91 protein-coding genes and 2 pseudogenes (1 of these 93 cut by a window edge) are annotated in these 115,343 nt (G+C 43.0%); 19 read left to right on the top strand and 74 right to left on the bottom strand.

Translation table 11 applies throughout. The annotated features are described in order from the left end of the window. The 7 genes from NST25_RS16010 to NST25_RS15980 form a co-directional block, all read left to right on the top strand. A protein-coding gene (locus NST25_RS16010; RefSeq protein WP_076184854.1) for an ABC-2 transporter permease crosses the window boundary here: on the top strand, positions 1-556 show its 3' portion. Its footprint begins 83 nt before the window's first position; only the last 556 of its 639 coding nucleotides appear in the window; its start codon lies off the left edge, out of view; its stop codon occupies positions 554-556. Positions 557-637: 81 nt separating this feature from the next. Next, positions 638-1,732 carry a HAMP domain-containing sensor histidine kinase gene (locus tag NST25_RS16005; protein ID WP_036676951.1) on the top strand — a complete coding sequence of 365 codons (1,095 nt, stop codon included), beginning with the start codon at positions 638-640 and terminating at the stop codon, positions 1,730-1,732. Between the two features lie 189 nt (positions 1,733-1,921). After that, positions 1,922-2,338, top strand: coding sequence for a MarR family transcriptional regulator (locus NST25_RS16000; protein WP_248548678.1), 417 nt, complete (start codon positions 1,922-1,924; stop codon positions 2,336-2,338). A gap of 62 nt (positions 2,339-2,400) precedes the next feature. Then, positions 2,401-2,613 (top strand): DUF896 domain-containing protein, encoded by a 213-nt coding sequence (locus NST25_RS15995; protein ID WP_036676956.1) that lies wholly within the window; start codon positions 2,401-2,403, stop codon positions 2,611-2,613. Between the two features lie 278 nt (positions 2,614-2,891). Then, positions 2,892-3,830, top strand: a complete 939-nt coding sequence (locus NST25_RS15990) for an alpha/beta hydrolase (RefSeq protein WP_076190247.1) — start codon at positions 2,892-2,894, stop codon at positions 3,828-3,830. Between the two features lie 148 nt (positions 3,831-3,978). Then, the gene (asnB, locus tag NST25_RS15985) at positions 3,979-5,856 is read left to right on the top strand and encodes an asparagine synthase (glutamine-hydrolyzing) (protein ID WP_340391792.1); all 1,878 of its coding nucleotides are present in this window, start codon (positions 3,979-3,981) and stop codon (positions 5,854-5,856) included. A gap of 15 nt (positions 5,857-5,871) precedes the next feature. After that, the gene (locus NST25_RS15980; protein WP_340391790.1) at positions 5,872-6,399 is read left to right on the top strand and encodes a putative immunity protein; all 528 of its coding nucleotides are present in this window, start codon (positions 5,872-5,874) and stop codon (positions 6,397-6,399) included. A 585-nt stretch (positions 6,400-6,984) separates the two neighbouring features. On the opposite strand, the pseudogene NST25_RS15975 reads toward NST25_RS15980, so the two are convergent. From NST25_RS15975 to NST25_RS15945, 7 genes and pseudogenes are all read right to left on the bottom strand, one after another. After that, positions 6,985-7,288: pseudogene (locus NST25_RS15975) on the bottom strand (alcohol dehydrogenase catalytic domain-containing protein); the annotation flags it as partial. A gap of 80 nt (positions 7,289-7,368) precedes the next feature. Beyond that, positions 7,369-8,451, bottom strand: coding sequence for an alkene reductase (locus NST25_RS15970; protein ID WP_076184865.1), 1,083 nt, complete (start codon positions 8,449-8,451; stop codon positions 7,369-7,371). A gap of 43 nt (positions 8,452-8,494) precedes the next feature. After that, the gene (locus NST25_RS15965; protein ID WP_340391788.1) at positions 8,495-9,193 is read right to left on the bottom strand and encodes an SDR family oxidoreductase; all 699 of its coding nucleotides are present in this window, start codon (positions 9,191-9,193) and stop codon (positions 8,495-8,497) included. Between the two features lie 161 nt (positions 9,194-9,354). Next, positions 9,355-9,933 carry a TetR/AcrR family transcriptional regulator gene (locus tag NST25_RS15960; RefSeq protein WP_076133021.1) on the bottom strand — a complete coding sequence of 193 codons (579 nt, stop codon included), beginning with the start codon at positions 9,931-9,933 and terminating at the stop codon, positions 9,355-9,357. Positions 9,934-10,458: 525 nt separating this feature from the next. Next, positions 10,459-11,958 (bottom strand): dienelactone hydrolase, encoded by a 1,500-nt coding sequence (locus NST25_RS15955; RefSeq protein ID WP_340391786.1) that lies wholly within the window; start codon positions 11,956-11,958, stop codon positions 10,459-10,461. Positions 11,959-12,230: 272 nt separating this feature from the next. Next, positions 12,231-12,464, bottom strand: coding sequence for a transcriptional regulator (locus tag NST25_RS15950; protein ID WP_076106729.1), 234 nt, complete (start codon positions 12,462-12,464; stop codon positions 12,231-12,233). 408 nt (positions 12,465-12,872) lie between these two features. Next, positions 12,873-13,424, bottom strand: coding sequence for a TetR/AcrR family transcriptional regulator (locus tag NST25_RS15945; RefSeq protein WP_340391784.1), 552 nt, complete (start codon positions 13,422-13,424; stop codon positions 12,873-12,875). A 148-nt stretch (positions 13,425-13,572) separates the two neighbouring features. Between NST25_RS15945 and NST25_RS15940 the strand changes: the two genes are divergently transcribed. From NST25_RS15940 to NST25_RS15925, 4 genes are all read left to right on the top strand, one after another. Then, a complete protein-coding gene (locus NST25_RS15940) occupies positions 13,573-14,496 on the top strand; it encodes a 2-dehydropantoate 2-reductase N-terminal domain-containing protein (RefSeq protein ID WP_340391782.1) in 924 nt (307 codons plus the stop codon). Between the two features lie 362 nt (positions 14,497-14,858). Further along, positions 14,859-15,203, top strand: a complete 345-nt coding sequence (locus NST25_RS15935) for a hypothetical protein (protein WP_340391781.1) — start codon at positions 14,859-14,861, stop codon at positions 15,201-15,203. Positions 15,204-15,499: 296 nt separating this feature from the next. Continuing rightward, positions 15,500-15,739 carry a helix-turn-helix transcriptional regulator gene (locus NST25_RS15930; RefSeq protein ID WP_036677000.1) on the top strand — a complete coding sequence of 80 codons (240 nt, stop codon included), beginning with the start codon at positions 15,500-15,502 and terminating at the stop codon, positions 15,737-15,739. After that, positions 15,729-16,079, top strand: coding sequence for a DUF2178 domain-containing protein (locus tag NST25_RS15925; protein WP_339187151.1), 351 nt, complete (start codon positions 15,729-15,731; stop codon positions 16,077-16,079). Before NST25_RS15930 ends, NST25_RS15925 begins: the two co-directional genes overlap by 11 nt. Before the next feature lie 209 nt (positions 16,080-16,288). Here the strand turns inward: NST25_RS15925 and NST25_RS15920 are convergent, their stop codons facing one another. Continuing rightward, a complete protein-coding gene (locus tag NST25_RS15920) occupies positions 16,289-17,767 on the bottom strand; it encodes a serine hydrolase domain-containing protein (protein ID WP_340391778.1) in 1,479 nt (492 codons plus the stop codon). A gap of 366 nt (positions 17,768-18,133) precedes the next feature. Next, complete coding sequence (locus NST25_RS15915) at positions 18,134-19,627, bottom strand: SMI1/KNR4 family protein (RefSeq protein ID WP_340391776.1); 1,494 nt, start codon at positions 19,625-19,627, stop codon at positions 18,134-18,136. A 346-nt stretch (positions 19,628-19,973) separates the two neighbouring features. On the opposite strand from NST25_RS15915, the gene NST25_RS15910 reads away from it, so the two are divergent. Beyond that, positions 19,974-20,291 (top strand): hypothetical protein, encoded by a 318-nt coding sequence (locus tag NST25_RS15910; protein WP_340391774.1) that lies wholly within the window; start codon positions 19,974-19,976, stop codon positions 20,289-20,291. A 20-nt stretch (positions 20,292-20,311) separates the two neighbouring features. Here NST25_RS15910 and NST25_RS15905 read toward each other — a convergent pair whose 3' ends face one another. The 3 genes from NST25_RS15905 to NST25_RS15895 all read right to left on the bottom strand — a co-directional run bounded on the left by NST25_RS15905 (position 20,312) and on the right by NST25_RS15895 (position 22,234). After that, positions 20,312-20,482 carry an alpha/beta hydrolase gene (locus NST25_RS15905; protein WP_217696906.1) on the bottom strand — a complete coding sequence of 57 codons (171 nt, stop codon included), beginning with the start codon at positions 20,480-20,482 and terminating at the stop codon, positions 20,312-20,314. Positions 20,483-20,726: 244 nt separating this feature from the next. Continuing rightward, positions 20,727-21,317 carry a YdeI/OmpD-associated family protein gene (locus tag NST25_RS15900; RefSeq protein WP_232061375.1) on the bottom strand — a complete coding sequence of 197 codons (591 nt, stop codon included), beginning with the start codon at positions 21,315-21,317 and terminating at the stop codon, positions 20,727-20,729. Then, complete coding sequence (locus tag NST25_RS15895; RefSeq protein WP_076179403.1) at positions 21,293-22,234, bottom strand: alpha/beta hydrolase; 942 nt, start codon at positions 22,232-22,234, stop codon at positions 21,293-21,295. Before NST25_RS15895 ends, NST25_RS15900 begins: the two co-directional genes overlap by 25 nt. Positions 22,235-22,333: 99 nt before the next feature. Between NST25_RS15895 and NST25_RS15890 the strand changes: the two genes are divergently transcribed. Then, positions 22,334-23,245 (top strand): YafY family protein, encoded by a 912-nt coding sequence (locus NST25_RS15890; protein WP_076126589.1) that lies wholly within the window; start codon positions 22,334-22,336, stop codon positions 23,243-23,245. 546 nt (positions 23,246-23,791) lie between these two features. On the opposite strand, the gene NST25_RS15885 is transcribed toward NST25_RS15890, so the two are convergent. The 32 genes and pseudogenes from NST25_RS15885 to NST25_RS15730 form a co-directional block, all read right to left on the bottom strand. After that, positions 23,792-24,649 carry an ABC transporter ATP-binding protein gene (locus tag NST25_RS15885; RefSeq protein ID WP_076190254.1) on the bottom strand — a complete coding sequence of 286 codons (858 nt, stop codon included), beginning with the start codon at positions 24,647-24,649 and terminating at the stop codon, positions 23,792-23,794. 9 nt (positions 24,650-24,658) lie between these two features. Then, positions 24,659-25,672 (bottom strand): iron ABC transporter permease, encoded by a 1,014-nt coding sequence (locus tag NST25_RS15880; RefSeq protein WP_076279725.1) that lies wholly within the window; start codon positions 25,670-25,672, stop codon positions 24,659-24,661. Next, positions 25,669-26,610 carry an iron ABC transporter permease gene (locus NST25_RS15875; protein WP_312149973.1) on the bottom strand — a complete coding sequence of 314 codons (942 nt, stop codon included), beginning with the start codon at positions 26,608-26,610 and terminating at the stop codon, positions 25,669-25,671. Before NST25_RS15875 ends, NST25_RS15880 begins: the two co-directional genes overlap by 4 nt. A gap of 158 nt (positions 26,611-26,768) precedes the next feature. Continuing rightward, a complete protein-coding gene (locus NST25_RS15870) occupies positions 26,769-28,724 on the bottom strand; it encodes an AraC family transcriptional regulator (protein WP_076126581.1) in 1,956 nt (651 codons plus the stop codon). A gap of 261 nt (positions 28,725-28,985) precedes the next feature. Beyond that, positions 28,986-29,261, bottom strand: coding sequence for a hypothetical protein (locus tag NST25_RS15865; protein ID WP_076126580.1), 276 nt, complete (start codon positions 29,259-29,261; stop codon positions 28,986-28,988). A gap of 59 nt (positions 29,262-29,320) precedes the next feature. Then, a complete protein-coding gene (locus NST25_RS15860) occupies positions 29,321-29,872 on the bottom strand; it encodes an NADAR family protein (protein WP_339187136.1) in 552 nt (183 codons plus the stop codon). A 2-nt stretch (positions 29,873-29,874) separates the two neighbouring features. Beyond that, complete coding sequence (locus NST25_RS15855) at positions 29,875-30,762, bottom strand: NUDIX domain-containing protein (RefSeq protein WP_339187135.1); 888 nt, start codon at positions 30,760-30,762, stop codon at positions 29,875-29,877. Positions 30,763-30,788: 26 nt separating this feature from the next. After that, positions 30,789-31,799: an AAA family ATPase gene (locus NST25_RS15850; RefSeq protein WP_339187132.1), complete on the bottom strand. Its 1,011-nt coding sequence runs from the start codon at positions 31,797-31,799 to the stop codon at positions 30,789-30,791. Continuing rightward, complete coding sequence (pnuC, locus tag NST25_RS15845) at positions 31,796-32,476, bottom strand: nicotinamide riboside transporter PnuC (protein ID WP_248548662.1); 681 nt, start codon at positions 32,474-32,476, stop codon at positions 31,796-31,798. The genes NST25_RS15850 and pnuC overlap by 4 nt, the downstream gene beginning before the upstream one ends. 606 nt (positions 32,477-33,082) lie before the next feature. Further along, the gene (locus tag NST25_RS15840; RefSeq protein WP_339187125.1) at positions 33,083-34,732 is read right to left on the bottom strand and encodes a DUF6138 family protein; all 1,650 of its coding nucleotides are present in this window, start codon (positions 34,730-34,732) and stop codon (positions 33,083-33,085) included. 44 nt (positions 34,733-34,776) lie between these two features. Continuing rightward, entirely contained in the window at positions 34,777-35,703 is a 927-nt protein-coding gene (locus NST25_RS15835; RefSeq protein WP_339167951.1) for an ADP-ribosylglycohydrolase family protein, read from the bottom strand. A gap of 306 nt (positions 35,704-36,009) precedes the next feature. Then, positions 36,010-36,705: pseudogene (locus NST25_RS15830) on the bottom strand (alpha/beta hydrolase); the annotation flags it as partial. Positions 36,706-36,804: 99 nt separating this feature from the next. Beyond that, on the bottom strand, positions 36,805-37,857 hold the full coding sequence (locus NST25_RS15825) for an LLM class flavin-dependent oxidoreductase (RefSeq protein ID WP_076279716.1): 1,053 nt from the start codon (positions 37,855-37,857) through the stop codon (positions 36,805-36,807). A 63-nt stretch (positions 37,858-37,920) separates the two neighbouring features. Further along, positions 37,921-38,790: an NAD(P)-dependent oxidoreductase gene (locus tag NST25_RS15820; RefSeq protein ID WP_340391770.1), complete on the bottom strand. Its 870-nt coding sequence runs from the start codon at positions 38,788-38,790 to the stop codon at positions 37,921-37,923. 156 nt (positions 38,791-38,946) lie between these two features. Then, complete coding sequence (locus tag NST25_RS15815) at positions 38,947-39,531, bottom strand: TetR/AcrR family transcriptional regulator (protein ID WP_249267693.1); 585 nt, start codon at positions 39,529-39,531, stop codon at positions 38,947-38,949. 190 nt (positions 39,532-39,721) lie between these two features. After that, positions 39,722-40,480: an ABC transporter permease gene (locus NST25_RS15810; protein WP_340391769.1), complete on the bottom strand. Its 759-nt coding sequence runs from the start codon at positions 40,478-40,480 to the stop codon at positions 39,722-39,724. Then, positions 40,477-41,250: an ABC transporter permease gene (locus NST25_RS15805; RefSeq protein ID WP_076309489.1), complete on the bottom strand. Its 774-nt coding sequence runs from the start codon at positions 41,248-41,250 to the stop codon at positions 40,477-40,479. Before NST25_RS15805 ends, NST25_RS15810 begins: the two co-directional genes overlap by 4 nt. After that, complete coding sequence (locus tag NST25_RS15800) at positions 41,247-41,969, bottom strand: ATP-binding cassette domain-containing protein (RefSeq protein WP_340391768.1); 723 nt, start codon at positions 41,967-41,969, stop codon at positions 41,247-41,249. Before NST25_RS15800 ends, NST25_RS15805 begins: the two co-directional genes overlap by 4 nt. 83 nt (positions 41,970-42,052) lie before the next feature. After that, positions 42,053-43,060 carry a HAMP domain-containing sensor histidine kinase gene (locus tag NST25_RS15795; protein ID WP_076279713.1) on the bottom strand — a complete coding sequence of 336 codons (1,008 nt, stop codon included), beginning with the start codon at positions 43,058-43,060 and terminating at the stop codon, positions 42,053-42,055. Further along, positions 43,057-43,734 carry a response regulator transcription factor gene (locus NST25_RS15790; RefSeq protein WP_076126558.1) on the bottom strand — a complete coding sequence of 226 codons (678 nt, stop codon included), beginning with the start codon at positions 43,732-43,734 and terminating at the stop codon, positions 43,057-43,059. Before NST25_RS15790 ends, NST25_RS15795 begins: the two co-directional genes overlap by 4 nt. A 207-nt stretch (positions 43,735-43,941) precedes the next feature. Then, positions 43,942-50,739 (bottom strand): stalk domain-containing protein, encoded by a 6,798-nt coding sequence (locus NST25_RS15785; RefSeq protein ID WP_340391767.1) that lies wholly within the window; start codon positions 50,737-50,739, stop codon positions 43,942-43,944. Positions 50,740-50,847: 108 nt separating this feature from the next. Further along, complete coding sequence (locus NST25_RS15780) at positions 50,848-51,789, bottom strand: hypothetical protein (protein ID WP_340391766.1); 942 nt, start codon at positions 51,787-51,789, stop codon at positions 50,848-50,850. 341 nt (positions 51,790-52,130) lie between these two features. Further along, entirely contained in the window at positions 52,131-57,737 is a 5,607-nt protein-coding gene (locus tag NST25_RS15775) for a hypothetical protein (RefSeq protein ID WP_340391765.1), read from the bottom strand. A gap of 296 nt (positions 57,738-58,033) precedes the next feature. Continuing rightward, entirely contained in the window at positions 58,034-59,242 is a 1,209-nt protein-coding gene (locus tag NST25_RS15770) for a GDSL-type esterase/lipase family protein (RefSeq protein WP_339810210.1), read from the bottom strand. Between the two features lie 17 nt (positions 59,243-59,259). Continuing rightward, positions 59,260-61,491: an FAD-dependent oxidoreductase gene (locus NST25_RS15765; protein ID WP_339810212.1), complete on the bottom strand. Its 2,232-nt coding sequence runs from the start codon at positions 61,489-61,491 to the stop codon at positions 59,260-59,262. 84 nt (positions 61,492-61,575) lie between these two features. Further along, positions 61,576-63,201, bottom strand: a complete 1,626-nt coding sequence (locus NST25_RS15760; RefSeq protein WP_340391764.1) for a response regulator — start codon at positions 63,199-63,201, stop codon at positions 61,576-61,578. Beyond that, the gene (locus tag NST25_RS15755) at positions 63,198-64,937 is read right to left on the bottom strand and encodes a histidine kinase (RefSeq protein ID WP_076217656.1); all 1,740 of its coding nucleotides are present in this window, start codon (positions 64,935-64,937) and stop codon (positions 63,198-63,200) included. Before NST25_RS15755 ends, NST25_RS15760 begins: the two co-directional genes overlap by 4 nt. A 190-nt stretch (positions 64,938-65,127) precedes the next feature. After that, positions 65,128-66,714, bottom strand: a complete 1,587-nt coding sequence (locus NST25_RS15750; protein ID WP_076190275.1) for an extracellular solute-binding protein — start codon at positions 66,712-66,714, stop codon at positions 65,128-65,130. 66 nt (positions 66,715-66,780) lie between these two features. Further along, positions 66,781-67,650, bottom strand: a complete 870-nt coding sequence (locus NST25_RS15745; RefSeq protein WP_036677077.1) for a carbohydrate ABC transporter permease — start codon at positions 67,648-67,650, stop codon at positions 66,781-66,783. A gap of 13 nt (positions 67,651-67,663) precedes the next feature. Further along, positions 67,664-68,611, bottom strand: coding sequence for an ABC transporter permease subunit (locus NST25_RS15740; protein WP_036677080.1), 948 nt, complete (start codon positions 68,609-68,611; stop codon positions 67,664-67,666). 461 nt (positions 68,612-69,072) lie between these two features. Then, positions 69,073-69,654: a TetR/AcrR family transcriptional regulator gene (locus tag NST25_RS15735; RefSeq protein ID WP_339281052.1), complete on the bottom strand. Its 582-nt coding sequence runs from the start codon at positions 69,652-69,654 to the stop codon at positions 69,073-69,075. Positions 69,655-69,745: 91 nt separating this feature from the next. After that, positions 69,746-70,756, bottom strand: coding sequence for a fumarylacetoacetate hydrolase family protein (locus NST25_RS15730; RefSeq protein ID WP_339281051.1), 1,011 nt, complete (start codon positions 70,754-70,756; stop codon positions 69,746-69,748). A gap of 166 nt (positions 70,757-70,922) precedes the next feature. On the opposite strand from NST25_RS15730, the gene NST25_RS15725 reads away from it, so the two are divergent. Continuing rightward, positions 70,923-71,945, top strand: a complete 1,023-nt coding sequence (locus NST25_RS15725) for an MBL fold metallo-hydrolase (protein ID WP_340391763.1) — start codon at positions 70,923-70,925, stop codon at positions 71,943-71,945. A 202-nt stretch (positions 71,946-72,147) separates the two neighbouring features. Here the strand turns inward: NST25_RS15725 and NST25_RS15720 are convergent, their stop codons facing one another. The 4 genes from NST25_RS15720 to NST25_RS15705 all read right to left on the bottom strand — a co-directional run bounded on the left by NST25_RS15720 (position 72,148) and on the right by NST25_RS15705 (position 76,030). Then, positions 72,148-72,972 (bottom strand): hypothetical protein, encoded by an 825-nt coding sequence (locus NST25_RS15720; RefSeq protein ID WP_076190278.1) that lies wholly within the window; start codon positions 72,970-72,972, stop codon positions 72,148-72,150. Positions 72,973-73,057: 85 nt separating this feature from the next. Beyond that, positions 73,058-73,651, bottom strand: coding sequence for an RNA polymerase sigma factor (locus NST25_RS15715; RefSeq protein ID WP_340391762.1), 594 nt, complete (start codon positions 73,649-73,651; stop codon positions 73,058-73,060). A gap of 224 nt (positions 73,652-73,875) precedes the next feature. Next, complete coding sequence (locus tag NST25_RS15710; protein WP_340391761.1) at positions 73,876-74,751, bottom strand: stalk domain-containing protein; 876 nt, start codon at positions 74,749-74,751, stop codon at positions 73,876-73,878. Positions 74,752-75,148: 397 nt separating this feature from the next. Next, positions 75,149-76,030, bottom strand: coding sequence for an AraC family transcriptional regulator (locus tag NST25_RS15705; RefSeq protein WP_339187094.1), 882 nt, complete (start codon positions 76,028-76,030; stop codon positions 75,149-75,151). Between the two features lie 117 nt (positions 76,031-76,147). Between NST25_RS15705 and NST25_RS15700 the strand changes: the two genes are divergently transcribed. Continuing rightward, positions 76,148-78,169, top strand: coding sequence for a DUF5054 domain-containing protein (locus tag NST25_RS15700; protein WP_340391760.1), 2,022 nt, complete (start codon positions 76,148-76,150; stop codon positions 78,167-78,169). 152 nt (positions 78,170-78,321) lie between these two features. Then, positions 78,322-80,769, top strand: a complete 2,448-nt coding sequence (locus tag NST25_RS15695) for a glycoside hydrolase (protein WP_340391759.1) — start codon at positions 78,322-78,324, stop codon at positions 80,767-80,769. Between the two features lie 445 nt (positions 80,770-81,214). Here NST25_RS15695 and cydC read toward each other — a convergent pair whose 3' ends face one another. From cydC to NST25_RS15670, 5 genes are all read right to left on the bottom strand, one after another. Further along, positions 81,215-82,942: a thiol reductant ABC exporter subunit CydC gene (gene cydC / locus NST25_RS15690; protein ID WP_076190282.1), complete on the bottom strand. Its 1,728-nt coding sequence runs from the start codon at positions 82,940-82,942 to the stop codon at positions 81,215-81,217. Next, positions 82,939-84,783 carry a thiol reductant ABC exporter subunit CydD gene (gene cydD, locus NST25_RS15685; RefSeq protein WP_340391758.1) on the bottom strand — a complete coding sequence of 615 codons (1,845 nt, stop codon included), beginning with the start codon at positions 84,781-84,783 and terminating at the stop codon, positions 82,939-82,941. Before cydD ends, cydC begins: the two co-directional genes overlap by 4 nt. 68 nt (positions 84,784-84,851) lie before the next feature. Next, entirely contained in the window at positions 84,852-85,868 is a 1,017-nt protein-coding gene (locus NST25_RS15680; protein WP_076126522.1) for a cytochrome d ubiquinol oxidase subunit II, read from the bottom strand. Further along, positions 85,865-87,229, bottom strand: a complete 1,365-nt coding sequence (locus NST25_RS15675) for a cytochrome ubiquinol oxidase subunit I (RefSeq protein ID WP_340391757.1) — start codon at positions 87,227-87,229, stop codon at positions 85,865-85,867. The genes NST25_RS15680 and NST25_RS15675 overlap by 4 nt, the downstream gene beginning before the upstream one ends. A 551-nt stretch (positions 87,230-87,780) precedes the next feature. Then, positions 87,781-89,628 (bottom strand): hypothetical protein, encoded by a 1,848-nt coding sequence (locus tag NST25_RS15670; RefSeq protein ID WP_340391756.1) that lies wholly within the window; start codon positions 89,626-89,628, stop codon positions 87,781-87,783. A gap of 80 nt (positions 89,629-89,708) precedes the next feature. On the opposite strand from NST25_RS15670, the gene NST25_RS15665 reads away from it, so the two are divergent. Next, the gene (locus NST25_RS15665) at positions 89,709-90,344 is read left to right on the top strand and encodes a TetR/AcrR family transcriptional regulator (protein WP_217696907.1); all 636 of its coding nucleotides are present in this window, start codon (positions 89,709-89,711) and stop codon (positions 90,342-90,344) included. Positions 90,345-90,426: 82 nt separating this feature from the next. Here NST25_RS15665 and NST25_RS15660 read toward each other — a convergent pair whose 3' ends face one another. From NST25_RS15660 to nikB, 8 genes are all read right to left on the bottom strand, one after another. Further along, positions 90,427-91,416, bottom strand: a complete 990-nt coding sequence (locus NST25_RS15660; protein ID WP_248548641.1) for an alpha/beta hydrolase — start codon at positions 91,414-91,416, stop codon at positions 90,427-90,429. 256 nt (positions 91,417-91,672) lie between these two features. Beyond that, a complete protein-coding gene (locus tag NST25_RS15655; protein WP_340391752.1) occupies positions 91,673-92,269 on the bottom strand; it encodes a class I SAM-dependent methyltransferase in 597 nt (198 codons plus the stop codon). Next, entirely contained in the window at positions 92,270-93,025 is a 756-nt protein-coding gene (locus NST25_RS15650; RefSeq protein ID WP_340391751.1) for a methyltransferase domain-containing protein, read from the bottom strand. It abuts the gene before it with no gap. After that, positions 93,022-94,695: a nickel ABC transporter substrate-binding protein gene (locus tag NST25_RS15645; protein ID WP_340391749.1), complete on the bottom strand. Its 1,674-nt coding sequence runs from the start codon at positions 94,693-94,695 to the stop codon at positions 93,022-93,024. The genes NST25_RS15650 and NST25_RS15645 overlap by 4 nt, the downstream gene beginning before the upstream one ends. An 18-nt stretch (positions 94,696-94,713) precedes the next feature. Further along, entirely contained in the window at positions 94,714-95,562 is an 849-nt protein-coding gene (locus tag NST25_RS15640; RefSeq protein ID WP_340391746.1) for an ATP-binding cassette domain-containing protein, read from the bottom strand. 37 nt (positions 95,563-95,599) lie between these two features. Beyond that, entirely contained in the window at positions 95,600-96,385 is a 786-nt protein-coding gene (locus tag NST25_RS15635; protein WP_340391743.1) for an ABC transporter ATP-binding protein, read from the bottom strand. Further along, positions 96,382-97,218 carry a nickel transporter permease gene (nikC, locus tag NST25_RS15630; protein ID WP_340394420.1) on the bottom strand — a complete coding sequence of 279 codons (837 nt, stop codon included), beginning with the start codon at positions 97,216-97,218 and terminating at the stop codon, positions 96,382-96,384. Before nikC ends, NST25_RS15635 begins: the two co-directional genes overlap by 4 nt. 32 nt (positions 97,219-97,250) lie before the next feature. Beyond that, positions 97,251-98,195: a nickel ABC transporter permease gene (gene nikB / locus NST25_RS15625; RefSeq protein ID WP_340391741.1), complete on the bottom strand. Its 945-nt coding sequence runs from the start codon at positions 98,193-98,195 to the stop codon at positions 97,251-97,253. Between the two features lie 233 nt (positions 98,196-98,428). Here nikB and NST25_RS15620 point away from each other — a divergent pair, with 233 nt between their 5' ends. Continuing rightward, a complete protein-coding gene (locus NST25_RS15620) occupies positions 98,429-99,124 on the top strand; it encodes a hypothetical protein (protein ID WP_340391740.1) in 696 nt (231 codons plus the stop codon). Between the two features lie 137 nt (positions 99,125-99,261). Here the strand turns inward: NST25_RS15620 and NST25_RS15615 are convergent, their stop codons facing one another. From NST25_RS15615 to NST25_RS15575, 9 genes are all read right to left on the bottom strand, one after another. Next, positions 99,262-102,558, bottom strand: coding sequence for a chitinase N-terminal domain-containing protein (locus tag NST25_RS15615; protein ID WP_076302951.1), 3,297 nt, complete (start codon positions 102,556-102,558; stop codon positions 99,262-99,264). 273 nt (positions 102,559-102,831) lie between these two features. After that, positions 102,832-104,751 carry an AraC family transcriptional regulator gene (locus NST25_RS15610; RefSeq protein ID WP_340391737.1) on the bottom strand — a complete coding sequence of 640 codons (1,920 nt, stop codon included), beginning with the start codon at positions 104,749-104,751 and terminating at the stop codon, positions 102,832-102,834. A gap of 133 nt (positions 104,752-104,884) precedes the next feature. After that, entirely contained in the window at positions 104,885-105,832 is a 948-nt protein-coding gene (locus tag NST25_RS15605; protein WP_340391736.1) for an ABC transporter substrate-binding protein, read from the bottom strand. A 25-nt stretch (positions 105,833-105,857) separates the two neighbouring features. Next, entirely contained in the window at positions 105,858-106,907 is a 1,050-nt protein-coding gene (locus tag NST25_RS15600; RefSeq protein WP_076277347.1) for an NAD(P)/FAD-dependent oxidoreductase, read from the bottom strand. 25 nt (positions 106,908-106,932) lie between these two features. Then, positions 106,933-108,243 (bottom strand): NtaA/DmoA family FMN-dependent monooxygenase, encoded by a 1,311-nt coding sequence (locus NST25_RS15595; RefSeq protein ID WP_340391733.1) that lies wholly within the window; start codon positions 108,241-108,243, stop codon positions 106,933-106,935. A 208-nt stretch (positions 108,244-108,451) separates the two neighbouring features. After that, positions 108,452-109,249, bottom strand: a complete 798-nt coding sequence (locus NST25_RS15590; RefSeq protein ID WP_254848963.1) for an AraC family transcriptional regulator — start codon at positions 109,247-109,249, stop codon at positions 108,452-108,454. Between the two features lie 155 nt (positions 109,250-109,404). Then, positions 109,405-109,689 (bottom strand): hypothetical protein, encoded by a 285-nt coding sequence (locus tag NST25_RS15585; RefSeq protein WP_076217679.1) that lies wholly within the window; start codon positions 109,687-109,689, stop codon positions 109,405-109,407. Positions 109,690-109,712: 23 nt separating this feature from the next. Next, positions 109,713-110,072, bottom strand: a complete 360-nt coding sequence (locus NST25_RS15580; RefSeq protein ID WP_076184918.1) for an iron-sulfur cluster assembly accessory protein — start codon at positions 110,070-110,072, stop codon at positions 109,713-109,715. An 18-nt stretch (positions 110,073-110,090) separates the two neighbouring features. Then, complete coding sequence (locus NST25_RS15575) at positions 110,091-111,494, bottom strand: MFS transporter (RefSeq protein ID WP_339281043.1); 1,404 nt, start codon at positions 111,492-111,494, stop codon at positions 110,091-110,093. 166 nt (positions 111,495-111,660) lie between these two features. Here NST25_RS15575 and NST25_RS15570 point away from each other — a divergent pair, with 166 nt between their 5' ends. Then, the gene (locus NST25_RS15570; protein WP_076302946.1) at positions 111,661-112,311 is read left to right on the top strand and encodes a metalloregulator ArsR/SmtB family transcription factor; all 651 of its coding nucleotides are present in this window, start codon (positions 111,661-111,663) and stop codon (positions 112,309-112,311) included. Positions 112,312-112,506: 195 nt separating this feature from the next. On the opposite strand, the gene NST25_RS15565 is transcribed toward NST25_RS15570, so the two are convergent. The 4 genes from NST25_RS15565 to NST25_RS15550 all read right to left on the bottom strand — a co-directional run bounded on the left by NST25_RS15565 (position 112,507) and on the right by NST25_RS15550 (position 115,323). Then, complete coding sequence (locus tag NST25_RS15565; protein ID WP_076184923.1) at positions 112,507-113,022, bottom strand: nuclear transport factor 2 family protein; 516 nt, start codon at positions 113,020-113,022, stop codon at positions 112,507-112,509. A 65-nt stretch (positions 113,023-113,087) separates the two neighbouring features. Further along, positions 113,088-114,098, bottom strand: a complete 1,011-nt coding sequence (locus tag NST25_RS15560; protein WP_340391730.1) for an LLM class flavin-dependent oxidoreductase — start codon at positions 114,096-114,098, stop codon at positions 113,088-113,090. Positions 114,099-114,303: 205 nt separating this feature from the next. Then, positions 114,304-114,480 carry a hypothetical protein gene (locus NST25_RS15555; RefSeq protein WP_175617337.1) on the bottom strand — a complete coding sequence of 59 codons (177 nt, stop codon included), beginning with the start codon at positions 114,478-114,480 and terminating at the stop codon, positions 114,304-114,306. A gap of 207 nt (positions 114,481-114,687) precedes the next feature. After that, positions 114,688-115,323: a TetR/AcrR family transcriptional regulator gene (locus tag NST25_RS15550; RefSeq protein WP_076184924.1), complete on the bottom strand. Its 636-nt coding sequence runs from the start codon at positions 115,321-115,323 to the stop codon at positions 114,688-114,690. Positions 115,324-115,343: the final 20 nt, after the last annotated feature.

Raw genomic sequence — 115,343 nt, 5'->3', positions numbered from 1 at the left:
TATAGCTTACTCGAACTATCATAGCTTCAGTTTATTTACGGTAATGCCACCCATGCTGTTATTGATAAGCTCCTGCTCAATGGATACTCAGCAGATGACACAACGGTTTCTCGTTAATCTCCCTGTAAGGAGACAAGAGCTTGTCCGTGCCAAATATTTTTCGATCCTTCCGTATGCGCTTGTTGGGCTGGCAGCCACGTCCTTTACCTATCTCCTGATTATTGTAACAGGTAAAGCCGTAACCCCTCATTTTTGGCAAGAGGTTGGTATTACGTTATCCATTTTCCCTCTCCTTGCGATGCTTTATTTACCGATTCATTACTGGTTAGGGGCAAAGGGAGCGCAAGTGGTTAATCTTGTTTTTATGATGATTGTAATGTTTGGACCGAACGTGTTTAGCTTTTTGATCCAGTGGATACCTGATGTGAACAGATGGTTGAGTTTTGGAGTGAAAGGTACAGTCATTCCCTTTATAATCCTAGGGCTGGCTTATGTATTCTTGCTTAGCTGTTCATATATCATTTCTCTGCGGATTTTTGTGCGGAAAGATCTTTGATTCGAAGGATTTGAGATTTTGAATGAATTCATATACCATTGTCACTACAAAGATAAATAGTAGGGGAAGGGTATATAACCAATGCCTAAAATGATCTATAGCTTTCGCACAAAAATGATTATGCTGCTGATGGCCAGTATGCTTGTATCCGGTGGAATTACCTTTTCAATCTATAAAATTCTGCAGAGATATTATCGATCAGAGGTCTTATTAGAAAATCCATTGACTAAAGTTCGCTACTTGATGCGGGATATCGGTGATGTTAATGCGTTTTTGATTATCTTCATTCCTTTGGCCATCTTATTCTTTTTTATATTTACTAAACCATATGCAAATTATTTCAAGGAAATCTCGAAAGGGATCCATCAGCTGGCGTCGGGTGATTTCTCGGAGCGGGTGGATATCCCTTCTAAAGATGAGTTCGGCCTTATTGGCCATGATATCAATCTGGCTATTGATCATCTACAGGAAGCTATCGAGCGGGGCGACTTTGCGGAGAGCAGTAAAGATCAACTTGTATTAAATCTGGCACATGATCTGCGTACACCACTTACCTCCGTTATAGGTTATTTGGATTTTATCCTGAAGGACAATGAATTAACGCCAGAACAGACCAGACATTATACAACGATCGCTTATACTAAATCTCAACGTTTGGAAAAATTAATTGATGAGCTATTTGAAATCACAAGAATGAACTATGGTAAGCTTACGCTTGAAAAAACCTCGATCGACCTGAGTGAGCTTCTTTTGCAGTTAAATGAAGAGTTATATCCCGTTTTTGAGAAAAATGGTCTTACTTCCCGCTTGGATGTAACCCAACCTCTGAAGATAGAGGGTGACGGTGAGCTGCTGGCGCGTGTATTTGAGAATCTCCTCACCAACGCAGCGCGATATGGAAGCGACGGTCAATTTATTGATATTCATGGGTATTTAGAGGAAAATGAAGTCGTTATTGAGATCATTAACTATGGAGATTGTATTGATCCGGAAGAGCTCCCGCGTATTTTTGATATGTTCTACACCGGGGATCGAGCGCGAACGCATCCCACAGGGAGTACGGGACTGGGCTTATTTATCACTAAAAACATTGTGGAACAACATGCTGGAACAGTTTCTGCACAAAGCAGTGTAGTGCGGACGATGTTTGAAGTACGGCTTCCACAAAATAATTGAGAACGAAGTCAAGTGTCGACTAAGCAGGAGTAAAACCGAGATCTATGTGATCTTGTGGTTTTACTCCTTTTTTAATGGTTTGGTCAGCAGACAGGATGAACGTTACCGGACATTTATTTGAAATTTTTAATAAATCGTGATATTATTAGCTTGCTAAGTAATTTGTAAGGCAGTACGGAGGAAATATCTGTGATAGAAGATGAGATAAGGGAACTACTGGATAGAATATCAGCGGAAATGCGTAGAGATTATGCAGAACTGCTTAGAGAACTTAATCTTCATGTGGGTCAAGAACAGTTATTATGCCGGTTATGGAGAACAGATGGAATGACACAAATACAGCTAAGTGAACGCTTGAATTGTGAGCCTCCAACCATAACAAATATGGTGAAATCTCTTGAAAATCATGGGTTTGTTGTTCGAAAAAGAGATTCTGAAGATGGCAGAGTTAGCCGAGTGTATCTAACCCCAGCCGGACGTAATCTCTGCGAACCTGTGGAACAGATCTGGAACAAACAGCTGGATAAATTACTAGCCGGAATTATACCTGAAGAACGTTTATTATTAAGAAGACTTATGAAACAAATGGCCGATAATTTAGCTTGAATCTGGAACTAATCGCCATAACCGTTAGTAAGCTAATTAAAACTAAGAAAAGAGGAACATAGATGATTACAAGTTTGACTCGCATCAATGAATTAGCTAAGAAAGAACGTGAAGTAGGCTTGACACAAGGCGAATGGGTTGAACAGATCGCATTGCGTGAAGACTATCTGCGTGAAATTCGTGGACAAGTTCGTAACAGTCTTTCTGGAGTGACAATTTTAGATCCGGATGGAAATGACGTAACCCCTGAGAAGCTTCGTGCAGCGCGTAAATAATCAATGAACTAATAAGTGGAAACTACACCTTTAGATAACGTTAGATTAGCCTATGGCTGATCGACGGATATCTAGAGGTGTTTTTTGTTATATAAATCTTAACAGAAGCTTAATTCGTTATCATTAGGAGCTGTTGAAAGTTAAGAATCAATTAAACTTGCGTTACACAGGATCTAAGACTGGATTGTTAGAATGAAATAGACAAAAGATAAGGGATAACATGAAGGGGTGCAGAAGTTGGAGAAACTAAAAGAAACATCAAGGAAGGAAATGAAAGTATGAAAAAAACATTATTAATTTTACTTAAAGTAATAGTCGCTATAGTCATACTCCTAGCACTTTTTCTGGTCATCGTTTTTACAGTCAATGTGATCAGCAATAAAGTGGAGAAAGGAAAAATAGAACCCTATGGTCAGCTTGTACCTGTCGACGGGAAAAAGATGAATGTTACCATACAAGGGCAAGGCAAGGAAACAGTCGTGTTACTCCCAGGGTTTGGAACCGCATCACCCGTAATTGATTTCAAACCACTTGTAGATGAACTGACTCCTTTCTATAAAGTTGTAGTAGTTGAACCGTTTGGTTATGGACTAAGCGATGTCACCACAAAAGAACGAACGGTCGACAATATCGTGAGTGAGCTTCATGAAGCTTTACAAGAATTAAAGATAGATCGTTATATTCTGATGGGACATTCTATAGCGGGAATTTACGGACTGGACTATGTGAACAAATACGAAAACGAAGTTAGTGCATTCGTAGGCATAGACAGCAGCGTACCCACACAAGGGGGCAACGATGAAGAATTTCCATCAGGAACCTATAAGCTGCTTAAAAACTCAGGATTTATGAGATTGCTGGTAAAGCTCAATCCAGCCCAAATCGTTACACCAAGTGATGATGAGGAAACTAAAGAACAAAATAGAATGATTTCACTTAAAAACATGATGAATCCTAATATCATCAGCGAAGCAGAGCATTTTAAAAGTAATTTCAAAGTCACGGAAACATTAAATTTCCCTAAAGATCTTCCTGTTATTTTCTTCCTAGTGAAAGAAAATACGGATGTTCCAGGCTGGGAATCCCTGCATAAAGAACAGATTAAAGACTCCTTACACGGGAAATTGATGTTGCTTGATGGGGAGCATTATTTGCACCATACCCGATCCAAAGATATCGTCGAGAACTTTAGAAGCTTTATGGGAGAGATAAAGTAAGAATGAATGAGAAAAGCCTGCTAATTCAGGCTTTTCTTTTTTTCGTATTTTCAAATAAGTGAATCCTTTAGAAAAAAATGATAAATTTATCAAAGCAATTATGGGCACTCTATATCCTAATCTTTATTATAGGAAGGACTACCATAGTATGTGCGGAATAGCAGGAATATTAAAATATAATGGACAGCCACCACAGGAAGAAACCTTAAAACAAATGACAGGGGTTATGAATCACCGAGGCCCCAATCATGAGGGAGTATGGCTCGATTCTCACATTGGACTTGGTTTTCGCAGATTGTCTGTAATTGATATACGTGATGGTAATCAACCGATGACGAATGAAGATCGTACTCTTTGGATTGTTTTTAATGGTGAAATCTATAATTATAAAACACTACGAGATCAGTTAAAGCTAAAAGGACATCACTTTCAGACGCAATCAGATACAGAGGTCATTGTGCATTTATTTGAGGAATACGGCAAGGACTGTGTCCATCATTTACGTGGAATGTTTAGTTTTGCGATTTGGGATCTTAGGGAACAATCTCTTTTTGCTGCTAGAGATCATTTCGGAATCAAACCTTTTTATTATTACAAAGACGAAAATAATCTTTTATTTGCTTCGGAAATTAAAAGCATACTTGCAGTGCAAGGGGTACCCAGAAAGCTTCAATATCAAAGTTTATTCAGCTACTTAACTTTTCAGTATGTCCCGCATCCTGATACGATGTTTGAACACATTCATAAATTAGGACCTGCGGAGCGATTATTTGTTAACTCGGATGGTGAAATGAAGATCGAGAAATATTGGGAACCCCATTTTCAACCGGTAGAACGATCTTTAGCAGACTATGCTGAAGAAATTCAGTGGAAATTGAAAGAGTCTGTAAACCTTCATTTACAAAGTGATGTGGATAGAGGATGTTTTTTGTCCAGTGGAATTGACTCCACCGCAATAGCTGCAATGATGAGAGCAGAAGAATCAACAAAAACCTTTTCGATTGGATTTGAAGGGCTGAACAATGAAACAATCATTGCAAATCAAACGGCAGCCAAACTGGGGACAGATCATTATTTTCACATTTTATCGCAAAAAGACTTTTTTGAAAGTATCCCGAAAACGGTCTGGCATCTAGATGAGCCTGTTGCAGACCCTTCCGCTATTGCACTCTATCATCTAAACCAGCTTGCAAAAGAACATGTAACGGTTGTCCTATCAGGGGAAGGCGCTGACGAATTATTCGGAGGGTATAGAATCTATAGAGAGCCAAATGCATTAAGACCGATAACCTGGATGCCTAACTTCATAAAGGATTCGTTACGAAAATCATTATCTGTATATCCCTATCATTTTTATGGCAAAAATTATTTACTTCGGGGTCTGACACCTTTAGAAGAGCGTTTTTTCGGAAATGCTAATATTTTTAACAAAAGCGGTAAAATGAACTTGCTCCACGAATCGGTACACGCTCAGAATAGCTTTTTACATCCCACGGATATCGTTAAGCCTTTTTATGATAAGACAGCTCACCTAGACCCTACGACAAGAATGCAGTTTATTGATATGAATTTTTGGTTACCTGGAGACATTTTATCAAAAGCAGATAAGCTGTCCATGGCACATTCATTAGAATTAAGAGTCCCGTTTTTAGATAAAGAGGTTTTCGAGACGGCTAGTAAAATACCTGTGTCCAATCGGATTGGGCAAAAAACAACAAAACTTGCTTTGCGTAAAGCTATGGAAGGAATCGTTCCGGAAGCTATAGTGAATCGCCCAAAACTAGGATTTCCCGTGCCCATTCGTGATTGGCTCAAAACTCCAATTTCAGATATAATGTTTGAACAAATACGCTATAGTGGCATTGAAGAAATATTCAATATGAATATCATCGAAGAGATGTTTGCCCAGCATCGGAGTAATAAAGGCGACTATTCGCGTAGAATCTGGCTAATTTACATTTTTTCAGTATGGTACACTCTTTTTATAAAAGAAGACCTGAAGCAGTTAAATAGTGCCGTGTTGTAATGGGGGGGTGATTCGTTGAATATTGAGGAATATGCATGGAATAAACATGAACAGCAATTAAGAGAAACTAACATGTTTACTTATACTAGTCCAAAGATAAAGATTGTAGATAACCATGAATTAAGAAATCGGCTTGAAGAAACGCTTGAAGAGCTGCCGCAGAAGTTTCTGGCCAAATGGGCTTTGAAAGTAGCAGTTGAGCACCTGGATCATCTGGTCCAGCAGCTTGTAAATGACCCGCGGATTGATTTAGGTATAGAAACGCTAGAAAAGCGTATAACTGGTGAGATTAGAGCCTTTGACTTAAGAAAAGTTGGATTTATTGTCAATGAATTAGCCAAAGAGTCCACAACCGAGGCTAGTAAGTATGCTGCCCGTTCTTTTGCACAAGCCATTGCAACTGGACATATGCGAGGACACGCTATGGTTTGCAGTGACTATGCAGTAAAACTGGTGAATTACATATCAGATCATTCTTCAGTTGCAGAGGCAGCTACTAAAGAACGTGAGAGACAATTAAGGTTAGCTGAAGAGTTACTTTGAAATTGAAGGTTTAAAGATGAACATGTATGATGATTCTAAAAGTTAAATAATGGAAATAATTAACTTTTTATATAATCGAGAGTTATGTAATCTAATGCAAACAATAAAAACATTATTAGTACTTAAAGTTCTATGCGAGATTTGATGAGCTTTAAAGCTTAATACTCGTTTTAGATAATACGATTACTAAATAAGAATCTATTGCTTAGGAAAGGGCAGCGATTTTGAACAGTTTTGAACATTGCTTAGATATCAGTAATGGATAGCTAATTAGTAATATTATGGAACTAATTGGTTGCTTCCATTAATTTATACACTACTTCCTCACAAAACCCGTATTTTGTACATATGTCTAAGGTTTGATATTATCCCTTATCTGAACTGATTCTTTTAAGTGTACAATGACAAAAAGTTACCTACATAAAATATAGATGTCATCTTCCCTATAATGATAACAAAAAATCTATCTTCAAAAAATTCTTCAATTAAAAATACTATATCTATTAGGTAATAGCCTACGGATTTTTTATGTTGTTCTAATTCAGTCAATTTATATTCGAGATACAAGTTCGAGTTAATCCGATATTTAGGCATTTTAAATATAGCTTCATCTTTGACCGCCACATATTCAGCGAAAACTCCTATTTTATTCACCGGCAACCTCGTATAAACTCGGTTACCAACCTGAAAATTAACAACATCTTTACCACATGCTTCTATAACACCAGATAGTTCATTACCTAATGTTAATGGGAAATCATAATCAGTAATCATTCGGATACTGCCATTTAAAATTAATGAGTACCTCACGATTATCGATTTCCGGTATCTTAACATTGTTTATTTCCAAATGAATTTCTTTTGAGTATTGTATTTGAGCTGCTCTCATGTTCTGCCAGCTTCCTCTCCATTTGAAAATTTTATGGCGTACAATTTTCAGTTGTACGCCAGTTGTGATTCCACATATTCTTATTGATGTTGAGTTTTTAATTCTTCCATTCTAGGGTAGTCTGTATAACCTGAGCTTCCGTTACCAGAGTATAATGTTTTAGGATCAACTTCATTTAAAGGTGTTCCTTTTTTTAGTCGTTCCACAAAATCCGGATTAGCTAAAGACCAGATACCGACTGGTACGACATCAGCAGTACCACTATCAATATCTACACTAATATCTTCAAGTGCCCGCCCTACTCGATTGACCAATAATGGATTTGTCCAAATTGAACGAATTTCATGGAGCAGTATTTCATTCCCTAAATGCATCACATGGAGGTATGCTAAATTATAATTAGCTAATTCTTTTACAAGATGGCGATAAACCTCTGGTCCTTGTGCGCCTTCAACAATCCCACCAAGAGGTGTTCCTGGTGAAATACGGAAACCGGTTCTTTCTGCTCCAATTTCTTCAACGACTGCTCTTGTTACTTCAATTGCAAACCGAGCACGGTTCTCCACAGATCCACCGTATTTATCGATTCGTTTATTAGAATTTTCACTAATAAATTGATTAATTAGATAACCGTTGGCTCCATGAATTTCAACCCCATCAGCACCTGCTTTAATAGCTGCTGCAGCTGCTCTTCGGAAGTCTGCAATAGTATTTTGAATATCTTCTTCACTTAGCTCTCGTGGGACGGGTATTTCCTGCATTCCTTTAGCAGTAAACATTTCTACACCAGGTGCGATCGCAGAAGGTGCAACTGCTTGTCGATGATGCGGAGTATTGTCGGGGTGCGATATACGGCCCACATGCATTAATTGTATATACATAAAGCCACCTGCTTCATGCAACGCATCCGTAACCTTTTTCCAACCTTCTATTTGCTTTTCAGTATAGATGCCAGGTGAATTTAAATAACCTTGACCATCATCAGATGGTTGTGTACCTTCACTAATAATTAATCCCATTGATGCTCTCTGAGCATAGTAAAGAGAGCTTAGTTCTCCAGGTGTGCCGTCCTTCTGTGCTCTACTACGTGTCATAGGTGCCATTGCTAAACGATGAGGTAATTCCATATTTCCAATTTTCGTATTACTCCACAATTTGTTCATTTATTATTCCCCTTTATGAATTAAATTAGAAATGAAATTGTTATTAAGAAAGATGAGGGTACAGTGCAGGAACGCCACCTGCAAGTCCACCTTGTATCATTCGGCTGTTATCATCTGCAATAATTTCAAAGCTGCCAGATTCTATGCCATTAATAGCTATTTTTGCGATATCTGCAGGGCTTGCTTTGGGGACTTCTAAGCTGGTTGTCATGTCTGTATCCATAAAGCCCACATGTAATCCTGATACTCTTATATTATGAGGATATAGATTTAAACGTAAATCGTTCGTCAATGCCCACTCTGCAGCCTTTGCAGCTGAATAAGCACCTACAGTTCCTGAACTAAACCAAGATAATGCGGAAAGAACATTTAAAATAGATCCTCCCCCATTTTTTTCAATTATTGGTGCAAAAGCACGAACCATGGACAGCGTACCGAAGAAATGCGTATCAAACTCCAAATGTATTTTTTCTACCTCATCGTCCAGCAAACTGGCGCCAGTAGCTGAGCCTGCATTGTTGATTAAAAGCGTCACGTCCTTAGCGAGGATAACAGCTGCTTCAACTTCTTGAGTGTTGGTAATATCAAGCTTTACTGGTATAACGCCTGGAATGTTAATGGTTTCCGGATTTCTTGCACCACCATAAACCTTAGCCCCTCTGGATAAAAGCTCCAGCGTGAGATGGCGGCCAAAACCTCGATTTGCTCCAGTGACAAATGCTACTTGTTCAGAAATTATCATTTTTGTTACTCCTTTTATTCATCGTTTATTCACTATATGGGAATGATCATTCTAAAAAACATATAAGAAGGATCGTTTAAAGAGATCTTTAATCGAGACAAGACTGAGTTATGAGAACAATCATTCTAGAATATGCATAAGCAATTATATTTAAATAATAATTACTTATATAAAAGTTTAATTGATAAATCGGCTATTCGATGTAATTTTTCTTTAGGCACTGAGGTCCTAGTCATTACCCTTAATCCCACAAAAACAGAATGCAGATGTTCCGCTAGATCGTCGGCATTGAAATCCAAGCTAAATTCTTCATCCTGCTGGCCCCACAGAATAATATCTTTGAGCAGCTTCTCTGATAATGTGAACGATTCAATGGACTTCAAATCCACATTGGCATCGCGCATTGCTAATTCCACCGCTGAATTCACCATCAAACAGCCTGAGGGCGAATCTTCTTCACCATTTATTATGAAACTAAAGATAAGCTGGAGTGCCTCAGTTGCAGTCTTGGAACGTTTAACTTCTCTTGAAAGCTCAGCATTCACTTTATCGCGAAAACGGTCCATGGCTTTCAAAAACAGCGTATGCTTGTCGCCAAATGTGTCATATAAACTTCTTCGATGAACTCCCATATGCTCTACAAGATCTGTCAAAGATGTCTTCTCGTAACCCTGTTCCCAAAAAAGCTTCATCGCCTTATCTAATACTTCGTTCTCTTCGAATTCTTTGCTTCTTGCCATTCGATTCCCTCCCTAATAGTAAATGTAACATATTGAGAACGATCGGTAAAGAATAGATTTTCTAATCACTATTAACGATGTGCTCTCTTAGCTTTCTTCTTCACTCCTTCCGACTGGTCTGTGGTGACTTACCTCCGAACGGATCCCTTCCCCATCATAGCGCGACTATGTAGGTAACTTTAAGTCAATAAACCACAATGTAGATACATTTGTGCATTTTTTTTGACACAAATGTATCTACATAAAAAAAAGAAAAGCCTGATTTAACAAGCTTTTGTCGAATAGCTTATGTTGGCACTTTTGTGTCTTTGGACAGTTCGTTATATACATGTCGGTGGACAAGAAGATTGTCTACTTCGGCTACGGTACTTAAAAGGGTAAAGTTAACGGGTGACCGTTAGCTTAATAAAAAGACAGCCGATCATCTAGACGGCTGCGATCGTGTATGGATTGATCGTTCCCCATAAGCGTAATGATGTTGCTTCAGTCTAGAATAACTGCAATCTTATTAACCTGCTCCGTAATTTATAGCGAGGTTACGAACTTCACCTCCGGAAAGCGGCTATCTGGTCCTTTCATTAAGATTCCGTCTTGATTTTTCAGATACATATCGAAGAAATTCAGCATATAGGTATTGGTAACAGAGTCCGCTCTATCGGGCTCAATCTTTCCTGTAATGCCCAGCATTTTGAAAATCGGAGAAATGAACTGTACGTCGGTAAAATTCAAATGCTCCGTATTTTCGATATAGAGGACTTGTCCCCCTTCGTCGACCGCTTTGCGCATCCGTTCAAGCTCCAACTTTTTATCTTCCGTTACTTGATCCTCCCACTCTCTGGTTGAGCCCATACGGTTAATTTCTGCATCCGTGTAGACCTGGTTATCCATCACCATTTTTAATTTTTCGAAATAGCTTTCCGAGTTGAGGAACAAAAACGGCTTTCGCAGTCCCTCTCTTTCACGCAGACGATAAAGCCCTCCATCCAGATCTATGCCAACCGCGATTCGCGGATCGTAAGAAGCGTCATAAGCCGTTGCTCCGCCGATAGAATGACCGAACACCCCGACATGGTCGAGATCAATCCAGCCTTTTAGATGACTTGGAATCTGCCCCGATTGGATAAGCTCGAATTGGTCCAGCACAAACACCACATCTTCGGTTAAAACTTTCCCTAACTTGTCGCGATTTCTGCTTTCCGTCCGATAATTATGGTCAGGCGAGAATAAGTCGTTGGTTGTGCTGGTCGTGATTCGACCGTCCGGAAACTCGGTTGCAAATGTGTTGTAGGTGTGGTCGATCATTGCCACGATATATCCGTGGCTCGCGAGATATTCGGCTTGCGAAGTGTGGAGGAATCTAGAAGAGCCGTTGCCGGGATTCCCAAGGATCAGTGGGTATGAAGTCTGTGCCGTAGAGATTTCCGCCTCCGAATATGCATAACTGGATACGTACTTCAGGTGTTGAAAAGTAAACCCGGGAAGACCATAGTTTGCGGCCATATAACTTAAAATCCGCGTATCGGGAATAAAAGCAGTTCGCTTGCCACTACCAGCTTGAGTCGGATACCATACCTGAACCATCAATTCTCTTTTACCCTCTCTTGCTTTATCAAAAATCTCTTCTCTATTGGTATCCACAAAATGAAACGTTTGCGTTCCTACCTTAAATTCCCCTGTCAGTTCAGGGAGTTTAAATACAGGAAAAGCATACATGAGAACAGCTGTTCCGACCAGCATGATCGCTATAGCGGTATAAGCTGAACCCAACAGGAATCGAGGGATTTTTTGGAAACTGCTTTTTTTAAAATAACTATAACCTGAAATGGCTAAAAAAATGACCGTTATGCAATATGGGAAAAACAGCTGAACTCTGTATCCTTCTACCGTCCAATGAATGACCAGCAAAACTGCGGCGATCCCGCTTGCAACGAATACTGGAATAATACGCTGACCTTTTTTTAATACAACTGTTAATACAAATAAACTGATGTTTGACAAATATAGCAATAATTCAAACAATCTCATCTCAAGTCTCCTTTAAAAAAAATTCATTTTCATTTGTTCCAATCATTCCTACCTAGCTAGCCTAACCCCCCTCCTTTTGCTGCTTCAGTATAAAGACGGTTTCTGAATCCAAAATGTATCAGTTTCGTTTCTGTAAACTGCTTATTAGCTTAATAAAAAGGCAGCCGATCATTTGACCGGCTGCCTTTTTATTTTGATTGAGCTATCGTTTCCCATTATCTTAGCTTAATAGATCACATTCGTAGTCTTAATGCAACCTACCACTTATTCCATTAATCTCCCTTTACTTCATTATCATTCGGAATTAATTCATACAAGGCACGAACATCACACCCGATGGAATCGGCGATCGATATGGCAATTTTGAGTGGCATCACTCTTTTGTTTTCAATAAAGTCGTAAACTCGTTCCGGTTTAAAAAGCAAGTCTTTTGCCAGCCATTCCGCAGACTTCCCGGATTCCATCAATCGTTCATTCAGTAAGCAACGTCCTAGTTCAAATTTCAAGAAGTGATGACCTCCCGCATAAGATAATACTTAACCTTAAGCGTTGTCCATTGCCAGCATGAATATACTTCATAAAGGGTCCTATAACGATGAAGTTCCCCATGTTTCCCGTTAGTTCAATCTGTGGTTTTCCTATTTTTAGCCCAATTTTCCTGTTCACAATTGAGATTAATGATGCATAATAGCACTGTGTAGAAAATCTGCTAAATCCTCATTGCTATATTGATTAATGATGTTCATATCTCTCACTCCGTACATATATAAGCAATAACGCCCCATCTCGTGGTCTATAACATCGTCCACCTTAAGAGTAAGTTAGGTCAGTTTTTATGGAGTATATTGTGTAAACAAGCTTTTGCGCGCTTTTTTATTGTTATAGAACATATGGATTTGGTTTGAATGACAGACTCATTCTTTAAAATAGGGCGTAATCCCTCTTGAATATAGGTTCTCCACTAACTTGAAAAATTCTTCTGACGATAAATCCTTTTGACGCTGGAGCCAAAGACGAAACAAAGAAAGAGCAGTTGTCAGGTAAAACTCAATGAAGTATGGCGTTAAGGATTGGTTTTGAGGAACGTCTAATTCTAATTGATCCAAAGCGATTTCTTTTTTTAAGCGTTTTAAAAAACGGGCACTTCCATAATCACCCAAAAGGGCGTTGAGAACCAGGAGATGTTCTTTTTTGTCCAGACAATTGAGCGTATCTTGAACCGTATCCTTCGATAGCTCTTTATTCGCCAATTCTTTTTTCATGTCATTCAATAAGTCATTTTCAACAGAGTCTAACAATTCGTAAATGTCAGTAAAGTATTGATAAAAGGTGCTGCGGTTATATCCTGACTTATTCGAAATTTCCTGAATCGAAATTTTCTCAATCGGCTTTTGGCTATACAACTCACAAAAAACTTCTACAAATTTTTGTCTCGTTTTCTCCGTTATTTGGGGTTGCTTTTTCATGTTTCCCTCCTACTAGTGAATAAGAATATCATCCGACAAATCATAAAAAACTGATGGTTGATCAAGGAATAATGAAGATTTATAATCACATCATACAACATGTTGTCGGATAATAAAAAGGGAATATTAATAAGTAGAGGTGGTTTATATGTCGGGAAAACAAGATAGAATTTTAATTTTTGGTGCAGGTGTCATCGGGAGCATGTACGCAATAAAGCTTATTGAAGCAGGGTATGACGTTAGCCTGTTTGCACATTCGAATAGATATACATCATTAAGAGAAAATGGCCTGCAGTATATAGAAAAAGGTACAGTTAGATCGATACAAGTGAATGTCATGGATACGCTCGAAAATGACGATGTATACGATTTTATTTTCGTTACTGTTCGTTATGATCGGTCCGAATCAGCATTGTTAGCGCTAAAAGATAATCAAAGCAAAAATATAGTTACGATGATTAGTAATTCAATTGGATTTTCTTCGTGGCTGGATATCGTAGGGGATAGACTTCTACCAGCTTTTCCCGGCTTCGGTGGACAGATTAAAGATGGAGTATTACATGCGCGATTTCTACCAAAGTTTATAGCGGCAACTGCATTTGGAGAAATTAATGGTGCAGTGACAGAACGTATAGAAAACCTCGCAAAACTATTTAAAACAGCAAAGCTTCCCTACGTTATTAAAAAGGATATGCAAGCGTATCTAATCACACATTCCGTATCAGATATTGCCATGTTGAGTTTTTTGCATTCTGAGAATAAGATTATTGACAAAAAAACAGCCAGAACCAGAAAGACGGCACGCAAAATAACAGTCACTTTAAAAGCGTATCTTAGGGAAATACAAAAAGCGGGTGTTTTAATTGATCCTCCAATGCTTAAAATGGTGCTTAAATTTCCAAACTTATTTTTGGATCTTTTCTTTATGACATGGCTACGAACTAAGATGGTTAGGGATATGATGTTGCCGGATTATGCGAATAATGCTAACAATGAGATTGTACAGCTGAGTAATGATTTAATGAAATTTTTAAGTCAACATGATATCAAATCGGAAATACATGTTCAGTAATTTTTTGTTAAAATAGTATGGTATTTTTTAATTTATTTTCATTAAATCCTTCAATCAGGCATTAATCTGAATATGAAAATCTAAATATATAGTTTTTTCGTAGCATCCTTGAATAAACTAACGGGAAATGATAATTGAACAGCGGCAGTCCAAGACTTTATTTATCAAGTCTTGGACTGTCGCTGCTTTATTATCCGGGACAGTCAGCTGATAAACGCATTTCAGTATTCAAAGTTTTACTCACACCTGGGGTGATTCCTATCTTGGTTGTGGTTCTTGCCTGGATGATATGGGGCTGGAACCCTATCTCGGACAGGTTCTGCTTGTTTTTGGAATTATGGCACTGGTGGGAATCTGGGTGATTGGGATTTGCTCTGATATCTCTTGTACTAGGACTTTGGAGTGAGCATGGTACTATTATCTTCATTTCTGTTGCGCTGTGGGGGCTGACATTCGGTGGTGCGGCAACATTGTTGCAGACAGCACTTGCTCAGGCTGCGGGGAAGCAAGGGGTGGATATCGTGATGCCTATCAATACAACGGTTTGGAATCTGGCTATCGCCGGCGCCGGGATATTGGGAGGAGTCCTTCTAAATCAATGGGGCACCACCTCCTTTCCTTGGGCACTCCTGCTTCTCTTGCTTCTTGCTCTGTTTGTTGCCTGGTGTGCTAAAAGGCATGGATTTCGTCCATCCCAGATCCGTTAAGTAATCCGATTGCCATCCGTCTGCTATTGACTGTGAATTGTTCTTGCACGATCGTGGCAATCATTCATCGATTTGCACCACTGAAAATCATAAAATGCACCACCAAAAACCATAAATTACATTAGATCGATATGTGAACCAGGCGGAATCATGAATTTCGTCAGGTTTTTTCTGCATTCTGGCTTTTGTTAAATAAAAGTAGTCCAGGTAAAAATAAATGTATTATGTAACGAAGTATAAGTATACTTTACATTTGTTAAAAATCAGTTTATAATTTGATTCAAGAGGTGATGGTCATGAAGAAAGATTTCGGTGATTCGATATCCAATAAGGTTTATGAATATCGTGTACTTGCCAGAATGTCTCAGCAAGAATTAGCAGAGAAAGTCGGGGTTTCCAAACAAACCATTTTCGTAATGGAAAAAGGAAATTATGTGCCGACTCTGCTATTGGCTTTTCGAATTGCCGATTTTTTTAATGTTGATGTAAACGATGTTTTTACTTATTTGAAAGGAAATGATCAAAATGAAAATTAAGTCTATTTCTGATATCCATAACGCAATTTTTCACCCTTTAAAGTCCTGGGCTGAGCAATCTACGGGAAATTGGAATATTCTCATTGGAGTAGGTTTTTTACTGCTCATGGGTAGTGCGATTTTTACCTATGTATTTTATAAGAAGATTGGGCAAGACGATGAACGGACAAATAAAATCTTTTTGAAAAGCAGTTACTTTATGCTGTTGACAATTATTCTATGTGACATGATTTTTCCTAAAGAGTATATGTGGAACATCTTTTTCTTGTTCAAATATACGCTAGCGTTTTTAGCTGGTGGAATTTACATGGCCATCCAGTATAAAAAGGATTTGTCGTAAGGAAGGGTCAGAGCGAGGACCAGCTAAGGATGAGGATTAGACAATGCTGATAAATATGCTAACTAAGTGATATGGAAGTTCAATAGGTGCAATCGGGTTGTAAAATAAATTGCTAAAATCAAAAATATCCTTTTATGTTCCTTCCCCCCTCTGCTTCTAGCGGCAATGGTTACATGTTCTTGTCCTTTGATCGCGACAAGAACATGTATTTATAAATCAAAAAAACCGCGCTCTGCCCCACCTCTTATGAGACTATTATACCGTTGAGTGTATACAAACCATGTAATGCTTGCTGTTAATAATGCTGAAGAAATCAAGGCTGTAAGAACACTATATGTTTGCCAAATAAGTATCGTTGGCCAATCTAATGCACAGCACATTATACACAGGGCAATCGTAGCCATCAGCAAAATAGCTGTTACGATTATTCGCTTTTTAGTCATTGGCTGCCGCCCATTCATTTTTCTTCTGCGTAATCCTAAGAGAAAGAACAGAACGGCCAATAGGCAAAAAATAATTGTGGTAGACGATAAAATGATGTCCAAAAGCTGTGTGCCGCTTATTTCATATGACTGCCTTAGATTGCCGTCTAATATCTCTTTAACTTTTAGTACCATGCTTCTATTGATATTTGCGCCGTTGGTCAGCAAGCACAGGGCTGTTCGTTCATTTGGCAGTATGACCACTTCGGTTCCAAAATTGGGATTTCCCCCTGGGTGCTCTATAATCGTTTGGTTGGCGTTTACCGTCCAGCCCGCCGCATAATACATTTCGTTGACAGCCGGAACAGACATATCACCCTGATGTGATTTTTCAATAACCGTATGGAATATTTCGGGTATGTCCTTCACAATACCCATCTGTATGCCCATCCAACGCGCCATATCTTTTGTACAAGAAATGATGTAGCCTGCGGGTTTATTCCCGGAAAAATCCGGCGCGTTATATGGAGTTGTCATAAAAAAGGAAGAACGGTAGCCCTGTGCCAACTGTCCGGTGGCTTGAGCATCTTCTTTATAAACATACGTCTGGTGAAGACCTAACGGCTGAAATACCTGTTCCCTCATAAAGTCTTCATAGCTTTGTCCCGACACAATCTCAATAACCAAACCCAATACGTCATAATTAACGGTCCCATAGTTGTACTGTTCACTGGGAGGGAACGCCAACTCAACATCTACCAGCATTTCCACAGTCTTTTGCAGCAAATCTGGTGTATTGCCTTGTGGAATATTTTGAGAATGCTTACCATTTGTTAGGCCGCTAGTATGGTGAAGAAAGTTATTGAGTGTAAGGCTTTGCATATCAACAGGTTTTCCTTGATACTTTAACGTAAACCAAGGTAAATATTTTTGGACAGTGTCAGTCATTGACAGCAGCCCTTGTTCCTCCAACAGCAGAATACCCATGCCGGTAAAGGCTTTACTGACCGAGGCCAGTTCATATAGTGTGTTCTCACTTGCAGACAACCCACTTTCACGGTCTGCATACCCGGAAGAAAAGTAGAAAATTTCATCATCAGCTAGTATCGAGATTGACATTCCCGGCACACCTGATATACGACTGGCATCATCCAACAACGTCTGTATTGCCACAGATTGCGTATCTGACAACGACGCATAACTTTGTGTTGCGAATCCTGAGAATACGATAAGTATCGTTATTACACAAACAATAGTCTTTTTCATAAACTCTCCATTTCGAAAAAAATATGCGAGGATAATATAAACAACCAGTAGTACGCCTTATCTGCCTAATGCGTCGCTCCATTATACTTAATGCTAGACGTTCAATGATTGGATTACTATTGTAAAATTCACAGACCCATGTATATTATTTCTTGTTTCGCAAAAAAGACCCCTCTGATTACTTAGCGGAAAGGTCAATGGTTTAAATCTTATGTCTACAATTTTTCTGCTTCATCATTACTATTTTATTAGGTATCAGCGTTGGTCTAACGGCAAAAAGAAAGGAGACTAACCAAAATGGCTAGTCTCCTTTCTTTTATAAAAATTTCACCCTATAATGATAAAGCTCAGTGTAGGCAAGCTTCATTAATCTTTCCATGTTACCTGCCATCCATATGACTGAAGTTTAAAGTATTTATTAAACTCCGCGACTACGGACTTCGCATTCTCTTTCGATGTTGCATGAAATATAGTTATATCGACTATATTACAGTCTGAAATTTCCTCCAAACCTTTAAGTCTTGATGCATCTACTCCAATCTGCTTTAGACTCATACAATTTTTGAGTATTGTTAAATCTCCAACCGGATAAGTGAACTGCTTTAATTTCTTCAATTCTCCTATAACCTCTATATGTGATTCATCTATTGCACAGCTATCTGTCTCAAAAACCGTTAGATTCTTTAAAGCTTTTAAGAATGATAAATGTGGTATTGTCACTTGTTTGAGCTCTAGTTTTATTAACTTACTAAGGTTTGAAATATAAAGCAGGTCGCCAACCTCCATTTCTTCTAAACTTAGTTCCTTCAAATTTTTTATAGTTCCTATTAATCCCCTATCAATTGAGTTCATTCTACATAATCTCAAACTCTTTAATTTCTTTATATCTTTCAGTGTATGTATATCTTTTAATGGAAGTCCTATTAATGTTAGCTTCCTTAACCCATCTAAAGAAACTAAGTACTTCAAATCAGACTCTTTAAAAGCTTCTGATCCTATCACAAGTTCTGCTAAAGAAGCCAAGCGTTGAAGTACATCAAAATTAGTAATTCCATCCGCATGTATAATAAGTTCTTTAAGATTAACCATATGGGTTAAAATATCCAAAGATATTGCTCCGTATTTTTGAGCTTGATCAGCTCTAATAAATACCATTCTCTTTTTTTTCAATGTTTTTGAAGATACAAAACCACTTTCAACATCGTCTTTAAAATACTCTTCCCAAAATCCGCTTACAGGGATAAGGCTGTTCTCTTCGATATTCAAATTAGTCAAAGCCAAAATATCATCTAACAAACTTCCACTTTCACGGGATAATATGATTACATCTTCTTCTTCACGAATACCAATACTACTATTTCTGAGACTCGAATCGATAAATTCAAAGAAATGTCCCAAACTTTCTGCAATAACATAGGAAAAATGAGAATTATGATCTATCGTGATAATTTGCCCATAAACGCCCTTTTCTCCGGGGTCTAAATCTATTGCCAAAAATGAGCCACCACCATCTTCAGCAAAAGGAATCCAGCCTTCTCTGTAGTTCCCGTCTTTTATTACATCTGATTTGCTGGATATAATATCGTAAGCTGATTCCAAAAGGGACTTCCAGTTACTTACTATCGATTCAATGTTCATCCAACCAAGACCAGCCATAACGCCAAAAATCTGCTCTCCTTCTCCATTAGAATTCATGTATAACTTTCTGAAATCTTCTGGAAATTTGCAGTTCATCTTGCTCTCGAAAAGATTTATTTCTGATTCCTCAACTGCTGGATTCAGTAATTCCTCTACATTTGGTATATGCGATTTTAATGTCTCGATAAGTAAACACTCTTCTTTTTTATTAGCTAATGACATATAGTGGCCCCCCTTCTACAGAGTCATAATAGTTTCAGTAAACATCCTTGGTTGATCATCTATCATTTTGTTATGATTCATCTTCAACAGTTCCATAAATAATTAATTCTATCTTACATATGGAGCATCTATTTCCCGATTTAGCAATATCGTATCATGAATTTGTAAATATTGTTGTATTAAGTCATATGAAAAAAACTAAGAGTCATCTTAGGGGTTAATTTTATCTCTATATAAACTTCATTCACAACTAATTTTCACCCTATTTAATGGTACGGTTCAGCGTAACATCTATAGAACGCAGACACCTACACAAACACCTGCACCATTGTCTCCACAAGCCGCGTTGGGTACGATTAATGCTTACTACGTTCAGCAAGCTGGCGATGCGCCTGACCACTCAATATTTGACACTACTGGAGTAACAGATGTTACTCCGTCGAACTTAACCTATGTTGATTATGCATTGAGCGTGGACGAGACATCTCCATGGACAGTACTTGAAATTCAAGAGATTGTTAATGAAGTTCATTCAGGACTCGTATTGACAGCGATCGGCACGGGGCTTTCCCATGCCGTTTTGAATTCCATTTTTATTCCCGTTCTTACCTTTGAGCTTAACTTAATGACCTTGCCTGTTTGGGTGTCCTTATTGTTTTTCTAAGTTTTGCTTGCTAAGCGACTCTATTCAGCATCATTCTGCTCTTCCAGCCATCTCAAAATCGCTTGGTTTGTTTCTTCCGGCTTTTCTTGCTGGATCCAATGACCGCAATCCAGATTGACCACTTCTGCATTAGGCACGAACTTTGTCAGGTTTTCAGACCTCTGGACCGTATCCCGGTCACCATAGATCATGAGGGTCGGCTGTACCATGAAAATGAAGGGGGTTGCGATTTTGGATGAGCTGTTTCATCCCTTCTTCATTTAGCGATTTGATTTATGCCTCGCATTTAAAACGTTCTGACTTTTGATGAGAATTAAACCCTAATTGATTGAGAAATACAGTAGCTCCTCTCTCCTATAGATCAGGGAAACAATAGACCCAGATTTATGCAGTACCAAAAATCCTTTTAACCATTCTTTTGTTATTTATATTTCCTTATTCTGTAATATATTTTTTGCAATGTTGAAATTTTAGCCCTTCTTCAGATGAAGCGATCAATATTCCAAGCCTTCTTAATCGTGTTTCTTCTTTCTTGGCGCTCATTACCCACCAGATTGAATCTCTTTTATAGGATGGTGATAAATTAGTGAAGAATAGCCAGGCTGTTTGATTTGCCTTGATTTGTTCTTCATATTCTTTGGCAAGTTCCACGTTTCTTTGTTCAGAGGAATAGCCTTGTGCATCGGTTCTGTTGTTAAAGACGTGCATTCCTTCTGGTCTCATCTTTCCAAACTGTATTAGTGCTTTTACCTTCTTTACGTTCACAGCACTCCATACACTATTTACTTTGCGCGGAGTAAAGCGAATCTTATAGCTTTGTTTATCAATGGTTTTTCGTATACCGTCAATCCACCCAAAACAAAGAGCGGCATCTACTGATGCAGACCAAGTAAGGCTTGCACGACCTGTACTTATCCCAAAATAGCCCACCCAAATTTCACTAGCTTCAGCATGATGTTCTTCTAACCAATCGTTAAACTCTTCTTGGTTGTTGAAAAAAACTACATCTCCCATTGTTCCAGCCATTTTAAAATCGCTTGGTTTGTTTCTTCCGGCTTTTCTTCCTGGATCCAATGACCGCAATCCAGATTGACCACTTCCACATTGGGCACGAACTTTGTCAGGTTTTCAGACTTCGCAACCACATCCCGGTCGCCGTAGATCATGAGGGTCGGCTGCTGGATGATTGGGTTCACTTTCGCCAATAAGCGCCAGTTGCGGTCAAGGTTCCTGTACCAATTTATGCTGCCCGTGAACCCTGATGTTTCAAAAGCGGAGACGTAAACAGCCAGCTCGCTTTCGCTCAATACGGGCTCACCGAGCGGTGTTTCTGCTCTGGCGAGATTGATCAACGCCATACCTGGCTCAGGTGCTCTGAGAGGCTCGTTCTTCCGGTACAGGTTGCGAAGGAACCTGTATGTATTGTCTTCGAATACGGCGTCCGCGACGCCTGGCTGTCGATTGAAGTGGACGAAATAGAAATCGCCGCCAAGTATTTCTTCCATGAACTCGATCCAGGGTTTTTCTCCACGCTCTTGGTAAGGCAAGCTCAGATTTATCACTTTATTGACGCGGTTTGGATGCAACAAGGTCAGTCCCCAAACGACGAATGCACCCCAGTCATGACCGACAAAGGTAGCGTCCTCGTATCCATAGTGATCGAGAAGCGCGATGAGATCACCCGACAAGTGTTCAATGTCATAGTCTGTTACTTCGGTCGGACGGGATGAGTTGCCGTAACCCCGCTGGTTGGGGACGATGACATGGTAGCCCGCTGCGGCAAGTGCGTCCATCTGATGGCGCCAAGAAAAGGCATGCTCTGGCCAGCCGTGGCAGAGTACAATAGGTTTTCCTGCGTTTTCTCGGCCTGCTTCAAACACTTCGAGTTCCACACCGTTGGCTGAAATAAGGGTGGGCTTGGGAAAATCGATTGGATTAAACATTGAATTAAAACCTCCTTCTTGTGATACTTGTAGTATAATGAATAAAAGGTGACATCTAGGTGTCACCTTTCTGAAATCATGTAAAAAAAGAGGGCAATTATGGACAAAGTGGAGAGACTCATTTCGATTATCATGATATTGCTGAAAAAAGAGGTTGTTTCTACAACGGAATTCTCACAACTATTCAATGTCTCCAAAAGAACGATCCTTCGCGATATGGAAACATTGAGCTTATCGAACATCCCGATCTACTCTGTCAATGGGGTCAAAGGGGGCTACGGCATAATGGATGAATACAAGGTTGATAAACGCCTTTTAAGCAGCTCCGATTTACAGAATATATTAACTGCGCTCGGCGGATTGGAACAAATCCTCCGTACTGAAGAAGTTGAAAGAACGATAAAAAAAATAGAGGCAATGGTTAGTCCATTGTCTCTAAATCGTTCCATTCAACTGTCGTTTTATGATTGGGAAGGTCGGTCCGAGATTCTTGAAACCTTAAAGACATATCAAGAATCCATTTCAAAAAAGAGGCTGGTTTCGTTTGATTATACAGATAAGGACGGGGCTGTAACGAATAGAATGGTCGAGCCCTATGAGCTGCATTTTAGCGAATCGAGTTGGTACTTGAAAGGATTCTGTTTACATCGACAGGGATATCGAACTTTCAAGTTATCTCGGATCGATCATATTACTATGGATGAACGCGCGTTTCATCCTAGAGACGATTGGTCAGAGCAAGTACACGAAGCAAATTATCTACCTGAATTCGTCACGATTAAGGCCTGGATATCGCCTAGCATAAAAGATCAAATCATCGAAAGGTATGGTCGAAGAAGTATTGAAGACCATAATTCTGGATTTTTATTAGCAACCATTTATGTCCCACAAAATCGTATGGGATTTCAACTTTTAGCAAGCTTCGGCACTCATCTAAAAGTTGTAGAGCCCAAAACCTATGTTGAAGACTTTCGAAATTATTTATATCAAATGATGGAGAACTATTCCTGATATATTTAGCATTAAAGCTTCAACCTTCAACTCAACTTTTCACCCTATTTATGGTACGGTTCAGCCCGATTTGTCTTCACCGTGTGATACATCTGTTCCAAGATTTCAGCCACGTTTAGATTCTATTGTGATTGTGCGCCTGAGTCTGAACCAGCTGATCTTCTCAACTGCTGTGTTGCGGTCCCCATCTGCAGTTTCCGGGCAATCTGCTTGTTGCGCATTCCTCTGATACCTTCAATAGTCCTCCTTGCTTCATTTAGAGTTATATATACTGGTTCTCTCAAATTAATCACGTAATCTAGTGCTCCGAATAATAAAAAAAGCCCGCAAGCTAGTTACCTGCGGCTGTGAATTTAGGATATGTTGTTATTTATTATTATCTCTCCCCTCTGCAACAAGCCTTAGCCCACTTTCATGGAGTTAGTTGCTTGTGGAAGCTACACCAAAGGCTATACGCGTTGAATCGTGGCTATCATGACACCGGCAAATCCAATGCCTAACTGCACCAGTATTTCCGTGCGCCTAGGAGGACACGCTATGCGATTTTCAAGTGGCAATCGCCTCCTTCTGTTCCTTAGCTTTTGGAAATCCTTGATCCACACCTTGTTCTCTACGATTATCACGCAAGAGCTCGTACGTCACATACACCGGTCGCCCTGTTCGTGGTTCCAGCATAATCTCGGCATCAATGGCAAATACCTCACGCAGCGTCCGTACCGTCATTACACGCTCTGGCGAACCATGCTCCACCACCTGACCCTCACGAATCGCCACCATATAGTCGGAGAAGCGTGCTGCCAGATTCAGGTCATGCAGCACCATCACAATCGTCACCTGTTGACTGCGATTTAGTTCATAGAGCAGTTCCAGCACTTCAAGCTGATGCGCCAGGTCCAGATAGGTTGTGGGTTCATCCAGCAGGATCAGATCGGTTTGCTGGGCGAGCGCCATCGCAATCCATACGCGCTGACGCTGACCGCCAGATAGCGTATCGACCTCACGATGCTCAAACGCTGTAAGCTGTGTAACCGATAGGGCCCAGGCTACTACTTGCTTATCCTCTTTGGAGAGCTTGCCGAAGCCCCGTTGATGTGGAAAACGCCCATAGGCGATTAATTGACCGACCGTCAAACCGCTCGGTGCGGTCGGCGTCTGCGGCAGAATCGCCATCTGCTTGGCCACTTCCTTGGTGGACAGCGTACGGATATCGGCGCCATTCAGATAAACCGTACCATTATTCGTCTTGAGCAACCGACCGACTGCCTTTAGTACGGTTGATTTGCCGCATCCATTGGGACCAATAATCGAGGTAATCTGTCCACGCGGAATCTGCAAGTTCAGTTCTTTTACGATAAGCGTGTCATTATAGGCAATATCGATTTGTTGCGCTGTAATACTTTCCATGACGTCCTCCTAATTGGCCTTCGATAGTAAATAAAGAAAGTACGGAACACTGATGACCGTAATGACGATTCCCGTCGGCACATCTCCCCCCAAGCTAACCGTGCGCGTAATCGTGTCAGCCAGCACCACGACTAATCCTCCGGTCAGGCTGGCAGCCGGAACGAGCAATTTGTGATCGGGCCCGACCAGTTTTCTTGCCACATGCGGAGCGATCAAGCCAACGAAAAAGAAGCTTCCGCCCACGGCCACACTGCCAGAGGATAAAGCAACCGCAGCGATCGACAACCCCAAAAACTGCCGCTTCACGGCAAGACCCAGCCCTTCTGCCGTCTGATTGCCCAGATGGAGGGTGTTAAGTATGCGAGACTTGTAGAAAATATAGCCGAGTAAAATCAAGACCCATGGTGCCAGTACGGAAATATAACGCCAATCAGCGCCCCATAAGCTTCCCGCCAGCCAATGCAGCATGAAATCCATCTGCGAATCATTCAGCTTGAGAGTCAGGAAGGTGGTCAGCGCTTCATACCCGCTTCCGAGTGCGACCCCGGTTAAGATCAAACCGATTGGCGAAATATCTCGCCCACGGCGATACGATAATAAGAAGATCAATCCCGCCGCCAATAATCCGCCAACAAAGGCCAGTAGTGGTAGGGCAATAAAGGAGCCCTTTCCTGTCGATGCGATGAATACGACGAAGAACAGGACAAACAAACCCGATCCCGAACTAATCCCCAGCGTCCCTGGACTAGCCATGTCATTACGCAGCAAACTCTGCATCACGACCCCAGCCGCTCCCATTCCCAGACCTACCAAGATCGACAGTGTGATTCGTGGCAGGCGAAAATCGAACACGATCAGATTTTGCTTATCTGTACCGTTTCCGAGGAGAACATTCAGCACTTCTAGCGGTGAAAGATTCATTTTGCCAGAATTCATGCTAATGACAGCAAAAATAAGGATGAGCACCATAAGCACTATATTGACGATAATGCCCCTTTGCACCGTATAACGCTGCTTGATCATTCAGATTCCCTCCTTTGCTTGCGAGCCAGGAAGAGAAAGTACGGCACACCAATGATAGAAAATATAATACCAATCGGTGTTTCGAACGGCTTATTGATCAAGCGGCCAGCCAGATCGGCCGACACGGTCAGCAACGCACCATATAGTGCAACTGCCGGAATAATGTAACGATAGTCGACACCGACCATGTATCGCACAATATGTGGGGTAATCAGACCAACAAACCCGATAGGACCAACTAAGACAACAGCTAATCCAGTCAGCACGAGCACGATAATCGTCGATAAACCTTTGACCAGTCCGCTACGAATACCGAGTCCACTTGCCACATCATCCCCCAAACTGAGCAGTGTAACAGAAGGAGATAGCGCCAGCGCCAGCAGTACACCACCAACAAATAGCGGTGAGATGATCAGCAATTCCCCCCACTTGACCCCCGCTGTACTGCCTGCCGTCCAGAATGCTAATGCTCGACCCAGATTATAATTGATCGCTAAATACTGACTGAGTGCGCCAAATAGCATAGAGATGGACAGTCCTGCCAGTACCAGCCGCTGAGGCGTCATCCCGCGCTTGCCCAGTGACGCGATGAAGTAAGTGATCCCGGTCGCGAGTGCTGCTCCCAGACAAGCAAACAGCATCATATGCCCATACGAATAACCCGGCAGAAAGGCCAGGCAAAGAGCAATCGCGAATGCTGCACCAGAGCTGATGCCCATCAGCCCGGAGTCAGCCAGCGGATTTCGCGTCGTTCCCTGCATAATAGCCCCACATACCGCAAGGCTGCATCCGACGATCAGATCGGCTACGGTACGCGGAAGACGTAGGGTTTGTATAATTTGATGCTCAGTGAGCGTTGGATCAAATCGGAAAATAGCCTCCCATGCAGTCGCTAACCTCATGTCGGCGGCGCCGAAGCTAATCGACGCCGCCGACATGAGAACCGTTAATCCAAGCCCTACCACCATGTACATGGTGAAATTCACCGCCCCACGGAGTTTTTGTTCAGGCTTGTTTTTCATTACGCTTTCCTTTCCTTACCTACTGATAGTCATATTTACAAATTGGAGTACTTCTTTTTACCTCGTCAAAATCCTTATCTAGCCATAGCCAGCAATTGATTTACAATATGATCAATCAATGCACTGGAAGTCATTATATCCGTGGACCAAGATAGCGATGTACCCACCGATATGATCCGATTATGTTGCACAGCAGGTAGCGATTTCCAGACCGCATTATCAGTAGGGACTTCCGTATCTCCTATAGCGATTAGATAATCCCCTATGTAAGCAGCCAAGACCTCCATAGAGATATCTCCCCAATATTTATCTGTGTCAATAATATCAGTTTGAACTTTTGAAGGTGCCTTCATTTTAAGTCCATTATAAACAAGCTCGCCAACCGCATGCTTGGCTCCAGCGATGTAGTTACTTTTATCACTGAATTCCCCCATAGTAATCGTCACGTCTGAAAGACCTGCATTCTGAAGGGCTAGCTTCGCTTCTTCTATTTTTCCGGCATAAGCACTCAGAACAGCCTTAGCCTCTTCCTGCTTGTTCAAAACATCACCAATAAAATGTATCCGCTCTTCTGTAGTCATATCACCATAAGGGACATAAATTGTCGGGGCAATTTTGGATAAATCTTCATAATTTTCATCGCCCCATGCTAAAATGATCAGATCAGGCTCAAGAGTCATGACATCTTCAGGCTCCATAGCTATTTTAATAGAGTCTGTAATCTGGTTAGCAAAAACAGCCTCTTTCCCGTCCCTTGCCGCTCTCGCCACCCCTAAAGGAGTTACACCTAGGGCCACCACATCACCAACCAAATAATCGACTACAACACGCTGAGGGTTGTTCGGTACCTTAACGTCACCCTTTACTGTGGATATCGTTCTCGTCTGCGAGACTGCTTCTGAAGCTTCCGGTTGTGTCGTCTGTTGTGTCTGCGCAGGGTTTGAATTCACCGTTCCCCCGTTATTCGATGGCGTTCCCGACGCACATGCCGACAATAACAGCATCAAGCTCATCGTCGCCGCCAAGATCATTTCTTTACTTCTTACTTTTCCAAACATGGTTGATTCCCCTTCTCTATAAGACTGGACTAGACCCGCTAGTTCCCTCTCATAGTAAAGAAAATGAGAATCATTATCAATACCATCAACCTGCATAGATAGTGCGTTTATTTTCCGATAATCACTTGGTGTCATCTTGTAATACTTCTTAAACATCCGAAACAGATTTTTCTCATCTGCAAAACCAGATCCTGTTGCGATCTCTTTAATGGTTGCTTCTGTATGTTTCAAGTCATGGCAGGCAGCTTCAATCCTTCTCTGAATGAGGTACTCCTGTAAGCTCATGCCTTCCTTTTTTTTGAACAGCCGCGTCAATTGCCCGCCACTGATCCCAAACATATCAGCAATTTCTTGGAACATAATCGGCTGCATGTAATGTTTATCGAGATATATCTTGGCAGAACAGGCTGGATCTGGCTGGAGATACCGAATCTCCCCACTCTCAAAATCTCTGTACACCCCATGTATCAATTGATATAGAAAACTTTTGGCCTGCAACTGATCCATCGCTTTGCCGCGGTTCCAGCCATTCATCATCTGTTGAAACCAATCGAGTAGCAAGATAGGATTACTTGGTGTATAACCATACTGTTGAACAAATGGATTTACTTCCTCGAGTAATTGCTGCAGGTGCCTCTTGAAAAAAAGAGGTAATTCTGCTTTATAAAATACCATAAAGGTCTTCACATTCTCCCCTTTAGGCGAAATACTGAGCAGGCTCCCCTTCCCTCCGTGAACTAAACCAAAGCGTTCCATTCCAAATGTGGTTTCATTCAGTTGAATTTGTGCTTCTCCTCCACATGCATAGATAAACATGCTACTAGGCATTTTATACTGCTCCAACGGGTATTGGGACGCTACATTCTGAAAACGTACATCTATTAATGTAATGATCGAACGTGTCCAAATGTGGGCCATCGTATCGATCATCTCCGGTGTAAATACCTGGCTTGCTGCTGCTTCGTCTTGCATCTATCTGCGCTCCTTCATCTCACCTTTTGCAATTTATATATCACCTATCAATTCAATTGATATTGATTATCAATATCATAATTAATGAGGTAAGTATATCATCATTAAGTGACATTGGGGACAAGTTCTTGCCCTAAACAAAAGACAAGCACTTGTACCGATAAAAAAAGCCGCGCACAGCGCGGCATCCCGTGAGACTATGTTCTTGTCCTCTGAGCGAAGAATTGTTTCTATACTCTCAGTAGAAGATATTATTTACAGCTAAATATTCCGAAGCAGTGAAAGATTTAGTTCCGCTCTCCCTAAGTAGCCGCTGCAGATAACGGGGCGGTTAATGATTTCATACATTTTTTTAAGATCCGAAATGTACTCTTGGCTCCAAGTTTCAAAAGAATCGAATTCCGCCTTAGAAATTTGATGGTACTCCGGGGAGTCGGTTACCCCCGTAAGGACCTCATATGCATAAATATTATCGCCAAACTTTCCTACTGATTGGTATCTTCCTGTTTTCAGGCAGATATAATCGGTATATTTCACGGTCATCCCTCATCCTGTCATTGATTTCCTCAAGTCCATTAATTTAATCTTGTATAAATCTAACTCCGCAGCAACTCGTCCCGCGCTTCCGTCAGTGCTAACCCCAGCAGATTTCTGCCCCGCCATTTCATGGGATTCTCAGCATCCGGATTGGACTGGCCCATGCCGATCCCCCAAATACGGTCCCGCGGGCTAGCCTCGACGAGGATGCGGTTCTTCGTCGAGTTAAGATAATCGTTAAGCTTCGGATTCTGCGAAAATTTGGCCAAGCTGGCTCTTTTGACGATGCTGTAACATTCCTTATCCCAAATATCTTTGTCAAAGTTTTGGACCGCACGTCCAAAAGCCTTCATCTCCTTTGGATGCTTAGCTTTAAGGATGGACTCCAGCATTTCGTCATCGCCGAACAACCTTGCCTTCTCGGCCATCATAAACTGCTCGGCGCATGAGTACTGCGTTCCCTCTACCGTGAACGGGCACATCCACCATTGGCTGAAGCAGCTTTTATCAACGCTCCCGTCCTTAGGCGGTGTATGTCCCCAAAAAAACACGAATTTGAACTTTTTTCCCTCGTTATATGCTTTTCTTAACTCATCGATATTGTAAATCATCGTTAACCCTCCAAATTTCTCCGATATAAGCGGGATGGTCTATGCCCCGCATTTTCGGTATAATGATCGGTCTCCATTACAAGATCGGCTACTTTACGCCGGAAGGCCGCCTTCAACAGCTCTTTATCCATAATTACCTCATAAACCTGCTGCAGTTCCGTCAAGGTAAAAAGCTTCGGCATCAAGTGCAGTGCAATATCGGTGTAATTCACTTTTCCCCGTAACCGATCAATAGCGCATGCTATGATCTTCGCATGGTCGAAGGCCAATCCGTCATTCGATACGATCTCATAATCCGTGCCAGTCGATGTAGTCTTCGCTGTCATAGTCCTCGCCACGACCGCCGAAAGTACTTCTTCTTCACTGCTTAGTTTGAGTTCGTACTCCAGCGTCTTGATGTATCCGTCCACAATCAGTTCTTTTTGCTCCCGCAGCGGCCGATAGGATACCTTGAACCAGGCGGCGTCTGCTGCATCATCTCCTGCCTTTAACTCCAACTTGTCGCTGTTAATCAGAGCCATATAGCTGCAGCTTATTACCCAGGTTCGTGGGTCGCGCCCGATATCACTGAACGTATACAGCTGCTCCAGATAAACATCTTCCACGCCGGTTTCCTCGCATAGTTCCCTTACTGCTGCCTGCTCAGTCGTCTCATTCGGCCGGACAAAACCGCCAGGCAGCGCCCATTTGCCCAGGAAGGGGTGAGCCCCCCGGCGAATTAGTAGGACGCGTAGCTCTTTTTCTGGTAGTTTGCGATAACTGTCAGCCTCGTCTTCCGTCACAGTGAAGATAACCATATCCGTTGTCACTGAAGGCCGCTCGTAATCCCCTGCTCTGTATTGCTCCAAAAATTCGCGTTCCATAAGTCCATCCTTATCCAACAAATCCAAGTGGGTACGCCTCCTTTATATTTGATTTAACCGTTCAGCTCTCCGAAATAGTTCCCGTAGGGCTCGAACTTCGCCAACACTTCATCAACCCTGCGAATACGTTCCTCCAGACTCCCCCGCAGCGTAATATAGGGGATCCGCCGCTCCTTCAAATCCGCGATAATCTGTTTATGAAAGATATGCCGCTTCTGATCCCCGCTGCGGTCCCACGTATCGTCGTAAGGAATATCGTCAGCGCATAAAAAGAACAGATCATAACGTTGCGCGTTCTCCAGAGCGATGCGGGTTAACAGCTCGGGGGCCCGGCCGTGGTAATCCAGGGCGAACATATACGTCGTGATCGCATTGGTATCGACGAACAGAACCCGGTTCGCCGCATGCATTGCCTGTTCTTCGCGCTCGATATGACCCACTGCGATTTCATCGAACGCTTCCAAGCCGATTCGGCGGTCCACCTGATGTTCGGTCCAATAATCACGTCCGTATTCGCTCGCAAACGTCGTGCAATATCGCCGTGCCAGCGCTTCGGTGATCGTCGACTTACCCGTCGACATTGCTCCAACGAACACCACTTTCGTGATCAAATCCCGGTACACGATATCACTTACGAACTCCCTGTACTGATATGGATTGGAACGGACCATCGTTGCTGAGATCGGGACCCGTTCTCGGGCTTCATCCACCCGCCGGTCTATTGCACCCAAAGCGAGACTCATATGTTTGCCGTAGAATTCGCTCGAGTAAAAATGCGTTACTTGCTCTCCGTTCAGCAAACCGAGTATATACTGTTCTTCCCGAACCTCATGCTCCCTGTCATCCGAATACCCATCCGGACCATCCCAAGCTTCGATTACCCGGACTTCCGGATAGAGCCTGCGAATCCAATTTGCCCGGACATGAAGCGGGATCGGAGTGACTGTCGTTTCGTAAATGACTAGGATCAATTCATCGACCTCTTGTAGCGCCGTTTCAATCATGAACTGATGACCTTTATGCAGCGGGGCAAACTTCCCCAGTGTTAGTCCAAGCGTGTTCATGCCGCCACCTCCTTCGCCCCTTTATTCCAAATATAGTACCCGTAAACTGCGTTGACCAGATACGCGCTCCACATCACGATCATCAGTAGGCCTTCCCCGCTGCCCTCCAGCATGCGAATCGCCCACAGCAGCACCGTAAAGAGATTTAGCACGATATAGACCAGCCATTGTTCCTTGAATCTTCTAACCATTAAGAAGGTCGCCACAACAGACAGCACCGTTGTAGTGGCATCAATGTAAGGCGAATTCTGTCCCGGAATGAACGAAAGCCCAAATCCGAGCAGCAAACAGCCGATTACACAGACCATCCCAACGAGGAGCAGTCTTCTAAGATCCATCTGCCGCATGGTCAGTCTACCGTCTTTTTGGCGATTATTTTTCCACATGTAGAAGCCAATAACATTCATTGGAACAAAGAATAGCAGATTCAGCAAAACCTCTCCAAACAAACCGTTAATATAGGCCAAATAAGCATAACCGATGGTATTGTACATGCCGAAAACATAGCTCATCAGGTTGCCCTTCGCTGCAAGCACCACGCATAACACCCCAGTAATAAATACCGTGAATCCGAATAAAGAGTCCTTTGTAATCACTGTAAACCCGACAGCGATTGAGGTAAATAGTATCAACCACGTAATTTCGAACAGATTCCAGTTAGCCGCCACCTTTTTCATCTTGCATCCCTCCGCTTTTTCCACTCATTCATAGAGCGAAAAAAATTAGTTGTACTTAGTATCGTTGTGATAATAACATATTGTTACTATCAAAAGTAACAGAAAATTCTGCGAAGGGCAAGCAAATTTTTCCTATTTCCACAGACAGGTACTTATTTAAGGCTTCTCAACAGAACTAACTTTAAATTTGTAAAAATAAAAAGAAACCCCTATTAAAAGGGATTTCCTCTAATCTTGTTCAACTAACGTACCAATAGGTGGACTGTTTTTTAAGGTTTACTATTCCGTCTTTCTACTCAAATAAATAATCACCCTCTTTTTCTAAGAGAAGAGGTAAATACTGAGCTACCATTTCAGTAAACACGAAATCATCCCCACAATTAAATTGTGCACTTCATTACATAAACCCGTCTTCGGGTTCACCAACATCAAATCCTAATACTTTTGTCGCCTCCAATTTAAATCTCTCTATCCAAGAACTCCAATCACTATTACTCATCTGTGCATAAAATGATAAACCACTTGGCTCCACTGAAGCCACAATAAAAACATCATCTTCTTCTTCCTGCCCGAACCAATAGAGAATTCCATTTTTACATATCGTAATCAACTTATAAGAGTCAGCAGCTCCGAGAGAATAACACTAAGCTCAAGTTCCGTCTGCTCTGACTTCACGGCTTTTTCCAGCTTTGCACGGCTTCCGAATATCCGATATATAACCTGCTCCCGTTCATATATTTCTTTAGGCGACAGCTCTTGAAGCAGCGCTTCTGCAAGCTCGACCCGATCGATCACGAAGTTTTTGACAGATCTTGCTTCCTCATTTCCTGCTAGCAGGATGTCTACTAGGACTGGCATAAGCTCAGCCTCCACGCCGTGCGCATCAATAAAGGTCTCCGCATAACTATCCTGTATCATTTGGTGCTCCGAATCTACCATCTCCATATAACGAGAGACGAGTGAGAAATATTCCTTGCTATATAATCCTAATCCGAGTACAGCATAGGTACTAGGCATGACCGACTTTTCACCCGGTTCCGTGTCCTTGTACCACGCATAGGGCTCCATAGCGATATCCGCATACGCAGCCAGCTTAGGAAAAAGAGACGGATAGGCTAGTGCACCAGCAAAAAACTGATGAAGACCTGATTTAGCCATTTTTTTTAGAGGAAGATAGTTCTTTTGTTTGCTTTTCAGCTTCAGGTTATATTCCTTCGGGAATCCCTGCTGCAGCAATTGGGTAATGTGATCCAATGCTTCTCCATAAGCTGCTTCCTCCTCGTTCAAAATCCGGACTTCAATGCTCTGCGTTACATCATTATTATCAACTTCAACACGGGTCCCTTTATATACTGGAGTGAATTTCCCGCTTCCCCCCTGGATATACTCCGCTGCGTGTTTTGAACCAAGCTGGACAGCTAGTTTCAAATATTGTTCCCGGATGTCCGGTTTCGTTTTTCCAATTTGCAGAGCGGCATATACAAAAAAGGAAAGTTGATCTGCATTCGGATCCATAAGCGCCATATCCTCTTTAGGTATCCAATCCATTCTAAAGCTGCCTGTACGCACAAAATAGCGTGGAAGAAAAATATTTTGAATCCAATTATCCATAGCCAAAGTATACTGGCCAGTCCATTCGTCTAAGCGTCGCCTATTACTTCTGAGCTTGTCGGATAAATGCTCAATTAATGGGCCAACCGTATTTTCTTCTTGCTTCATAAGATCAGGGTTCATCAAGTGATGAGAAAAGAAAAACTGGTCATCAACACTCGGCAATACGGGAAGATTAGACATGATTTTGGATGTTATAAACTTCTGTAATGATTTGCGGAGTTCGTTCAGCTTCTCTTCGTTAACCAGATGCACGCAAAGTGTTAAGTCTTCGTCCTCCATTTCAAAGGAAAGTACGATCTGGAATCGGTAATCAAAAAAACGAGGACCTAACTTCTCTGATAAAAAAAGCTCCTCCACTCTCTTGCATAAAGCCGGGTAAAGTTCAGATCTAATTAATTCATCCGTGAGTTCGGCGATATAAGGACCTGCTTCGATTTTATAAGAGCTGTCTGTCCAATCAAACGGTTCTTCAACATCAATATGTATTTTTCCGTCACGCCAAGCTACCTGAAGATAATCCTTTATCCCTGCCTGGAGCGGACGATTTCCTATGAATTCATTTATTCTTATAGTCTCTTTGTTGTATATGGTTATCATCTCGCTCCACACATCGTCTAAAAACCTCTGTACTGCTGCGTTCATTCCCACTCCTCCTCATTGTTAATGCTAATAGAACTTAGTACACCTCATGCAGTTTGAAGACGGAGAAGCAGTTGATCAACCAGATCTGCCTCTCGCAGCTGGTTGATCCAGCGCTGAGGGATATGCTCATAGCCATATCGGATTCCGGCAAGACCACCTGTGATACAGGCCGTTGTATCCGTGTCGTTGCCTAAGGCAACTGCTCGTTTGACGGCATCTTCGTAGGAAGTGCAGGTTTGGAGGATCATACACGCACTGAACAAGGAATCTACGACATAACCAGATCCTTCGCCATAGAATACTTTATCTGGATGAATGTTCTCTTCGAGCTCCCGTTCATGCTCAGGCATCTGCTGGTAGATCGTTCGAAGCTTGCTAAGAGCAGTTCGGTAGCACAGATTGAAGTCTTGCTCTTGCAACAGTTCACGTGCAATTAACACATAGAAGGCACAACATACCTGATTACAGATATGTGCATGAGTTACAAGGCATTGAGTATGTGCATCCTGAACGAGTTGTTTATCTGTTCCTTTGTGCCACAAGGCAAGTGGTAGCACGCGCATTAGCGCCCCATTCCCTTTCCCATCAGGAACTGTATTGCCACTCTCGTAAGGGGACATTCCTTGGTAATAAGTAGACAACGTACGACTGGTTTGTATTCCAACATCAAAAACTTGTTGGGCTACTGCCCATCTACCTTCATGATACCAGTCGACCAATTTGTCAGCAAAATCAGTTAGCTCCAGTGTACCTTTATCGATCAGACTCTCCAGCAGACATAGTGCCTGCGCACCATCATCCGACCAGGTGCCGGCTGGAACATCTCGGTAGGTGGGCTGAAAGCCCACAGGAGGAGTAAACTCAATCTGCTCCAGAGGTGGGAGCTGCTCCGCTGATCTGAATTCATAGGGGACACCAAGAGCATCTCCAATCAATAAGCCGTAAAGCCCACCCTTAATCTTATCCCACATGTTGTATTCTCCTTATCACTAGATATAATTTGGATCAAGCTGTCTACAAATATATAAGCCTACCCTATCAATATTTAAACTGTTTTGCATCATGTAAATAAAAATTGAAGAAATAAGCTTCCAATGAACAATACGATAGTAATCTAAGCCCTTTTTGAAATCAATAATATATAACAAAAGATGAGGCTGTTTTTAAAATCAACAACCTCATCTTTTTTATGAATACTTCCCGAATAATTACGTGTCTCTACTTAAATAACCAATCAACTTTTTCTGCGTATTCGCAGTTTATTTTAGTCCCTATAATTAGCTAGGATGAAGTGCCCGGGCCATCGCATCCATATAGCCCTGAACAGCGCGCTGACTCACTTCTGTTTCTGGAGCGAAAATTTCGAAAAGGTGAAAACAACCGGGATACAGGTGGAATTCAACATCTACACCTGCTTGTGCAAGTCGTGCCACATACTCCATTGTCTCGTCTCGGAATAGATCGAGCTGACCTATACAAGTATAGGCTGGCGGCAAACCTGCCAAGTTCTCCGCTCTCGAGGGTACTGCATAAGTAGATTCTCCTCTGACATCGCTCTCCTTGCCCAGGTACATGTTCCAAGCTGCTATGTTGTCTGTTCGGTTCCAGATTGCGCCTGCTTCCGTAATCTCATGACTGGACGGTGTGATGTTACGGTTGTCAAGCATCGGGTATAATGGCATTTGGAAAATAAGAGACGGTCCTCCTTTATCACGCGCCATCAGCGCGAGTGCTGCTGTCAGTCCGCCGCCACCGCTAGCACCGGCAATTGCAACCCGATCCACATCAATGCCAAGCAAGGCTGCCTCCTCCGTCATCCATACCAATCCAGCATAACAATCTTCGATCGCCGCCGGATAAGGGTGCTCGGGAGCAAGCCTATAATCAACCGATACGACTATACATTCAGCTGTCTGAACAAAACGTTCGCATAATTCGTCGTCCATATCCGGATGTCCTAACACGTATCCTCCCTCTCTTAATTCTGGTAGTATACGTGGTTCAACACTCATAATAATCCCTCCAAATAAAATAATGAATTCGTTCGTTTACGTCTTATTCATAGATAATCCTTATCCCATTTGAGCTTCCCACTTGGCAATTTCCTCTCGTACTCGCGGCGCAACTTCTGTACCGAGCAGTTCTATAGCCCGCATAACCAACTCATGCGGCATCGTACTTAAGGGAACATACATCATGAATCGTGTAATCCCTACATGCTTACGCAGATGGATTATTTTTTGGGCGACTGTTTCCGGATCCCCTACATACAACGCACCATCAAAGCGTCGGGCAGCATCATAGCTGGAACGATCGTAGTACGCCCACCCCCGTTCTTTGCCGAGCTTATTCATACCGTACTGGGTTGACGGAAAAAAGAGTTCTGCTGCCTGTTCCGTATCTTCTGCAACAAATCCGATGGAATGTGAACCTACCTGAAGCCGTGATGCATCATGTCCGGCATGAGCTGCCGCCTTTTTATACAGTTGTACAAGCGGTGCAAAATTGGTTGGGTTTCCACCGATAATCGCCAGGACTAATGGCAGGCCCAGAAGTCCTGCACGCACGGCAGACTCCTGGGTACCGCCGCTACCAATCCATACGGGTAAAGAGTGCTGAACAGGGCGCGGGTATACACCCAGATTATTTATCGCTGATCGATGTCCTCCACTCCATGTAACTTTCTCAGATTCCCGTATTTTCAGAAGCAGCTCGATGTTTTCATTAAATAAATCCTCATAGTCATGCAAGTCATACCCAAAAAGCGGAAAGGATTCAACAAAGGAACCCCGGCCCGCTATAATCTCGGCACGTCCATTGGATAAGCCGTCAAGCGTGGCAAAATCCTGAAACACACGGACAGGATCAGCTGATGAAAGGACCGTCACAGCACTCGTCAATCGAATCCGCTTTGTTAGGGGGGCTGCAGCAGACAACACCACTGCTGGTGATGAAGCTGCATAATCTTCACGATGATGCTCACCTATGCCAAACACATCAAGTCCTACCTGATCCGCAAGGACGATTTCTTCGACGACTTCTCGTAATCGCTGTGCGTGACTCATCACAACTCCGGTCTCAGTATCAGGCTTTGTTTCTATGAACGAAGTAACACCTATTTCCATAGTTAATCTCTCCTTATATTTTCTCTAGCAATTCGCCCGACATCATCGGTGCAACCCAATTTCTTAAGAAGAATGCTCAAGACAACGGATTAAAGCCGTCCAATCCAACTCACCATAACCATTGGCAATTCCTTCAGACAAGTGATGGTGGATAAGCTGACCTAAAGGTAGAGGAGTTTGAACGGACTTCGCTGCCTCAATAGCCAATGCAACATCTTTTAACCCAAGCTTCATTTTAAAACCGGACGGTTCAAAGCGCTGTTCGCTCATGATCGCTCCATAGTTCTGATATATTGGAGATTGAAAAAGAGCATTCACGACATTCATAAATCGGGACGAATCAATACCGTGCTTTTCTACCATTAGCTGCACTTCCGACAAAGCTTCCAGCATTGAAGCAATTAGAAAGTTAACGCCAATTTTCACAACGTTCCCTTCTTCGCCGTGATCCCCAATCTCTACTATCTCTTGACCCAATACTGTTAAAACGGGAAGTACCCGTTGTCTTGCTTGTTCCGGACCAGCTAAAATAATACGCAATTTAGCTTCTTTAGCGGCATCTGGGCGCCCCATCACCGTGGCAGACACAAAGTGTTGCTTTCGCTCCGCATGCGAGACGGATAATTTTCGAGCCAGATCTACGCTGATTGTACTGGCAGAGATGTGAATTCCATTTTCCGACAATCCATTCAGAACACCATCTGGTCCCTCGACGACCTCCTTCAAAGCAGCATCATCAGAAAGCATGGTAATTACAAGATTGCTTTCTTTCACTGCCTCTAGCGGTGTTTTGGCATATCGTGCTCCCTGTTTCATTAAGGGTTCAACTTTTTCAGGGGTCCGATTAAAGATGACTAATTCATAACCCGCTTTCAATAGATTTTGGGCCATTGGGAGCCCCATATTTCCAAGCCCAATAAACGATACTTTCATTAGACACCTCTCCTTATTTTGATGGGTTTCTCAATAACGGAATGATCGTTCCGAAATAATCAAAAAAATATAGTCTAACATATACTCTTCAATTATCACTTTCATAATATGGGGAATATGATAACGGAACGATCGTTCCGGAATGATTAAAAAAAATTAGATTCCTGCTATTACAAAGCTAATCATCTCTTTTGCACGTTCCGGATTCTGATCTGCTTTGGCCATAATATTAATGCTTTGATGTAAATTCAACAATAAATAAGACAACGCTTTGATATCAGTCGTTTTATCAATTTCTCCCCGTTGCTGGCCCTTTTCTAAAAGGTCACAAAAAGCTTGCTCTAATTCCAAAAAACTAGTCTTTATCAACTCATTAATTTTTTCATCTGGCGACTCCAATGTTGTAGCTACATTCGTAACAAAACACCCGCCCGGCAGGCTGGTATCGTATGCTGAAGCAATATGATACTCAAAAAATTGAAGAATTCCATCTCTAACACTAGATGCATGTTCAAGAATAGCCTGCTTATTGAAATTCCCCTTTTTATAATGCTCAAGGGCATCTGTATACAAGGTTTGCTTGTCGGAAAACGTATCGTAAAGGCTGGATCGGCTAATGCCCATCACCTCTAGTAAATCCGGTATGCTAGCCGCTTCGTATCCTTTTTTCCAAAACAACAGCATAGCTTGATGCAGCGCTTGATCTTTGTTAAATTCTTTTGTCCTAGCGATAAGTAACACCTCCCGTCATTGAAATATAACATATCTGAACTGATCAGTCCAGATTTATAAAATAAACGGACACTCATATTGGTGTCCGTTCTTAAGAGCAAATACTTAGTCATTGAATTGCTCATAAACATCTTTTATCCAAACATCAATGTTTGTTGCATATTGTTCTAGTTTAATGATCAAATCAGCTAGTTCAGAATTAGGCATCTCGTTCACGGTAAAATATAATAGCTGCTGTAATAAAGATCAGTGTCCATAGCAGGGAAATACCTGTCCCTTCCATTGGTGTAAGGACATTTATTTCATCGGAGGAAGGCGGCATATACATATAATATCCTGCTGTATCTGGAAAAAAATATTTAGTATTGTGTAGAAAATCTTTCGACAATGGACTGACAATGAAGTAATAGCCAAGCAGTACCACTAAAGCAGGAGTAGTTCGTCTTAATAAAGCACCTATAGCTGCACTGAGAAGTGTGGTTAAAGTTAGATAGCCTGTTGCACCTGCTAATGATTTTATCATTTCGTCTATTTCAATCACTACTGCTGTGTCTTTCATCATGATAAAGGTATATAGTACACCTGATGCAGTAGTAAAAGACGCCGCAGGAATGGTTATAATGGTCAAGGCCAAATACTTCGTGGATAATTGAAACCCTCGCCAAGGTATCGTAGTTAAAGTAGTTCGAATCTGTCCCCCTGTATACTCTGAACAAGTAGCTAAGATACCAAGAATAATGAATCCTGCTTGAAGATATCCCATAGAAGAAAGTCCTGTATTCAGTATATTTTGCGTTCCTGCTGCCCCTTGTAGATCAACAGAAGTAAAAGCAGCGGCTAAACCTAAATTAAGAATGAATGTAACCAAAAGAGTGAGCCCTATCAATGGTAATGTAACTAATTTATCCAGTTCAGCACCCAGGATTTGTGTTATCTTTCTACTAGATGAGACACTCATGCTGCAACGTCCCTCCTATGGAATACAATAGCTGCAACAATGAAAACAACGACTACCCAGGCAAACATGACTAAACCGCCTGTGAAGGGGGTGTGAAACCTCTCGAATAAACTGCCTGTGGACGTGTTGTCCGTAAACATAAACATTTCAGCGCCAGCCCTATCTGGTAAGTAAAACGCCAACTTTGTAACCCTATACAACAGGACACTAAATGATACAACGGATGAATTTATTATGAGCACAGCAAGCGGGAGGATGCCATTCTTAGTTAGAAAAGTAATTCCAAGTGCTAAAAGAGCAGTGAATGTCCAGTAACAAATGGCACCGATAAGTCTGGACCATTCAAATGCAGGGGCATATTCACCAAGAATAAGATGCGTTGCAGACACAGTTGTCATAATAGCAACAATACAAAGCAGTATGCTGATCACAGTCACAGCACCTGCTTTTGCCAATAAAAAATGAATTCGGGATGAAACAACAGTTAAACTCGTTGTAATCTGTTGTCCTCCACCAGATTCACTGCTCTCTGTCAAATACTCACTGCTGACAGCAAGCACACCAAGAATAATAACGCCTTGCACACCAAGAGCTAACCCGATATAGCCAACTTCCGATAGCCGCGTGCTAACTCCAGCTATAATCTCCTCTTTTTGTGCTATGCTGTCCAAGGCAGAAATAAGCGCTGGGGCAAACGCTCCAATGAGAAAAGCAAGCCAAATACCCGGTAAGGAGAACAATTTAGATAGTTCCGCGTTAAATGCTCTCATACAACTTCACCTGCATTTTCAGATGTCAGGGCAAAAAAGGCTTCCTCCAGCGTGGAATAGTTACCTATTACTTCTTCCAATGTTCCATCTGCAACGATAGTTCCATGCTTAATAATCACCACATCATCAACCGTCTCTGCAAGCTCTCCCATTAGATGACTGGATAACAACACCGTATTTCCAGACTCAGCACGTTCACGTAAAAATGTCCGAATCCACCGAATTCCTTCTGGGTCGAGCCCATTTACGGGTTCATCTAAAATCAATACTTTTGGATCACCGAGTAGCGCAGCTGCTATTCCAAGTCTCCTCCCCATACCAAGAGAATACTTCCCAACTCTTTTTCCGGCTTCATTAGTAAGACCTACTATTTCCAGAACTTCCTCGACACGTGAGTTAGACAATCCTGCGGCACGAGCAATCCAACGCAAGTGTGCCCGTCCTGTTCGCATACGATGAGCTCCAAATCCATCAAGTGCGGCACCTACTGTTGATACAGGATTATGTAATTCTGCGAATGGCTTTCCATTGATTAGTGCACTCCCTGAGGTAGCACGATCTAATCCAAGCAGGATGCGAAGTGTAGAGCTTTTACCTGCTCCATTTGGACCTAGAAAACCAGTTACTCTGCCAGGTCTAGCTTTAAAACTGATACCTGATAAGATTTTCCCAGTTCCGCGATGTTTGACTAAGTTATTAATTGTAAGCAACCATAACACTTCCTTTCTGTTATGGTTCTAATTATAAAGAAGCAAAGTTACATCTCGGTTATCCTGCTGTTTACTTCTGGTTTAACTTTAGGTTAAGCTCTACCAATAGCCACTGTTGTGCCGTTTTCATTTGATGTAAAGTCAGCTTTAAGCTTCATTTTATTCAACATATAATTTGAAGTCGATAAACCTATCCCCGCCCCACGCTCATAGGAAGAGTTATCCATCCCCGGACCTCTGTCTGCAACAATGATCTGTTCTTTTTCTACATCAACCACAATGTTTACATATTTCCCCTCTGCTGCATGGCGAAGAATATTCTGAAATAAATTATCCAGAACACGTGTCATCCATTTAGGATCTGCTTCCCAATAAAAAGTCTTCTCTGTCGGTAAATCAACCTCGATCCGGATTTCTTTTTCTTCAAATACAGGATACCACGCAGCAACAGATGCTCTTACTAAACGTCCAATATCTGTTGAAGTGGGCTCAAAAGGATGTTTTCCTGATGTAAGCAATGTATAGGAAAGTAAATCATCCATTAGATCTCCAACTCTAGTAATCGTATGGTTCATCTCTGATAATGAGTTTTGTCCTTCTAGACTCATTGATTCTTTATTTAATCGGGTGACATGTCCTCTCAAAATGGTAAGCGGCGTTCGTAAGTCGTGAGATAAATTCGCGATGAGTCGATGTCGTAACAATTCCTCTTCATGTTCTCGCTTGCGACTGTCTTCAAGCTGCTGAATCATCCAATTAAAGGAACTTCCTAACTGGTCTATTTCATCCATACGATCACTTTGAACAGCTATTGGTTTAGGAAATGAGTTATGATTAGCTGAAAATGACATGACTTCCTGTAAGCAGGTGAGACGTTTACGAAGTCTCAAGAAGAAAATCCAAGAGATTACCACAAATGCGACAATAATAAAACCAAACACAAGAAGTACAATGTAAAAATAATTTAACTTATTCAGCTCTTCTTCATTAAAAGGAGACGCAATGAACGCAGATAAGAAAATAAGTACGATCGGAGGTAAAAAGATAAATAGAAAATGTCCTTTTAGAAAACGACGAAATAGTGATTTAGTCTGTCTCATAGTTTCACCCGATAGCCTATTCCCTTCAACGTTTCAATAATCTCTGGGGAGTCTGGATGGCGTTCCAGCTTTTGACGCAGTCGATGAATATGTACCATTAATGTTTTATCACCTGTGATATAAGCTTCTTCCCAGATGGCTTCATAGATTTGTTCTTTTGGTAAAACTTGATTAGGGTGGCGTAAGAAGTACATCAAAATATGATGTTGTTTCCCTGTCAATATAATTTCTTCTCCTGTGTGTTTATCAAATACCATTTGGATGTCTGGATCTACTTCAATATAATTCCCTAATGAAATGCGTTCGGAATGTGTTCCGCCCTTTCGACGGATTAATACTTCTAATCTAGCAATTAGTTCATCCGTATGGAATGGTTTCGTTAAATAGTCATCAGCAAATTGTAACCCTTCTACCTTATCATCTATCGATGTTCGAGCAGTTAACAGCAAAATAGGAACAGCAGGAGCTGCCTTTTTTAATCGTTTCCCCACAGTAAATCCGTCTAAACCGGGTAACATGATATCCAAAATAACGATTTCATGCTGATTTACTTCTTTTTCAGCTCCTTCACCAGAAAGCAGCCACTGTACTGAAAATCCTCGTTGTTCCAATTCTTCCTTTACCCAACTGCCGATCTTCTCATTATCTTCAATATATAACACGTTTCTTTTCAAGTAACTTCCCTCTTTCTAAACCGAGTTCACTATTAGACAGATTAACACAATCTAAAGAATTGTTTCCAGTTAAGACAATTTTATTGTTCGTTAATAGAGGACTTTCACCGCCAAGTTATCGTCTATGCCGGGCGCACACTAGAAAACCCTCTAACATGGCAGTGCATGTTAGAGGGTTTCGAGCGTAGCTGCTAATTTTAGGAAATACTACTTCGTGATACTAATGGATTTCGAAGTATTATCGAAGAATATATTTGCACCAAAATACTCAGCAATGAAACGTAATGGGAGCATAGTACGACCGTTTACAAGTTCAGCTGCTACATCCATTCCTGGTGCAAGTTCACCGATCTTAATCGACAAAGTCTGACCTTTCAAAGTAATCATTACGGTTTTCGTAACGTTATCCCAGCTTACGTTTGCTCCTAAGCTCTCGGCAACGAAGCGCAGTGGGACTAACGTTCTGCCTTTAACTACCGTTGAAGCAACGTCCATACTCATTTCGATTCCGTTTAATTTATATCCTGTCTTTCCTAAAGTGAATTCCAATTTCACAGGTTCAGGCTTGGCTGTAATGAAGAGATAACCTAGTCCTTTTGCCGTGAAAGTAAATTTACCTGTCTCACGCTCATAGTTGCCGCCTAAACGCTCCATGTTACCGTTCAATTGAAGCATAACACCGCATAACATGTTAAGCTCGTTTGTCGACAACTTCTCTTTTGACAGATCGAAGGTTACGGGTATAAGCCCTGTATAATCCGTTACTTCCCGGCCATCCACGAAGATCTTTAATTCATATCCCCGCCCTATAGCTCCGCCTCTTTCATCTACAGGTTTAATGACAACCTTCATCCACTTTCCTGTATTCAATTGCTTCAACAATTCAGCGGACAATTTAACAGATACGGTGTTATTCGTAACGATTAGCGGTTTGTCGGCATTAATAATCGCACCGATCGTATCGCTTTGAATCTCAAGCTCATCTTTTCCGGCTGACATCGTCAATGCAATGGAATTGCCCTTCTTCAGCTGCTCTTTGATTGTAGCATCAATACGCTCCGCTACTGATAACTCTGGCGAAGGAGTCGGCGTACTGCTGTGGCCATTTGAATTGCCGCCATTGTTATTGCCATTATTGCCACCACTGTTATTTGCAGTAATTACAATAGTTAACTCTATCGTATCCATGCCAGCATGATTGGAAGCCTTAATATTGAATTTGTAAGTTCCCGCTTCAGTAGGCACGCCTGAAATAACACCCGTAGCTCCTTCTAGATTCAGCCCAGCAGGTAAATAATTATCACTCACTTTCCAGGTAATCGGTTTGTCGCCGTAAACCGCTAATGTTACCGTATACGGTTGTCCAACGTTGCCACTTGGCAGATTTTTAGTGATAATCTCCGGAGCTGTATCCACTGGCTTATCTTCTTTAATCTCGATGCTCAATTCTCGCTCATCTTTACCAAAATCATTCGATGCTGCAACCGTGAATTCGTAATATCCTGCCTCTGGAGGCGTACCCGAGATAACGCCTGTTGCTTCATCTAGGTTCAAATCTACTGGCAAATCTCCTCCCTGGACCTTCCAAGAAATCGGTTCACTGCCATATACCGCTAGTGTTACTGTATACGGTTGTCCAACTTTGCCATTTGGTAAATTCTTAGTGATAATCTCCGGAGCTGTATCAACTGAGACAACTTCAGTGATCACTATATTGAACTGTTTTGTGTCACTGCCAACGTCATTGTTTGCTTGAACTTTGAACTTAAATTGACCCCATTGATCCGGTGTACCAGAGATAACACCTGCATCTTCATCCAAGCTCAATCCTGATGGTAATTGCCCCTCTACAACGGCCCATTTGATCGGCTTATCGCCATCAGTGGTAAGAACTGCCGAATAAGGTTGTCCTACCTTGCCATCCGCAAGCGAATTCGTCATTATCGTTGGTGCCGTACCTGCGTCTTCAGCCCATTTCGCATATAATTCAATATCCCTTGTAACAGGATCAGCATCGAAATTCCAAGCATCGTTTAATCCTTTATCTTGATACCAACCGCCGAAAACAGTTTTATCTTTTGTCGGCGCTGTTGGCTCAGTAATTGTACCGCCCATGTCAGCGAACTTCACCGCAACTTCACTGCCCCCATTGGAATCAAAAGTTACCGCATAAGGGTTGTGCGCGCCGATGGAATGCGTTCTAGCGCTAAGTGAATTGCCGAAGATGTCTGTTCTCTCCGTCATATGAGGCAGAGCATTCGCCCGATCCACATATGGGCTTACAATCTCGGCACCTGCACCATAGGCCAGGTTATTACCATCCGCAAGACGGAACCCGTTCATCGCATCGTAATCAAGCTTGGCATCCACTGTCCCACTGTTGGTAATCCAATGTTCAGGTGCAGATTTATAATCTTTTAATATAGAATTCAGTTCCTCTTCCGTTACATAGCGGTTGTCTGTTGCTGTTACGCCTGCACCTAGATATCCGCCTCCACCTGCGTTCATGCTGCCAAAAAGATTAGCCGGATACACAATGTTGTTCGTAAACCGTCCGGCTGCAAATGGAGCTGATGTTCCCTCGCCTTTCAGACCAACCTGGTTGTTTGCCCCAGTGTAGGCAAATATATTATTTTGGAAATAAATGTGCAAGTTGGAGGCTGTCGGGTCAAATACTAACGAACTGCTATTCTTCAATGGTGTGACGATGACATTGTTATAGTATAAGCCACTTAATTCCTCGCTCGTTGAAGAACCTCCTGCAAGCAATATTAGACTGTTAAAGCTCTTGTTAAAATCGGGGCTGCGGCCGTCGTTCACGCTAATATTATAGCGAACGATATTGCCCTTGGCAGCATTCATCTGTAAGTACCAACCACCATAGTTATTTCGGCTGTAATTGTATTCATACACATTGTCCTGACAATAGTTGTCAATGTCCCAAGCCATACCGTCATTACTTGCATGATAAGGGTTATCCACAGCTTCATTATAGCGGAAGATGGTGCCTTTACTTGCCATAATCCACGCAGCCGCATAGTTTTGCGAACCTAGATATGTTGGTGTTGTATTATTTGGCCCCCAGTTCGTAACCAGATTGCCGCTCTTATCGCTTAAATAGCTATAACCGTTGTCTGTGACCACATTTCGTTCCACAAGGGAGTTGTTCCCGCCGGACATGACAATGCCATCTCCAACCGAACTAGAAACCCAGTTGTTTCTAAACACAGCGTTGGATGCCCAAGGATAGCTAGAATTACTCCAAGTAATGCCTGTGTTATTAGTCCCTGGATTGCTTGGCCCGTAGGCATTATTGCGAATACCTTCGTTATCACAACGAAGGGTTTTGTTGCCTTCAACCAATATATCCACATAACCATTAATAATGATGCCGCCGGATACCTTACTTGCTCCATTTGCTTGGTGCAGCCCATTAACATCATGAACATAGTTATCTCGAATGACGATTCCTTGCATACGAGCATCAGCATAATCTTGAATATTAAACTGACCTTGTCCCAGCTTCGAAATCCTTGACATTACAGCGATACCGGAGCGGCCGTCACCTGCCGCATTGCCGATGTTCGTTACTTCAATTCCACTGACTACCCAATAGTTTACGTCATATAACTCAATGGTACCGTTTAAGGATATGCCTGATGGGCTCGACGCTGTTCCTCCACCATTAATTACCGGGCGTTGGTTAGGGTCGGTCGTATTATATTTTGTAAGCGTAATCGGATTTCCTTCCTCACCATTGCCGCGCAGTCTGATTTGTTCGTTCCATACGCTATTCGCATCCAGATAAATAGTTGAACCTGGAATAAATACATATTCATTAATCTTGGAGATTGATTTCCATGCCGTAGCTGGTGTGCGTCCATCTGCATGATCGTCACCGTTATTGGAGAGATAATAATCACGGACTTCAAGGGGTACAATGTTCAACTCGAAGGTGATTTCGGCAGGATACAGATCAAGTCTAACGGTATATTTTCCCGGCACGATATTATTTCTTGTGAATGATTCTTTGTTAATCTTCAATACATTACCGCTAACCGTATAATCCACATCCCGCAGCAGAGTTACAGCGCCGATCTTCACTCCAGCCAGATCCGTTAAATCAGGATTTACGGTGATATTATAGTCATCCAGACCAATAACATATGTGCTGTCTTCCAAGTGACTATACTCTTTAGGCAAGAGCTTTAGCGTAATAGAAGCTGTTCCGGTTTGGGCTGCTATTCCACTATCGATAACATATACGTCATCGATAAAATGCCTGTTCTGTATATCCTTAACCGTTCCAGGCTTGTTGCCCCAGTTCGTAGCAAGCTGCAATGCATCGATCTTGGAAATATTGTTCTTAACTGGAGTATCAAAATTTCCGCCAGCTGTTGTTTGCCTTTGAATGTCTTGTCCATCGATTTTATAGGTTGTTCCTGTTGATGTAACGAACCATTGAAATTTATGCCAACCTTCGCTTCGCTGGACATCTACAGGATAGAATCTCCCGGATGAACCAGGCCTGACTGCGTAATTGGTCAGATTTTCCGCCCAGTCACCATCTCCATTGCCATAATTTATTGCGATATGTTCATTGGACGATGGGGTTAAGCCAAAGACAGCGTGGTCATTGGAAGCCGCTCTGCCATCATCATAGTACCAAGCAGTAACGATTGTTGTCTTACCGGTTGCAGGGGCATAATTATAGGTACCTGGAACAGTCGCCACCTGACCGGCGCCGCTTGATGTCGCGGCCTTTCCTCCGGTACGGGACATCACATCGCTGTGAACATATCCGTTCGCACCATTTGAAAATTTCTTCTCCCCTTCAAATCCATCGTAAAACTTAGTGTCAGCCTTATTGAAGTAATCAACGCTCACATGTACAGTAACTTCTTCGTTCCCTGTCGGAATATAACCTTTCTTAACCGTCACGAATCCGGCATCATCAACTTCAATCTTATCCTTGTCTTGATCCGCCGGACTGAAGCTGATGTTATCAGCAACGAACACATCAGCTGTGTCAACCATTAACCGCGTTCTATCTCCTGCCCGTAATGTATCGTTCTGGCGAATTAGCGCAATGTTCGCTGAATATTGTGCACTCTCCCCTGACTCATCAGAGTCTAAGAATCGTGACGTTGCGTTGCCGTTTGCTTTTATTTTAAATGTATCATTTAAAGTCGGGGACAAAGCCGCATCATTGCTTGTTGCTGCAATCGGGCTTCCATTAACCACTCCATTACTGAAGAGTTGAACCGAATAGGCAGATGCGTTAGCGACGCGATCCCATGTAGCGTATGTGCCGTTCCATCTGGCATTTGCCGGTACAGGCAATTTCTCAATCTTTAATATTCCGGATGCTGCAACTTCTTCACTGATATCTCCCGCATTATTTATGACAATAGCTGTAATAGTGTAGTTGCCCACTCCGAGTGCCCTTGCATAGGGCAGAACATGATGCCTTTCATGATTGTTAGGCTGGTCGGGTCCCCCATTTTTCGATAAATAATAACCAACAGGTCCACCGTCTTTGAACAGTGTTACAAGGGTATCCCCGTAATTGGAAGCGCCATTATAAATACCCGTATCCGAGTCAAGCGTTGGATTAATTGGTGCATTCACCTGCGTATTGGTGGTTATCAACAACGGTACAGCATGGGATTTCACTACAACTCCCTCTGCCGAGGAAACCTCGCAATAATAAAAATTGCCTTGTTGTGAAGCTGCGTCCACATTGGAAAGTGTTAATACTGCCTTATCAGCTCCGCTGACTTTTGTCCCGCTCAAGCCAGTCTCATCATCAGATACATACCATTGATAAGCAGTAGCAGCGGCTGATGCCGTAATGCTAAATGTTGCTGTCTCACCTTGTTTCACTTCTGCAGCTGTTGGCTGAGTGCTTATTTCTAAATTTGGCAATCCGCCGGGAGGCACCAAATTCACTGTTAATGTTCTGGTTCCTGTTGTTGTAGCCACATCTTTTACAACATAAAAATCGTCAATTAGATGTTTATTTTTAATATAAGCTTTGTTCCCTGTCTGGCTATTCCATCCTCCCGCTATTTTAGGCTGAATGGTTGTACCGCTCTTCATAGCTCTGTAAATATCACTTTGCGCTGAATCGGATATTAATGTTCCGTCTATTTGTAACGTCGCACCATTTGGTGTAATAAGCCACTCGAATTTATGCCAGCCTGTGGAACGTAAAGCCCCGCTATCTTTCCAACGGTTGCCTGCTGTACCCGCTGATGATGGTGCATAAGCCCAAGTATATTTCGTCGGGTTATGAATAACATCAGCCTCTGAACTTTGATAGAATGTCCCGGCAAAGGTGGCATTTTTACCATCTACAATAGCAAATTGCGTTCTATCCGTCGCAGTCTTCTCCTCATTAGGATACGGGTCAAAATACCATGCCGTCATCTTATAATTGCTGCCAGCCGGCAATGCCACATCTTGAGCTACCTTTTCATTATTCGTATCATCCGAAGGTGTAATCGCTTTCAATCCAGAACGGGACTGTGCATCGGACAGCGTGAATGACGAGCCTAATTTGCTCATAGATGTCATCGGACCATTGTTGTTCTCGAAGTCCTCCATGAATAACACTTCTGAGTCAGGGTAATAACCCGCCCTGGCCGTGATTGTCACCGGAACGCCCGGAGCATCTGGCGACGCAAATGTATAACCGTTAGATAAAGTAATGTTCCCCTGATTATTAACAGTTAAAAGTTGCGAATTGCTGGAATCATAACTTACCTCGTCAATAACCGGTCCTTTAACCAGACTGCTTAAAGGTGAACCTTTATACGTAAGATTTACCCTACCTGTTTGACCTGCCGCTTGTGTCAATTCTAGTACAACGGAGTCAAAAGATTCGCTCCCTCCCGCAGCTGACACTTCGGATGAAGGCGCCAAGCTGAACAGACCAGGGAATGCCAACGTTGTAGCTGTAACTATCGACAAAGCTTTTTGCATCCATTTCCATCGTATCATTCCAAAATTTCCTCCCTTTGAAATTAATAAATTTATACTTTATAAAAAATCTGTATCTATGGAAGTCTCAATAGACATAGATTTTTATAAACTTAAAAACTAACTATTCTAGTTCACTACTAACTCACTGAATCGATTACCGTTATACACGATCTTCAATTCATTCGTATTTGCAATTAACGCTCGCAAGTCAGTCTCCGCCGATCCGTATAGAATGGAATCTTTCACTTCTTCCAGTTTAAGCTTGGTGATTTCCGGTTTTGTGGTTAATGTAGCAACGACATCCTCACCCATATATTTACCGATTACTGTCTCACCTACAGAAGCAGCAGCTAAAGACTCCCAGAACTTAAGAGACTCGGTATCTTCTTTGGATATATCTAAACGATTTAGCACTTTCTCTTCTTTGACTTGTCCCGCTGTCGCTAACGCAGCCGTTAATTTATCAGCTACACGAATATAATCCGCACTTTTTGATGCATACTCAACTTGTAAGTGGGCGTCGCTCATTTTCGTTTTCTTTACCTGGGTTTCTATCAAATCCGGCCAACGGGCGCCACTTAAATATTGCATGTATTGATATAAATCAAACTGAGGCAACCCATAGTAAGTCTCTCCTAAATCATCCATCTTAGCTCGCTTAACATTTTCTTCTTCCATGTCGGATTTAAGCTCATCAAAGCTTTGGTAAGGGGCGATTCCTCCTTTGTCTGCAATAAATTGCTCCTGCTTGGACATTAGCAATGCTGTCATCGCAGAATTTTTGGCGTATTCAGAGGGGGTTTCATGATTTTTGCCGTATTGACGTGTCCAGAAGCTCTCATCTACTTGGGCCCCATAAGTTCTGAAGAAATAGTCTACCGTTATAGCTCTCTGCTCTTTGACAAAAGATTGAAATTCTTCCTCTGTTACGGCGTATCCATCTACTGTAAATATCCAATTTTCAGGCAGTTCCACCTTTTTGTTAGTTAAGCCCAACATGAGTAAAGCAAGAACAATCAGAGCGGTAAACAAGATAATCACTGTTGGTTTTCGTCTTGTAATCCCCATGACAGCCTCCTCTCCAATATTCAACCTAGCTTTGCATGAAAGCCATGATAGTGAAATTCTTCGCCGTTGCAGGAGAAGTTCCCAATTTTAAATGGTTAGACATTATTGTAAGTTTAGCCACCCCCTAATGTAAGCGCTTATTTAGACTGAATTAGAACAAATTTGACATGTTCAAATTACCACGTTTGGTTGAAAACGCCCTGCTAATCTAGCATGAGCAGTATTATGTAGATATCACCCAGTTGAGAGCCTTGAAAGATTAGCTTTTTGTATAGCTCTATACTAAATTCCAGGAAATAAAAAAGCCGAATGGATTGTTCTCATCCACTCAGCTCATAAGTTTATTTTACAATAATCTGTATCGTATCACTTTCCGTTGTTCCACTTCCATTCATAAACTCACCGCGATATTGATAGATGCCAGGAGATTTCCCTGAAATTTGTGTAATGGCCGATTGAGCACTTGGTGTTTGTGAAGATAAAGATTGCATTTCAATAAGTTCGCCATTTTCATATAATCGATACTGTTCTGCGTTCGTGCCCCACCACATATTAGCAGTAATACTATAGTCGCCATCTTGATCCCAGTTGTCACTAGACAACACAGGTTTGCCGGGATTTGCCTCAGCCACGGTGACGGTGTGTGGATCACATGAAGTCGTTCCATACAAATTCGATAACTCACATGTATACACATAGGTTCCATTCGGCTTTCCTTGAATAGGAATAATGGAAGTCTGGGCGGCTGGCGAAACATCGGCCAGTGACTTCGTTTGGATCAATTGACCATTCTCGTACAACTTATACAGTGAGCCATTGTTTCCCCACCACATATTCATTGTAACCTCATAATTGCCATCATTTATACCTGTCGCAACACCGCTATTATTCGAAAGTATCGGTTTACCTGGCACCCCATTTGCAAGCAATTCCGGGCTAACGGAATGCCGTTCGAACTTGACTGCATCAGCCCTCGTATAAATCATATCGGCAGGTAGAGTTGTCGGATCTACCGTTGTCGGAGTAACCCTGGTTAGACGAACGTACTCGCTGCCGTCTCCAGTAAAGTCGAACGTTCCTAGATTAACCCAACCTGATGAGCCGACGGTTGCATCAATATACGTAACCTCGGTAACCGACTGATGCTTCACTTCCACTTTGACATAGTTATCGTTTGCCGTCGTATGGACGAGCTTGTAAATGGAGACCGTATATTTCCCCTCTGGGAACTGGCCTTTCCACGTCGCTGATGAACCTTGAACGGTAGAATAACGGGACTTAACCCCAATTTTGTATCCAGCTAAATTGCTTTGGCTCCAAGATCCTTCTGTCGTGTATAACCCAGTCGTATTCGTGCTGTCGACAATAACCGTTAAGTCCCTGATCGCAATTGTCATAGAAGGTGTTGTTAAGGTCACCCCGTCAATCGTTACAGTGGCCCATACCTCAATATGATCCGTTTCTCCGTCGAGACTTAGAAGGGTCAACATACCGCTACTGTCCACTTCAGCCAGATCGGTTCGATCAACGAAATACTGCACATTTGCCTGTGATAGATCACCAATCAGACCGTTATCCAAATAGCCGGTTACGCTTAGTTGTGCGGTTTGAGTCATTTGCAGTTCACCCCGATCCGACAGGATCACCACAGACTCCAATTGCGGCATACTGTTTGGATCCACCCACATCATCGCATCGGCAACTACCCGTGACTTGTTGGCCTTATTGGTTAATTCGACATATCCGCTATCGCCTGCTGCAAAAGGATAATCTCCCAGGTGCACCCAAGTCCCATTGGCCGTTGTCTCATCAACGGTAACCGTCTCGGAGCCTCCACTATAATAAACGGTAAATGAGCCATTCGTTGCCCAATTTTCACTTGTAGCGGTTATTTGCGGAAGCTTGTAATACACACTGTAAGTAACACTTTCCGGCAGCTCAGGCCGCCATTTAATTCTGCTTGTCGCTGTGCCGGCAGCCGATTTGGCGTACACATAGTTATCATAGTAATAGTCGTTAGCCGTTGTATCCCGTATCCAGACGCCTTCTGTCTCTGCCTCCGTATTATCCACAATGATCGATGAACTCTCCTGCCAATCCGGTTGAACTGGAGTTTCTTGTACTTGATCAGGCAAATAGAGTGTCCGCTTGCGGGTCTGTTTCCCATCCGATTCCACATAATAAGTGAAGGTTTGGGATAAATCGTTTACCCGTATCGACCATTCCATCGGATAGATCGTATCTGGAATGGTTGTATACGTTACTCCGCCATCCAAGGAATAATGGATCGTCGCTGGTTTTGTCGTTTTTGCCTGCACATAAGCATCATAGGCCGTTTCGTCGGGCTTGACGATCAGCATACCTTTAACAGCATCTATTGGACTGTGGATATCGAAGAAATAGCTTGCATCCGATGTATCAGCAGTTCTGACCTGGTGCAGCGGCACATCAATGTTGAGTCCTTCTACAATGATAGCGGTTATTCCTTTGCTTGAAACCGTGGCTTGAATGATTCCACCACTCATAACCGCTTGCTCTGGTGTGCCATTGTCGCGGATGATGGTTACGGTATAATCTTGTGCCGGGTTGAACCCAATGATTTGCGCATTCAATTCGATCGGAGTCTGGACTTCAGCTGATGATTCGTTGCTTAACCCGATGTAGAATTTATTCCCGCTCTCTCCCGTTATCCAGTTCAATTGAGGATGGTTGGTCTTGATAATCCCCTTGGGCATCCAGAGCCAAACGTCGGAATTACCGTAAAAATTCCCTGGTTTATTTCCATAGAGGTGATATTTGAACCATAAAAAATTAGTTTCAAAAACAGAAGGAAATGTAATACTACCATTCGATTTCAACGTTTGTTCGCTGATCAAATAATCCATCGTTTGCCCGAGCTGTCCCGGGATATGGTGATAATAGATGGATGTAGCCCCGCTTGGGCCTTCCAGAGGAAACTCTGGCTCAAGTTGGCTAACGGCGAAGCCCTTATAGTAATAACCTGGATAACTAGAATATCGTCCAATAACTGCATTATGAGCAATATCCTGCAGCAGTTTATCACCTGTATAGAGCGACAATCTCAGCATGAATGGAGCTTCCTGAGCATTCATCCGATAATAGCCAGTTGTACTTCCCGCTTCAAACGTCAATCCATTGGGAGAAACAAGCCAACTATCCGCTTGTACGCCTCCGGCTAGATCTTCTGGGAGCTTGATCCGAGGATATTGATATTTACCACTTTCCGGCCAATGGAACGACTCCGCGTAATTATACGTCTCAGGCTGCGGAATCGTAACGCTACCTTCAGGAACCGGACGAGCAACAAACATCGTTGCATACCGTTTTGCTTCCTTATAAGCGGCATTCAAGTATTTGGGATCCTGAGTTTCCTCGTAAAGCTCCAAGATCTCCATCCACAGCTTGCTATAATAATAAATGAACTCATTTTTACTCAGATTGACGGATGCAGGCGTATCAATATGCTGCATGATATAGCTGTCGGCTGCATCCTTGGCAGCCTGTAAATACTGAGTATCTCCCGTCATACGATACATCATCAGGGGTTGAATAACAGGACCCCGGTCTTTCTGGTCAGGATCACGTACGAGGTACTCTTCTTGTGCCAGCGCCCCAATTCCTGCCGAAGTACCCATCATCTGATTGACAGCGGTTACGCTTGAAAAATCAAACGGCAAGGTTGCCATTTTCCATAACGACGGCACACCGTATACTGGCTTTTGCGTCGGCGACCAGCCTATACCATTTCGCGATAAGCCATACTGGACGGACGGCAATGCTCTCGTATCGTAGAGCTGGTCATCCCCAGTCAAATAGTAAGCCCCCAAAAGAACCGCATTCGAGCTTGTTCGAACGCTATCCTCGTTTTCGATGTCAATAAAGCCCTTGGCACGGCTCCACCACCCGCTGGGTGACGGGACATAATCAACAGAGTCATCCCCTTGCGGCTCTATCTTAAGTAAATCGATCATATTGAACATCGCGTCAGTAAGCGACTGATCTGATACATTTTCCCGGTATGCAGAATAACCGTACTCTTTGCGAAGAATATCCGCGTAGGACTCATACAATTTGCTTTTTTGAGCGATTAGTCCCATATGAAATTGATAAGTGCTTTCTGCGTTCATTTGCGAATAGGTCCCTAATTGAGGAGCATACAAGATTGGCTGCACGCTGCCTTCGTTGTTGACAAGGCTCATGCCAAGCCTTTGCTTCGTAACGCCTCCCGTCGGTTCAAATTCAACCGGAAGCTCATCCGACGGTACAAATACCCCATATGTCAATGGATTCCCCGAACCGTCATACTTCTCAATTAGACTCATCGGAGCGTTTAGTTCCCTTAAGCTTGTTGATTCCACTGAACCTACCATTTTGGCGTGTGATCTGAAACCATTTAACACTTCATTGACGTCTGAGATTTGCTCTGTTGTGAAGGACTGATAACCGATTACATAATTGCCATCCTTGCGAGGTGTAAAGGCGAAGGAAACATCAGGTTTGTCCCCTGACATGGACCAGTTCACTTGTAAATCGTAATCGCTTTCATGTGAAGAATCGGTTAATATCGCCGTGTGGCTGTCTGGGAAATTGATCTCGTCGAATGTAATCCAGCGTTTGTTCATCGTATCGTAATAATTGGTTCGACTCCCCGCATTCCCATCCAATAAGACCCATTGTTCTTCAAGTCTTTCCGCCACATTATTGACAGGCACCCAGTTCCCCGTATCCGTATCCTTGTAGAACATATCACGAACGATGGTTTTGCCTTCATCCCAAGCAGCTTCATAAAAGGAAGCCTTATAGCTGGCATTCTCGATGCTACCTTTTTCCGTGTAACTGAGATTCGCCAATGTACGGCTGCGCAGCGGAGGCAACGGCGGAGCTTGCTGCCGTATATTCCCTTCAAATTTGACCGCATCGGCCCGCGTAATGATTTTTCCGGTCGTAGGTTGTGTTCGAGTCAGTCTGACAAATTCGCTATCATCACCACTGAAATAATAGGACCCCAAATCAACCCATCCGGCCGATGGTCCCGACGAGGGTCTCAGATCCATAAACATAACATCCGTAATCCCATTGTGAACAATTTCGATTTTAACATTACTGTCTGCTTTATCCGCCCAATCAAGCTTGTTGAATGAAATTTTCGCCGTCCCTGCTTCTAATCGCGGATTCCATGTGATGCTTCTTCCTACTGCATCGGTAAATTTGGAACTGGAATTATTATATCCCTTCACTCCCGTACTTGTAGTCCAATCAGGAGCGGAGAACCCGTTATTTGCGTTATCTACATCAGTGGTGACGACATCATCAATCGTGATGCTTCCATCATCAATGATGATCGTCTTATGAGGCTCTTTTTGCTGAATATTCCCTTCGAACTTGACCGCATCTGCACGAGTAAGTATCGTGCTGGTTGTGCTGGTAGACCGAGTTAATCTAACGAATTCGTTACCAACTCCGGAAAAATAGTACTCTCCCAAATCAACCCATCCCACAGAAGCGCCAAACGAAGGTCTCAAATCCATAAAAAGAACATCCGTCGTTCCATTGTGGACGATTTCAATTTTTACATTGCTATCCGCTTTATCTTCCCAGTTAAGCTTGTATAACGAAATTTTCGCCGTTCCCGCTTCCAATCGTGGATTCCATGATATCGTTCTGCCTGCTGTACTCGTATATTTGGAGCTGGAGTTATCATACCCCTTCACCCCTGTACTTGTGGTCCAATTCGGAGCCGAATATCCGTTGTTCTCGTTACCCACATCAGGTGTCACAACATCATTGATCGTGATGCTCCCGTCATCGATAATAATCGTCTTATACGGTAAGGTCTCTGCATAAGCGGTCCTTATTCCGTCTAGGCTGAAAGGAACTAATATCGTCACGATGAAAACGATTAAGAAAAACAGCTTCCTTTTTATCATACAACTCACAGCCTCCCTTAAGTTGATAACGCTTTCAAAATAATAAAACCCTCCTTTGTTCGAAGATCATAAAGAAGCAATCAGCCGTATTCTTCTGGCTAATCCCGCTCCGTCGTTTTTATCATAGCATGTCACATAACTGTGAAATTTCTTTGATTTCAAGAATTTCTTATAAGATTTTAAGCAAGAAGAAACGACTTTGTCTTCCTTTAAAAAAGAGACCTACATCATAACTGGCCGCTCAACTGCAGTCAGTATGATATAGGTCTTTCAATTGGAGAAAACCTTATGATTAATTATAATGGCGGCTGCACCAATAACAACTTCCCAAGCTGGATCACCGTTTGATCATACCAATCTGGATGCTGCCGAACATGCTCAATACTTCGTTCATTGCCACATGCCTCAAATACAGCCGCTTTGTCTGTCTTTTCGGTATCGACTTCGAAGCGCACCGTATGTTTCCCATTCGGGAGCTCCGGCAAGAATACATACTGATTACGATTATGATCGTTGTGTAGTGTGAATCGATCGACAATAAAGGGTTCCCCACCATCCACCGATACCTTCAATCTGCCAGAATCAGGCCCCCCGATATCGAATAACCCGATATGGGTTCCCTCGAACTGCACCGTAATAGCCTCTCCAGGATCGACTGCTCGCCACAGGCCGGGGAACAACCAATTGTACTCGCGTACTAAAGCACAATCATCGGGAGTCATGTAAGACCATCCTGCGGAAAAATCGGTAAGACTATCCAATGGCAGCATGCTCGCATATTCCCAAGGATTAGCCGGGACCAACGGATTCTGAGGTAAGTGATGTACTGACCTTCCTGGATGATCCTGAAGTTCTCTAATTTTCTCAAATGACCGGGTGATCGTATCCGTGTAAATCTGATGTCCTTCGGGAATAGTCGGATGGATCGAATCATGTGTAAAAACAACGGCTCCGGAAATGGACACATCTTCCCTTGAGGTGAAAACGAGTTTTCCCTCCGACACCAAGTGACTAACCGCTACGCCCAGATGAATCGAAGGAATACCGTAATAGTCGGCCACTTCCTCTTGCATTAGAGCCCCCTTCTGGTATTCTCCAGACTGAAATAAGGCCACATCCCGCTCCTTCAGCGTATAAACGAACAGGATATCAGTAAACCGGCTCCGCTTGCGGATCTGACGGACAATCCCTTCGATCCGCGCCTTGGATTCGGGATCTCCGCCATCATTACCGACAAATTCAACAAATACTAGATCAGGTCGATGACGCAGTACATCTGTCTCCAAACGGGCACAGCCCAAATCCGATCCTGTCCCATCAATGCCTGCATTCACAGAGCGGATATCTGCCTTAGGATATTGCTTACGAAGCCAATCCGCCGTCATAACCCTGTAGCCTTCAGAACGTGTATTACTGCCGCCGAAATAGACGATTGTTACGGTATCCCCATTTTCCAATTTTTGAATTATATTGGGGAGCCCTTTACGAGGGAATAATTCCTTCATCGTGACTTCACCTGTCCTCATTTATCGATTTTAGGAGCAAACAATTTTACAGCAAACACTTCAAAATAAGGCGAACCATAAGTTGTGCAGAAATTAATCCGGATTCGGGTTACACCGTTCGCATCTATCTTATGTTTATTCAACGTGAGATAATTTCCACGAGTTATGATTGTCCTCTCGGTTCCGTCTTCTAAGGTCAAGGTCATATCATAATCTTGGATAAGAGACTCAATCGGGTCGTTGAAATGCTCCAAATCCAGCTGCGTATTAAAAACAAGATGGATTTCGTCCAGATTTTTGGGGCTTGCAAAACAGAATTCCAACCATTCCTGTCCTTCCGAATGTTCAGAAATCCAGCCATTCGGTTGGCCATAAGGTCTGGAGTAGCCATTGACAACATTCTCAGGACTATACATATTCTGAGCTGGCACCAGGTCCTTAAAGCAAATGCTCTTATTGAATTTCTTCAGCCTGGACGGCTCTTCCGGCCTATAGTGGAAGCTGACCGCTCCTGTCAATTTCTCTTCATTACCGTATATGGCAAGGCTCGCCGTGCCCTCCAATATGATGTAGATTTTGTCGTCAGCCGGGTTCTTGCAGTCCAAGTCTAGCGTAATCCAGTCGTTATGACCGGCTGCAATAACCAAGTGGTAGTCTCTCAACTCGCTGGTTGGAATGTAGTTTTCCTTCCGTTCCCCGCCAAACAGCTTCACATGTAGAGTTTCCGAATGCTTGGAGCTATTTTTAATTTTAAACCGTACGCTTTCAGCCACGGATGTCTGAATCGGCAAGACCAAACATAACCCTTTCTCCAAGGAAATCTCTTCGGTTGGATGAAGATTGTCATAGCTGCGCTGAGACGAGGCACGAATAGTTAATCCGTCAGCGAAGTAAGGATCCAATTCCTCTTGAAGGCCTACAATGGTTTGTCCGTCTCGAAGCAATAGCGCCTGCAGCTCCCCCATATGAGCTTCGACTATAGCCGCAGGGTCTACCTCATATTTCGAGCACAACGAAGCAGCTGTTCCAACCGCCTGCCCCATACAACCGCAGGTTGCCATAACCCTTGTAGATCCGAAAGCCACATGGGTAGCACTTATATTGCGACCAGCGAACATGAGATTAGGAATATTTCGTGAATATAAGCTGCGGAAAGGGATATTGTACAATCCAGGCACGAAATTCCAAGCTGTAGCCGGCCCCTCATCGTAGATGCCCTTATTAGCATGTAAATCCATATACCATCCACCGACCGATACAGCATCTTCGAAATGCGGCTTTGCTGTGAGATCGTTCTGAGACAACATGTGATCCCCAATAAACCGCCTCGACTCCCGCTTTCCCGGGATCGGGCATACATAATCCAAAATGAGATTGTCTACATCATCAAATTCACCGCTATTTTTGAGATAATCCCAAATCCCGTATACCAATTTCCGCAGCTCCAACGCGATGTCTTCATTATTTTTGATAATATCCATATGTCCACCGTATTCCAGCCACCACAATCCGCCAAGCCCGTTGATTTTTCTTGGAAAAGCCCGATGATTTAAGCCTTTTCTGATACTATCGAAAAAGGTCAACTTCGTAATATCATACGCAAAGCCAGGTCTTTTGTATGGAACGGAATACCCTACGTCACGGGCTTGAAACAGGATCGTATCACCCATGGTGTAATGGTCCGCCACTTCAGGAGCCAATTCTTCCTTGTATTCATGTTTCGCTTCTCTCCCCCATCGGAAGAGAGCACCTGCCTGATATCCGACAACTCCATCTCCGGAGCAATCGATATAGGTTCGGCTTTCAAAACGAAATTTCCTTTCGGAAGCCAATTGAAGACCATCCACCCATTTAATTCTGCCGTTCTCCATGCCCGTCTCATGCACGCATGTATTCAGAAATAGAGAAATGTTAGGCTCAGCATAGACCATATCCAACAAGACCGTATCCGAAAGCGAAAGCATCAGCTTCTTGTTGTATAACGGATTATAGTGGAAAATCTTCAACTTGAGTTCTTCCACCAACCCTCCTTCGCGTGCATAATAGGATGGACTGTTTCCGAGATAAGCCGACCCGTTGATATGAACCCTGACCTCGCTGCTCGCATTTCCCCCAAGAACCGGTCGATCATTAATAAGTGACACTTGCAGCCCTTGGCGTGCGGCAGCAATTGCAGCGCATATCCCAGCAATACCTCCGCCGACGACGGTTACATCTGCTTTAATAAGCTCCATTTTGATAACCTCCATGATTAGATCCTTCTATCATGGTAATCCTTTTGCTCCCTTTTTTTTTACATGATTTCGCGAAAAAATCACACATTTTTTGCAACCTTAATTGGATTCATACCGTGTCATTTTTATCCGATATTGCTTAGGAGTATCACCCGTATATTCTTTAAATAATTTGCAAAAATAACCTTCATTCACAATTCCAACTTCTTCGCACAATTCCAATATAGAATAATCCTGTACATTTAACAGCTCGAGAGCTAATTGGATTTTTTTACGATTGATGTAGCTGATAACGCCTTCGTTCATTGTTTTTTTGAATAAGCTGCTAAAATACGATGGAGCTAAATTCACTTCCTCGGCAATCGCCTCGAGCGTTAATCGCTGTTTCAGGTTTTTCTCTATAAACCGCATAGCACTCATGATTTCTATACGATGTAAAAGTTGGCCAGCGTGTACATATTCGAAGGTAAAGTCGCCAATATAGGCAAGCTGCTCCCGAAAAGCTAAAAATTCTATGGGAAACTCTGCTACTTCCGTGGCCAACTTGTTCCCCGATTTAAACTTCACAATAATGTCTCTGTACAAGTCTCTTAACATAGGCGCCATGATGGACTTATGGATTTTATGGTCCGTAACAAATTGGTTCAGATCAGCAAATGCTTTCTCCAGCTCTTCCTTGGAAACCTTTCTTTTCACCCCAGCAAGAAAATCAGCCAATTTCTGCTGAAATTCTTCTTTTCTGTCATTATGGTAATGGAACCGATGCATGGGTGTTTTTACTACTTTCTCTGTATGATAATAGAAATCATCACTCACATTTTGTGCTTCCGTGTAAGCTTGTTTGATGGATTCCCAGCCTCGGTGTGGACCTCCAAAAGCGACGGATACCCTTTGATTCAAATATTGATGCAAATGGGAGACGATCTGCCCCCCCAATGTCTGGCAATCATATTCCGTTTCCAAGTCACTACGATTATTTTCCCAGGATAGAAAGCCAATAAAACGATTATCGGATAGATCCGCAGCTACACCACTGCCACCATTCATCACCGTTTCTTCGATTATATTTGTAATCGCATACCTCAATATGTTCTGATCAGACGCTGAATAATCATTTCGGAAACTTTCATACATATTCATTTCGACAATAAAGCAGCGATAGTTGGCTTGAAAGAAATGGAACTGCATACGATTGGCAAAATCTGATGCCCGATGAGAAGGGATTTCGCCTCTGATAAGCTCGTTAAAAAATTGCTTGCGGACTCGATATTTATTTTCAAGCACGGATACGTTTAAAGATTGAAATTCCGCTTCTTTTTTCTTAACTTCATTTAAAATCCCGGCTGCCTTATCTAAAGCTCGATCCAAATCCGCATCTCTGAGCGGAACCTTAACAATGTATTCCAATACGTTGGCTTGAATAGCTCTCTGGGCGTATTCAAAGGATGAATAAGCGGTCAAAAGAATGAATTGGGTATGGGGAAGCTTTGGCTTTAGCTGCTCAATCATGGAAATCCCATCCATTCGCGGCATGACGATATCAGATATTACGATATCCGGCTTAAGCTTTACGATCTCCTCTATCCCCTTCAGCCCATTATTCGCTTTTCCCACTAAATGAAATCGCTTATCCCTAAGGGAGCGCTCGTGAAAAAACAATTCCAATCTCTGAATGATTAGATCTTCATCGTCAACAATGAAGCAGGTGTAGTCTCTCATCATCATGCATCTCCTTTAAACAAGCCTGCTGGGAATAAGGCGCGAACCCGGGTTATTTCCTTAGGTATGCTTATGATTTGGAGCCCGAACTGTTCTCCGTAGTGAAGTCTGATTCGGTCATGAATATTGTTTAACCCGATTCTTTTCCTTTTCAATTCCACATCCCCCGGTTCTGAAATTAAAATATGCTTTATTTTATCAGTTGGAATTCCCTCGCCCTGATCAACTACTTCTATGATGACGTTGCCACCCTCCCTGTACGCATGAATAGTAATAGGGCCTTCGATCCCCCCTCCGTTATAACCATGGAAGATACTATTCTCCACAAGGGGCTGCAACAGCATTCGAAAAACCGGAAAATCTATTAGCCCTGCTTCGATATTTTCGATTAATTGGAAGTTTCGGTTATAGCGGATGTTCTGGATCGCGATATAGTCTGATACATTCTGCAATTCCTGACGCAGTGATACCTTCTCCGAAGCGTCGGCTATCCCATATTCCAATATTGAAATGAGAGACTCGATCACCACATCTACTTTCTCTATTTGTCCGAGTCGTATGACATTACTGATAGAACCAAGCGTGTTATACAGAAAATGAGGGTTTATTTGAGACTGCAGCACTTGAATTTCCAGCTTTCGTTCAAGTTCGTTATGAAGCTCTGCTCCCCGAATCAGTTCCACAATTTGCTGCAGCATACGATCGAATGCTCGGGAGAGATCTCCAAACTCATCATTTCGGTTAATCGATATTGTAGTTGTGAGGGAGCCTTGCTCCACCCGCTTCATTTTTGTTTTGAGTGCATAGAGCGGGTTCCTTATATATTTGGCAATAAAGAAGGAAACGAACAGACTTAAGAGAAAACCAGCAGCTAGAAGCTCGATATAATAGGTTTCCAATCTGGATAAAGCAGCTTTCAAGCGTGATTCATCGTTGATTGAGATGATGGTCCAGTTGAATTTTTCAGTCGGTTTTTTTAGAAGGGAAACTTGAATCCCCTCCTTGGTGTGCAGTTGAAGGTTTGTTTCTGTAGTATCCAGAATTTCTTCTGCTGACGTTTCACCGATTGAAAAAGTATGATCTTGAACATTCAGGGGGCCTTTATTTTCCGAAAATCCGGCAATGATTTTTCCCGATGCGGTGATTAGAGCCAAATTCATTTGTTCTTTTTTATTAATCTTGAACAAGGTATCTTCAATGGCATTTAGATCTAAATCTACTGCAATGGCCATAGGAAACGGAGCACTGTTCAGATATCGGACCATCGTAACTGTCCAGCCGGAATATTTAGATTTGTAAGGATCACTGACAAATGTAATCCTTCTATTCTTGTCAGCTGCATCAAACAATGGTTCTCTTTCAGCTAAAGGTTCATCAAATATTCGGGTAGGTGTACTTCCGCCTAGAATAGATAAATCGTTTTTGATCAAATAAATATTACTGACGTAATTACTGTTGAGTTCATAGAGCTCTCTTAATTGCTTTTTAATCACGTCCGGATTGTCAATGTTGGCTTTCACCGATGACTCGACCGAGAACAGCATCGTCTGGAAGGAGGAAAAATTAACTGTGAAATACTGATCAATCTTATCAAGTATTTGGTTGGTGTAATAAATGTCAGAGGTTCTTATTTCCTTTTGGACATAACGATAAGACAATTGGCTTATCAAGATTATGCAGCTTAATACAAATGCAAACACGATAAAAAATAGTTTTAAAGGCAAGCTGATTCTTCTTCGCATCGATCATCTTCCTTTTAAATCTGTAATAAACAAATAATAGCATATGATAAGAAGAAACGCCTTCGGCGTCCTTTTTAAGGACGATAAGCGTTTCTTCGAAAAATAGAAGGATAAAGTATAAAGTAAAACTTATACTTTCTTATATTTCAATAAAGAGAGGGGCTAATTATAGCCGCTCTCTTCGTTTGATTTACTTGATTAAGCCTGCTTCTTTAAATTGCTTGATTACTGAATCTTTATACTTCTGCATGTCAAACTTAGTTTCCAATGTATTAAGGAAATTGTCCCAGTTCGAAAGAGGCTCTTTGCCAGTCATAAATTTGACCAAGCTTTCATTAATGTAGCGTTGGCGGTCAGCAGCCAATGAATCGTTCGGGTCTTCAGTCAATAAATTCCCGGGCAACGTAGCCGCCACGTATTTCTGATTGTTCTCAAAAGCTTCTGCCGTCTTAGGATTCTGGAAGCTGAAGTACTCAGCATCATCACCACGACGCGGCATTCTATAATGATCGACCCATAAGTACTTTTCTTTCATTTCCTTTGATAATTCGGAGGTTTTATTTTTGATCTTGCCGTCTACCAAATCCCAATGAATCCCTTTAATTCCGTATGCAAAATTCGGATATGCGTCTTTGTCGGTAAAGAGATAATTCAGCATGGACAAGATCCGAATGATTTTGTCCTTATCCGCTTTCTTGGATATGGCCCATGAATTGCCTTGGAACGATTTTCTCTCTACAATTTGATCACCATAAGGACCTGTCATTGGAGGAATGACGATCCATTCCGGCACCTCTCCACTGATTTCTTTCATTTTTTGCTGATAATCTGGTTCCAGCCTGCGGGCATCTCTTATCATAAAGCCAACTTTACCCTTAAATAGCTTTTGGTCCAATAAATCGGGAGTATTCATCGTCACCCAGTCTGGATCTACAACTTTAGCTTCCATCATTTTATTGATATAAGCGAGCGCTTCTTTCATTTTTGGGTCGGTAAACAGGAACACCGGTTCATTGTCTTTCACATCAATGGCTGAGGGAGGATTGACTCCAAACATCCACATCAAACTATCGAAGCCATAGGTTTGCAGATTGCCTTCTTTATTCATACCGCCTATGAATCCGTACGTATCATTTTTGCCATTGCCGTCCGGGTCTTTCTCTGTAAAGGCTTTCATAACTTCAAATAGCTCGTCAGGTGTTGTTGGCACTTCCATATTCAGCTTTTTCAGCCAATCATTACGGATAAAGAAGCTTCGACTAATACCGTTTACGTTATCATAACCTGGAACCCCAATGGTTTTTCCCTGATAGGACATCGCCTCCCAGGAGTCGTTGCTAAAACGTTTCTGCAGTTCAGGGAATTGATCCAGATACGGTGTCAAATCCGCAAGAACGCCTTGGTCATAATATTGCGCGAGATCAGCCCGGCTCTTTAAAAAGATCAAATCTGGAATATCTCCGCCAGCAATGAGCGTATTTAATTTAGTCGTTGCTTGCCCTGATTGAGGAATCATCATTTCCAAGTCGATATTTACTGCTTTCTCCAACATTTGGCGTTGGATATCTTCTTCACGGGGAGGAATCGGAGCAGCAGCATTGAAAGTTCCTTGGTTAAACATCGAAATTTTCAATTTGGTTTCAAAGGGACTAGACTGGCCTTGTGAATTACCCGAAGCTGTCGATGTAACCTCTTTTTGTTCCCCACAGCCTGACAATACTGTTCCCACACCGACCATTGCTGTCAGAATAGCAAATGTAATCGCTTTACGTTGCATAATGACCTCTCCTTTGCTTCTATATTATCACGGTTTCCCCGTAACAACTCAGGTTGGAATATCTTTTTAACCTTTAACCGATCCCAAGAGCACACCTTTGGTAAAATGCTTTTGCATAAATGGGTAAACGATCAAAATCGGAACTGTAGTTACGACAACTGCTGCCATTTGTATAGCGAACGTACTAACAGCTCCGGTATTGGCAAGCGAATCAGCACTTTGTGTTGCGACGTTAAGCAGGATGTTGCGCAAGATCACTTGAAGCGGCATTAAGTTGGAATCATTGATATAAACAATAGCATCGAAGTAACTGTTCCAATGCCCGACTGCGTAAAATAAAGAAATTGTGGAAAGGACGGGCAAGGACAGAGGTAAAATGATCCGCCATAACGACTGAAGTTCACTTGCACCGTCTACCCTCGCTGATTCCTCGATTTCAGCAGGCAATTGCTCGAAAAAGCCTTTAATGATCACCAGATTAAATGCACTAATGAGATTTGGAATGATCAATACCCACGGACTGTTTAGCAATCCCAGAGAGCGGACTAGTAAATAAGTCGGAATTAATCCTCCCCCAAACATCATGGTAAAGACAATGAATAGTAAAAATGGGCTGCGACCCGGCAAATATTTTTTGGATAACGGATATGCCGCGATTACCGTAAAGAACACATTGAGAGCAGTGCCTACAATCGTTCGAAACAATGTGATTTTATACGCCTGCCCAATACCATGAGAAATGAATACTTCTTTATAGGCTAGAAAGGTAAAGGTTTCTGGTATAATAACAATTCCTCTTCTTAGCACTTCCGATTCTGGCGTTACTGAAACAGCAACCACATATAGAAAGGGTAGTAAGCAAAGTAGAGCTAGCAAAATAAGAATAAAATAAACGAATGCTTGCCAGACCTTTTCTCCGATTGTCAAATTGATCATTTTGATAACCACCTCACCAAATTTGCCCATCGAATTTTTTGGCGAGCTTATTCGCTGCCAACACTAAAACAAATCCGATGACCGCTTTAAATAATCCCACAGCAGTAGCCAAGCCAATCTTAAGTCGCTCGAGCCCTTCACGGTATACCCATGTGTCGATAATGTCGATCTTCTCCTGATTAAAGCTGTTGGCAAACATGAATATTTGGTCAAAACCAGCATCCAGAATATGGCTTAATTTAAGGATCAGCATCAGAATCATCACGCCTCGAATGCCGGGAAGTGTTACATGCCATAGCTGTCTCCACTTGGAAGCGCCATCAATTCTAGCCGCTTCATATAAGCTTGGATCGATTCCTGCTAATGCTGCAAGGTACAATATCGCTCCCCATCCAATATCCTTCCATATTTCAGATAAGATGATCAGCAGTCTGCCCCAGGCAGGTTCCGTTAGGAATGAGATGGGTTCAACTCCAGTTTCCTTCAATATCATGTTAAAAAGACCATCCCCTGGGGCTAATAATGCCACCATCATTCCATAAACAATGACCCATGATAGAAAGTGGGGTAAATAAGTGATCGTTTGTACGATTTTCTTAAACCATTGGGTATAAACTTCATTGAGCAGCAAAGCAAGTATGATAGGAGCTGAGAAACCGAACAACAGCTTATACAGGGATATGATAATCGTATTTCTCATGATGTCCCAGAAATAAACGCCGTTCATAAAATCTGTAAAATTTCTAAATCCCACCCATGGGCTATCCCATAGTCCCAAAGCCAGATTATAGTTTTTAAAGGCAATAATGATTCCCGCCATAGGAATGTATTTGAATACGGCAAAGTAAACTAATGCCGGGAACAAGAGAGCGTACATCACTTTATACTTTTTTATCGTCCTTATCCATGAGTTCCGCTTTTTGGGGAGGGGAATGGCGTCCGCTGCCAATTTTGCTTGCATATCATCACCTCGTCTTTATTTGTATTTGTATAATAGCATCCCCCTATTGGATAAATTTCTGTAATTTCAAGAATTTCTTATAAGATATTAAGTAAGTACAGCCCTGGATAATTCCAATGCAATAGGCATGATTGTCTTGATTTAAAGCTGTACAATAACTCTGGCTCGAAAGTTTGAGTATAGACCAAATACAATCCTGAGGACCCAAACAAAAAAAGCCCTAGAAAAAATTGGGCTTAATTTAATGAGTCATGTTTTTTATATAATGCATCCACGTATTTTATTTTCCATTACTAAAAACTACATTCATGAGCAAAAAAAGGTATCCTCCATCATGGAAGGGTTACCTTTTACTTCTCCAATGTTCCATCTGCAACGATTGTTCCATGCTTAATAATTACCACATCATCAACCCTCGCTGCATGCTCTTCCATTAGATGAATGGGATAAATCAATAATGCTTATGACTGGGCTAAAATTCCTTTAACAAACAATGAGACACTATGCTTGTAGAACTCTTCCTCGGTGACGAATTGGGATTGATATTGCCGGTGAATCAGCTCGCTCATCTGAAATCCGTAGCACATCGCGAGAAAAGACATTGCGACAAGACGCTCATCCTGTCTGGCGATAACTTTTTTCTTCTGCAAGCGTTCAAAATATTCAACCAGCAAGGAGTGAAGCTTCGCCGGCGGATCGGCGAGCACTCTGTCTAATTCGGGAAGCATTCCTTTGTCGCGGATGCCAATCAAAATGATGTCCGCATTTTTATGGAAAAATAAACGGTACTGCTGACTTACATTCAGCAGATCGACTTCCGGATTATCGGTCGCTTCCTCTTTTAACAGCTTCTCAAATTGCGGAATATCCGAATGTCTTTCAATGATGGCTTCCAATATGCCTTGCTTGCTTCCAAATTGCCGAAAAATCGTAGATTCATTGACTTTAGCTTCCGTTGCAATGGCTTTGGTGCTTACTCCTCTATAGCCATTCTTTTTGATGAGCTGTGTCGCGGCTTCAATGATTCTGTCTGAAGTTTGCATTGTATTTCTCCTTTTGCATATGTTAATCCTATTCTACTACAAGTTTTGCATATGCAGCAGGGTCGGGGTTCATCATTTTGATAAACGTTTTTTAAGGCAAATCGCTTCTTTTTTCCCAGCGGCTTGGTTCCGTAATCTTGACATGATCAGGCACCAATTGCGTGAGCGTGCCTAATTTATCAAATGTAATCTGGATTCGGTCAGAGGGCAACAGCCATTCTTCGGTCTCGATTGCGCAGCAATCCGGTATCGTCCCCATTCCTATAATCGTGCCCGGGAGCGGCGTGAAAACTTTGAGAACCTCCTCCATCACTTTTGCAGGGTGTGCAGAATACTCGGATGTGCTCCCCTTCCAGTGCAGTCTCTCCCCGATGCATACATTCACATCCAGTACCAGCGGATTGTCGATTTCATCCGGCGTAACCAGAAATGGCCCTATGCCTTTGCTGCGATCAAAATCTTTGCAGCGCGTCGGTCCGGTCAGCCCCTGGAAATCCGGCCATTGCACATCGCGGACAGTACTGTCATTAAAAATAACATAACCTGCAATGCAGTTCTCCATCCCTGTAACAAAGGCCAGCTCCGGCTCAATATCCAGGTAGGAAGAATACGAAGGCCAATGAATCGTATCTCCATCGCCAATTAATGCATTATGGTTACATTTGTAATAACTGAAAGTTACTTTATTCGGATCTTGCTGGAATTTTTCAGTGATTTTTTGTTTAAGCTCTTCTCTTTCCGGCCCTGTATATTCTCTTTGCAGCAGATTTACGCCAGCATTTCTCAGATGTCTTGGCGTCAGCCCGAAATCGATAAGCGCAGCCGGATTTGGAACTGGCGGCAGCAGTTTTACCGCTACAATCGGGCAAATTTCATTTTCATTAAATTGATGCGACTGTTCGACAGCATATTGCATCAATTCCTTAGCGGCATCATAACTTGCCGGCAAATAATGAAGATAGCTGTCCATACTTTCAAGACTGTCAACGAATGTTCCCTGCTTTTTCATGATTGCGGCAAAAGACACGACAAATTTCTTGTTAATTACAAGCCCAAACAAAGGTTCCTGGGATATTTTGGTTTGAAAGGTTACTAGCTTCATGTTACAGCGCCTCCATACATGTAGTGTGATGTTGTTCTGTTACTATCATATCGTACAGCATAAATGCATGCAAGTACATGCTTGCATTTATGTTTTCCGTTCTCTATAATAAAGCCATAGTCAGTATCCCTTACCCCAAAAACATATACGAAAAAGGAGAATTTTCATGAAGTATGGACGTATTATCCAAAAACCTCGCGTTAAATTTATTGAAGTCGCAGATGGCGTTTTTGCCGGTATTTCGCCGTATCGCGGGATCAGTTGGGCCAATGCCGGATTCATCAACAAGGGTGACGGGTTGGTGTATGACACGTTTTTCGATTTGTTCCATGCGCGGGAAATGCGGGAGGCTTTTATGGAAGTAAGCAATGGCGGCTCTCCCGCATATGTGGTGAACTCGCACTATAACAGCGACCATGCCTGGGGAAACAAAGTGTTTGAAGATGCTTGTATTATTATGCACAAGGAAGCCTCCAGAGAGCGTCTCACCGAAAATATCGCTTGGATGGACAGCGTCATCAGAAGAGGAAAAAATTCTTCGGAATCGACTCCGGGCGAACGGTTTTTTGCAGCGGAATTTGAAGGATTTGACCTGGAAGGCGTAGAATGGGTGCTCCCGAATATTGAGATAAAGGACGATATCAACATCCGTCTTGGTGATACAGAAGTTATGATTCACAACGTAGCTCCAGCCCACTCTGATAGTGACTTACTGTTGTGGATGCCAAAAGAAAAAGTGCTGTTCGCTGGCGATGTCGTGTTTAATGGTTGTACGGCATACAGCGAAGAGGGAACCCTCAATTGGGTTAAAGTGCTTGATCGCATTATTGATGAAATTAAACCCGAAATCGTTGTTCCAGGGCATGGCGCCATTTGCGGCTTGGATTTCGTGAAGGAGCAGAGAGACTACCTCTTGAACCTGATCAGCGAGTTCAACAAGCATTACAATGACGAAATCGATTCCTTGTCCCTGACCAAGCAAATGGATATTTCCCGCTTCCTTCATTGGATTCAGCCAGAACGCTTGTATGTTACAGTGGATATCCTATTGAAAAGCAAACGAGGGTTACCACCCCATCCAGTTTGGAATGAGGTGCCTGCTAAGCTGGAAGACATGAAAGCTTTTTTGGCTGGAAAATATGACAATCAGATCAAGCCATGGGACCCTATGAGTGTTTGGCAAGAATAGCAATTTACAGCTAACCTATGAAAAACAAAAAAACGGCCCTGTCGCAAATGATGCGAACAGCGGCCGTTCTTTTGCATTGTTCCACGGAATTAAAATCGGTGCTTAGAAACGATTATGATAAAAAATGAAGAAGGACTATGGTTTACTAGAGGGGAATCCCCCCAATTGGATGGGAGAAGATTCCCGTTGTTTTTAATATTTATTATTCCAAATAGCCTTTTGCAATTTTCATCAAAGTTTCTTTGCTTACTTTATTTATGTCTCCACGTAAAGTATAGGCGTATTTCACCTTTTTGTCTGGGCTCTCGTATACCCATTTCAGCTCGTGCGTCTGCGAAGGAGCAAATTCTGTATGCAGCATTTCTACTCCCTTCACTTGAACCTTCTCCTGCTTAAATTCAACCTTCTCGTCAATATACATTGTAGGATCGCTCTTTCCACTCAGATTAGTGATATTAACCCCGATTTTATCTTCGCCATTTTGATACGTAGCAAAGAGAAGGAAAAACTGATCTGTCATTTCAACCGGCATCATGGCATATCCCTGATTGGATTCTTCCGCCTGCCTTCTCAGCTTTTCTGCCATTTTCTTTTTTTCTTCCGAAGAAGGAGGATTCACTTCCTGAGCATTTTTAAAGATTACGTCCGCCTTTTGGAATGTATAATTTCCATTGACTTTGTCTGCGATCTTAATGGATTTATCCGTAATCTTATCTCTCAATTGAGAAAGATCTTGGAAGATAGTCACCTTCGTTCCAAGAATTGTTTCATGATTCGGATTATTGGCAACCATATAGAACAGCCCAGCTTCCCCGTTCTTTAGCACCTTATCCTTAAGTTCATAAAATGCCTTGTAACGCTCTATCTCATCTTTCGATTCTGTTTTTCCGTAATCTTTCGTCGATTTAGTCTCATATACGACTTCGCCATCCTTATTCGTCAAAGAATGATATTGAACTGCCGCATAACCTGTGGAGGCCATTAACATCATCCCTACACACGCAGTCAAAACAACTTTATATTTCATAAAAAACCTCTCCTTTTCTTTTGGCTTAGCATGTAATATTCTCATTACTTTTCCTGTCAAGTCGGCGTCGGGAATGCTCGGGTCATCAAACAGTCTTTTCAAATCCCGATCCCTGTCCATATTCATACACTCCCACTCCCTTCACTTGAGCATAATACTTTCGAAATTTTGCAGATGCACGTTCGTACTTTTTACGAAGGCTGGCACTGTTTTTGCCGAGAATCAATCCGATCTCCTGGTAGCTTTTATCCTCGACACAACGTAAGATTAACAAATTACGCTCTTCCGCCGATAATTTTGCCATGGCTTGATGTACGGATTCATCAAAATAGTTGGCTTCAATATGCAAATCGACTTCATTATTTTCTTTCTCATCTTGGTAAAAGAAAGGCAAATATTTCACCAACTTTCGCTTACGGATGATGTCGATACATTGATGGTAGGCAATCTTGTATACCCAGGCACCAAAATCCATCTGATATTGGGTATATTTTTTCAAGGTGCTGAAGGTCTTCAAAAATACCTCCTGTGCGTTTTCCTCGGCTTCGGCATAATTGCCCAGCATGTGATAACAGTAGAGAAAAATCGGCTTTTGATAAATCTCCATGATTTTCTCGAATTGTTCTGTGTTCCCATCCAACACATCTGCAATGATCTGATTTAACTCCGTATCATTCAAGCTGTCTCCCCCCCTTTCACTCTATACAACGAAGAGCTCAACCTAAAATGTGACTGCAATAAAAATCTCAAGAATAAATCTTCTTTATTAACCCCTCGTTTTTTAGCATCTCCCCTGGCACATATTGCTTTTCAAACTTTAATATTAATAAACATAACAAAGAAGCCCTTCTTGTGAGGGCTTTCTTTGTTTTTCTTACTCAAATATCAGGAGCCTATGAATAATTATTGAGGTTGAAAATCTGAGAACCCTGAGATTAGTACCCTCAACCCCTTGCTGACGCTATCAACCTTCCATACACCATTCGTAAATACGAGAGTGATCGTACGATCCTCGGCATATTGATCTTCTCCTGTTAGACCATTTGCCAATATAACCGATTGCGCAAGCGTGGCTAAAGTCTTGTTAATGTATACTGGCGACGAGGCAGGCGATTCATAGGTACTAGCTGTATTCAAGCCTTTATTTTGAACGATAGACTTAATTAATTTATCGGTAAAGTACGGTTTGAAGTAGGAACTAATATTTTTAATTGAAGAGATATCAGCTGCTTGATTTAATTTATCGGAGAGTTGTTTTAACCGTGGATCCATAATTTTCTGCTTATCAGAGATTTGAATAGGTTGTTGCTCCATGTTGACTACGAGTTCCTTACCCCCCAATGTTATGGTCGCCTGCTTAGACTGTTGGTTCCATAAGACATTTGCACCTAGCGATTGACCGACAAAGCGTAGCGGAACATAGGTTGTTCCTTTAATGACCTGCGTGGCAGTATCTATATCAATATATTCCCGGTGCGGAATATCCGGGTTATCTGTAGTCGGTGGTGATTCAATAATTGCGCGTTTGAAATTTGCAGCAAGCCAGAGGGTCGAGTCTCCATTTTTAATCTTTACTTCTTTCTCCGTTTGAAACCATTCCACACTTGCGCCTAAATTTTCTGAAACAGCTCGTAACGGAATGAGAACTCGACCGTTGTTAATTTGGCCGTTATTTATGATCGTAGGTTTGGATGTATCCGCTGCAAAGCTATGCACCGGTATTACTGGAAGCACAAGTAAAGCTGAGGCAAATAAGGAAATCATCAATTTTTTCTTCATAATAAAACCTCCCATAATAGATTTATCTTAATAATAGAAGTTTTCCTTTCTTATTTTGTTTGAGTTGTTTGAATACCCAAATTGTTATAAGTTTATCCAATATTTATACACTATTACATGCAACGAATCTAGAGAAACTTCCATACTATTAATGAGCTGTAGCGTAAGCGATGCTGTATCTCAGAATCGCGTCCGTAGAAACATCAACAAATTGCCGAAAGCTTTAAGCGCTTTATTTGACTTGAAAGATTTAAGTACATCCAATGCGCTAGTTGAGAAGCACTGTCCGGGCCGGCGTTCGAGAATAAACCTGTTCATCAAGTCCTGCCGATCAATCTTTAAGTTCATATGACCACTCCGTTATATGACGAGTGTTTTCAAAATTTCAATACCAAATTCATCGCTGCATATTCTGCTTTCTCCAGGCCTTCGGTGTCACCCCTATCATTTTTTTAAATACTGTAGCAAAATGCTGACTTGTCTTAAATCCAAGTTCCATGGCAATATCCGTGATGGACATCTTCGATTCCTTCAGCATCTGGCTTGCACAATCTATACGAACTCGTTCCATATACACTATAGGCGATTGTCCATTCGTCTCTCGGAACACACGATAGAAATGCGACTCACTCAACCCGAACTCCTTTGCAAGCTGTTCAATTGAATAACGAGCAGATGGATTCTGCTGAAGTCTGTCCTTCAGCTGCTGCGTGTAGGTATGCATGTTTGGGGAATGCACAACAAGCTGCGAATGATGAAATAGATGCAGCAAAATTTCCATGACATAATGCCGAAGTTGAAATTCCAGCAGTACCGTACTCTGGTTCTGTAGAAGCTGCTTCAATTGTTTGAAATAGACGACAACGTCCTTGCTGACCAATTGAATGCGTGGACAGTTCTGCATCCAATTAACGAAGATCTGACGCTCCTCCTCTTGAAGCCCGAACCATTCCTTGTTTCGGGCTGGGTCGCGAATAATCATCCACCAAATGGTGGATGGACCAATATAATCAAATTTGGCACGGTGCCGCTCCCCCGGACTTGTATGTATAACTTGCTGGGCATTCGTATGGTATGTTTCGTCTCCGATCTCCCAGTCGACAGCCCCCTGATCAACATAGACGAATTCGTATGCATCCTCATGCACATGATTCGTTAAAGGCATCGCTTTGCTAAAATGGTCATACCCCATTAACAATAAATCCTTTACTCGAGCCGAGTTGCCATTCTCTCCCTCTATGACATATACCCACCGTTCATTTTTGATATAATTCGCCACAATCTATACTCCACCTCTGCATGATTTGTTTCTGATCCTATTCAATATAAATCGAAAAGTCAAATGAGATAAATTGCTATACACTGAAATCGTGATTATGAGGAAGGAGCGATGAACTTGAATCAGAGCGCAACACACATTCACGTTATATTCAAAACACACTTGGATATTGGCTACACGGATTTCGCGAAAAATGTGACGGACCGATATATGAGGCGATTTTTTCCAAGTGCGATTCAAACAGCGAAATATTTTGCCGAGAACCCGGAGAAAGGTTCCTTTATCTGGACAACGGGCTCATGGTTAATCCATCATCTATTAAAGCACGGTTCCGACGAAGTAAGACAACAAGTCGAAGAAGCGATTGCAAAGGATTATTTAAGATGGCATGGTCTTCCTTTCACCACATATACCGAGTTATATGATCGCGAATTGCTTGACTATGGCATTCAAATGGCGACGCGACTTGATGAGCGATTTGGCAAGCGTACGATCGCAGCCAAAATGACGGACGTTCCCGGTCATACACGCTCGTTAATCACGCATATGGCAAAGGCTGATCTAAAGTATTTGCACTTAGGCGTTAACCCTTCCAGCAATGTTCCTAACGTTCCTGAAATGTTCTTATGGCGAAATACGGACGGATCTGAAATTGTTGTCCACTACAGCAAAGATTACGGCACAACCTTTGACATCGAAAGTTTGAACGATATCCTTTACTTCGCGCATACCCATGATAATCATGGCCCTTCTACGGTGCAGCAGATTGAAGCTGAGTTCGCCAAGCTGCGAGAAGCTTATCCGCAGGCAGTGATACAAGCTTCCACATTAGACCAGTATGCCGAAAAGGTATGGGCTATTCGTAATACCTTAACTGTCGTAGAAGAAGAAATCGGCGACAGCTGGATTCACGGTTCTTCCACCGACCCTTACAAATTAGCATGTTACCGAGAATTGCTACGCTTGAAGAGTAAGTGGCTGCAAGAAGGGGCGTTAACAGACAGCGATGAAGAATATCGCAATTTCTGTGATGAGTTAATTATGATTCCTGAGCATACGTGGGGTGTAGATATCAAAAGATATCTTGCAGATTATATCCACTATGGTAAAGATGACTTCCAAGAAGCACGCATACGCGATAAGGTCGATATCAACTTAAACCCGCTGGAATATCGGTTCTACGAAATGAACTCCCGCGCTGAAATGATTGAAATGTTTGGTGAGGAAGCCGATGCCAAGCTGAATGCACGTTCCTTTAGTCTTATAGAGAAGTCTTGGCAGGAACAGCGTGAATACTTGAAACAAGCAATCCAAGCACTTCAACCTGAACGACAAGAGAAAGCCGAAGTTGCCCTGCTCGCGTTGAAACCATCTCGTAGCACTCTAACGGATGCAACTATCTTATCAAGTGACCAGCCTTATGTATTAGGAGATTTTGAGGTTGTGTTTGAGGATAGTGGCGCAATTGTCGGACTGAAAGATGCTCGCGGTCGGGCATGGGCCGGTCCAAAAAATCAAATTGGTTTATTCTCCTACGAAACTTATTCGCAGGCCGATTATGACCGATGGTATCGTGAATATCATCTCAGATGGAGACATACGCATGTGTGGGCAACCGGAGATTTTGGGAAACCAGGGATGGACTTAACCCACGAGTGGATAGCACATGAAGTTATGACACCAAGGCTTCAGTCTTTGCAGGCTGTCTTTTGTGAAGAGCAAGATGTCGTGCTTGCAAACCTACGTATGCCGAGAGCGGCATGTGAGCGTATGGGCGCTCCACGGGAATTAACGCTTGAGTATGTCTTTAAAAAACATACGCATACAGTGGAATGCAAGCTGCAGTGGTTTGACAAAGATGCCTATCGCCTTCCTGAAGCTTCTTGGATGAGCTTTAATCCGATCGTGAACAATCCAAATCAATGGAAGCTGGACAAAATCGGACAACTCATCTCACCTTTGGATGTCGTTCAAGGTGGAAATCTCAACATGCATGCGGTTCAGCAAGGGATGTACTATGCAGCAGCAGATGGAAAAGTGCAAATCGATACGTTGGATGCTGCACTTATCTGTCCTGAAAGCCACGCTTGCTTCAGTTTGATCATACTTTTGCTCCGCTTACCGGAGGTATGCATGTGAATTTGCATAACAATGTATGGGGAACGAACTTCCAAGCATGGTATGAAGAAGATGCTTTGTTCCGCTTCAAGCTGTATTTTCAATCACATATATAATTTCCCTTCGTTTATATCTCGATTCGATAATCCTGTAATTCCGAAAGGAGCTCTACGATGAATCAGCACAAACCTTGGACAATTTACGTCATTCAACATTCCCATACCGATGTCGGCTATACCGAGCGTCAAGAAAAAATTCGTCAATATCATGTCAATTATATTCGGCAGGCTCTGCAAATTGTACGTGATATTGAGAGCGGCGCCAGACCTGACTTAAAAGGCTATAAGTGGGTATGTGAAACCTATTGGCCTGTTGAATCCTTCCTATTGAAAGCCACAGACATAGAAAAAGAAGAACTCGCTCATGCGGTGAAGAAAGGTTATATCGGTCTCTCCGGCACCTATCTCAATTTCGGTGAGCAATTAAATCAAGAGATACTCTCTATCATGATTAAGCGGATAACAGATTATGGACAATCGATTCAATTCCCGGTACGTTCTGCGATGACGGCAGACATTACAGGCTTTGGTTGGGGATACAGTCAAGTGCTGGCGGATGCAGGTATCGAGAATTTGATTACATGTATTCATACGCATCATTCCATGTTTCCACTGTGGAAGAAGCAGATTCCGTTCTGGTGGGAAACGCCGAAAGGAGATCGTATTCTCACCTGGAGCGGTGAGCATTACATGTTCGGCAATGATCTTGGATTGACCCCAGGCATTGGCGGATCTTATACGATTCGCGATGATCATGATGTCCGAAACGGTGTATCCTTTGAAGTGGCCGAAGCACGTTTTGATCGTTATTTACAGCAATTGGTTGCTGATGGTTACACGTTCCCGTTCGTACCGGTGATGGTGTCCGGACTTCCTACCGACAACGGCTCGCCGAACGCAGCGTTGATGGATTTTGTGAATCCATGGAATGAGAAGCATGGCGAACGCATCCGGATTCAACCGGCGACCTTGGACGATTTCTTTGCAGATTTGAGAGCTTATGCAGAGGAGCATCCCGAGGAAATCGAGACCTTCCGTGGGGACTGGCCAGATTGGTGGACAGATGGCTCGGCGACGACGCCGATGCATGTACAGATTTTCCGTGAAGCACAACGTGTCTATACAAAGGTGAAGCTTTTAGATCCCGCATGCGAGATCGTCTCCAAAGAACGTCTTGAAGCAATGGAATATGAGCTAGCGCTATTCGCTGAGCATACATGGGGTTATCATTCCTCGGTCACCGAACCTTGGAATCCGTTCGTTCAAGAGCTTGGCTGCAGGAAAGAAGCCTATGCGGCCAATGCCAGCTCACTCGCTCATACCGCTTTATACGACATCCTTGAGGCTCGCGGTGACGCTTTGCTTCGTCCTAATTGTCCAATGAAATTTGAGTTATATAATCCTAATGATTTTGCGCAAACTGATTATGCTGAACTCATTATGGAAGGCTGGAATATATCGGAATTGAAGAACGGTTTTGAAGTCATGGATGAATCGACGGGCACTGAATATGAGGTGCAAATGGTTACAGGGCACCGCGGTGTCATCCTTACCATTCCGGTAACGCTTCAGCCAAAGCAGCAGGTACAATTGACGATCAAGTCTCTTATCAATCACAAACCTGTAACTGCGTATCGAACAGATTATGTAGGCTCGGATCGTATGTTGGATATCATCCCGCCAGTCGCACCGAAGCTTCACGTTACGCCGAAATATATGGAATCGCAATACGTAAGACTTGAATGGGAGATCGGTGCTGGCATCACGAAATGGATCGACAAGACCGTGAATCAGAACCTGCTTCGTGCAGATCGGAATCACCATGCATTTTCTCCTGTTTATAATGTGACTCGGGCAGCTAACGAATTTGGTATGTATGATGTTCGGCGCAAGATGGGACGCAATCGTAGAGGCCCTGATGCAATTACTTCTGTGGGAACACTGGTTAATGTTGATATTGTTGAAAAAGGCGCACTATACGCTAAAGTTCGTCTGACATACAGCGTCAATGGCTGCAGTCATTATTCCTTACTTGTCACCTTATACAGTGATCGTGCGCGAATTGATGTTGCCGTACGCATGCATAAGGAAAGTGTATGGGACCCAGAAAATCTATACATTTCTCTTCCGTTCGGAAGTGCTCCCTCTTCACCGCAGCAAGAACTATGGATTGAAAAAACCGGTGCGTCAGTACGACCGCGTATCGACCAACTCCCGGGTTCCCTTGCCGATTTCTACTGTGTTGATGAGGGTGTGGCGTATATCAGTGAAGGACGAGGGATTGCGATTGCCATGCCGGACACGCCGCTGATTCAAATCGGTTCATTAGACTATGAGGATCGTCTTCTGAGCGGCCATCCGGAGCTTGCCCATGATCCAGCCCACCTGTACTCATGGCCCATGAATAATTATTGGGAGACAAACTTTAAGGCGACACTGGGAGGATTCTATGAATTCCGATATTATGTTACTTGGGGTGAGGAACTTCATACCCCAGAATCTGCAATGAAGGCGTGCAGGAGCATGAACGCGGGTATCCTGTCTTGGAGAACAAATTTATAAGCAATAATCATTGAAAATAATCTCCCTACAAGATGTCTCTTCTCCCTTAACATAGTAAACTAAAAAGTTGATCTGCAAAATAGATCAACTTTTTAGTGTCACGTAAATTGAGGGCTTCTCCGAGATTAAACCTCCCCATCGTTCAACATGCCATCATTAATGGATATAATGGATATTTTACTGTTTAATTTTATATATTTCTTCTTCCAGACGTTCCAATTTACGTGTGCTAATACAATTTGAGCCGGTTTAGCGTTTTTCTCTGAAGCGATTTTTATTACCAGTTTTTGAAGAACTGCTCATCGTTTAAGACAAACGTGGATTATAGTCTAGGCGAGAATCGCAAAACAGGCTAAAGAACTGCTCCCGATATTACACCGGAAGTTATTCTTTAGCCTGTTGCTTGGTAAGATTGATCGAATGCTCAGAGGAGCTCTTGCTTTTTTTACACTCCAACTTCTCCGATCATTTGCTGTTCGATTTGTTTCATCTCATAAAAATAGCCTTTTTGCCCCATCAACTCCGAATAGGACCCCGTTTCGACTACCCTGCCTTGGTCCATGACCACAATCTGGTCCATCTCTTCCAATCCGGTTAGCCGATGACAAATCAGGAGAAGCGTATCATTAGCCGCCTGTGCGTAGAGATGCTTCAAAACATGATGCTCTGTCACATAATCCAGCGATGAAGTGGGTTCGTCCAGAAGCCATACCCGTCCTTTGCGGAGCATCGCTCGCGCCAGAGCCAACCTCTGCTTCTCGCCGTCTGACAGATTCTCCCCTTTTTCATACACCATATCGGTCAACGATGTATCGGGCAGCTGCATTTTTGCTAGCACATCCAACAATTGTTCGTCTGCATGTTCTTCTCCATTCAGCAGCAGGTTGTCCCGGATCGTTCCCCGGAAGAAATGACTTTGCTGAAACACTACAGTAGCCGTTTGCCAAATGCTCGTTTCATCCAGTTCCTTCACCGAAATGCCGTTTAACCGTATATCACCGGCCGTTGGTGTTCGCAGCTTGAGCAGCAATTCGATAATCGTTGATTTTCCTGATCCACTCGGCCCGACAATCGCCGTTTTGGAACCAGGTAAAATCTGCAGGGATACATCCCTGAGCGCCGGTCTCCATTCCCCTTCATATTGAAACGTAACATCGGATAGCTCCATCGTAACGGCATGATCAACAGACAATGTGCCACTTGGCTGCGAAGACTGCTCATCAAAGGTCTGAACTGTTTCCGTCAGTCGTTTGGCTGCGTGTTCGCTATCCTCTTTATACGCGGGTAATGTGGCCATAGCCGCCGCTTCTTCAAATACGGTTTGTGATGCCATAACCAGCATGGCAAGAAATACGCCTGCAAGCGCTCCTTCCATAATTAAATAGGCGCCAAGCGTAAGCACTCCCCAGGAAACGAAAAACGTAACAAAAGTGTGCATCGATTGCCCGCGCAGCAGTTGCCCGGCTGCTCGTTGCTGCTCAGCTGCCAATACAGTGGAAGCATGCTGGAGATGTTCCTCCCGCTGTGCCAATTGACCATATACTTTTAAATCCCGGAAACCGTACAACACTTCGGTAACTTCCGTGGACAGCTGCGCCCTCTGCTCACGAACGCGTCCATGTATTCTCCGCTGCCCGAGTAACACAATTCCCGGTACAACGAATGCCGTTACCAGCATACCTATTACAAACAAAACGGCAATCCAGATCGAAAAGGTAGAAGTAAACAGCACCGTAGCCAAAAACACCATGACGACCATGATCGGAGGATAAGCGACTCGCAAAAAATAATTTTGCAAACTTTCCACATCCCCAACGATCCGCGCAAGCAGATCCCCGCTTCGATTTTTGTTCAATATACCAGGCGTTAAAGGAATAAGCTTGGCAAAAAAGGATGTACGTAAACGGCTAAGCATGGAGAATGTCGCCCGGTGAGAATACAAGCGTTCTCCATAACGACTCGCCGCCCGAAGCAGACCCAGCAGTTTGACCATGGAGGTGAGTACAATTAAAGTATAAAGCGGTGGCGCAAATACCGTTTGCGAAATCAGATATCCGCTCGCAGAAAAGAGTGCCACACCGGCTATGCCGGCGATAAATCCACCCAAAATCGAAAGAATGATATCCTTGCGCTCCTGAATCATCGCCTTTGACAGAACAGCCAGTTCATTCATGAGGATATCCCCCCTTTCCGCTCTACATCAATCATCTCGGCATACTGAGGCAGGCGCTCCAGAAGCTCGTCATGTCGTCCCGAGTCCACCAACACTCCATTGTCCATAAACAAAATCTTGTCGGCTTGTTGAATCGTATATAATCGGTGAGCTATCGTAATCATTGTAGCCGTTTTTGCCAGTTTGGCTATGGAGCGTTGCAGTACCCGCTCGGTGTGCAAATCCAGTCCAACTGTGGGTTCATCAAACAAAATGATAGCAGGACGCTTCAAAAAAGCGCGTGCTAAGGCAAGCCGTTGCTTTTCCCCACCAGACAGTCCCCGGCCTCCTTCACCAACAAAGGTATCAAATCCATGCTCTAATTGGGCTGTAAGCGCAGCGAGTCCTGCTTCTTCCCCCGCCCGCTCAATTTCTGCTCTGGAGATGCTCCCACGAGCACCAATCGCAATATTTTCAGAAAATGTGCCTGCAAAAATATACGGATGCTGTGTAATGTAGCTAACATGTTCGAACCATTCGGTTTCATCGTATTGCGAGAGTGGACTTCCATTCACCAGAAGCGTTCCCGATTCTGGTTTCAGCAGACCGGCAATGAGATGTAGCAAAGTCGTTTTGCCGGAACCGCTTTTGCCAACAATGGCAATGTGTTCTCCTGGACTAAGCTGGATCCGCCCCGTCTTAAGCTCGAAAGAATCTGGAGCATACTGAAACCGGAGTTGGTCAATTACGATGGACGGCGGTATTAAAAGGTCTCCAGAATGGGTGAGTTCCAATTTGCTTATTCTGTCGGTCCTATCACCGACCTTATCCATGCTGTCGATCTCGTCGATTCCAGTGGATGTCCCTGCGCCTTCATTGCTATTCATGTTTTTGCTCCCCCCTGCCGTTTCCTCAAGCATCTGTTCCACCTTACGAACCGCACCCATACTTGTCCGGCCACTGTGAAAGGCCGTTCCCGTATTCTTTAACAGGTTGTAAAACTCGGGAACGAGCAGCAAAACGAGAAAGGCGGTGTGGAACGTCATAGCTTTGAAAACGAGCAACTGGATGGCCAGTTCAAGAGCGACAATGCCAATGCTAAGCATTACGATCGATTCCAGCATGAAGGTATTCGTAAACGCAATCTTCAAAATGCCCATTGTGGCATCACGATAACCCAAGCTACTGCGCTCGATCTCCTGTTGCTGACGGTAAGCCCGTCCAAATATTTTCAATGTCACCAGTCCTTGAAGAGAATCCAGAAACGTCCCTGAGAACTCAGCCAGTTGCGCATATTTTTCTTCGGATTTGTTCTTCGTTTTCAGCCCTACCAAAATCATGAACAGCGGGATGAACGGAGCAGTAAACAATAGAATGAAACCTGTGTTGGCATGTTGGATAAATGTAACGACCAAAATCAGAACCGGGATGATAGCAGCTTCCATCATACGCGGCATGTATTGACTGAAATAACTATCGGCCTCATCCACAGCATCCAGAGCAACACTGACCTTTCCTCCCGTCTGTCCACGAAGGGTTGAAGGCATGGAGGCATGAGTCAAGTTTTGCAGCACGGCAGCGCGCATATTTGTCTTAGCAGTGGCAGCCATATGTAAGCCAACTATACCGTTTCCATAAGACAACAGTGTGCGCACAGCCATAACAGCTAGAAGTATGCCGAGCAACAGGATAACCGATGAAAATGAAGCTTTCTCGACAAAAATCCGTTGGACTGCTTCAGCAAGCAGTCCAGCCTGACTCACAATAGCTATACCAAGCGCTAGTGAAATGATTGCGAGGAGAGCCATGTTTTTCCTTTGTGAAGACATTTGTTGAGAAATCAGACTGGATTTCCTCTTCATAGATCACACCTCCTTTATCTATAGGCTTGTAGGAAAACCTCAAACATGCCGTAATGGATTAATCAGCTTTATTTTTTCCCTTTAACATAATCCGCATCAAACAGGAAGAGTTTGAAGACCAGAATAAGGGATGGGATCAACAGGCATAGACCGCCGATAAACACAATTACTAACGCTAAACCCATTGCCGGTGAAGTTGCACTGCTCTGAATCGTGATATACGGATCAAGAATATAAGGGTATTGCCCAATCCCATAAGCGAAAAAGGCACAGAAAAACTGCAACATGACGCATATAAAAGCTAATCCGTAACGGCGTCCGTTATATAATAGCCACATCGCGATCATGAAGAAAGCAACGGAAAGTGCCAGTAACCACCATAAATCCATCATATTTTGAAAATGGCGCTCATTGTGTTGACCCAAATAGATAAATGCTGTCAGTGCGAGGATTATCGTGGGTGTGCTCCAAAACAGGGCGTAGTTGCGCATCAGCTTCAACGCGGAATGATCCTCCGCCCGAGAAGCGTAAAATGTCAGAAATGAGCCGCTAATGAACAAAACGGACACGATTGCCAGTCCAACGATACTCCACGATAACGGATTGGTAAACAGCGCCCAGTAATCTAGAGAAACCGTCTCCCCCTGCTTCACGATAAAGCCGCCTTCAGACAAAGTTAGCGCCACTGACAACGATGCTGGAATAAGCAAACCTGTAGCTCCGTACAAAAAAAGATATACTATGTTTTTCTTGGAACCGTAATTTTCAAAAGCATAGAATGAACCGCGAATCGCAAGAAGAATCACTGCAATGCTTCCCGGAACAAGTAACGCGGAGCCATAATAATAGGCTGTGTCCGGAAAAAATCCGACGATGCCAATATAGAAAAAGATAAAAAATACATTTGTAATCTCCCATACGGGTGATAAATATCGGGAAATCAGACGATTAATGAGATGATCCTGCTTTGTTAAACGTGCATAAAAGGCGAAGAAGCCCGCTCCGAAATCAATGGAAGCTATAATTAAATAGCCGTACAAAAACAGCCAGAGCACCGAGATGCCAATCAATTCGTAACTCATCATTCAGTGCCCCCCTTTTCCGTAAATTGATTAGGATGATCCTTCATCCATTTCTCCATCTCAGCTTCTGCAGGATTATTGTTGAACAAACGTCTTAGCACGATTACACACATACTGCCGAGTACGATGTACAAGAGCAATAAGGCGAAGAATATAATTCTTACATTCGGTGAAGACGTGGCAGCCTCCTCAACACGCATATATCCACGGATAATCCACGGCTGTCGGCCAACCTCTGCATAAAACCAGCCCAGCTCAACAGCCAGAAAAGCGAGAGGGGCGCTCAGTGCGATGATGCGAAGCATCCATTTGTTAAGCGCATTACGCTTTTTCCAGAACACAAACAGAAAATATAGAAACGAAATCGCGAGCAGAGTAAATCCAATTCCGACCATTAAATCAAACAGATAATGAACGAGAAGCGGTGGCCATTCTTCCTTGGGGAATTCCTCGAGCCCCGTCACCTCTGCATTAAAGTCTCCAAAGGCCAGGAAGCTGAGCAGCTTCGGCAGATGAAGAGCCCCTAGAACTTCATGCTCTGCATTCAGCCATCCCAATAGTACCAAATCCACACTGCTGCTCGTCTCAAAATGCCACTCTGCCGCTGCAAGCTTCTCTGGCTGATGCTCGGCCAAAAACTTGGCGGACACATCACCGGCTAACGTGTTCAGCAAACCGAATAGTAAAACGACCGCCATCATTAGATTTAAAGATTTTTTGTGGTATGCGGACACACCTTTTCTCAGCATCGCGAAGGCTGCAATCCCGGCTAACAAGGCAGCTCCAGTCAAATAGGCCGAGCTTAATACATGGAACACTTTGGAGAACGTCGCCGTATTCAGCATCGCTTGCACCGGGTTAATCGCTGTGAATTGGCCTGCTTCCATGACAAAGCCTTCAGGCTGGTTCATGAATCCGTTCACCGTCGTAATAAAAACGGCAGACATGCCTGCCCCGGCGACAATCGGTATCGTCAGCAGCCAATGGATATACGGATTTTTGAACCGACCCCACGTATACAAATAAATGCCCAAGAAGATAGCTTCAAAGAAGAACGCGAACACCTCCATGAATAACGGAAGTGCAATGACATTCCCAGCCAGTTTCATAAAATTCGGCCATACCAGGGCCAGCTGTAGTGAAATCGCTGTACCGGTCACGACACCAACCGCCACAGAAATGACAAATCCTCGAGACCACCGCTTTGCCATAAGTGTATAATGGGGGTCCTTCTTCCGAATCCCGATAAACTCTGCTATAGCGATCATTAGCGGTATACCGACGCCAATCGTCGCAAAAATAACGTGGAACCCGAGAGTCAAGCCTGTCACCAGCCTGCTCCATAGCACCGTATCAATTGCCATTCTTTAATGCTCCCTTCAAAACACTGTTCATTTTTCTATGATTAGGTCTGCTAACTGTTGGCTGCATTCAATATCAGGTTTAGCAAGGTTCAGCGACATCGTTGCCTGTTCGTTTTAGTATGACGTTCATCGTTCTTTGCTATGTAAAAAGAGAAAAAATTCACAAAGCAAGAGTTGGCGAGCCCGATTTACCTGATACTGAACAGTCAAAATTATAATGTGACCTAATGATTAAAATCATCTTATCTTAAATTGCAAGTAATTCAATCACAGATATCTCTTAATCCCTAAACGTTCAAGAAAGGGTCAAATCTTTCTGACAACTCAGTGAATAACACAAAAAGTACCCGAAGGAGCTATTGATTGATTAGTGCATATGTGATGTCACAAGTTCCCTCCTACTTCGATGCTGGCAAAAAAACGATATTTTCTCATTTTGAGCCGTAATATATCCCCTTTTTTGCAACAAAAAAACACTGACTCAAATCATCAGTGTTTTTTGAATTAAAGCTAATTTCATCTTTGTCATGACAAATCTTGAACTGCTACTATCATTTAGTAAGACCGTAGAAAAAAGAATACCCATCTGATTTCCCAAGCTTAGTCGTCTCCGTTCCGTCCACTAGCTTGACCGCTTTCAGCAACGATACAATTTGCGTATGCATTAGCTTTGCATCAAATTTGTCCATCTCTCTGTTGTCACTATCCACGAGCAGATAGTCGGGCATTGGAATGAAACCAATCACCGGTATCCCTGCTTCAAATAAGGGCTGACTCTCTCCAAACTCAAACTTGTTATGTCCACGCAATAATACAGTACGTGTGCTATCTGTCTTTTCAATAGCCTTCAGCCAAATGCCTGCCATCATTTCATTGCCTGCATAGGTATATTCTGTACTTATTTGTCCAGTTGGACCATAATGACCCGTATCATCGTCCTTCCACTCCATGCTGCCTAAATGCTCAACCGTAATTCCAGCTACAGCTTTTAAATGGCCATTCTTGCCATCCCACAGCTCTCGATGCCCCTCCATCCAGGTGGAAGTTGCCTGAGAGGAACCTTTGAACTCCGGTAATCTAAAATGCCCTGTCACAAAAGCAAATATCATCGTACGTTCCGGCTGCTCCTGCTGTAAGTAACGAATCATAGACAGCATGCCCACAGCGCCATTCTCCTCCACCACATTTATCCCATCCGTATGAGTATTTACGATAATTGCTTCGTCTTTATTCTTACCGTCAATTTTCACATAAAAGGATTCTGTTGGGGCATCTTTTTGTATTTCCGCTTCTAAAATAACCGTACCTTCTTTATGCTCCTGAGCTGCGCTGATCACCTTTTTCCCTTCCGTTTCATTAACCCAAATCGCAGGGATTCCAGCATAATCGGTGGTAAAAGGCACATATTGCTCTTCAACCTTATCGTCAGATACCCCTTTCCAGACTAAAACAACAGCTTTTACGCCCATTTCCTTCGCTTGCTCCAATTTAGCTTCTTTTAATGCTGTAGTGAGGACCAGATCGCCTTCATTTGGGGCAATTTGGTTGTCCATTGGTGATGAATCCCGCATATTCATAACGATCCCACTTGGAAAATTTCTGAAATTCTCAATTTCAATGACAGCAATTTTTCCGCTGGCCTGGCCATATTCACCACGCTTCGTATACACCAGCTCCCCAGTTACACCTTTTTCGTCAGTTTCCCCGGAATAGGGAAAAGCTGAAGAGACATGAATTTCCTGCTGATCAATCATTAAAGTACTGTTCTTTTCTTCCCATCGGTCAAAAGTATAGCGATCACGATAAACTTGCAGCCCCATATCAGATACCTGCTGCTCCAGCCAAGCAATAAACTGATTGTGACCCTCAGAGCCGGTTGTACGGCTTCCAAAAGAATTCATTACTTCAATATCTTTGAGCATCACTGCTGCAGAATCCAAATTGCGTTCATCGATCGTCACTGTCGTATCAGCAGCTAATGCTACAGGTGTTGTAATAGGTTTTGCATAGACTCCAATACCCCAAAGTGCAGTAACGATAAGTGCAGCAATGCTGAATAACACTTTACGAACCACTAGAAACGGAGTAACTCTTCTGCTTACCTTTTGCCCCAAGAGTCCTCTCCATATGCCCGCTATGATCAGCAAGAGGATAGAAAGCGCAAGCAGCCAAAAATTTCTTGTTAGTAAGAATAACCCTTCTGCCACCATCGCACTAATAAATACTACATGTAACTTCTCACGCTTCTTTAATAGTAAAAAAGAGATGCCTAATTCTGCTAATAAAAAGATGATGGTCACGATTGAGATTACCGTTTCTTCGCCAATGAATACCGTAGCACTTAGTGCTAGGATCAAAAGCAGCACTGCTGACAATCGTCTATATAAGATTTCTAACATGACGCCCTCCCATTTTAACTAACGATTATTTTGACATTACATTTGTAATGCCTTATGGTTTTAGCATATTGAAAAGACTCATGAAAAACAATGAAACGAACATCAGAATGTACAAACGGAGGGGAAATGTCATCTCAAATCATGAATTATACAGTCCAAATACCTCTCAGCATCGTTCCAATAAAGAAACCAACCGTTTGACAAGAGAAGCCATCTGTACGGCATTAGTCTTCTTGATCCAGGAACAGCCTTTTGACAAAATCACCATCACCGATATTGTGAAGCGCGCAGGGGTTTCTCGAACAGCCTATTACAACAACTATTCCTCCAAGCAAGAGATCCTGGTGGATTTGGTCGATTCGCTTATTTTTGAAATTAATCAAAAACTCTTACCTTACACCAATGAATTAACAGGCAAAGCTAAAGAACCTCAAAAATTTATCAAAGTGCTTTTTGAAGTTATTTTTCAGCAGCGGAACATCTACAAAGCACTTCAGAGTGCAAAGTTTGATCATGTAATTCTGGATTGCTTGAATGAAATGATGCTTTCTACTGCTCATGACAAAAGCGACGAGAATGTGTACCGAATATACTTTAAAGCGGGGGCCCTCTATAATGTTCTCCTTAAATGGATACAATCAGACTTTGCAAAATCCATAGACGAAATGACCAAAATTTGTCTTGAGGTATACCATACTCCAATGTCCCAGGAATAAGGTTTAAAAATCGTGTTTATAAATGAAAAAACAAAGAAACCACGGAACCAAGTTCGGCTCCGCAGTTTAATTATCAACCCTACTATTGAATTTGAATTTGTTTCATGTACTCTTTGAATGCCTCGGCGATTTCTTTGTATTTTGTATGATGCAGATAATGTGAACCTTCCATTGGGATCATTTTGCCCTGTGCGGATTGTTTGACTTGCTCCTCATGCAGCGGAATCCACTGTTTATTGTGCTCGTTATTTGATTGAACGAAGAGAAGCAGCGGCAAGTCATTTGGCATTGTGATTTTTTCTCCATTTTTGAAATTGGAACCGAGGTGGCCCAGTTCATTCATCAACGTTGGATTGGTCGCGACTTGATTCGAAATCAAACGCATCTGTTCTTTGGTATGCTCATCGAACGCAAGCGATTCATAGGGATCTCCGCTCACTTTTTGGACCAATCTCATTAGACCTGATTTTTGAAGAAATTTCATGGCGTTCAAAGGTAATTTGACATCCATTCCGGGTTGATTGGGAACGCTGCTATCGATGCCGACAAAAGCAAGAACTTCATCCGGATATGTGTTCACATAGGTCGCTCCGTAAAGTCCCGCGATGGAATGTCCCATTAGAATGTAACGGTCTACACCCAGTTGCTGCAATGCTTCGTGAACCTCACTTACTATATTCTCAGTCGTTCTCTCCTTCTCGGTTTCATCGCTCAAACCATAACCGAAAGGCTCGACCACCACGACTTTATAATTAGGGGTAATTTCATCGATCAGCAATTTGAAATCAAGTGCAGGCGTCGGGGTTCCTTGTCCCGGTAGGAGTACAACCGTTTGTTCTCCACTGCCTTGAATAAGCACATTCATCTTTTTCCCATCCACATTGACATACTGGCCATACGATTCGATTTTCTTTTTCTCTACCCCGTCGCTGATTGCATCAACGATAAAAACGATGCCCATGAACAGCACGAGCGCCCCTACAATACCTCCGATTATTTTTAACCATAGGTTCCGTTTCTTGTGGCTCTTAGTCCCTGTTGTTTTTATTTCTACCTTATTTGCCACGTTCATCTCTTCCCTTCCTTGTCCCTGTATCTGAAGTGCCGCCTTGACGACATATTCAAAGTGTAATCAATCAAGATGTACTCTTCGTGACGACAATATGAACGGAATATGAACAAGACAAAAAAAAAGAAGTTTTAGATTAACATCAAATCGGAAATGAAATAATGTTCTTGTCCTTTACTCAAAAAGCAGCGCCTCTCATTAGAGATCGCTGCTTTTTATTGTATACTTCATTTAATATGTGTAGGTTCTCACTATTCTATTATTTCTCAGCACAAATCATGAATATCGGTGTTGACCGGTTTAAGACTTGCTGTTTCTCATCCAGAATTTTTGCGTTCAAATTCTCTTCAGCAAAAATATTAACGAAGCCTTCTTTTTTGAGAGTCCGTATATCCCACTCGGGACGCCATTCTCTGGTCAGCGGCAATACAAGACTCAGACGGTCTGTCTCCTCTATGTCCTTATGATGCGGGAGTTCACCAAAGCCCTTATCTACATAGTTTTGCTGATCCTCTACTCGCTTTTGCTGCATCTCTTCGTCCCAGAGATGGCGATTCCAGTTGGCATCAAAAACCAGCAGCCGTCCCCCAGGCTTAAGTACTCTTCTCCACTCTTTGTAGGCTGACTGCGGATCGGTAAGGCTCCAGGTAACATTGCGGCACACGATCAGATCGAAGCTCTCCGCAGCAAAGTCAAGCTTGTGCGAATCCATCTTGCGGAAAGTAACGGTTACACCTTCCCGAATGGAGTGGGCACGTGCTTCTTCCAGCATATTGTCGGTACAATCGATCGCAGTAACCAGATGCCCGGCACTCGAAAGAATCACAGAGAAGAAGCCAGGAAACCCATTTATCATTCACTCCTTCTTGGCAAGTATCATGAACCGGTTTACATTCTGGTAACCGTATTTCAAATAATCTAGCGGCATCGCACGGGCAGGGATAAAGTTCCGGTGAACATCTATGGTTCGGAACCCGGCCTGTTTCAGCGCTGTCTCGTCAGCTTCAGGCCGTAATACATTAACATATGGCAACTCGCTTAGCAGGCTTTTATCTTGACTGCTTCGCTGGCGGATTCTTTGTTCTGTGAGTAGAATCAGTGTCCAGGACAAGGCATACCAAAGTCTATGGAATACAGTCTTGCTCTCTTTATACAAATAGTTGCCGTCAAAAATAATCAGGGTCCCGCCCGGTTTTAGAATCCGATACCATTCAGCATAAGCCCTCTGTGGATCAGGAAGCGTCCATACTACATCCCTGCAGACCACTGCCTCAAAGCTATTCTCTAGCTCCATATGCAAATCGGCAGCATCAGCGACATAAGCTGGAACTTTATATCCATAACTCTCAAAATTTCGTGAAGCTCTTTCGATCATTCCCTGAGAGGTATCCACCGCTGTAGGCAGATGCCCCATCTGTGATAAGAGTATGGAGAAAAAGCCAGGCCCTGTTCCCACATCCAGCACCTTTTGCTGGGGAGTTGTTCCCAACCCTTTAATAAGCAGTTGTTTCCAGAGGTTTATGGTTTTTTTGCTGCGGAATTGAGTTTGTATGACTTTGTCATAACTCTCCGAGCTTGATGTCCAGTATTTCGAAATCTCTTTTAACATCATTTTTCTCCTATGTCGAGTAGATTCCAGAAGACCGGCATAAAGGTGGAGTACCCCGGTTTAAATCCAGTCACTCTATTATTTACTGCTAAGATATCGTCAGGGAAATAAATAGCTGCAAACATAGCCTCCTGATACAATTTGGAGAAAATGGAGTCATATGCGGTCTGACGTTCCTGAATATCGGTTGTTCCTACTGCTGTGTCAATCAGTGATTCTAGTCCAGGATCAGACCATACGACAGCAGATGCGTCAGCTGTTTTATGAAATAGGGACAGCAAGAATGCATGCGGATTATAAGCATCATCATAAGTCCGGTACATGATTAGATCATAAGCTTTGCTTGTCCATAAGGCATCATAATAAGCATTCGGCTCAAGAACCTGAAGATTCACTCTAATGCCAATCTCCTTTAACTCAGACTGAACCAGTTCACTGATGGACTTCCATTCGGGATATTCAGCCTGCTGCAGCACGAAATTAAGCTCAAGCTGCGCTCCGTCCTTCTGTACAATTCCATCTCCGTCCGAATCCGTGTAACCGGCAGCTGCTAGCAGTTGCTTCGCTTCCAGCGGATTGAAGCCGTACCAAGTATTATTGGACTCCGTCACATAAGGAACTGTCAGCGGGAACAGGCTTTGAGCTTCACTGCCGATACCGTCCATAAGATCTTCGACAATGCTTTTTTTATTAATTGCCAAATTGATAGCTTTGCGCACATTCAGATCTTGAAGTGCGGGCGTTTTGTAGTTAAAGATCATGAAATGAGAGCTTGTTCCTTGTGCTTTTTGCAAAGTTAGTGAAGAATCCGCTTCAATCACTGGCACGCTTTCGACTGGAATCTTTCCCATTTGTCCCCCGGCAATGTCAATGTCTCCAGCTTGCAGCGCTAGTACTCTGGACTGTGGATCTGGGATTACCTTCAAAATAATTTTCGACAGCTTCGGCATTTCTCCCCAATAATTCGGATTTCTGACGAGTATGGCTTCCTGATCTGTTTTGTAGCTCTCTGCCATCCATGCGCCAGTTCCAATCGCTTTGATGAATTTACCCGTAATATCTCCTGCGGGTTCCACAGCGGAAGGGCTGATAATTCGGACCGGTCTTGCAAAGGATAACTCAGTTAAGAAGGGATAATACGCTTTGTTGAATGTCATTGTGATCGTATGTTCGTCCACAACAACAAGGGATTGCATCGCAGTTGCTACATTTAACGAATTGGCTGGATCCTTAATCCAGCGTTCGAAGGAGAATTTAAGTGCATCGGCATTAAACTCCGTACCGTCAGAGAATTTGACGTCATGGCGAAGATGGAACGTATATACTTTCCCATCTTCTGAAATATCCCAAGACTCCGCAAGCGACGGCAGTATTTCGCCTTTTTCACCATACTCCACTAACCCCTCATATATCATCGCGTGCACATTCATCGAACCATCATAGGCACCGGCATCCAATCGGTCTATACCGGCATCAGACGATATAGCAACAGTGACTGTCTTGTCCTGAGCTTCAGATCCTTGTGCAGCTTCATTATTGGCGGTATTATTGGCTCTAGCCGTAGAATTGCTGTTATTACTGTTGCTGCAACCTGATATCAACACAACTATTACAAGAAGCATAAAGAATAACGATTTTGATAATAGGTTTTTTGTCTTAGGGTTCGTTCTCATTCTTGGTACATCCTTTCTCTACTTAACATCATAGGAATGGCTGGGTTGCCACTCCTCTCCCAGTCTCTTCTTTCTTAAGCGGGGGTCCTGCACAGGTACCGAGGAGAGCAATGTTTTTGTATAAGGGTGGTCTGCTTGCTGCAACATGGTTGCACCCGATTGCTTCTCTACAATTTCCCCTTGACACATCACAGCCACACTGTCGCAAAAACGATTTACAACTGACAAGTCATGTGTAATGAATACATAGGATAATCCCAGCTCATGCTTCAATTCCTGCAGCAGATCCATCATTTGCTTTCGCAGGGTGACATCGAGACTTGAGAAAGGTTCATCGCAGATAATCAACTCCGGCCGCAAGGCGATTGCGCGCGCAATTCCGACCCTTTGCTGCTGTCCGCCGCTGAGTTCATGCGGATAGCGGTGAATATGCCGCCTTTCAAGTCCCACAAGCTCAAGTGTGTCTGCTACCGTGGCCCTGCGGGCTCCAGCCTTCCTCTCTTCATAGTTTCGAAGAGGCTCCCCGATAATTTGCTCTACCGTAAACAACGGATTAAATGAAGCCAGACTGTTCTGAAACACCATCTGCATCTTCCTGCGGATCATGCGCATTTCGCTAAAGGTCCAATCCGTATAATCCTCGTTCCGGTACATAACTCTTCCGGAGGATGGTTTCTCCAGTCCCAGCAGAAGTCTGGCCAAAGTGCTCTTACCACAGCCACTTTCCCCCACTAAACCAAGGGTCTCACCGCTCTCCAGACTGAGAGACAGGTTGTTGACGGCATGAACACTTCTGGCTTTACGTGTGAACCACCCCCTTTCCATCCCATATTTCTTGTTCAGGCTTACCGCTTCCAATAACTTCAAGATCACCACGTCCCTAAAAAATGTAATATTACCGTTGTTATCTGCACTCCATTAAGTGTTTAGTATAGGGATGCACGGGATTAGAAAAGAGTTCAAACACATTGACTGATTCCACAATCTTACCGGACTTCATCACATATACATAATCTGCAAGCTCCGCAACAACGCCAAGATCATGGGTAATTAATAGGATGCCGACATTGTTCGTCCATCTGATTCGGTCCAGCTCTTTAAGAATCTGGGCTTGAATGGTTACATCCAATGCCGTTGTAGGCTCATCTGCAATTAGCAATTGTGCACCGGATACCAGTGCGATGGCGATCATTACTCTTTGACACATACCACCGCTAATTTGAAAAGGATATTTATTGAAAAGCAATTTAGGCTCGTTGAGCCCTGCTTGCTCCATCTGCCTCATGGCAAGCAGCTTTGCTTCTTTTCCCGATATACGCTTGTGCAGTTTAATCGTCTCCATGATCTGCCTGCCAATAGTAAGTACCGGATTCAGCGCGTTCATAGGATCTTGAAAGATAACAGCCATTTCTGTTCCCCGAAGCTTCTGTAACTGACGGCTGGAGCACTCACGTAGATTGTTACCCTTAAGCCAGATTTCTCCACTCTCAACTATGCCTGGAGAATCTACTAATCCTAATATGGACATTGCCGTAACACTTTTACCGCTGCCGCTCTCACCTACAAGTGCGACAATCTGCCGGGATTTCACCTCGATACTGACATCATCAACCGCTGTAACTTTATAACTGCCTGTGTGAAAGCAGGTGCGTAAATGACTGACCTTCAACAGTGGAGACTCTGCCATCATGTTATGGTCCCCCACTTTACTACAGAATTGAAAGCACGCTCTGGTTGTCGCAAGCCTTCTCCCAACAGATTAAAGCCCAGAACCGCCAGCATGATCATCATTCCCGGAAATAGCATCAACCGCGGCTCCGTTTGAATATAGGCACGGCTGTCGTTCAGCATTACTCCCCATTCCGGTGTAGGCGGCTGAGCTCCCAAACCCAGAAAGGACAAACCCGCAATGGAGAGCATAATCGTACCCACTTCCATAGAAGCAAGAACCAGAATAGGCCGGGCTGCGTTCAGCAGAATATGCCTGAAAATAATTTGTAAATGAGAAGTGCCTGACGCTTTGGCCGCTGTAATATATTCACTTTCCTTGATTTGAAGGACCATACTGCGTATCACTCTGGCATACCCCGTCCACCAGACAGCAGCAAATGCGATTAGCAGATTCTTCATACTGGGACCTAGCATGGCTGTAATAGCAAGGGATAGGATTAAGCTGGGAAAGGCAAGCAATATATCTATGATCCGCATAATCAAATGATCGATCTTGCCGCCAGCGTAACCAGCCAGTAAACCAACAGGGATGCTAATCGCAAAAACAACGATCAACACCATAAACGAATAATACAGGGAGGTTCGGGTCCCATAGATTAATCGGGATAAGACACAGCGTCCCAGATGATCCGTACCGAGCGGGTATTGCCAGGAAGGTATAGCCAGTTTGTGTTCCATGTGAATCTGCAGCGGATCGGAAGGTGAGAGCCATGGGGCAAAGAGTCCAACGGATATGAACAAAAGTACTATGCCCGCTCCTAACCTTGCTCCCTTATTCTTAAATAAGCTAATACGAAATATGACAATCCGCTCCTTCTAAATCGTCACCGCAGCCTGATTCGCGGATCCAGCAGCAGATGTAATAAATCCACTGTCAAGTTAATCAGGACAACGACAACAGCCATCCATAATACGTAACCCTGAATGACAATATAGTCTTTCGCAAAAATCGCCTCAATGGCATACTTACCAATTCCCGGCCAAGAAAATATAGTTTCAACAATAACGGAACCGCCTAATAGCCCCGCTATGTTAACCCCAAGGAGAGTAAGACTCGGAAGAAGCGCATTACGAAGTGCATGCCGAATGATTATTCTCCATTTCTGCAGCCCCTTAGCTCTAGCTGCTGTGATGTAACGCTTGCCCAAAACGTCTAGAAGACTGGAACGAATCAAGCGGATGTAGACTCCTGCCATACCAAATCCTAGTGTGAGGGCAGGTAGAATGACACTGGATACCCCATCCATTCCCATCACAGGAAATAGCTTAAACTTCACCGCACCATAATAAATCAGAAGCAGACTCAGCCAGTATCCTGGCATTGAAACACTGAGCATTGCACATACTCTTCCCAGTCGATCAAGCATTCTACCCGGATATAATGCAGACCCCACTCCTATCGGCAGGGCAATAAGAATAGCGGACAATACGGAACAGGCACTGAGCAGTATAGTTGCCGGAAAACGACTCATCAGCTCTGTGAACACTGGACGACCGCTGCTGTAAGATAAGCCAAAATCGAGATGGGATACCCGGTTCAACCAGTGAAAATATTGCTTATGTACAGGACCATCCAGACCAAGTGTATGTCTGGTCGCCTCAATAGCTTCCTGCGTAGGTTTGATGCCGTCAGCACGCAGCATGATCTCCGCTGGATCACCTGGTGTTAAATGCATCAGCGCAAAGGTAATGCAAGAGATGCCGAGCAGCACGGGAATGAGCTGCAATAAGCGTTGCAACAAGTATCGATTGATGGCATTCAACTCCAAAATATTAATCGTAATAATTACGATTATAGCATAATCTTTTTAAATTAATAGTCTTAAATTGATTTATTTTATGTAGGACATAAAAAAATCAACCCCTATTAAATGAGTTGATCTTTAAACATTTGGTCTCTGCACAGTCGCAACTATTTTTCACAATAATATTGTCAAATCCTTAGGAATCATGTCATTATAAGTAGGTTCATATTAAAAATAACAATAAAGGAAGTGTGTATTTGAGTCGGTTCAATCTAGTCCTCATCTATGTTTTATCCATCATGATAGCTTTTCTTTTAGGAATTTACGTGGCCCCTAGCGTTGAAACACGCTTGAATGGGCAGACTGTGGCAAGTAATCCCGTTATCGAAGAAATGCCGCCTAGTACCGCAGATAAAGCTGCTATTGCTGCTGAATCCAACACTACTGGATCCAATCCTATTGAATCAAATCCTACTGAATCTTCACCTTCACCTTCCCCGGAAGCCGTTGTCTTGGAAGATATGCCTTCGGACGATGATACTGGACCCGTTGGTGATGACTCTGAAGATCTGTCAGTAGCAGATACCCCATCCGGGCAAGGGATTGGTGCGCCATTAGAATTCAAGTATAGTACGAACTCTGCCGATGCTGTTAAGCTTACTTGGGAAGCTGACAACTTAACTGGAAAAAGGATCAATTATTACACAGCCCACATCAGCACGTTTAATCCAGTAGGCGATCCTTCCAATGATCAGCTGAACGGCAAGAGCAGCTTTTCACTTAAATATGTGGGGCCGGTTGAGCCCAATGATACTTTATTTATTTTCAGTGATTTTACATATCAGAATACAATACATACGATTATTATTGACCAGCTCACACTTCAATATGATGATGGTACTATCGAGACCTTCGACTATGGTTACGAAACTACCGATGATAGCGGCCTATAATCCACATGATTTGCAGCCCTGGTGCGAACCAGGGCTTTTTGCGAGGCACAATTGAACTAATGGTAAAGTAAAAAACGAAGAGCGGCCTGGAATCCGGCGCTCTTCGTTTTTTACTTTTATTGTTACTGTCAGTCTGTTTAGCGGATGACCGTTACCTTGATCGTATCACTGGCAGTCACTCCCGCCGCGTTGACCAGCTCCGCCCGATATTCGTACACACCGGCAGTGCGTCCGCTGATAGTGGTTGCTGCACTTTGTGCCGAAGGCGTATGGGCATTCAGCGGCTGCGAGTCGATGAGCTCCCCGTTCTCATACAGGCGGTATTCTGTAGCGTTAGTCCCCCACCACAGATTCATCGACACCTTATAGGTGCCATCTCCGTCCCAGTTATCTTCGGATAGTATCGGCTTGCCCGGCGCGGAGTCACTTATGGTGACCGTAAGCGGATCGCTCTTGGTCGTGCCATATTTGTTGATTAACTCCGCAGTGTAAACATAAGTGCCGTTCACCTTACCATGAAGCTCTGTACTTGCCGTCTGGGCAGCCGGCGATACATCTTTCAGTGTCTTGGAATCAATCAGTGTGCCGTTCTCATAGAGTTTGTAACTCGTGCCGTTATTACCCCACCATAGGTTCATGGTGACTGTATAGTTACCATCACTAAGTCCATTAGCATAGCTGCTGTTGGAGGATAGCACAGCTTGTCCTGGCTTACCAGTCGCAATCACCTGGCCGCCAATAACCTGGAACGTATTGCTCTTTTCAGTCGTATTGCCGGCTGCGTCATGCACGATGTATTTCACGGTGTGGGGGCCGGCGCCTAAATCGGCGGCGCTCAGGGTCTGGCCTTCGGCAATCGGTCTTCCATCTAATAGAAGCTGTTTCGAGGTGACACCTGACAATACATCGTCAGCAGTCAATTCAAAGTAAAGCTGTGCTCCTTCTTCTACATCTCTCACTTCATGACCGGATTCTTTCAGTTCGGCAACCGGTGGAGCCGTATCAATATTAAGGTTCAGCGTCTTTAGATCTTCCACTTTGCCTTTTGCCGGCACAGCATGGTATGTCAATGTATGCCGCCCATCTTCCTTCAGGTCCACAGGTGTACTGTACTCAGCTTCCTTGTTGCCGTTCAGCGAGTAATAAACATTAGCTGTATCTGTATTCGCCTTCAGGGTAACGGTGACCGGCTGGTTAAACCAGCCGGAATCATTAGGCTCGGCAGAAAGCGTCGCCGTTGTTACCGGAGTCCCCTCTTCTGCTGCTGCGGCGAAGTCATCGAGGCTTCTCGGCTTGAGCTGGTAGATGCCTTTAAAAATTGCGGCAACACCTGTAATATTAAGTTTCTGTCCCTCTGTATAAGGGAAGATATCCTTAGTAATGCCTGTCCGGGCATCCACGCGCACATGATTGCTTGTCCCGTCGGTATTGACGGCGTCGAATTCAAAGGAGCCGCTTGGCGTAGCGTTGATAATGTTCGCCACGGTCACACCGTTCAGTTGAACCAATTGGCCTTGGTTGGCATCATTCACCATGCTCGCCGCAATCGGCTGCGGCAGTGTCGCCGTGCCCGTCTTCGCAATTTGCACTGCTTCTGTCAGCTCCAGCTCTGTGTTGTACAATGCGGTGGACGCTGTTACCTTGACCTTATCGCCCACGTGGAAGCCGCTCTGACTCTGAAAGACATAAACCCCACCGGTTCCATCTTGGAGATAGAAGGACTGTCCGCCGAAGATACCCGGCTCAGTCGTCACGGTCCCCTCCACCGTTACCAGTGATCCGGCTGCTTTAGCCCGGGAGTCGCTGATAGAGATTGTAGCCGGAATGGGATCTTCCTCAGCCGGAAGCGGTTCAGCAGGAACATTGCCCAGCGTCACCGATTCAGTCTTGAGGTTTGTACTGTTCTGGCGAAGGCGCAGATTGGATGCAGCTGTGGTGCCCGGCTTGATCTGGATCGTCAGATCCTTATAGGCATGACCGTTCAGATCACCTGTCAGATTGAATGAGGAGCTATAGCCGTAGCTGCTTGGCCAGGTACCGTCGCTGTTCTGAATCTTGGCGATTTGGGCGCCGCTGCTTACTTGGTAGACACCTACCTGGAAGCCGGATACGCTTGTGCCTGCAGGAAGATTATCTGCACTCACCCGAATCTGAAAATTCTGTGCATTTGGCAGCACAGCCTGGTGCGTGAAGTTATAAACCGCACTTGCAGTGGCTGCCGGTCCGCCGTAGGAGCCTGCTTTGAAGGTGCTGCGATCATACCATTTGTAGCCAGCATTAGGTTGAGCCCAAGGCTCCGGCTGCGGCTCAGTGGACAGCGCCGGCTCCTCGAATGGCAGCAGTGTTGTCGGCTGATCTAGCGTCAGGCCATTCACCTGGGTGAAATCCGTATAGCTCTCCTGCTCGGCGAGCCAGTTCACGGTGTTAACCAGCAGTGTGGCATCGTCCACTTCCTTGAAGCCATCGTAAGTTGTTTTCTTGGCGCCGGTATCTTCGCGCAGGTATTTAGGTGTTGCATCCTCTACAGGAGATGAGTCACCGATGAAGGCTGCCTTGCCGGCGCCTTTTTTAGCAACTGCCACATAGGGACCTTCTGCCACACCGCCGCCGTTATAGACCCCCTGGTCTACGGCATTGGCCCAGGCAGCATTGGTTTGCGGCAGGTAGACGATACCTTTCGCACGGGCTGGGTCTAGAATGGCCAGCGTTGAACCGGCATGCATAGCTACCGCTGATACGCCCGTTGTAATGCCGAAGGCTTGATCGGGAGCCACGACGTTGGTTGCGTTAATGTCGCCAAGCGCATTGTAGCGGAAACGGACACCGAACTCGTCCGCCAGCCAGTCAGAGCTAACCACACCCTGCATGGCTGAAGAAGCGACCTCATCGGCATTCATGCCTTTGGCTGGATTGTCCCACGCTCCACGGCGGTAGCCGTTGAAAGCTTCTGAACCATCCCAGCGGTTTTTGTTGCGGTCGGCGTTATAATGGTCGCCGATGAAGAAAATACTGCCGCCATCCTCCACATATTCCGCCATCGCAAGCTGCTCGCTTGCTTTGTAGGGCACGTTGGATTCGGCGACGATGTAGACATCATAATCGGAAAGATCACTCAAAGTAATTGGAGTCGTCTTGCGGAGTTCTTTGACATAATAGCCTTCCTGGGCAAGGGCATTCCCAAAGTCTGAAAAAGCGCCGTCAATCACCCAATCGGCTGCTCCCGCAGTCTGCTCATGGGTGTTGTCGAACAGGATCTTCTGGCCTGCATGCTCATTGACGACTTTGGCCTCAATGTACGGCGCAGGATCGTTTGGTCCTTCTGCGAATACCGCCGAACCGGCTCCGAACGTGAACAGCTGAAGTGGTACGGCCACCGCCACAGCTAGAGTGCTGTTCATCAGCCTCTTTTTCCAAACTGAATTCTTCTCCTTCATACCCTTCCTCCTCAAGATATAGTCCGGTGAGTAATTACCATAAATACCCACCTGCTAGACATCTACTATCCTATCTCAAAACAATTAAAAAAAAGATAGATTTATGTAAACTGCTGTAAAAATTATACTTTTGGCCTATAAAACGGGTCGAATATAGAAAGGGTATTATGAAAAAAGTCACAGTTGCTGAGGCTTATGATGAAGGATTGGACTATCGGGATATTAGCAAAAAAAAACGAAACGGATAAATGCTCCGTTTCGCTCTCTCCTAATTTACTGATAACCAAGTAACAAATTCACAATCGTATCAAGCTGAAGCTCTAATGAAAAAGGATCTTCCATTACGAATTCATCATGATAATTATCACCATACAAATAAACTTTGCCATTTTTCACTGCAGGGATGCCTTTCCATATGTTACTTTCCATTGCTTTATTGGTAGCATCCGCATCGCCATTATAAACAAAAACATAATCACCTAAATATTCTGGAAGCACTTCTAATGAAATCGATTCAAATCCCTCCGCCATATTTTTTGCACTTTCTGTTGGAGGCAGCTGAAGCATATTGTATATAGTGGAAGAACCATAGTTTCCTCCCTTTGCCGCTAAGACGTATACCGCCTTTTGTGAAAACTGAACAATCGAAACGGTTTCCTCTTCCTTGATAACCCCGGCAAGTTTAGACTTTGCTTCAGCTACTTTCTGTTCATATTCCGTAATCCATTCTTCTGCTTCTTTTTCTTTTCCGAATATTTTGCTTACACTCCTAAATTTATCAAGCGGCCCTGCTGTTTTTAACCCCTCCCAATAAGGCAGAAATACAGTGGTCCCAATTTTCTCATATTGTTCTATGTTCTCATCGATCGAACCGATAATTAAGTCCGGATCTAGCATCGTTAATTTTTCCAGATTTAAAGGGAAATCCCCTAAATCCTCAATTTTCTCGATCGTTTCTTTGGGTATGTCCGCTTTTTCCATCCAGCCTTCATCCAGCATAAACGTTCTTGCTCCGATGGGTACAATTCCTAATTTCAATAAATGCCCCATATATTGGTCAGCCGCCACTCTTTTCGGCTCTGCTGGTACTTCCACATCTCCCTTAGGCGTTGATACTATTCGAGTGTTCGTACTTTCTTCTGATGTTGCTTGATTTACGGTTCCATTTCCATTACTTTGTTCCTTCGTAGCAGTACCCGTCCCACTTGAGCAAGCACCTAATAATAGAGAACCGCAAAGCAGTAAAGCGGCCGTCGTCTGAGATTTTGTCATTTTAAACATATGTAATTCCCCTTTTTCCATATTATGATAATGATTATCATTATTAATATACTGTTGAACGATGGTTTCAAAAATAGAGGATGTGGGGAAGTTTAATGGACTTTCAGCAACTTTTGGCCGCTGTGACTCTTTTGTTCTAAAATGTGCAGGGGATACACCTTTTCTTTTCTTGAAAATTCGGCTGAAATAATATACGTCTTTATAACCAACGCTTGCTGATATTTCCCCGACCGAAGCATCTGTTGTCATTAAAAGCTCTGTTGCAAGTTCAAGCCGAAACCGAATTAAGTAATCAATCGGACTCATGCCTGTGTACTCTTTAAACAAGGATGACAAATGATAAGCACTGAAATTAAATACTTCCGCAAGAGAATCTAATGTAATTGGCTCCGCATAGTACTCCTGAATGTAGGTGATTACTTGGACTGCAACACTGGTCTGTTTCACCTCAGTCTCTTTTCTATGTAATTCTTTTAAAACCTGATGAATGAATTGATAAAAAAGTGATTTTACGTTGAGTCTCTCTTCTTGCTCGTTCCATTTTTGATACATCAATTGCATTTTGTTATAAAGTAAAATGGGTGCATCAGGGGAAAAACAATATTGTGATTGGAACAGATCCTCCTCTTGAATCCATGCACGGTAATAAATGATATAGTAAACAAAATTCTTACTTGTCGGAACAATATTAAGTATCGCCCCTTTCCCGCTATGCAGGACTTGAAATCCTGTAAAAGAAAATTCAGAGTGATCTAACTGAACTTGAGCGCTCCCTTGTACCGAAAGTAAAAATATACTGGCAGGAATCTTGTACTTATGAAGAATTTCGCCTTGAACCCTTTCAATATGGCGCACATCCAATAACTTGACCGTCGCTTGGTCCCAAAGCAATATTTCATTGCTTTTGTACATAATGACTACCCCTCCGTTATCTGTCTAATCCTCATCATAAATGATAACCATTATCAATAACAGTCAAGATATTTATCTTAATAACAAAAATCCGATTGCCCTAAAAGGTGCAATCGGATTTTTTAATATAAATTTATTGTTCAGACGCCAATTGCAGAAAATGATCTGCAGCCAAACGGACAGCCAGGATACTTGCGCTATTGAGTGAGTTATCAAAGATTAGAACATGATTGTTTTTCACTGCTTCCAGTGAGTTCCACACGTTCGAAGTTTCCTTGTCCTTGATGGCTGCCTTTGCGATATCCATATCATGCTGGATAATAATATAATCAGGATTCATGCTGTATATCCCTTCCAGAGAAAGGGCTCCTCCCTCTTCAGGATATCCCTTCGGTGGCAACAACCTGAAGCCTACAGTTTGATTGTAGTACATTGTGTTTTTAGAGCCTTGAGCATTAAAATTAGCTTTTCCGTCGACCCGTAGTAAAGCAAAGGTTTTATTCTCAAGACTACTTAGCTGTTCTTTTGTTTTTGCAATCATTTCTTGGGTTTCCTTAATGGCTTGTTCCGCTAATGTCTCTTTACCAACAATTTGAGCACACAGCATCGTCGTTTTTTCCCAGGTATCGGTGTAGTCAATTAAGATGACTGGTGCAATCTTATTCAACTCTTCATAATTGCTATCAACAGAACCCTTGAAGGTTACAATCACATCAGGCTTTGCTTCCATGATCATTTCCAGATTCGCATTGCTGCTGCCCAAATCAATGATTTCAGCAGTTCCAGCGTAAGGCTGTAAAGTAGCAAAATCCTTCATCGCTTCCGCTGCGTTAGTTGATGCGATTGGAGGCGTATCTAGAGCAAAAAAGTAATCTAAATACAAGGGATGCAGAACCGCTATACGCTCAGGTCGTGTCTTGAGCACCACTCCATTGTCGCTGGCATCCGCAATTGTTCTTGGCCATCCTGCTTCTTCGATCTTGCCAACTTCTGGTGTAGGCGTGACTGAAGTTTCGGAACACCCAGCCAGTAATCCTGCTAGTATAATTAAGGATGCAATCCATCCATATAGTCTTTTCATTTGGCTCCCCCTTGAGTTGTTATCATTACTGTCTATATAAATGCTTCATTAAATCACGGTTTTTCTGCGTGAACAGGTCATTATGTGAAGACACCATCCCGGATGAATTTGCCTCCGGTGTGATGTATTGTTTGGCTTGGTTTACCGCATTGGCAGCATCCTGAAATGCCCCCGCGATCAGGTGCAGTTTCCCATCATGATGTAGAACATCACCTGCCGCATAAATACCCGGCACGGATGTCCCGCTCATTACTGATCCTGAAATCCGGTGTTCCCACAGATCCATTTTAATTTCACTGTTCACCAGCAGTTCTTTGTCGCGCTCATAACCGTGATTAATGATGACCTCATCGACAGACAGCTCAAATCCTTCTCCGTTGTCATTACTTTTTAGCAGTACAGTCCCTATTCTTTCGTGATCCGGTGTGGCAATCAACTTTTCGATTGAAGTATTTAACAAGCACTCTACGCCATTGTTTGCCAAGCGTGAAATATCGGCTTCATGCCCCTTTAAGTTCTCTTTCCGGTACGTCAGAAATACCTTTTTGGCAATCGGAGCCAGTTCATTCGCCCAGTCAACAGCAGAATGGCCGCCTCCCGATATTAGGATAGTCTTCTCTTTAAAGCGGGCAAGTGACTTCACCGTATAATGCAAATTTGTGATTTCGAATCTTTCGGCACCCTCGATTTCGAGCTTGATCGGCTTCAGAATGCCTCCTCCAATGGCCAATATGACAGTTTTAGTGAAATGCTTCCGGTTTGCGGCCGTGTGTAAAATAAAGTAACCTGCTTCATCTTTCGAGATGGATGTGACCTTTTCATTAAAGGCAACCTCCGGTTGGAAAGTCATCCCTTGACCAACCATTTGTTCAATAAGCTGTGAGCCAAGAATAGGCTGTAAGCCTCCCACGTCCCAGATCATCTTTTCCGGATAGACATGCACCTTGCCGCCAAGCACAGGTTGGAATTCTATAATTTTGGTTTTCATTTCACGGAGTCCGCTATAAAATGCAGCAAATAATCCAGCCGGACCGCCGCCAATAATCGTAACATCAAACAATTCCTCTTCATGCATCGTTCAATCGCCTCATTTCTCTTTTTTAAATCCCTAAATGCTCACGGAAAGTGCTACCCGTATATTCGCTCCGGAATAAGTCTCTTTCAACCAGCTGCGGTACCAACTTCTCAAAAAACAGCTCCATAGATTGTTCCGAACCGCCTGGCAGGGCGATGAAGCCATCTATAGCCCCCGCTTCAAACCGTTCAATAATATCGTTCAGCACATCCCCGACTGTCCCGACAGATACCCAATGTGCAGATCCGACAACCTCCGGCCTGTCCAAGATTTCTTTCACTGTAGGCTGATTTTTAATAATATACCGCCGTAACAACTCAGCATGAGTCCGGCTGCGGACGGCCTGACTGGAATCGGGTAACATATCGGCAGTTACTCGCTTATCTAAGGGATAACCGCTTAAATCAAGACCCAGCACCGATTTGAGCGATGCATGTCTGCGTTCAAGGCTTAAATTCGCATGTGCAGCTTTATGTAATTCAAGTGCTTCTTCGCGCGTATCGGCCAGGAAAAAATATAAGCCCGGCAAAACTTTGATAGCATCCGGATCACGGCCCTGCTCAGCCGCTTTTCTTCTCAGATCATTCCTTAGTTCCACTCCCGATTCGATATCCGGCATTGCGGCAAAAATAGCATCAGCTACAGATGAGGCGAAATTCCGTCCAATATCCGAAGCCCCAGCTTGGAATAGCGGCGGCGTTCCTGACTTGTGAGCAGGCAAAGTAAGCGGCCCTTTTACACTGAAAAATTCCCCGGAATGATTAATGGCAGTCACTTTATCCTTATCCGAAAACATACCTGACTGACGGTCGATAACAATCGCTTCATTCGGAAAACTCTCCCAAAGCTTGCATACAACATCCGTGAACTCCATAGCCTTGGCATATCTCTCTTCCGGTGACGGCATAGGTGAGTCGCTGAAATTATCGGCGCCTTCAATAGAAGTGACAATATTCCAGCCGGCGCGTCCATTGCTCAGCCAGTGTAAGGACTGCAGCTGCCTTGCAACAACATACGGCGGATTAAAAGTAGTGGAAATCGTCGTTACCAGTCCGATCCGCTCGGTTTCACGAGCTATCGCTGCAAAAAACAATGCAGGGTCTGGGCTACCGAAATTTGAGGAATCTCCTAACATCTGCGGACTAACATACAGATAATCAGCTCTGAAAAGAAAATCGAGCTTTGAATTCTCCGCCATTTTTGCCAAATCAATATAGTAATCAATAGAATCCATCTTTTCTACTCCGCTATCCGGGTGCCGCCAGCCGTCTCCTTTCATCCAGGTTGCATTTAAGGACAGGCCAATACATAATTGTTTGGGTCTTTTTTCTGTCATATCTACCAGCCTTTCATTTATAAATAAATTTACTGATAATGATTCTCAGTTACAAAGGTGAGTTTATCAAAAATTTAAATAAATTCAAATGTACAAATCTCAAATCCAGCATGCATCATTATTTAATCTAAATAAAAAAAGTCTGCACTTCTGGCTTATCACCAGTAGCTGCAGACGTAGTTCAAGTACAAGAAGCTCATTATGTACATTATTTATAGGCAGAGGGAGAAACACCGAATTTCTTTTTGAATAATCGGCTGAAATATAGTGGATTGTCATAACCGACACGGTCAGCAATCTCGCGGATAGGAAAATTACCTGCTTTGAGTAATTCACAGGCCCGTTCCAAACGATAATTAACAACATAGTCGATGGGTCGTAGTCCCGTATATTTATGAAAGAGGTAAGAGAAGCGGTTGGCACTCATTGCATGCTGTTCCGCTAACTCACCAAGTGTAAGTGAATTCATATAATGAAGTTTAATATACGCAAGGGCTTCGTCTACCATTCTTTGATTCGGAGAACGATCGTTCTCTCTGTAACTGCACGCAATCAGAACCTGGTGCATCAGGCTTAAGAACAACTCCTTGATACGCAGCTTCCCAATTTCTCCGGATGGATGGGCATTCTGATGGAGCATAATTAGTAATTCAATAATTTTTAGATTCGCTCCCGGCTCCAGCTTGAAATGAGAGTCAAATTCGTGAGTACTATTCAATTCTTCCGGCATATCCAATTTATAAAAAAGGGAGTAATACTCGAGCTCAGATTGTCCTATAACCTGCGAATCCATCTGCATGCCCGGAGCAGCATGAAAAACTGATCCTGGCCGTAATTCATATACCGTTCCATTCACACATATTCTGGCTCCCCCGCGAATGATAAATAGAAATCCATGCTTAACGGTGGTGAATTCACTTAATAAGCTTTTGGGCTGGATGACTAAGCGGCTTCTATCTTCTATTTCATAGACACCTTTAGTAAATGCCTTTGCTAATTTGTCCAAATTTATCAATGCTCTGCACCTGCTTCCTAGCACCATGCTTCTTATAAAAATCAGATCCAATTCTGATATTTATTTAAAACAGTATAGACAATAGTATGCGAAATTGCTAGAAGTGTAGTAGATATTCTACTGTACACTGCAACCCAAGAAGATGCTCAGGAGATTTTGCTTGAAAATATGCCGTTTTCATTACAATCAATTTGAAGAAGTTCATCCTGTAAAATCCAAACATCAGTTTTTTCAACAAAGAAATGAAATCCGCCAATGGATTGAACCCATGCGGGATCGATCGGTGTAGCACTTGCATTAATTCCAACAGTGAAAGCATCAGAGCCTCCACCGGCATATTTTGCATAAATTCTTACATATTGCCCCTCTTCCAAACCCCATTCATTCTTAAATGAATCCAATGCTTTTTCGGATACTGCAAATGATATCATTCCTCTTCTCTCCTTCCTGCTGTTTAATCACATTTTTTTATTTCGCCACGATAATTGGCCATTCTGAAACTGGCTCCGCATCCACATGAAGCTTTTGCATTAGGGTTATTCATAGTGAATCCGCCTACCATTCCACTCTCTTCATAGTCAATTTCAAGACCGTCAATATATGGAATACTATTCGGGTGAACCAATATACTAAAATCTTGTTTATTTAATATAATATCCTCTTCTGCTTGCTGCTCATCCACGACTAGGGTATAGGATAGTCCACTGCATCCTCCTTCATCAACACCCACTCTTAGAAATGGATTTCGGATATTCGCACTTGATAAGATTTCGGCGATTTTTTCTGATGCTTTGTCACTGACCTCGATGAACATTGTGAACTCCTCCTTCGTTTATTTGTTTTTCAAACCTAAAGATTGGATACCCGTTCCTATTTGTTCAGCTACTGGTGAGATCCGAGTGCTCGCAAATAAACTCATTACAATCAACAAGAGATGGAAACCCATTGCTACAATTAATCCGGATTGGAGTGACATTCCGCCAGCCTGACAAACCACAAGGATAGAACCGCCGATCCCGATAACTACACCGGGTGTAAAAGAATCCGCAAATTGCAGATTAGCCGAGGTGTTGCCGACACCTCCTTCTCCTGTCTGAGAAAACGCCACAACACCGCTAATCGGATGCGCCAATCCAATGCCGATTCCAGCGATGATCTGTCCAATAACTGCTACGGTAACGGTCACAACGGGTATCCAAAATACGATAGTAATCCCTATGGCAAGCAGCAATACACCCAGAATAATTCGCGTATGCCGTCCACGGCCCTGATCTGCCGAATCCCACCGTCCTTGCAGATACGCTATGACGCACCAACTCAACGCAGCACTCGCTACAATCAATCCGGCCTGAGAAGGCGTTATTCCTTTCACATCGATTAGAGCCAATACCAAGAAATTCTGTGTGCTGGTATAGGCAGCGAAGAACAGCCCACGTGTTGCCAGAATAGCTGGCATGCCTCTTCTAAGCGTAAGAGTTCCCTTCGGTAGCAGTTTGCGGAGCGGAAATATCATAAGTACTAAGCCGATAATGACTAAAACAAATCCCATAATGCTCGGAAGCATGCTTAGACCAACTAAGAAAATCCCTGTACCCATCGTTAACAGTAACGCATTCCAAGTTGATGAAGCTCCGATATCCCCTTGCGTCTTCGGTGTTTTTAATTTCGTGAACGCAGGTAAACTAAGCAGTGCTGAAATCATCAGGATCGGTAATATTCCCCAGAAAACAAACCGCCAGGACCACTGATCTGCAATAAGACCTGCAACGTAAGGACCGAGCATGGACGGAAGAACATAGGCCGTACCAAATGCTCCGAGTATTTTGGCGCGTAATTCATCCGGGTAGCTTAAGGATATTGCTGTGTACACACAAGTCATCATAGCTCCGGCACCCAAACCCTGCATGGCCCGTGATCCTATCATGGTATACATATCGCCTGATGTTGCGGCAGCAATCAACCCAACGATAAACAAAAGAAGTGCGATAGTGAACGGTACTGCAGGTCCTCTTCTATCTATGATTCGACCGACGACCAGAGTCCCGATAATCTGCGCAAGCAGATACGTACTGAATATCCAGCCAAACAGGCTAAGGCCGTTCAAATCTCTAGCAATTGAAGGGGCAATGGTGGTTACGGACAGGCCTTCGAATCCAACGGCCATCACTGACAGAATAATACCTATGGATAGTGCAAAATAACGTGGGCTGAAAATACTTTGATGATTAGACGACATGAAATGTGACCTCCAAGGAAATTGGTATGTATACATCGTATCCGGACACTTAGTAAACACTTTTGTTTATAATGTCTAAGCTACAGTCCAGCTTTGACTTTGTCAACATTTTTGTTTAAAATGTAGTCTGTGATGTAGATTTAGTTGTTTCAGTAGGAGGTGCAACGTGAGCCGAAATCAAACCAAAAAGGATGTCTCAACCAAGACCCGAAGAGCGATCATTGATTTGTTAAAGCAACAAGGGGGAATGGATGTTATGGCACTCTCCTCCCAGTTTTCGCTATCTGGAATGGCTATTCGTCAACATTTGAATGCGCTGAAAGAAGAAGGGCTGGTTACTAATATAGAAGAGTCCCGTCCCATGGGGCGGCCCACCAAGCTATGGATCTTAACCCCCGCGGCCGATCGGTTTTTTCCAAGCGGATATTCGGATTTATCCGTCAGTCTGATCCATTCCATGAAAGAAGCTTTCGGAAATGAGGGGCTGGACAAGCTGCTGGCTGTTCGAAATAAGAATATGCAAGAACAATATCTTCAGCATCTTGGTGATACAGCAGACGTTAGAGAGAAGCTGGAGAAACTGGCCGAGATTCGAACAAATGAAGGGTATATGGCCGAGGTTAAGGAGCAGGATGATGGCAGTCTTTTATTCATTGAGAAACATTGCCCGATCTGTGAAGCTGCTGCTGTATGTACCGGGTTATGCAAAAATGAGTTACATCTATTTAAAACTGTTCTAGGTAATAATGTTCATATTGAACGGGGGGAGTACATATTAGCGGGAGGAAGAAACTGTGTTTATACGGTTAGACTCTGACAATTGCTGTGGCACTTTCCAAACCCTTTCCATGTCACACATGAGCATCCAATGACTAGCGATATGAACCATTATCATAATATTCATTACAAATAAATAACAACCCACAGCCAAGATTTATAATAAATATGATCTTGGCTGTGGGTTGTTATATTTTAGCTTTTACCCTCTAATGGTTTATAACGCAGGAATACTTCATTCAATCCAAGGCTTACGAACCCAACCATCTGTCCATTCAGACGCTTGAGTTATAGCACCGCTTAATTTTTTGAAGTACCACTTTCCATTTACCTTAACGAAATGATCAACATAGTTCCCGGTCATTACTACTGCGTCTTCTTGGGATCTGTCATTTTTATTAATAATGGTAGCAAGACAGTTCAAATAAAACTTTCCAGTAGCACTATTCCCATCAGAAGCTATTACGATTTCTGGTGACGTTATATAATGTACGACCCATACAATATCCTTAGAAGCTGCAACGAAATGCTTCTTTATCTCATCATGGCCTGTTGCCTCGCCACCAATACCAGTAACTAACCAATGTCCATCTGGTATGAATAATGAGGCGATTCCATCCGGGTCATAATGGTTATCACAATAACGTGCGTACTGATACTTTAACTGTTTGATTGCTTCAATATCTTCTAACCGAGCTATTCTTTGTTCTAAGCTTAGATTATCGTTTAATGATTCATTTAAATTCAACATTTTTGACTTCCCCTTCAATGATAAATTTGATAGTTGTGCTCCGTTTTTCTAATCCTTAATAAAAATTATAATTCTTTCAAATTAAAAGCTCGCGCCAGCAGTTCAATAGATTTAACTCTATTATTAGCTCCTGAGATATTTGGCAGAATAGTTACTTCTTTCACTCCATATTTTTTTGCAAGATTCTCAATTTGTTCCTTAACATGATTTACATCACCAACTACAACGCGATTGCGATTACGATGAATAGTTTCTTTCTCAAATGAACTGTATGAATAGATCTTTGCAGTTTCAATTGAAGGGTAAGAATTTGGAGTTTGTGCAGACTCAGCTTTCAAAAGCCATAAATCAAATGCTTTTGCGAGCTCTTCTGCCTCTTCATTTGTTTCTGCGATTACAGCAAATACAGCAATCATTACATGAGGTTCTTTAAACAATTTGGATGGTTTAAAGTTTTCTCGATAGTGATTTATTGCTCTTATCCCTTCTCCATAAGGATTAATAAAATGAGCAAACGTATATGCAGCGCCATTATCAGCAGCTATTTTGGCACTTCCTCCTCCCCCACCCAAGACCCACATTTCAGGAGTTGTAGAAATATCAGGCGTAGTGAACAAATCTTTGAAACGATGTTCTTCTGGAAAATCATTCGTTAAGAAACTTTTTAGATCCATAACTTGTTGCTCATAGGAAAGTGGTCTAGTTTTCTCTTCATTAAGTGCGTGAGTGACTAATCTATTTGCTCCGGGAGCTCTTCCTATACCTAAGTCAATACGATTAGGGTACAGAGCCTCTAGCATCCGGAAGTTTTCAGCCACTTTATACGAGCTATAATGAGGAAGCATCACTCCTCCAGAACCGATTCTTATGTGATTTGTTGAAGCCGCAAGATGCATCATGAGCAGTTCAGGAGTACTTCCTGCTAAGGACTGCATTTGGTGATGCTCTGATACCCAAAATCTCTTATATCCAAGTTGATCCGCTCTTTTTGCCAACTCCGTTGTCTGAATCAATGCTTCTTGTGCATCGTAATTTTCGTCCACTGGCGAATAGTCCAATATGTTTATTGAAATCATGTTTCTCAAAGGGCTCCTTTTATAAGGGAATATTTATTATCCTCGTATTGAACAATTAGTTGGCGTATTTATTTTGAAAACACCCATATATTTGCATGCGCATGCATATAAAAGGTTAATATGATTATCCTGTTATTTATGTTTACTAGTTTTCTAAATTAGAATGTTTTGCTTTACTTTGAGATTTTAATCCATAGTTCCGACCTTACACCACCCTATTCATTTTTTTCGCCACAGGTACCCAACCTTCGATAAAAAATAGTTTCTCCCAAGCAATATCTCCTTCATTCCCATCCATCACCTTCTTCACCCAATGCGGTTCCACAATAAATTCCCGACCCATGGCAACAAGAGTAATCCCACTGTTTAGGATGTCTAGCATTCTTCTGGACTATGAATAAAACCTACTGCCACTAGGGGAAGACGATCACCGTGTAAAGTACTCAAACGCTCAGTAAATAGTTTTTCATCCTAAGGTCTCCATAAAGACCCCCGGTTGGCGTTGCTTAGAGAACAAATAACCATTTCTAGAACGTGTTCTAAATTTAAAGCAAAAATCCATAGTTGTCAAATAACTATTTCCAAAAATTTATTCGTACAAAGCTCTATACGCCTCTGTAACTATACTATTCAAATAAATCCTTAAGATTTTTTGAACATTCTTTTGTAGGTCATAGCTCCCATCTGTCAGGCACCACTCGAAGATGAGTCCTTTAACTAAAGTGCAAATATCATTAGCAGCTTCATGTATATCTACATCTGGCGATATAAATTCCTGTTCTTGCCCATGTTTTATGGCAATGATCGACTTTTCAAAAAATGGAACCTTGTGGATTTCTTCTGGGGAATGTTTATCACGTGTATTTAAGCTTTTATTTTTAGTGGAATAGTAATTTGATAAAAATTCAATACCCATCTCCATACAATAAGAAATGTAAATATGATAAATTTGAGCGATGTTCTTTTTCACATCATCATCAAACAGAATCTCGTTTTCATCCATGTACTTTTCGTACCCGTATGCTAAATAATAGGTCAAAAGATCATCTTTGTTTTTAAAATGATGATAAAACGTACCTGTAGATACGTTGGCTTCTTTGCATACATTACGAACCGTTAAATAGTCGTATTCATATTCTTTCAGCATCCTGATGGCTGCATTATGTATATTTTCTTTGACTTGTTGCGATTTTAACTGACGTTCAGTTAGTACCTTTTTCTTCATTGTAAAACTCCCCCCTGATC

It is taken from the genome of Paenibacillus sp. FSL E2-0190 (assembly GCF_037992965.1).
Lineage (GTDB): Bacteria > Bacillota > Bacilli > Paenibacillales > Paenibacillaceae > Paenibacillus_AQ > Paenibacillus_AQ odorifer.
This window is presented reverse-complemented; position numbering and strand designations above follow the sequence as displayed.

Excerpts from the sequence above, each read along its gene's own strand:
- NST25_RS15825 (WP_076279716.1), bottom strand. The coding sequence starts at position 37,857 with ATGGAAATAGGTGTTACTTCGTTCATAGAAACAAAGCCTGATACTGAG.
- NST25_RS15650 (WP_340391751.1), bottom strand. The coding sequence starts at position 93,025 with ATGATGTTAAAAGAGATTTCGAAATACTGGACATCAAGCTCGGAGAGT.
- NST25_RS15840 (WP_339187125.1), bottom strand. The coding sequence starts at position 34,732 with ATGAACGCAGCAGTACAGAGGTTTTTAGACGATGTGTGGAGCGAGATG.
- NST25_RS15820 (WP_340391770.1), bottom strand. The coding sequence starts at position 38,790 with ATGAAAGTATCGTTTATTGGGCTTGGAAATATGGGGCTCCCAATGGCC.
- NST25_RS15870 (WP_076126581.1), bottom strand. The coding sequence starts at position 28,724 with ATGCAAGACGAAGCAGCAGCAAGCCAGGTATTTACACCGGAGATGATC.
- NST25_RS15915 (WP_340391776.1), bottom strand. The coding sequence starts at position 19,627 with ATGTCATTAGCTAATAAAAAAGAAGAGTGTTTACTTATCGAGACATTA.
- NST25_RS15735 (WP_339281052.1), bottom strand. The coding sequence starts at position 69,654 with ATGCAAACTTCAGACAGAATCATTGAAGCCGCGACACAGCTCATCAAA.
- NST25_RS15835 (WP_339167951.1), bottom strand. The coding sequence starts at position 35,703 with ATGTGGGATAAGATTAAGGGTGGGCTTTACGGCTTATTGATTGGAGAT.
- NST25_RS15885 (WP_076190254.1), bottom strand. The coding sequence starts at position 24,649 with ATGGAAAGTATTACAGCGCAACAAATCGATATTGCCTATAATGACACG.
- cydD (WP_340391758.1), bottom strand. The coding sequence starts at position 84,783 with ATGAAGAGGAAATCCAGTCTGATTTCTCAACAAATGTCTTCACAAAGG.
- NST25_RS15930 (WP_036677000.1), top strand. The coding sequence starts at position 15,500 with ATGAAGAAAGATTTCGGTGATTCGATATCCAATAAGGTTTATGAATAT.
- NST25_RS15655 (WP_340391752.1), bottom strand. The coding sequence starts at position 92,269 with ATGATAAATGGGTTTCCTGGCTTCTTCTCTGTGATTCTTTCGAGTGCC.
- NST25_RS15600 (WP_076277347.1), bottom strand. The coding sequence starts at position 106,907 with ATGCATGAAGAGGAATTGTTTGATGTTACGATTATTGGCGGCGGTCCG.
- NST25_RS15565 (WP_076184923.1), bottom strand. The coding sequence starts at position 113,022 with ATGTTGAATTTAAATGAATCATTAAACGATAATCTAAGCTTAGAACAA.
- NST25_RS15810 (WP_340391769.1), bottom strand. The coding sequence starts at position 40,480 with ATGAGTGTCTCATCTAGTAGAAAGATAACACAAATCCTGGGTGCTGAA.
- NST25_RS15720 (WP_076190278.1), bottom strand. The coding sequence starts at position 72,972 with ATGAAATATAAAGTTGTTTTGACTGCGTGTGTAGGGATGATGTTAATG.
- NST25_RS15550 (WP_076184924.1), bottom strand. The coding sequence starts at position 115,323 with ATGAAGAAAAAGGTACTAACTGAACGTCAGTTAAAATCGCAACAAGTC.
- NST25_RS15750 (WP_076190275.1), bottom strand. The coding sequence starts at position 66,714 with ATGCAACGTAAAGCGATTACATTTGCTATTCTGACAGCAATGGTCGGT.
- NST25_RS15635 (WP_340391743.1), bottom strand. The coding sequence starts at position 96,385 with ATGATGGCAGAGTCTCCACTGTTGAAGGTCAGTCATTTACGCACCTGC.
- NST25_RS15710 (WP_340391761.1), bottom strand. The coding sequence starts at position 74,751 with ATGAAGAAAAAATTGATGATTTCCTTATTTGCCTCAGCTTTACTTGTG.
- NST25_RS15605 (WP_340391736.1), bottom strand. The coding sequence starts at position 105,832 with ATGAAAAGACTATATGGATGGATTGCATCCTTAATTATACTAGCAGGA.
- NST25_RS15725 (WP_340391763.1), top strand. The coding sequence starts at position 70,923 with ATGAAGTATGGACGTATTATCCAAAAACCTCGCGTTAAATTTATTGAA.
- NST25_RS15770 (WP_339810210.1), bottom strand. The coding sequence starts at position 59,242 with ATGAAGGAATTATTCCCTCGTAAAGGGCTCCCCAATATAATTCAAAAA.
- NST25_RS15890 (WP_076126589.1), top strand. The coding sequence starts at position 22,334 with ATGGACAAAGTGGAGAGACTCATTTCGATTATCATGATATTGCTGAAA.
- NST25_RS15905 (WP_217696906.1), bottom strand. The coding sequence starts at position 20,482 with ATGATCTATGGTGACCGGGATACGGTCCAGAGGTCTGAAAACCTGACA.
- asnB (WP_340391792.1), top strand. The coding sequence starts at position 3,979 with ATGTGCGGAATAGCAGGAATATTAAAATATAATGGACAGCCACCACAG.
- NST25_RS15995 (WP_036676956.1), top strand. The coding sequence starts at position 2,401 with ATGATTACAAGTTTGACTCGCATCAATGAATTAGCTAAGAAAGAACGT.
- NST25_RS15665 (WP_217696907.1), top strand. The coding sequence starts at position 89,709 with ATGAAAAACAATGAAACGAACATCAGAATGTACAAACGGAGGGGAAAT.
- NST25_RS15895 (WP_076179403.1), bottom strand. The coding sequence starts at position 22,234 with ATGTTTAATCCAATCGATTTTCCCAAGCCCACCCTTATTTCAGCCAAC.
- NST25_RS15730 (WP_339281051.1), bottom strand. The coding sequence starts at position 70,756 with ATGAAGCTAGTAACCTTTCAAACCAAAATATCCCAGGAACCTTTGTTT.
- NST25_RS15585 (WP_076217679.1), bottom strand. The coding sequence starts at position 109,689 with ATGATATCATTTGCAGTATCCGAAAAAGCATTGGATTCATTTAAGAAT.
- NST25_RS15680 (WP_076126522.1), bottom strand. The coding sequence starts at position 85,868 with ATGATGAGTTACGAATTGATTGGCATCTCGGTGCTCTGGCTGTTTTTG.
- NST25_RS15785 (WP_340391767.1), bottom strand. The coding sequence starts at position 50,739 with ATGATACGATGGAAATGGATGCAAAAAGCTTTGTCGATAGTTACAGCT.
- NST25_RS15695 (WP_340391759.1), top strand. The coding sequence starts at position 78,322 with ATGAATCAGCACAAACCTTGGACAATTTACGTCATTCAACATTCCCAT.
- NST25_RS15780 (WP_340391766.1), bottom strand. The coding sequence starts at position 51,789 with ATGGGGATTACAAGACGAAAACCAACAGTGATTATCTTGTTTACCGCT.
- NST25_RS15880 (WP_076279725.1), bottom strand. The coding sequence starts at position 25,672 with ATGATCAAGCAGCGTTATACGGTGCAAAGGGGCATTATCGTCAATATA.
- NST25_RS15775 (WP_340391765.1), bottom strand. The coding sequence starts at position 57,737 with ATGATAAAAAGGAAGCTGTTTTTCTTAATCGTTTTCATCGTGACGATA.
- NST25_RS15965 (WP_340391788.1), bottom strand. The coding sequence starts at position 9,193 with ATGATAATTTCTGAACAAGTAGCATTTGTCACTGGAGCAAATCGAGGT.
- NST25_RS15765 (WP_339810212.1), bottom strand. The coding sequence starts at position 61,491 with ATGGAGGTTATCAAAATGGAGCTTATTAAAGCAGATGTAACCGTCGTC.
- NST25_RS15850 (WP_339187132.1), bottom strand. The coding sequence starts at position 31,799 with ATGAACACGCTTGGACTAACACTGGGGAAGTTTGCCCCGCTGCATAAA.
- NST25_RS15970 (WP_076184865.1), bottom strand. The coding sequence starts at position 8,451 with ATGAACAAATTGTGGAGTAATACGAAAATTGGAAATATGGAATTACCT.
- NST25_RS15595 (WP_340391733.1), bottom strand. The coding sequence starts at position 108,243 with ATGACAGAAAAAAGACCCAAACAATTATGTATTGGCCTGTCCTTAAAT.
- NST25_RS15955 (WP_340391786.1), bottom strand. The coding sequence starts at position 11,958 with ATGAGATTGTTTGAATTATTGCTATATTTGTCAAACATCAGTTTATTT.
- NST25_RS15660 (WP_248548641.1), bottom strand. The coding sequence starts at position 91,416 with ATGAACGTGGCAAATAAGGTAGAAATAAAAACAACAGGGACTAAGAGC.
- NST25_RS15945 (WP_340391784.1), bottom strand. The coding sequence starts at position 13,424 with ATGAAAAAGCAACCCCAAATAACGGAGAAAACGAGACAAAAATTTGTA.
- NST25_RS15740 (WP_036677080.1), bottom strand. The coding sequence starts at position 68,611 with ATGCAAGCAAAATTGGCAGCGGACGCCATTCCCCTCCCCAAAAAGCGG.
- NST25_RS15940 (WP_340391782.1), top strand. The coding sequence starts at position 13,573 with ATGTCGGGAAAACAAGATAGAATTTTAATTTTTGGTGCAGGTGTCATC.
- NST25_RS15675 (WP_340391757.1), bottom strand. The coding sequence starts at position 87,229 with ATGGCAATTGATACGGTGCTATGGAGCAGGCTGGTGACAGGCTTGACT.
- NST25_RS15860 (WP_339187136.1), bottom strand. The coding sequence starts at position 29,872 with ATGATTTACAATATCGATGAGTTAAGAAAAGCATATAACGAGGGAAAA.
- pnuC (WP_248548662.1), bottom strand. The coding sequence starts at position 32,476 with ATGAAAAAGGTGGCGGCTAACTGGAATCTGTTCGAAATTACGTGGTTG.
- NST25_RS15760 (WP_340391764.1), bottom strand. The coding sequence starts at position 63,201 with ATGATGATGAGAGACTACACCTGCTTCATTGTTGACGATGAAGATCTA.
- NST25_RS15580 (WP_076184918.1), bottom strand. The coding sequence starts at position 110,072 with ATGTTCATCGAGGTCAGTGACAAAGCATCAGAAAAAATCGCCGAAATC.
- NST25_RS15925 (WP_339187151.1), top strand. The coding sequence starts at position 15,729 with ATGAAAATTAAGTCTATTTCTGATATCCATAACGCAATTTTTCACCCT.
- NST25_RS15610 (WP_340391737.1), bottom strand. The coding sequence starts at position 104,751 with ATGTACAAAAGCAATGAAATATTGCTTTGGGACCAAGCGACGGTCAAG.
- NST25_RS15670 (WP_340391756.1), bottom strand. The coding sequence starts at position 89,628 with ATGTTAGAAATCTTATATAGACGATTGTCAGCAGTGCTGCTTTTGATC.
- NST25_RS15755 (WP_076217656.1), bottom strand. The coding sequence starts at position 64,937 with ATGCGAAGAAGAATCAGCTTGCCTTTAAAACTATTTTTTATCGTGTTT.
- cydC (WP_076190282.1), bottom strand. The coding sequence starts at position 82,942 with ATGAATGAACTGGCTGTTCTGTCAAAGGCGATGATTCAGGAGCGCAAG.
- NST25_RS15555 (WP_175617337.1), bottom strand. The coding sequence starts at position 114,480 with ATGCTAGACATCCTAAACAGTGGGATTACTCTTGTTGCCATGGGTCGG.
- NST25_RS15615 (WP_076302951.1), bottom strand. The coding sequence starts at position 102,558 with ATGAAGGAGAAGAATTCAGTTTGGAAAAAGAGGCTGATGAACAGCACT.
- NST25_RS15805 (WP_076309489.1), bottom strand. The coding sequence starts at position 41,250 with ATGAGAGCATTTAACGCGGAACTATCTAAATTGTTCTCCTTACCGGGT.
- NST25_RS15990 (WP_076190247.1), top strand. The coding sequence starts at position 2,892 with ATGAAAAAAACATTATTAATTTTACTTAAAGTAATAGTCGCTATAGTC.
- NST25_RS15900 (WP_232061375.1), bottom strand. The coding sequence starts at position 21,317 with ATGGCTGGAACAATGGGAGATGTAGTTTTTTTCAACAACCAAGAAGAG.
- NST25_RS15560 (WP_340391730.1), bottom strand. The coding sequence starts at position 114,098 with ATGATTTCAATAAACATATTGGACTATTCGCCAGTGGACGAAAATTAC.
- NST25_RS16005 (WP_036676951.1), top strand. The coding sequence starts at position 638 with ATGCCTAAAATGATCTATAGCTTTCGCACAAAAATGATTATGCTGCTG.
- NST25_RS15875 (WP_312149973.1), bottom strand. The coding sequence starts at position 26,610 with ATGTCGGCGGCGTCGATTAGCTTCGGCGCCGCCGACATGAGGTTAGCG.
- NST25_RS15795 (WP_076279713.1), bottom strand. The coding sequence starts at position 43,060 with ATGAGACAGACTAAATCACTATTTCGTCGTTTTCTAAAAGGACATTTT.
- NST25_RS15745 (WP_036677077.1), bottom strand. The coding sequence starts at position 67,650 with ATGATCAATTTGACAATCGGAGAAAAGGTCTGGCAAGCATTCGTTTAT.
- NST25_RS15575 (WP_339281043.1), bottom strand. The coding sequence starts at position 111,494 with ATGTCGTCTAATCATCAAAGTATTTTCAGCCCACGTTATTTTGCACTA.
- NST25_RS15920 (WP_340391778.1), bottom strand. The coding sequence starts at position 17,767 with ATGAAAAAGACTATTGTTTGTGTAATAACGATACTTATCGTATTCTCA.
- NST25_RS15960 (WP_076133021.1), bottom strand. The coding sequence starts at position 9,933 with ATGGCAAGAAGCAAAGAATTCGAAGAGAACGAAGTATTAGATAAGGCG.
- NST25_RS15645 (WP_340391749.1), bottom strand. The coding sequence starts at position 94,695 with ATGAGAACGAACCCTAAGACAAAAAACCTATTATCAAAATCGTTATTC.